Genomic DNA, 110862 nt, shown 5'->3' on the forward strand with positions numbered 1-110862 from the left:
CCGCATCAGCGTCCTGTTCGCCATGCTCCGCGACGGCACCTTCTACGAACCCAAAACCCCACGCCTCGCTTGACGAAAGACATAGAGGCACCCCCAGGCGGACCGGGCAGGCGGTCACCCGGGCCGGCTCGGCCCGCGGTCTCACCGGTGCCTCACGGACGGCGCCAGTCGTCGCCGGTCAGATGGGAACCGGCCTGGGGTCCCATGCGCAGCATGCCGCCGTCGACGCTCCAGGAGGCGCCGGTGACGTAGGAGGCCTCGGGGCTCGCCAGGAAGGCGATCACCGCGGCCACCTCGCGGGCGTCCCCCGGCCTGCCCAGCGGTACGCCCGGCCGGCGCTCGGTGCGCACGTCGGTGTCCTCCTGGCCGGTCATCGGAGTGGCGATCTCGCCCGGCGCGACCGCGTTCACGGTGATGCCGTACTCGGCCAGCTCCAGGGCCATCACCTGGGTGAGCAGGCCGAGGCCGCCCTTCGCCGCGCAGTACGGGGCCGCGCCGACCCGGGGCTGGTGCTCGTGCACCGAGGTGACGTTGACGATCCGGCCGCCGTCGCCCTGCCGGATCATCCGCCGCGCGGCATGCTGCCCGCACAGGAACGGGCCGACGAGGTCGACGTCCAGGACCCGGCGCACGTCCGCCAGGGTGAGGTCGAGGTACGGGGTCATGGTCCCGGTGCCGGCGTTGTTCACCAGGACGTCGATACGGCCCAGCTCGTCGCACAGCTCGTCCACGGTGTCCGCGGCCTCGGGCAGCCGGGTGAGGTCGAGCCGCGCGACGGCGGCCCTCCGGCCGTGGGCGCGGACCTCGGCCGCCGTCTCCTCGGCACCCTTCTCGTCCGTGTGCCAGGTGATGCCGATGTCCAGGCCCGCTTCGGCCAGGCGTACGGCGGTGGCGCGGCCGATGCCGGAGTCGGCGCCCGTGATCAACGCCGTTCGCTGCGCCGCTGGAGCAACCATGGCCCGCCTCCTCACGGACGGTGTGATCGAGTCATCGCAGTACCCGGGGGTGAGGTGTGCAAACGGGTCCCGCCACGGGGAGCGGGGCGCGCCGCGGGCTGCGGGTGGTGTGTGGCTCGCCGCGCGGTTCCCCGCGCCCCTTCAGGGCGCTTGGTGTGAACCTTGGTTTCATGGAGCCCGTCGTTGCCCTGGAGCGGATCGCCTTCCTGCTGGAGCGCGCGCTCGCGCCCACGTACCGGGTGAAGGCGTTCCGGACCGCCGCCCGGGTGCTCGCGGCACTGCCCGGGGACGAGGTCGCCGAGCGGGCGGCGGCGGGGACGCTGGAGGCGCTGAAAGGGGTCGGGCCGAAGACCGCGCAGGTGGTGCGGGAGGCGCTGGCCGGGGAGGAGCCCGGTTATCTGCGCAAGCTGGAGGAGGAGGCCGGGACGGCAGCTTCCTCCGGGCCCGGTTCCGCCTTGCGCGCGCTGATCCGCGGGGACTGCCACACGCACTCGGACTGGTCCGACGGGGGCAGTCCGATCGAGGAGATGGGGCGGGCGGCGGCCGAGCTGGGGCACGAGTGGACGGTGCTCACCGATCACTCGCCGCGGCTCACCGTGGCCCGGGGACTGTCACCCGCGCGGCTGCGCGAGCAGCTGGAGACGGTGGCGGAGCTGAACGCGCGGTGGGCGCCGTTCCGGCTGCTCACCGGCATCGAGTGCGACATCCTGGAGGACGGCTCGCTGGACCAGGAGCCCGAGCTGCTGGACCGGCTGGACGTGGTCGTCGTCTCGGTGCACTCCAAGCTGCGGATGGACGCCCGGTCGATGACCCGCCGGATGGTGGCCGCCGTCCGTGATCCGCACGCCGACGTCCTCGGGCACTGCACCGGCCGCCTGGTGACGGGCCGGGGGCGGCCCGAGTCGCAGTTCGACGCGGACGAGGTGTTCGCCGCGTGCGCCGAGTCCGGGACGGCCGTGGAGATCAACAGCCGTCCGGAACGGCTGGACCCGCCCCGGCGGCTGCTGCGCAGAGCGGTCGAGGCGGGGGTGCTGTTCTCCGTCGACACCGACGCGCATGCGCCCGGGCAGCTGGACTGGCAGATCCTCGGCTGTGCGCGGGCCGAGGAGTGCGGGGTGCCGCCCGAGCGGGTGGTGACGACCTGGTCGGCCGGGGAACTGCTGGACTGGACCCGTGAGGGCCGGCTGCCGGCACGCGTGGCGGGGCCCGGGCGTGGTACCCGGTCCGGCAGCTGAGAGACCGGGCTGAGAGAAGGGAGCGCCGGGATGGACCGTGCCGCCGTGTTCGACGTCGACGGGACGCTGGTCGACACCAATCACCTGCACGTCGTGACCTGGTGGGAGGCGTTCCGGCAGGCGGGCCACGAGGTGCCCATGCACGCCGTGCACCGGGCCGTCGGGCTGGGCTCCACGGACCTCGTCGCCCATCTGCTGGGCGACGACCGGGACCGGGACCGGGACGCCGGACTGAGCGCGGCGCACAAGGCGCTGTACGGCCAGTACTTCGACCGGCTGCCCGCCCTGCCGGGGGCGGCGGAGCTGCTGCGGCGGCTGCACCGGGACGGCTGGACGGTCGTCCTCGCCACCTCGGCGAGCGGTGCCGAGCTGGGCGCGCTGCGCCGGGCGATCGACGCGGACGACGCCATCACGGGCACGGCGAGCGCCGAGGACGTACGGGAGGGCAAACCGGCTCCGGAGCCCGTGGAGCACGCGCTGGAGCTGGCCGGGGTGCCTGCCTCACGGGCGGTGTTCGTCGGGGACACCGTGTGGGACATGCGAGCGGGCAGCAAGGCGGGGGTCCGCTGTGTGGGGGTGCTGTGCGGCGGCATCCCGCGGGCCGACCTGGAGGAGGCGGGGGCGGAGGCGGTGTACGCCGATCCCGCCGACCTGCTGGACCGGCTGGCCGGGAGCCCGCTGGGCTGAGGTCCGATGAGGGTGGCGCAGGTCACGTGGCGGGCCGGAACACCCCAGAGTGGTTGTCCGTTGAACCAATCGTGGGAGCGGACGGGACAGTGTCCCCGGGCCTCACCTTTTGCCCACAGGGACGATCGTTCGGCTGAAGCCCTGTGGAGCCCTTCGCCGAGAGGCGACCGCCGTCCGCGCCCACCACCTGACCGCCCCGGTCGTGAATCCCCCGTCACGGCCGGGGCTTTCCCCTGTGCGCGCCGGCACGGCCGGAGTCCTCGCTGACGGCCGCCCCCCGCCGGGTCCCGGGCCGACTCCGTGCCGGGTGTGCGCGCTCGGCGCCCGGGTACCCGGCCGCACGTCGCAGCCTCCGCCCCGCCGACGAGAGGAGCCGAAGGTGAGCAGCTCAGCGGGCACCAGGGTGGTCGTCACCGGCGCCACCGGCAATGTCGGAACGAGCGTGGTGCGTCTGCTCTCGGAGGACTCCTCCGTCAAGTCGATACGGGGGCTGGCGCGGCGGACGCCCGCGTGGTCACCGGCGAAGACCGAGTGGTCCGCCGTCGACCTGTCCGCCGACCGGGCGAAGCTCGCGGAGCGGTTCGAGGGCGCCGACGCCGTGATCCATCTGGCCTGGGCGTTCCAGCCGACCCACGACCCGGCCGACACGTGGCGGACCAACGTCCTCGGCAGCATACGGGTGTTCGAGGCGGTTGCGGCGGCCCGGGTGCCGGTGCTGGTGCACGCCTCCTCCGTCGGGGCGTACTCGCCCGGCCCCAAGGTCCACCCGGTGGACGAGTCCTGGCCGACGCACGGCTGGCCGGACGCCGCGTACTGCCGCGAGAAGGCCTATCTGGAGCGCACGCTGGACGTGTTCGAGCGCGACCACCCCGAGGTACGGGTGGTCCGGATGCGTCCGGCGTTCCTGTTCAAATGGCAGTCGGCGAGCGAGCAGCGGCGGATCTTCGGCGGACGGTTCCTGCCCGGCCCGCTGGCCCGGCCGGAGCTGCTGCCGTTCCTGCCGGACATCCCCGGCCTGCGGGTGCAGGCGCTGCACACGGACGACGCCGCCGAGGCCTACCGGCGTGCGCTGCACACGGACACCGCCCGGGGCCCCTTCAACCTGGCCGCCGATCCCCCGCTCGACGCCGGGGTGGTGGGCGAGTTGCTCGGCTCCCGGCCGGTGCGGCTGCCGCGCGCGGCGGCCCGGTCGGCGATCGCCGCCGCGTGGGGGCTGCATCTGCTGCCCGCCTCCCCGCACCTCTTCGACGCCGTGCTGCGGCTGCCGCTGATGGACTGCACACGGGCGCACACCGAGCTGGACTGGCAGCCCCGGCACACCGCCACCGAGGTGCTGCAGGAGTTCCTGGACGGCCTGCAGAAGGGCGGCGGGATGGAGACCGAGCCGTTGCGGGGACGGAAGGTCGGCTGAGCGACCCGAGCCGACCCGAGCCGACCCGAGCCGACGAGGAACGGAGAACGCCATGGCCGCGCAGCGCCAGCCGGAACCCGGTTCCGGATCCGCCCCCGAGGGGCGGCCGGTGCCCAGGGACCTGCCCGATCAGCAGGCCCGTCCGAAAGAGGATCCGTGGGACGTCGCCCCTGGACAAGCACTCGACGACGAGGCCGACGAGGAGTCCGTGCCGGACACCGACGAAGCCGGCAGCGGCCCCCAGGGGGCTCCCCGGTCGGGCACGGTGCACCCGGAGCATCCGACACCGGACGAACCGTCGGCCTGAGCCCCCGCTCGCGCGGCCTCGACCGCCGCCGGTCTCACGAGCCCTGAGGCCCGTCCAGCACCGGTGCCGCAAGCCCTCAGGCCCCGCCCGGCGCCGGCGCCGCAAGCCCCGAGCCCCACCCAGCACCGGGTCGCAAGCCCCGGTCGGCACGGGAGCCACGGTCCTGGTCGGCGCGGAACCACGAGCCCTGGTCGGCACGGGAGCCACGGTCCTGGTCGGCACGGGAACCACGAGCCCTGGTCGGCACGGGAACCACGAGCCCTGGTCGGCACGGGAGCCACGGTCCCGGTCGGCACGGAACCACGAGCCCCGGCCGGCACGGAACCACGAGCCCTGGCTGGCGGGGCCCTGAGGGCCGGCTCGGCGTGGGAATCCGGCGTCCCCGGCCGGCAGTCGGACGCGGCGCCCATGGCCGGCTCGGCGGCCGCACGACCGGGTCAGCGGGGTGCCCGCTCCTGGAGCGCGGTCCGCCAGGCCGGCAGGCGGTCCTCGCCTGCCGGTTCGGGGCGCCGCCCGCCGCCCGCGAAGAACTCGGCCAGCGGCAGGATCGCGGCGCCGACGGTGACCGCGTCCGGGCCGAGCCGCCCGAGGTCGATGGAGACCCGGTCGGCGGGGTGGCGCAGTGCGTACGTCGCCGCGTGCCGGCGTACGGCGGGCAGGAAGCGGGTGCCGAGCTGGAGGCCGGCCCAGCCACCGATCAGGATCCGCTCGGGCTGGAAGAGGTTGACCAGATCGGACAGGCCGGCGCCCAGGTACTCCGCGGTCTCCTCCAGGACCGCCAGCGCGACCGGGTCGGCGGTGCCGCCCTGAGGCGGGTAGGCGGCGGCGAGCATCGCGGTGAGCGCGGTCTCCTCGTCGGCGCCCTCGGGCGGCCGGCCGCCCTCCTCGCGCCAGCGGGCGAGCAGCGACTCGGCGCCCGCGTACGCCTCCAGGCAGCCGGGCGCACCGCAGCGGCAGCGCCGCCCGCGCACCCGAACCGTCAGATGGCCCCACTCCACGGCCCGCCCGTGCTCCACCTCGGGGGTGACCAGGCAGGCCCCGACTCCGGAGCCGAACAGCACGACCACGGCGTTCCGGGCGCCCCGCCCGGCGCCGAACCACATCTCCGCCTGGCCGAGGGTCTTGGCGCCGTTGTCGATGAAGTACGGCACGTCGTCGGGGAGGGGCGAGGCCGAGCGGAGCAGCTGCTCCAGCGGGACCGCCTCCCAGCCGATGGTCTGCCCGTGGACGACGGCACCCCGGTCCGGTGTGTGCTCGATGATGCCGGGGACGCCGACGCCGACGCCGAGCAGCCGCTCGGGGACGGCCTGTTCGGCGGTAAGGACCTCGGCGACGCCGTCCCGGATGTGGCCGGTGATCACGTCGACGTCGTAGCCCTGCGGGGCCAGCGTCCGTTCCGTGCGGGCGAGTTCGGTGAGGGCCAGGTCGAACAGCTCCACCCGCACCCGGGTCTCGCCGACGTCGACGCCGATCATCTGGCCGCTGTGCGGGGAGACGCGCAGCAGGGTGCGCGGCCTGCCGCCGTCCGAGTCGACGCTGCCGGCCTCCTCGACCAGGCCGTCGGCGATCAGGTCCGCGACCACGTTGCTGACCGAACCGGAACTCAGTCCGGTGGCCGGCCCCAGCTCGAAACGGCTCAGCGGCCCGTCGAAGTAGAGCCGCTGGAGCACCGCCGTACGGTTGCCGCGCCTGAGGTCGCGCACTGTGCGTCCGTTCCGCCCCGCCATGCCGCTCCCTTCACGAACCCTGCCCGACCTGCAACATACCCCTTCGGGCAGTTGGGGCGCGACATTCTCACAACCCTTAGTTCACGCTATGAGCTAAGACGGGGGTGCTGGATGCCCTCCAGTACGCCGGTACCCTCCGTCGCAACGGTGTTGCGGGCCCGGCGGTGCCGGCCCGCGCCGACCGGCCGCGGCACCGTCTCGACCGGCGCGATCGGACGGGGAGCGGCCCGGTGAGAGCGCCGGCCGGTGCCGCTGCGAGCGGCCGGCGGCGGCCCGGTCCCGCCCCGCGCCGCCGTCCCGGTCGGGAGGCGCACCGCGGCCGGCCGGGCGGCCGGTGGGCCCGCCGCGGCCAGGACCCGTCGCACCCGCTCCTCCGAGTCCCCACCGCTCCCCCTCCCCCGGCGGCTCAGCCTGCCGCGTACACGTCCTCGACATAACGCCCGTCCGCCACCAGCGTGTCGAGCCACCGCCGGGCCGCCGCCTCGTCGGCGCCGGGGGTGCGCTCCCGGTACAGGGTACGGAACGCCTCGTGGACGCCGGGTGCCATACGGGCGCCGTCGCCGCAGACGTACACCCGCGCCCCGGCCGTGAGCAACTGCCAGACCTCCTCGGCCTCGGCGGCGATGCGGTGCTGCACGAGCTCACCCCGCCCTCCGGCGCGGCGCTGAAGGCCGGGCGCAGGGAGACGGCGCCGGCCTGCTCGGCGGCCCGCAGTTCGGTGGCGTGCAGGTAGTCGGCGTCGGGGGCGTCGCAGCCGAAGTAGAGGAGTGCCGACGGGAGTTCGGAGCCGGCGCGGAGGGCCGCCGACCGGTCGGCGACGACGCCCCGGAACGGTGCCAGTCCGGTGCCGGCGGCGACCATCACGACCGGTGCCGAGCCGTCGATCCGGAACGCCTCGCGGCAGGGCTGGACGCGGGCGTACACGGTGTCGCCGGGCCGCAGGGTGGCGAGTTTGGCCGGAGCCGGCGCCCCGGCAGCGGCCCCTGCCGGAGCGTGCGGGGGCGTCGAGCACGGACACCATGAGGTCCGCGTGGCGGGCGTCGGCCGCCGGGGAGGAGGAGATCCAGTAGTGGCGCGGGCGCAACGGGGTCAGCAGGTCGAGCAGGAGCGGCCAGTCGAGGGCGCCGCGCAGGGCAGGGTGGTCCTCGGCCAGCTCGACCAGGGTGCACGGGTCGTCGCCGGCCCGGGCGGCAAGGGCGGCGCCCCGGGCGGGCAGGGGTTGGCCCCGGCGAGCAGGGTCAACTGCCGGGCCGTCGGCCGCTCCTGCAACTCGGCGTGGTGTGTAAAGAGTTGACATACCGTCAGTGGCCGGTCAACGGCTAGGTCTCCCCTGCCTCCGCTCCCGCTCGCCCGGAGGGAGGCGCCTGCGGCCCCGCTCCCCGGGAGAGACCCCACGCCTCCAGCCCCGCTCGCCGGGAGGGACCCCACGCCTGCAGCCCCGCTCCCCGGGAGAGACCCCACGCCTCCAGCCCCGCTCGCCGGGAGGGACCCCACGCCTGCGGCCCCGCTCCCCGGGAGAGACCCCACGCCTGCGGCCGCGATCGCCCGGAGGGATACCCCCTCGGCGCGGGCGGGTGGAACGGATGTCCAGGACGGCGTCGGCGTCGAGACCGAAGGCGGCGACGGTAGTGCGGTGGGGGGCATGACGCGACAACTGCCTTTCACGGAAGCGGACGTACCGCTTCCAGGGTGGTCGACCCGGGGGGCGCGCCGGTGTCACGGCACTACACGATCGTGTAGCGGAAAGCGGGCGCCGGGCTTTGCGTACCGGCGCCGCGGCCCGTTCCGCCGAGTTGCCGCTGACCTGCCTTTTCCTCTTTGGTGGCGGGACGGCCGGCGGACCGGAGGTGCGTTGGAGGCGGGGCGGGCCGACGCGGTGGTGTGGCGCAACCGTGCGCTGACCCTGTTCGACCGGGTGTCGGTACCGGTGGCGGTGTGCGATGTGTACGGCCAGGTGGTGCTGGCGAATCCGGCGATGGCCGCGGAGTGCGGCACGGCCCCGGGCCGGCTGCACGGCCGGCAGGTGCTGGAGCTGTTCCGGCCGCAGGAGGCCGGTCAGGTGGAACGCGTCGCGGAGGCCCTACGGCTGCGGCACCGCTCCCGCTACCAGGTGTCGGTGTGCTGGCAGGGACCCGGCGGGGCCGAGCGGTTCGGGGAGCTGACGGCCGATCCGGTCAGCGACGCCGTGGAGGAGACACCGGCGCTGCTGGTGATGCTGCGGGTGGGGGGCGAGTGCCCCGCACCGGAGCCGGAGCAGGCGCGGGTCAGCGCGGCGGAGCGGCAGGTACCGGCCCTGCTGGCCGCGCGCGCCACCACCGCCCGAGCCGCCCGCGAGCTGGGTCTCAGCAGGGACGGGGTCACCTGTCACCTGCGTCGCCTGTCGGCTCGCTGGGGCGCGGCCAACCGCACCGAACTCGTCGCACGTGCCTACGCGTCGGGGGTACTGGCCGTGGGGGTGTGGCCGCCGGAGGCGAGTACGGCCGAGGTGTAGCAGCCGGTGGACGCACGACTCGGCCGGGAAAATCCATTCGCCCGGCTTCGCTCTGCCTGCATAGAGTTGGCAAGAACCTAGACCCCCTAGGTTCATGGCAGACGTATCCGAAGGGACTTCCCCGATGAGGGCGCTCACCGAGCAGGACATCCGCAACTCCTTCGTCAACTGTTCCAAGGGCGAGGCCAGGCGGCTGGCGGTCCCGCGGGATCTCGGCGAACGTTCGTGGGACGATCTGGACTTCCTCGGGTGGCGCGATCCAGGGGCCCCCGACCGCAGCTACCTGGTCACGGAGCGGGACGGCCGGCTCGTCGGGGTCACCCTGCGTTTCCCGGCCTCGCAGCGCGGTTTCCTGCACCGCAGCATGTGCTCGCTGTGCCTGACCACGCATCCTGGCGGCGGGGTGTCGCTGATGACCGCGCGGAAGGCGGGAGCCGCGGGCCGCGAGGGCAATTCGGTCGGCCTGTACATGTGCACCGACCTGGCGTGTCCGCTGTACGTGCGCGGGAAGAAGGTGCCCGAGTCCGGCGGCCGGTTCGAGGAGAGCCTGACCCTGCAGGAGCAGATCACCCGGACGACGGACAATCTGCACGCCTTCCTCGACAAGCTGTACGCATAGCAGCCCCGCGAGGGTGGCCGGATATCGCTGACGCGGCCGGGCCATCCCACCCCGCCGAGATCCCGATCCTGCGGGGTGGAGACCGGCCACCTGCCCGTACGCGAACCCTTGTGGACAGAAACAGTCTGCTGACGATCACGTTCGAGTTCCCCGAGGAATGGGAACAGGCCAAGGGATGCTCGACGTACGAAAGTGGGCCACGGGGCTGGGGCGGCTGGTGAAGCGCCGCCGGGAGCCGGTGGTCGTCCAGACACTGCGGTCGGCCGCGGCCGCGACGGTCGCCTACGTCATCGCGCTCCGGCTCAGCCCCGAACCGGCCCCCCTCACGGCGCCGCTGACCGCCCTGCTGGTCGTCCAGGTGACCTTCTACGCCACGCTCACCAACGGCATCCGCCGGGTGAACTCGGTGGTCGCCGGGGTGCTGGTCGCCGTCGCCTTCAGCAGCTTGGTCGGTCTGACCTGGTGGAGCCTCGCACTGCTGATCGTCGCCTCGCTGGCCGTGGGACACCTGGTCCGCGTCGACGAGTACGTCGCCGAAGTGGCGATCAGCGCCATGCTGGTGCTCGGGGTCACCACCGTCGGCTTCACCGCCTGGGCACGGATCGTGGAGACGCTCATCGGCGCGGTCGTCGGGACCGCCTGCAACCTGCTGCTCCCGCCGCCGGTCTGGGTGGACGCGGCCGGCCGGTCGATCGAGGACCTGGCTCGGCGGGTACGGCAGTTGATGCTGCGCATGGGCGAGGAGGCCGCGGGCCGGATCCCCTGGCAGCAGGCGGCCGCGCGGCTGCACGAGGCACGCCGGCTGGATCACGACATCGTCCAGGTGGACGCGGCGCTGCGGCAGGCCGAGGACAGCCTGCGGCTCAATCCGCGGGTGAAGGAGGGGCTGCTGCACCGGGTGGTGCTGCGCACCGGCCTGGACACGCTGGAGATCTGCACGGTGGTGCTGCGGGTGCTGGCCCGCTCGTTCACGGATCTGGCGAAGGCGCGCGGGCCCGAGGAGCTGTTCCCGCCCCGGGTGGGGGCCACCGTCGAGCAGTTGCTCTCGGAGATCGCCGACGCGATCGTCAGCTTCGCCGTGCTGGTGACCACCCATCTGAGCGAGAACGCCGAGTCCGCGGAGGCCCGGCTCACCGCCGAGCTGCACACCGCGGCGGGCACCCGGGACCGGCTGGCCGAGCTGCTCCGGGAGGAGATCGCCGAGGACTGGGCGAACTGGCAGCTGCTGGGTGCCGTCCTGACCGAGACGACCAGGATCATCGACGAGCTGAACACCGAGCACCGCACCCGCCGTCTGCTGGAGGAGCTGGACCGGGTGTCCCAGGAGACGCGGACCAAGCTGCCCCGGCTGGCCTGGCTGCGCGAGCGCCTCGGCGTCCAGGAGGAGCTGTGGCGGAACCGCACGGGGTTCGGTGAGCGTTCTCGGTGAGTGAGGTGCCGGGGCAGGCCGGCGCGGTGAGCGAGGGGGTGGGCGGATGAGCGGTCCTGGGGTCCGGATCGACGGGAACACGGTGCGACTGCCGGGCGGTGTGGCGGTGCGGTTCGTGCGCACGCTGCGGCTGCCGGAGTCGGGCACGCATCCGCTGCCGCCGGGGCTCGGCGAGTTCCCGGTCCGGCGGGTTGCCGACTACGCCGACACGGTGCCGGAGCAGTGGCGGGCGCGCGGCGGCGTGATGCTGCCGGTGTACCTGCGCGAGGCGATGTGGCTGAGCTTCGCCGGTACGACGGAGCCGGCCGCGCTCCAGGTCGGCGTGGGCAAGGTGTGCGCGGTGTCAGGCAAGCGGTGGAGCAACCGGCTGAGCCGGCGTCCGCAGAACTATGTGGTTCTGCCCCGCCAGCCCTGGCTGGACGGCATCAACTCCGGCAAGGGCACGGTCCGCCAGTTCGTGGCCGTGCCGCTGGGGCTGGGGGCGACGGTCGAGGGCCAGGTCACCGGCGAGGAGGTGTGGGGCGGCGTGCAGCTCCAGTCGTACCCGCTGCGGGAGGACGTCCTCGCGCAGTGGCGGCGCCGGGAGCGGGAGCGCCTGGAGCGGGAGCGGCAGCAGGCGGGCCCGGCCGGCCCGTTCGCCGTCTACGGAGCGCCCCCGCCCATGGCCGCGCCGGCCCCCGGCGGACCCCCGCCGCCCCCGGCCGCCGCGGCCTTCGGCGGGCCCCCGCCACCGGCTGCCGCGGCCCCGCGCGCCACGGCGATGGGGCTCGGCGTCGGCGGCTCGATGCGGCAGGAGGTCTACCGGGACGACCGGTCGCTCAAGGACTGGGCCGAGGAGCCGGCCGGGCGGGTGTTCGTGCACCTGGTCACGCCCCCGGAGTGGCGCCGGATCACCGGCGAGGCGCCCCCGCCGTCGCCGGTGGACCGTGCGGCGTACACCCGGGCGGGCCTGCCCTGGTACGACTACTACGACGCGGACGCCGAGGACCTCTCCCCGACGGACACCCTGGAGGGGGTCGAACCGGTCGGTGACTGGCTCGGGGACGACCTGGACCCGTGGCAGCCACCGTCGGCCGGCCAGGTGACACCGCTGAAGGACGCACCCGGCAAACCGATCGAGGACGGGGACTGGTGATCGCCCCGTAGACGGTGGTCGCCGCTTCCCGGGCGGCGCGTGGTGACCGCCTCCCCGCCTGCGCTCCCTGGCCTCGGTTGCACCCTGCGCAACACCCGTTGCCCGGCTTGCCCTTGGCGGTGTGCGCAGGCCAAGGTGGCTGTCACGACCGGGGCAACCGACGACCTGAGGTGCGGCATGGACACGGAGGCACGGACGGCGCGGCGGGGATTCCCGTGGCTCCGGCGCGGCCGGGAGCACGGTGGCGGCTGGACGAGGCGCCGGTTCGTCGGAGCCGTGGCCGGCACGGCGGCCGTGGCGGCGGTGCCGGCCACGGCCGCCCGGCAGACGGACGGCGAGCCGGCGCCGCGGGCGCGGGCGGCCGCCCCACCGCCCCGCAAGCCGTCCGGTCCGCGCCCGCTGTACCTGGGCACGTACACCTCGGCCGAGGGCGGCGGCACCGGCATCGCGCTGGCCTCGTACGACCCGGGGACCGGCCTGATCACCGGGCAGGGCACGCTCACCCGGGTCCCCGACCCGTCGTACCTCGCCGTACACCCGGACGGCTCCACGCTGTACGCGGTGGACGAGCGGCAGGACGGCGGGGTGACGGCCGTACGGCTCGGTGACCGGCGCGTGCTCGGCATCCGGAGTACCGGCGGGGCGGCCCCCTGCCATCTGTCGGTGCATCCTTCGGGGCGCTGGCTGCTCAGCGCGAACTACGGATCGGGCAGTGTCGCCGTGCACCCGATCGACGCCTCGGGCGCCCTCGGCGAGCGGACCGACCTGGTGACGCACACCTCCCCGCAGCCCGGGCCCGGTCAGCAGGGCCCGCACGCGCACCAGTTCCTCACCAGCCCCGACGGCGGGCATGTCCTCGCCGTCGACCTCGGCACCGACACCGTCCACACGTACCGCCTGGACCCGGCGAAGGGCACGCTCACCGAGGTGGCGCAGGCGCACACGCGCCCCGGCGCGGGACCGCGCCATCTGACGTTCCATCCGGGCGGCCGGTACGCGTACCTGGCCAACGAGGTGGACGACACCGTCGCCGTCTGCGGCTACGACCCGGAGTCCGGCCGGCTGGACATCGGCGCACCGCAGCCGACGGGGTCGAGCGGCGGCACCAACTACCCGGCGCAGATCCTGGTGACGGCGAACGGCCGGTACGCCTTCCTCGCCAACCGGGGCCACAACAGCCTCGCCCGGTACGCGGTCGAAGCCGGCGGAGCGCGGCTGCGGCTGCTCGGGACGGTGCCGGCCGGCGGCGACTTCCCTCGGCAGATCGCCTTCTCGCCGGACGGCCGGCTGCTGTTCGCGGCGAACCAGCGCTCCGGGACGGTCAGCGTCTTCCACGTCGACGCGGACAGCGGCGGACTCCGCCAGGCGGGCCGGCCGTTCGCGTCACCCGTCGCCGTCTGCGCGCTGCCGCTGTAGCGCGCGGGGGCAGGTGGCGGCGCCGGCCTGGGCCAGCAGGACGTGCATGCGCTCCGTGAGCTGGGCGACGTCGTCGGCGGGCGCATGGAAGGGAAGCCGTACGTCGCCGTGGGCGCGGGTGCGTTCGATGCGCAGGGTCAGTCCGTGCCGGTCGACGGCCAGGGGCGCCACCCTGGTCGCGGCGTGCAGGCTCTCGGGCCGCACCAGGCGGGTGAGCCGCTCGACGGCGTCCGGATGGGCGTCGGCGAGATGGGTGAGCAGCCGGGCCTCGGCCTCGGCGAGCGGGTCGGGCCGGGCGCTGCTGTACTCGTCGAGGTCGACGACCACGGGCCCGGAGGACTGCCGCAGCACGACCCGGGTGGGCCGGAAGAGGAGGCTGCCCTCGGTCGGGGCGAACCAGCCGGAGAGCCAGAGCCGGGCGCGGATGCGGTCACGCACCGGTACGGGGGCCACGTCCGCGAACTCCAGCAGGACGGAGGGCTCTTGGCGCGGGGCGCACAGGGCCGCCGCGAACAGGGCGCTGTCCTCGGGCACCGTCAGCCGCACCTGCCCCAGGCCGGTGACGGTGTGCGCGCCGACGTACTCCTCGCGCACGCCGTCCGCGGTCACCGCGCACGACCACGCGGTGGCCGGCACCGAGCGCGCCCGTTCCGCCGCTCCCGGCGCGGCCGTCCAGTCCTGCGTGTCGCCCATCCCGTCACCCATCCCGAGCCTCCTTAGGTAAGCCTTGCCTAACCTATCGAAGATCGGGGCGCACGCCAACCAGGGCCGCACCGGCGAACAGGGTTACGCGAGGACGCCCAGCAGCGCCCGGGCGCACAGATCGCGCACCTGTTCCCGGGTCAACTCCCCCTCGCCGCGCAGCCATTCGAGGCACACGGCGGTGGTGAAGGCGAGCCAGCCACGCACGGCCAGGCGTACGTGCGCGGCGGCCGCGAAGGCGGGCCCGAACTCCGGATCGGCGGCGAGCGCGGCCAGGATCTGCTTCTCCTGGTCGGCCAGAGCCCGCCGATAGACCCGGCGCACGGTCTGGTCGCCGGCCGCGTCGGCCCGATGGAAGGCACGGAAGCCGTGGGCGTGGGCCTGAACGTAACCGAGGTAGGTGTCGAGGCCGGCGCTGAGCTGTTCCCGCACCGGCGTTCCGGGCACGGCCGCCGTCATGCGCAGCATGCGTGCGCTCTCCCGCTCCACGACCGCGGCGAAGAAGTCCCGCTTGGTCGGGAAGTAGTGGTACAGGAGCCCGCGGGAGACCCCGGCGATCTCGGCGACCTGCTCGATCCACACGTCGTCGTAGGGGCTCTCCGAGAACAGATTCGCGCCGACCGACAGCAACTGCTCGCGGCGCTCCTCGGTGCTCAGTCGGCGCCGGGCGCGTTCCCCCTGGTTCGCGGGCATGACGTCACTCTACTTGACGCCGGTTCAACAAGAGGACCACACTGGAACGCGTTATTGAACCGACGTACAACACGCGCGTGGCACAGCTTCACCCCATCCGCTGGATCAAGGGAGATCGCGTCATGGCGGAGACGACGCAGAGCACGCGGACCGGCCTGCCCAAGGGCTTCCGGAGCGCCGAACAAGGCTGGCCCGAGCTGCGCCGGATCCCGCATCCGCCGCACCGGCTGCCGCTGCTCGGCGATGTGCTCGGCGCCGACCGGCGCACCCCGCTCCAGGACTCCGTGCGCTTCGCGCGCGAGCTGGGCCCGATCTTCCGGCGCCGGGGCTTCGGCAAGGAGTTCGTGTTCGTGTGGGGGGCACGGCTCGTCGCCGATCTCGCCGACGAGACCCGGTTCGCCAAGCACGTCGGGCTGGGGGTGGCGAACCTGCGCCCGGTGGCCGGCGACGGCCTGTTCACCGCGTACAGCCACGAGCCCAACTGGCAGCTGGCGCACGATGTCCTCGCGCCCGGTTTCAGCCGGGAGGCCATGGAGGGCTACCACGCGATGATGCTGTCGGTCGCCGGCCGGCTGACCGACCACTGGGACCGCCGGCTGGCGTCCGGGCAGACGGTTGACGTGCCCGGCGACATGACCCGGCTGACGCTGGAGACGATCGCCCGGACCGGCTTCGGGCACGACTTCGGTTCCTTCGAGCGGGACCGGCCGCACCCGTTCGTCACGGCGATGGTCGGCACGCTCACCTACGCACAGCGGCTGAACAGCGTGCCCGGACCGCTGGCCCCGCTGCTGCTGCGCGCCGCAGCCCGGCGTAACGCGGCCGACATGGCCTACCTGAACCGCACGGTCGACGACCTGGTCGCGGACCGGCGCCGGTCGGGTGGCGGCGAGGGCGATCTCCTGGACCGCATGCTGGCCACGGCACACCCGGAGACCGGCGAGAAGCTGTCCGCCGAGAACGTGCGCAAGCAGGTGATCACCTTCCTGGTCGCGGGCCACGAGACCACGTCGGGCGCGCTCTCCTTCGCCCTGTACTACCTCGCCCGGCACCCGGAGGTCGCCGCCCGGGCCCGCGCCGAGGTGGACCGCGTATGGGGCGGCACCGAGCAGCCCGGCTACGACCAGATCGCCAAGCTGCGCTATGTCCGCCGGGTGCTGGACGAGTCGCTGCGGCTGTGGCCGACCGCGCCGGCCTTCGCCCGCGAGGCCCGGCAGGACACGGTCCTCGCCGGGGAGCATCCGATGCGCCGGGGCGCGTGGGCGCTGGTGCTGACGCCGATGCTGCACCGCGAGCCGGAGGTGTGGGGCGAGGACGCCGAGCGCTTCGACCCGGACCGCTTCGACACGTCCGCCGTACGGGCCCGGCCGCCGCACACCTTCAAGCCGTTCGGCACCGGTGCGCGGGCCTGCATCGGCCGCCAGTTCGCGCTGCACGAGGCGACCCTGGTCCTCGGCCTGCTGCTGCGCCGCTACGAGCTGCACGCCGACCCCGGCTACCGGCTGACCGTCGTCGAACGCCTGACGCTGATGCCGGAGGGCCTGCGGCTGCGCCTGGAGCGCAGGACGGCACCGCTGGGCGGGGCCGGCGACGAGCGCGCCGAAGGGGCGCGGGGAACCGCGCGACCGGCCACGACGGACCCGCGGACGGACGACGGCACAGGGCGGCCCGTGCACCCCGCGGCACCGGCCGGACAGGGCTCGGCGTCAGCCGCCCGCTGTCCAGTGCGCCGGACGGCGGACTGACTCCGGCAGGCGGGTGCCGGCGCTGCCGCGGGCCGCGTCCACCTGCGGCTGGGTGAGGAAGAAGGCGCCGGTGAGGTCGGCGTCGGTCAGGTCGGCGTCCCGCAGATCGGCACCGATCATCTCCGCACCGCGCAGATCGGCACCGGTGAGGTCGGCGGCGATGAGACAGGCACCGCGCATGCTGGCCCCGCGCAGGTCGGCGCCCTTCAGCCGGGCGCCGACGAGATCCGCGCCCCGGTGGTCCTTGCCCTTCTTGCCTTTCCCCTTGCCCGGGCCGACGGCGCCGGCCCGGGCCAGCTCGCCGGTGCGCAGCAGGAGCACGTTGACCTCCTGCCGGTGCGCGGCCACGTCCAGCCCGGCCAGCTCCTCGGCGGTCCCCCGGGTGAGCCGCTCGGTCTTCTCCAGCATGTTCCGCAGCTCGGGGTGGACGGGCGCGGCGGCGGGCAGGCCGAGCGCCTCCGTCAGGTACCACAGCAGTTCCTGCAGCTGCCGTACGACCGGGAAGACGTCGAACATCCGGCGCGCGTGCTCCTTGGAGGCGGTCCGCCAGTCCTGCCCGCCGAAGGTGATCTGCGAGACCTTCTGGCCGGCGCCGAAGCAGTCGTAGACCGTGCAGCCGGTGAATCCTTTCTGCCGCAGGTCGGCATGGATGCCGCAGCGGTGGTCGCCGCCGAGGTTCGGGCAGGGCTTGCCCGCCGGCTTGTTCAGCGCGAAGTCGGCGGAGCGGGCGAACGGCAGCGCGACACAGCACAGCCCGAAGCACTGTGCGCAGTCGCCGCGCAGGTCGGAGGGGTCGGTCATCTGGTCCGGCATGACACACAGCCTACTGACCTGCGGAAGCTTCTCCGTCGGTGCCGTTGACCGTACGGCTGTGGACCGGTGCGACGGCACCGGTGGTCGCGTCCGGGCCGTGGATCACCCTCCGCGCTCCCCGCGTCCCGCCCGCGCCAGGCCCCCCGCGGCTACCGGCCGAACACCTCGAAGGTCACCGCCGGCCTGCCGCCGAAGCGCTGTCCGGCGGCGGTGGTCTGCTCGGTCAGGAAGTCCCGGACGTACACCTCCGGGTCCTGGCCGGTCAACGCCTCGATGTAGGTGCGGTGTTCGAGCAGCGAGCGCACCGCCCGCTCCAGACCGGGCGTGGCGTCGACGGCGTGGGTCGGGCTGCTCGAGCCGGCGACGGCCACCCAGCGGACCCCGTTCCAGGGCTCGAGGCCCTGCTCGACGAGTTCGGGGAAGATCCAGCGGTTGCCGGCGTCCGCGGCGGCGTCCAGGGTGGCGCGGCCGACGGCGACATGGTCTGGGGTGTTCCAGGCGGTACCGCCCCAGGTGTCGCGGTGGTTCAGGGTGAGGACCAGTTCGGGCCGGTGGCGGCGGATGGCGGCGGCGATGTCGCGGCGCAGCGCGGGACCGTACTCGATCACACCGTCCCGGTGCTCGAGGAACTCCACCGTGGTGACGCCGACGACGGCAGCACCGGCCCGCTGCTCACGCTCGCGCAGCGGGCCGCACGCCGCGGGATCGAGGGTGTCGATGCCCGCCTCACCCCGGGTGGCCAGCACGTAGGCGACATCGCGGCCGGCGTCGGTCCAGGCGGCGACGGCCGCGGAGCACCCGTACTCCAGGTCGTCGGGGTGGGCCACCACGGCCAGGGCGCGCTGCCAGTCGTCGGGCATCGGCGCGAGCGGGGGGCTGGTGATCTGCGGCTCGGTCATGAGCCGCAGACTAAGCCGCCCCGGCCCACGTGCAACTCCTTTTGCCGCGCGCCTCGTTCCGTCACACCTGTTCACACCTGTTCCGTCACACCTCGTCGCGGGCGAGCGCCAGCAGCCGGTCCAGCACCCGCGGTGCGCCCGCGCGCAGACCGTCGTGCTCGTACTCGTTCGTGACCCAGGTGCGCAGGCCGCGGATCGCACGGGCCGTGTCCAGGGAATGGGCGGTGTCGACGTACATGTCGTCGTGGTAGACGGCCGCGACGACCGGGACCTCGTTGGCGGCGAGGCGGGCCGGGTCGTACAGCGGGCGCCAGTCGGTGCGGTCCGCGAGGAGTCCGGCGGTCTCGCGCAGGGGCCGCAGGGCCGGGTCGGTGTCGAACATCCAGGGGTGGACCGTCTCGCCGGTGAAGAGCACCGGGCCGTCGCCGGCCAGCGCCTTGGCCGCGTCGAACTGCGGGAACTCGGCGCGGACCCGCTCGGCGGCCCAGGCGGTGGGGCGGGCGTCCTGGCCGTAGATCGACTCGTGCACGAGGGCGTAGAGGGGGTGGCCCGCGTACGACAGCAGTGCCTGCGCCTGCTCCTGGAAGGCGTCGGACAGCTCCGGGCCGGCCGGCGTACGGACGAAGGCGTCCGCGAGGAGGTGGTGCAGACGGTGGCTGCCGTCGCCCGTGCCGAGCATCAGGCCGAGGGACTGGAAGGCCTCCACGGTGAAGCGGTAGCCGTTCGGCAGGGCCACGTCACGGGTGAGGAGGTGGTCGGCGATCCTGCGGGCCCGCTCCACGTCCTGCGGATAGCGGGCGTAGTGCGCGGTGACCTTGCGTTCGATGCGGGGGTAGGCGGCCCGGTACACGTCGTCGGCGTGGGCGTCGAGGGAGGGCAGGCCGCCGGTGATGATCGCGGTGTCGATGCCTTCGGGGGCGAGAGAGAGGTACGACACCGTGCAGAAGCCGCCGAAGCTCTGGCCGAGCACGGTCCAGGAGGCTCCTCCGGTGACCTCGGGGCGGATGGCCTCGCAGTCACGGACGATCGCGTCGGCGCGGAAGTGGGCGAGGTAGTCGGCCTGCTCGGCCGGGCCGCCGCGCAGCGGGAGCGTCTGCCGGGTGGCGGGAGTGGAGCTGCCGGTGCCGCGCTGGTCCAGCAGGAGGACGCGGTAGTCCTTCAGGGCCCGGTCGAGCCAGGCCTGACGTCCGACGAAACGGTTCGCTCCGAAGCCGGGTCCGCCCTGGAGGTACAGCAGCCACGGCAGGTCCTGCCCGGCCTTGTCGCTCGCGACAGCCTCGCGGGCGTACAGCTCGATGGTCTCGCCGCCGGGGTCGGCGTGGTCGAGGGGCACGGTGAAGCGGCGGTCGGTGAGGACGACACCGGGCTGGCGGTAGCTGAGGCTCAACGGGTCTCCCGGGACGGATGGGATGGACGCGTCCCAGTTCAGCACACGTCCGGGCGCGGGCCGACCCCTGGGATCATGGTTTGTTACTGAACTTCCGGTCAGCGGGCGGACCGCCTCCGGTCGGCGGGCGGGCAGACTGCCTCCGGCCGGCGGGCGGGCAGACCGCCTCCGGCCGGCGGGCGGGCAGACTGCCTTCGGCCGGCGGGCGGACGGACCGCAGCGGCGCACGACGAGTTCGGGCTGGAGCACCACCCGTCCCGCGGGGCCCGCGGCCGCGGGCCGGAGGCCGAATCGCGGCTCGCCGTCCGGTGAGCCGCGCTCCCCCCTCGGTGGTGTGCGCCGACTACCCTGCACTTGTCCGATGACCGACACCTGGGAGCCGCGATGCGTGTCGCCCTGTTCCTGACCTGTGTCAACGACACGCTGTATCCGGACACCGGTCGTGCCGTGGTGAAGCTGCTGACCAGGCTGGGTGTCGAGGTCGACTTCCCGATGCGTCAGACCTGTTGCGGGCAGGCGCACTACAACACCGGCTACCGGTATGAGACCGAGCCGCTGGCCCGCCGTTTCTCCGATGTCTTCGGGGAGTACGAGGCCATCGTGACCCCGTCCGGGTCCTGCGGGGCGATGGTGCGGGAGCTGTATCCGCGGCTGGGTGAGCGGGCCCGGGCCGAGGGCCGTGGGGACGCGCTCGCCCGGACGCTGGCGCCGGTCGTGCCGAAGACGTACGAGCTGACGGAGTTCCTGGTGGACGTGCTCGGGGTGACGGACGTCGGCGCCTGGTACCCGCACAAGGTCACCTATCACCCGACCTGCCACGGGCTGCGCGGCCTCGGGCTGGGCGACCGGCCCCGGCGGCTGCTGGAGGCGGTGAAGGGGCTGGACCTGGTCGAACTGCCGGGCGCCGAGGAATGCTGCGGGTTCGGCGGCACGTTCGCGGTGAAGAACGCCGACGTGTCGGCGGCGATGGGCGCGGACAAGGTGCGCAACGCGGAGTCGACCGGTGCGGAGGTACTGTGCGCGGCCGACAACTCCTGTCTGATGCACATCGGCGGCACGATGAGCCGCCTGCGGACGGGGATGCGGCCGGTGCACATCGCGGAGATCCTGGCGCACACGGAGGAGGAACCGGCGGTATGAGCGGAACGTTCCTCGGCATGCCTGCATCTCCCCCACCCGCCCACCGGGCATCTCCCCCACCCACCCACGCGGCATCTCCCCCACCCGCCCCCCCCTGCGTTCCCCAAGGCCGCGCACGACGCCCTCAACGACCCCGTCCTGCGCGGCAATCTGCGGCACGCCACGCACACCATCCGGACCAGGCGCGCCAAAGCAGTGGGCGAGTTGCCCGACTGGGCGGCGCTGCGGGAAGCGGGCCGCCGGATCAAGGACCACACCCTGCGCCATCTCGACCGCTATCTTCTGCAGTTGGAGGAGTCGGTCACCGCCGCGGGCGGTACGGTCCACTGGGCCGCCGACGCCGAGGAGGCCAACCGGATCGTGGCCCGGCTGGTCGAGGAGACCGGCGAGTCGGAGGTCGTCAAGGTCAAGTCGATGACCACGCAGGAGACCGGGCTCAACGAAGCCCTGGAAGCCCGGGGCATCCGCGCCTACGAGACCGATCTCGCCGAGCTGATCGTGCAGTTGGGCAAGGACCGCCCCTCGCACATCCTGGTCCCCGCCATCCACCGCAACCGCGGCGAGATCCGGGACATCTTCCGCAGCGAGATGGGCACGTGGGGCCGTCCGGCGCCCGAGGGACTGACGGACGCGCCCGCCGAACTGGCCGAGGCGGCCCGGCTGCACCTGCGGGAGAAGTTCCTGCGGGCCAAGGTCGGTGTCTCCGGCGCCAACTTCATGGTCGCCGAGACCGGCACCCTGGTCGTCGTGGAGTCCGAGGGCAACGGGCGGATGTGTCTGACGCTGCCCGAGACCCTGATCTCGGTCGTCGGCATCGAGAAGGTGGTGCCGACCTGGCGGGACCTGGAGGTCTTCCTGCAGACCCTGCCGCGCTCCTCCACGGCCGAGCGGATGAACCCGTACACGAGCATGTGGACCGGCACGACGGACGGGGACGGCCCCCGCACCTTCCACCTGGTGCTCCTCGACAACGGCCGCACCGACACCCTCGCCGACCGGGTCGGCCGCCAGGCCCTGCGCTGCATCCGCTGCTCGGCCTGCCTGAACGTGTGCCCGGTGTACGAGCGGGCGGGCGGGCACGCCTACGGCTCGGTCTACCCGGGCCCGATCGGCGCCATCCTCAGCCCCCAGCTCCGCGGCACGGCCAGCGAGATCGACGCCTCCCTGCCCTACGCATCGAGTCTGTGCGGTGCCTGCTACGAGGTGTGCCCGGTCGCCATCGACATCCCCGAGGTGCTGGTCCACCTGCGGGAGCGGGTCGTGCAGGGCGGTCCGGCGGTACGGCAGGGCAACAAGGTGGTGCTGAAGCCGGCCAAGGGGCATGCCGCCGAGCGGGCCGCGATGCGGGCGGCCCGCTGGGCGTTCGCACACCCCCGCGCCCTCGGCGCGGGCCAGCGGCTCGCCTCCCGCACCCGCCGGCTGCACCCGCGTACGCTTCCCGGACCGGCCAGGGCCTGGACCGGCACCCGGGACCTGCCGGCCGTACCGGCGGAACCGTTCCGGGACTGGTGGCAGCGCACGCGCGGCGGCAAGGACGGCGCCGAGTGAGCAGCAGGGAGCGGATCCTGGGCCGGGTGCGGCGGGCGCTCGCCGATGTGACGCCGGACGAGAGGCCGTACGCGGAGGCGGTGCCCCGGGAGTATCTGCGCGAGCACGGGGACCGGACGGTCGAGCAGACGGTGGATCTGCTGGCCGAGAACCTGGCGGACTACCGGGCGATCGTGCACCGCTGCACCGCGGAGGAGGTGTCCGACCTCGTCATGCGGCTGCTGGCCCGGCGCGGCTCCCAGGAGGTGCTGGTTCCGCCCGCGCTGCCGCCGGAGTGGCCGGCCGCCGCCGATCCGGTGCGCATCCATGACCGGGCGGCCGACACCGCGGCGCGGCTGGACCGGGTGGACAGCGTGCTGACGGGCTGTGCCGTGGCGATCGCCGAGACCGGCACGATCGTCCTCGACGGCTCACCGGACCAGGGCCGGCGCCGCATCTCGCTGATCCCGGACCACCACATCTGTGTCGTCCGCGTGCCGGACCAGGTCGTCTCCTCCGTGCCGCAGGCCCTCGAACGCCTGGACCCCACCCGCCCCCTGACCTGGATCTCGGGGCCCTCGGCCACCAGCGACATCGAACTGGACCGGGTGGAGGGCGTGCACGGCCCGCGCACGCTGGAGGTGATCCTGCTCGGCTGACCACACGTCACTCCCGGCGCCGCTCCCCCGAGGGCGCGAACGTCCTCGGAGTCCGGCGGTCGTCGAACCGTCCGGCACCGCGGTCGGCGATCACCGGGCGTCACCCGCACCCGGTGCGTCCGCCGGTCGGGGCACGGCGGGATGAGGCGCGCCGCACCCTGTCGTAGCGTGAGGGAATGATCCGGTTCGAGCAGGTCACCAAGCGGTATCCGGATGGCACGACGGCCGTTGACGACCTCTCCTTCGAGGTGACCGAGGGGGAACTGGTCACGCTCGTCGGTCCGTCCGGGTGCGGCAAGACGACGACCATGATGATGGTGAACCGGCTCATCGAGCCGACCTCCGGCCGGATCTCCGTCGGCGGCGAGGACATCGCGACCGTCGACCCGGTGCGACTGCGCCGCCGCATCGGGTACGTCATCCAGCAGGCCGGACTCTTCCCGCACCGCACCGTCCTGGACAACACCGCGACCGTGCCCGCGCTGCTCGGCTGGAAGCGGGCGAAGGCACGGGCCCGCGCGGCCGAGCTGCTCGATCTGGTGGGCCTCGATCCGAAGACGTACGGGCCGCGCTACCCGGAACAGCTGTCCGGCGGGCAGCGGCAGCGGGTCGGCGTGGCGCGGGCCCTCGCGGCGGATCCGCCGGTGCTGCTGATGGACGAGCCGTTCGGCGCGGTCGACCCGGTGGTGCGCGAGCAGTTGCAGGACGAGTTCCTGCGGATGCAGGCCTCGGTGCGCAAGACGGTTCTGCTGGTCACGCACGACATCGAGGAGGCCGTCCGGCTCGGCGACCGCATCGCCGTGTACGGTCAGGGCCGCATCGAGCAGTTCGACACGCCCGGCGCGGTGCTCGGGGCGCCCGCGACGCCGTACGTCGCCTCCTTCGTGGGCGCCGACCGGGGTCTGAAGCGGCTTTCGGTGACCGTGATCGAGCCGGACGATCTGGAACAGCCGCCCGTGGCCCGCCCGGACGAGCCCGCCGAACGGGCCGCCGGCCGGCTGCGGGCCGAGGACGCCCGCTGGGCGGTGGTGCTGGACGCGGGTGGTGACCTGCACGGCTGGGTCGGCATCGACGAACTGGCGGAGGGCGGCACGGTCGGGGACCTGGCGCACCGGATGACCGCCTGGGTGCCGGTGGGCGCGCCGCTGAAGCAGGCGTTCGGGGTGATGCTGCAGTACGACGCCGGGTGGGTGGCCGTGCTGGACGGTGCGCGGTTCCTCGGGGTGCTGACCCCGGCGAAGCTGCACGAGGCGCTGCGCCGCTCGGTGGACGCGGACGCGCGCGGTGTGACGCGGGGGCAGGTGCCGTTCGACTCGGTGTCGGACGCCTGAGGCGAGCTGTCCCAGCAGGCTCTTGTCCTTCAGATAGGCGCGGGCCACGTCGGCGGGCAGCCGGCGCCAGCTGTCGACCTGCTGGTTCAGCCGGGCCAGGTCGCCGGTGGTGAGGACGTCGTTGAGCCTGCCGAGTGTCTTCACCACCCGGGCACTGCCCGCGCGGGAGCGGTTGACGACCGGGACGATGTAGTCGGCGTTCTGCAGGTGCTTGTCGTCGGCGAGCAGGACCAGACCGAACTCGCCGAGCGTGGCGTCGGTGGTGGTGGTCAGCACCATCTGGTCCCGGCCGGCCTGCACCGCCCGCTTGGCCTGGGTGGTGCCGACACCCTTCGGGTCGACTCCGGTGATGTCGATGCCGTAGACCTTCTTCAGCCCCGGCGCGCAGTAGGGCCGTTGTACGCACTCGTCGCCCGCCGCGAGCCGTACCGGCAGTTTCGCGGCGCCGAGGTCGCTGAGGGTCCTGAGGCGGTGCTGCCGGGCGTAGGCCGCGGTCACCGCGAAGGCGTTCTGGTCGACGGCCCTGCCGGGCGGGAGAACGGTCAGGCCGCGGGGCGTGGCGAGGGCGCGCAGGGCCTTCATCGTGGCGCCGAGGCGGGGCGAGCCGACCGGGGTGGCGTCGGCACCGTGGGTCTTGGCGTTGAGCCAGTCGGCGAAGGTGGCCGCGTACTCGGGAACGACGTCGATCCGGCCGGACTCCAGCGCCGGTTCGTACAGCTCCCGGTTGGCGACCGTGAGGATGGACGTCCGGTAGCCGGCCTGGTCCAGCAGCTGGGCGTACATCTGCGCGAGCAGGTCGCTCTCGGTGAAACCGGCCGAGCCGACGGTGAGGTGCCGGCTGTCGCCGGGCGGTGCGGTGACCTGGCCGCGGTTCTCCAGGGCGGGGCCGGTCGAGCAGGCGCTGAGCGCGACGAGCAGGCCCACGGCGAAGGCCGCCCGGCGCCTCATCGGCCGCCCCGGGTCCATGCCGGTGCCAGCCGCTCGGCGATCTCGAAGACGCCCTCGACGAGGAGCGCGAACACCGCGACGAGCACTGCGCCCGCGACCACCTGGGGCGTGCTGGCGAGGTTGAAGCCCGCCGTGATGATCCGGCCGAGGCCGCCTCCGCCCGCGAGCGCGGCGATGGTGGCGGTGGCGACGAGCTGGACGGCGGCGATGCGCACCCCGTTCAGGACCAGGGGGAGCGAAAGGGGCAGTTCCACCTGGAACAGCAGCTGCCGGCCGGTCATGCCCATGCCCCGCGCGGCCTGGACCACGTCCCGGTCGACCTCGCGCACACCGACGTAGGCGTTCGTGAGCAGGGGCGGTACGGCGAACAGGACGAGGGCGACCACCGTAGGGCCCTCGCCCCACCTGCCCACCGGGGTCAGCAGGAGCAGGACCAGCACGGCGAAGGTGGGCACGGCCCGGCCGACGTTGGAGATGTTCACGGCGAGCGCGCCGCCCTTGCCGAGGTGGCCGAGGACGAGCGCGACGGGCAGGGCGATCAGACAGCTGACGAGCAGACAGACGACGGTGAGCACCAGGTGCTGGAGCAGCCGGTGTCCGATGCCGTCGGGGCCCGGCCAGTGCGCGGGGTCGGTGAGCCAGGCCCAGGCCGCGGCGAGGGTGCTCATGCCCGGGCCGCCCTGGTCCATGGGGTGATCAGCCGCTGCACGCCCAGCAGGAGCAGGTCTGCGGCGACGGCGATCAGCACGCAGAGCACGGACGCGGTGAGCACCTGGGCCTTGAAGTAGGTGTTCATGCCCGCGTAGATCAGGTTGCCGAGGCCGCCGAACCCGACGATCGCGCCGACGGTCACCAGGGAGACCGCCGAGACCGTGGCGATGCGCAGGCCGGCCATCGCGGCGGGAAGGGCGAGGGGCAGCTCGACGGTGAGCAGGAGGCGGACCGGTCCGTAGCCGAGGCCGCGTGCGGCCTGCCGGGTCTCCTCCGGGACCGCGCGCAGCCCTGCGAGGATGTTCCGCACGAGCAGGGTCAGCGAGTACAGGACGAGCCCGGCGACGACGAGTGTGGCCGAGAGGCCGTAGAGCGGCAGGAGCAGGGAGAACATCGCCAGCGAGGGGATCGTGTAGAGGATCGTCGTCAGCGCGAGGACGGGGCCGGCCGCCCACGCCCAGCGGCGGGCCAGCACCGCGAGCGGCAGGGCGATGACCAGGCCGATCAGGACCGACAGGACGGTCAGCTGGAGGTGCTGGACGACCGCGTCGAGCAGGATGTGGCGGCGGGTGCTCAGATAGGCGCCGCAGATCCACTCGTTGCGCGCGAGGCAGTCGTCCGGGGGCACGGTCACGGGTCCATTGGACCGGGCGCGCGAGCGGGTCGGCGCGCCGGAGTGACCCGTAGGGGGTGGGTCGCTGGCCCGTACGGGCCAGGTGGCTCGTCGGTGGGGCGGGGCGGGGCGAGGTGGCTCGTCGGTGGGCCCGGGCGGGCCAGGTGGCTCGTCGGCGGGTCGGGGCGGGCGAGGTGGCTCGTCCCGTCACCCCTCGCGCACGCCGGCCGCGTCCAGCAGCGCGGTCGCCGTCACCGTGGCGAGGCCGTCGTCGAGGCGTTCCACGCCGGCGCCGGCCCGTGCGCTGGCGCCGTCGAAGATCAGCAGGAGCTGGCGGGCGAGCAGCTCGGGGTCGCGGGCGCCACCCTGCTCGGCGTCGGCGCGGAAGCGTTCAGCGAGGCTCTCCTTGACCCCGCGGGCGACCCGGCTCGCCGGGTGCTCGGGGTCCTTCAGCTCGACCAGCACGGCCAGGAAGGGGCAGCCGTGGTAGTCGGCGTCCAGGGAGGCCTGCGCCACCCGGTCGAAGACGTACAGGATGCGCTCGCGCGGGGTCGCGTTCTCCGGGTCGGGGTGGGCGAGCCGAGCCTCGTACCACGGCACGCTCCGCTCCAGGCTCGCGGCCAGCATCGCGTCCTTGCTCTCGAACAGCTGGTACATCGACCGCTTGGACACGCCCGCCGCCCGGCACAGGGCCTCGATGCCGACGGACACACCGCTGCGATAGGAGAGCCGCGCGGCGGCGTCGAGCAGCCGGTCGCGGGGGGACGCCTTCTCTGTGGTGGCCATACCGCGAGGTTACCGGTGCCACGAGCGAAAGAAAACCGATCGGTGTATACCGTGGCGCCGGAGGTGAACAAGCGCTTAGATAGGAGACCGGTCCTTGTTCCCGACCCGCACCGGAGGCCCGGTTGTTCACGTCCGTCGACGATGTCTCCGCCCGCCTCGCCGAGACCGGCTACCTCGCCTCGCCCGCCGTCGCCACGACCGTCTTCCTGGCGGACCGGCTCGGCAAGCCCCTGCTGGTGGAAGGGCCCGCCGGCGTGGGCAAGACCGAGCTTGCCAAGGCCGTCGCCCAGGTGGCCGGGGCCCGGCTGGTGCGGCTGCAGTGCTACGAGGGCGTGGACGAGTCCCGCGCCCTGTACGAGTGGAACCACGCCAAGCAGCTGCTGCGGATCAGCGCCGGCCGCGGCGAGAGCTGGGACGACGCTCGCACCGACATCTTCACCGAGGAGTTCCTGCTCCCCCGCCCGCTGCTGACCGCCATCCGCGGCGACGAGCCGACGGTCCTGCTCATCGACGAGACCGACAAGGCCGACGTCGAGATGGAGGGCCTGCTGCTGGAGGTGCTCAGCGACTTCCAGGTGACGGTCCCGGAACTGGGCACCGTCACGGCCACCCGCCGCCCGTTCGTCGTCCTCACCTCCAACGCCGGCCGGGAGCTGTCCGAGGCCCTGCGCCGCCGCTGCCTCTTCCTGCACATCGGTTTCCCGGAGGAGGAGCTGGAGCGGCGGATCGTACGGCTGAAGGTGCCCGGCCTCGGCCAGGCGCTGACCGAGTCGGTGGTCCGGGTGGTCGGGGCGCTGCGCGCGATGGACCTGCGCAAGGTGCCGTCCGTCGCCGAGACCGTCGACTGGGCGCGCACTCTGCTCGCCCTGGGCGCCGGCACGCTGGACGAGACCGTGGTGCGCGACACGCTCGGGGTGATCCTCAAGCACCAGGACGACATCCAGAAGGCGGCGGCCAAGCTCGACCTGGACGCGCTGTGACCACGGTCGCCGACCGGATCACGGGACTGGTCGGCGCGCTGCGCGCGCACGGGGTGCGGATCGGCACCGGGGAGACCGTGGACGCGGCCCGCGCGGTGGAGGCGCTGGGGCTCGCGGACCGGGAGCTGCTGCGTGAGGGGCTGGCCGCGACGCTGCTGCACGGCCCCGCCCAGCGGGCGGTGTTCGACCCCGTCTTCGACCTCTACTTCCCGCGCGGCGTCGGCGGCCCCGACGGTGCCGCCATGGACCGCGAGGCCCTGCGCGACCGGCTCGCCGAGGCACTGGCGGCCGACGACCGGGTGATGCTGGCCCGGTTGGCGTCGGAGGCGGTGGACGCCCTCGGCGGGTACGGGAATTCCCCCGGTTCGGACGGCTTTTCGGCGTACCAGACCCTCGACCGGCTGCGCCCGCAGACCCTGCTGGCCCGGGTCCGGGCCGATGTCCGGGGCCGGGACGGCAGCGGCGCGGGGTTCGCGGACCGGCTGCTGGACGACGAGATCCGGAGCCGTATCGAGGAGTTCCGCCGGATGGTCGGGGCGGAGGCACGACGGCGGGTCGCCGAGCGGCGCGGCCGGGACGAGATCGCGCGGCGCGGAGTCCGGCCGACCGCCGACCGTGTCGACTTCCTGTTCGCGAACCGGGACCAGCTCACCGAGCTGCGCAGGGCCGTCCAGCCGCTCGCGCGCAAGCTCGCCACCCGGCTCGCCGCGCGCCGCCGCCGGGCCGCGCGCGGCACCGTCGACCTGCGCCGCACCCTGCGTTCCTCGCTGTCCACGGGCGGCGTGCCGATGCGGCCGGTGCTGCGCCGGCGCCGCCCGGTCCGCCCCGAACTGGTGCTGCTCTGCGACGTGTCGGGCTCGGTGTCCGGCTTCTCGGACTTCACGATGCTGCTGGTGCAGGCGCTGCACGACCAGTTCAGCAAGATCCGCGTGTTCGCGTTCGTCAACCGGCTCGACGAGGTGACCGGGCTGCTGGACCACGGCCGCGCCGATCCCGACGGACTCAGCGCCCGCATCCGTGCCGAGGCCACCCTCACCGGCTGGCACGGCAGCAGCGACTACGGCGTGGCACTGGGCGAGTTCACGGAACGCTACGGCGGTGCGGTCGGCCCGCGCACCACCGTGTTCGTCCTCGGGGACGCCCGCACGAACATGAGCGACCCCAACCTCAACGCCGTACGCGAGCTGGCCCGGCGGGCCCGGCGGCTCTACTGGCTCAACCCCGAGCCGCGCGGCCAGTGGGGCACCGGCGACTCCGCCGCCCCCGCCTACGCCGAGCTGGCCGAGATGCACGAATGCCGTACGGCCCGGCAGCTCAGCGCGCTGATCACGCGGCTGCTGCCGGTGTGACGCCGGGCGGGCGGCCGTGATCGACTGGTCGCCCGTCGTCCCGTGTACCAGGAGGCCCGCCATGAGCCACCCGCCCGTGCCGCTCGGCACCTTCCCCACCCCCGTCGAACCCGCACCCCGGCTGGCCGCCGCGCTCGGGCTCGGACCGGACGACCTGTGGGTGAAACGGGACGACCTCACCGGCCTGGGCGGCGGCGGGAACAAGATCCGCAAGCTGGAGTGGACCGTCGGCGCGGCGCTCGCCGAGGGCGCGGACACCCTGGTGACCACGGGCGCACCGCAGAGCAACCACGCCCGGCTCACCGCCGCGGCCGCCGCCCGGCTGGGCCTGGACGCCGTGCTCGTGCTGCGCGGTTCACCGGGCGTGTCCCGGTCCGGGAACCTCGCCCTGGACGGCCTGCTGGGAGCCCGGCTGCACTGGGCGGGTGACGTGGACCGGGCGGGCCTGGACGCGGTGGCGGACGAGGTCTGCGCACGGCTGCGGGAGAAGGGCGCCCGGCCGGCCCTGGTGCCGTTCGGCGGGTCCAGCACGCTGGGCGCGCGAGGCTATGTGCGGTGCGGTGAGGAGCTGCGCGCGCAGGTGCCGGAGCTGCGGACCGCGGTGGTCGCGCTCGGTTCGGGCGGCACCATGGCGGGGCTGGTGGCCGCCCTCGACACGGAGTCGGTGCTCGGTGTCGACGTGGGCGCGCTGGCCGACCCGGCCGCGGCGGCGGCGGAGTTCGCGGCGCCGCTCGCCGCGGAGCGGATCACGGCGGACCGGCTGCGGGTGCGCCGGGACCAGGTGGGCGAGGGATACGCGACGCTGACCGGCCCGGCGGCCGATGCGCTCCGGCTGGCCGCCCGCACCGAGGGCATCATCCTAGACCCGGTCTACACGGCACGGGCGCTGGCCGGGCTGGCCGCCGCCGTCCGGGACGGCGAGGTACGGCCGGGCGAGAAGACCGTGTTCGTGCACACCGGCGGGTTGCCCGGTCTGTTCGGCCACGCGGACGCCGTCGCTGCCGCCGAGGAGGCGGCCGGCAGCGACGGACGCTGAGAACCGCGGCCCCTACACGCATCCGCGTTCCTCCTCCCCCGGGATTACGGCACTTCCCCGATGCCTTTCCGGCGCACCCGGCCCTAGCCTGCGAGTACAAGGCCTGGGGGGAGATCGGAACATGAAGGCAGTCGTGCAGGACCGGTACGGCTCACCGGACGTGCTGCAACTGAGGGAGGTGGAGCAGCCGGTGCCGGGCGACGGCGAGGTGCTGGTACGGGTGCGTGCCGCCGGGCTGAACGCGTACGACTGGCACCTCATGCGTGGCGACCCGTACGTGGCCCGGCTGGCGCTGGGACCGCGCGCGCCCCGGGCCCGGATCCGTGGCCGGGACTTCGCGGGCGAGGTGACCGCGGTCGGCCGCGACGTACGGGATCTCCGGCCGGGCGACGAGGTTTTCGGCGAGGTCGACGGCACCTTCGCGGAGTACGTGAGCGTCCCGGACGCCTGGGTGGAGCGCAAGCCCGCCTCCCTCACCTTCGAGCAGGCGGCGGCCCTGCCGCTGGCCGGGAACACCGCCCTGCGCGGCCTGCGGGACGTGGCGGGGCTGCGGCCGGGCCAGCAGGTGCTGATCAACGGCGCCTCCGGCGGGGTCGGCACGTTCGCCGTGCAGATCGCCAAGGCGCTCGGCGCGGAGGTGACCGGCGTGTGCAGCACACGCAACACCGAGTTGATCCGCTCGCTGGGCGCGGACCACGTCGTCGACTACACGCGCGAGGACTTCACGCGGGCCGGGCGGCGCTACGACGTCGTCCTCGACCTGGCGGCCGGCCACGGGATCTCCGGCCTCCGTCGCGCGCTCACGCCCACCGGGACGCTCGTCCTCGGCAGCGGGGGCAGATCAGGGCAGTTCTTCGGGGCTCCCGTCCTCATCCTCGCAGGGGTCGCGCTCTCGCCGTTCGTCCGCCAGCGGCTGCGCCCGCTCATCGGCCCGGCGCCCGGCAAGGCCGTGCTCGCGGACCTGCGGGAGCTGGCCGACTCCGGGAAGCTCGCCCCGGTGATCGACCGGACGTACCCGCTGGACAGAGCGCCGGAGGCCATCCGGTACCTGGAGGAGGAACACGCGCGCGGGAAGGTGGTCGTCACGGTATGACGGCGGCCTACCAGCTGCGTGCCGCCCGCAGCAGGAAGGCGCGGACCCGCGCCACGTCGGGGTTGTCGGGGGCGCCGGGACGCTGGACGAGGAACCCGGTGTTGATCGGCGGGTCCTCCGGCTCCAGCAGGGCCACGAGCGCGCCGGACTCCAGCAGCTCCCGGCACAGGTAGCGGGGCAGCACACTGAACCCGGCGCCCGCGGCCACGGCCGCGAGGACCCCGCGCAGGTCGGGCACGGTCACGGCGGCGGTACGGGACAGACGCCGGCCGAAGACGTGCCGCCAGTAGCGACGGGCGATCGGCAGGTCCTCGGCGTAGGTGACGAGCGGGATGCCCTGCAGGACGGCGGGGTCGAAGAGGCCGGCCCCGGCGCCACCGCCGGCCCCCGGCCCCGGCCCCGGCCCCCCGGCGTCCGGCTGCCGCTCGGAGAGTCTCACCCCCGTGGCGCCCGGCCCCCGCTCGGCGGAGTCGAAGGCCCCCGGCGCAGCGCCACCCACGGTCTGCGGCCCACGGCCGGCCGGCTTCTCGTCCTCGGTGTCCGGCGCCGGCTCGGCGGACCTCCCGCCTTCCGGCGCCCGCTCGACGGACCTCCCGCCTTCGGACTCCAGCCCTCGCACGGCGGGCTTCCCGCCCTCGGTGTCCTCGTCGTGCCGTCGTCCTGCCAGCCGCTCGGCCCAGACCGGCGCGGCGACGAGCACGAACTCCTCGTCGCTGAGGGGCACGGCGTGCAGCGTACGGCCGCGCGGGCGGGTGGTGGCGATCACCAGGTCGTGACGGCCGGCGCGCAGTTCGTCCAGCAGCGGATCGGTCAGCCCGGTCGACACACGCAGCCGTACGCCCTCGGCGACCAGCGGCGCGAGGGCCGGCAGGACGATGGTGCACAGGAATTCCGCCGGGCCGGCCAGATGGACGGGCTCGGCGCGGGTGCCGGCCGGCGGGGTGGGTCCTGCGACGGCGGCCAGCTCGTCCAGAGGCGCGGCGATCCGGGCCGCCAGTTCGTCGGCCACCGGGGTCGGCGTCACCCCGCGCGGCAGCCGTTCGAACAGCTCACGGCCCGTCTGCCGCTCCAGCGCACGCATCTGCGTCGTCACCGTCGGCTGCGACAGTCCGAGCAGCCGGGCGGCACCGGTGAAGGAACCCGAGCGGTACACCGCGAGGAAGGTGCGCAGCTGGTTCAGGTCGAGGTGAGCGAGAGAAGCGGTCTCCACGGGTCCGAGTATCGCCGCCGGCATCCCCCGGCACCCATAGAAGAATCAATGTCCGCCATTCGTTACTTCATTGGATGCCTATGGGTGGTCTCGCCTAGGTTCGGTCCCGCAGACCCCTGCCGTTCCCGAAGACCCCAGCTTTCTGGGATCCCGGCTTTCTGGAGAGAACCCATGTCGAAGATCCTTTTCGTGATGACCGGCGCCGACCGGTGGACGCTCGCCGACGGCACCACGCACCCGACCGGCTTCTGGGCCGAGGAGGCCGTGGTTCCCTACCGTGCCGCCAAGGCCGCCGGCCACGAGGTCGTCGTGGCCACGCCCGGCGGTGTGGTACCGCCGGTGGACCGGGCGAGCCTGGGCGCCGAGGTCAACGGCGGCCAGGAGCGGGCCGACGAGATCGCCCTCGCCCTGGAGGAGATGACCGAGCTGCGCACGCCCGTGAAGCTCGCCGAGGTGGACCTCGGCGACTTCGCCGCCGTGTTCTACCCGGGCGGTCACGGCCCCATGGAAGACCTGGCCGTGGACGCCGAGTCGGGCCGGCTGCTGGTGACGGCCCTGGACTCGGGCAAGCCGCTGGCCGTGGTCTGCCACGGTCCGGCCGCCCTGCTCGCCGCGGTCCGGGCCGACGGCACCAACGCCTTCGCGGGCTACCGCGCGGCGGCCTTCACCAACGAGGAGGAGATCCAGGGCGGCCTCGCCGGCCAGGCCAAGTGGCTCCTCCAGGACCGGCTGACCGAGGCGGGCGTCGAGGTGCAGGCGGCCGAGCCGTGGGCGCCGCACGTGGTGATCGACCGCAACCTGGTCACCGGCCAGAACCCGGCGTCCTCGGCTCCGGTCGCCGAGGAACTGCTCAAGCGGTTGGGCTGACGACGGTCGGGCCGACCGCAGCCGGGGTGACGGCCGTAGGGCCGGGACGTACCGGGCCGGGACGGCCGCCCGCGGTCGATGGACGAGCGGGCGGAAAATTCGCCGGCCGTCACCTGCAACCTCGGCCGGGGTCGGACGTCTGTCGGGGTGGAGCCCTCCACTTCGACCAGACGTCCGACCCCGAGCACCGAAGGAACCCATGTCCGCACACCGTGTCCCGCGCCCGAACCGCACGCACAGGCTGCGCGCCGTCCTGGGGGCCTCCGCCGTAGGCGCGGCCCTGGCCGTCGTCGGCACCATGACCGCCCAGGCGGACCAGGACGACAGCGACACCACCGCCGGCTCGCCCTGGTGCGCCTGGCCGTGCTGCTGGTGGACGACCTGCCCACGGCCGAGGACGTCGTACAGGACGCGTTCACCGCGCTGTTCCGGCGGCACGGCCACCGGCTCGCGGCGCTGGACGACCCGGAGGCGTACCTGCGGACCAGTGTCGTCAACACCGCCCGCTCGGTGCTGCGCCGGCGCAGGACCGTACGCGCGCACACCCCCGCCGCCGAGGGACACGCGCCCGCACCCGACGAATACGTGCTGCTCCACGAGGACCACCGGGAGGTGCTGGCCGCGCTGCGCACGCTGACCCGTCGGCAGCGGGAGGTGCTGGTGCTGCGCTACTGGTCGCATCTGACCGAGGGAGAGATCGCGGCGACACTCCGCCTGTCACGGGGTGCCGTCAAGTCCACGGCCAGCAGGGCCCTGGACGCCCTCGGCCGGCGTCTGGAGGGGCTGCGATGAACGAGTCCGGTACGGGGGCCGCGGCGACGCCGGTCGAGGAGCGGCTGCGGGCCGCACTGGCCGCGCGTGCGCAGTCCGTCGGCCCGGCCGACCTGCGGCCCCTGCGCCCGCCGGACGGAGCGGTGCGGTACCGGCGGGTGCTGGTGCGCCGGATGGTGGTGGGCGTACTCGCTCTGGCCGCGGTGGCGGCGCTGGTGTTCCTCACCCTGCGCGGCGCGGAGACACGCCCGGCCGAGCCGGCCCGCACGCCTCCCCCGTCGACCGGCTCTCCGACCCCGGTCCCGAGCCCGGCGAGCCCGTCAGCGGCGACGCCGTCCCCGAACGCACGGCAGCCGTGAGCCGGGCAGGCCGGCCGCGGCCCCCGGAAGGAGAACACCGTCGGCCGCGCAGGGTCCGGGACGAGAACACCGTCCAGGCGAGCCGCCCCCGGCGAGGCGACCCCCAACCAGGCGAGCCGGCCCCCGAGGAGGCGACCCCCACTCAGGGGCCAACCCCCGGAGAAGCGACCACCACCCACGCGCGCCGAGCCCCGGGAGGCGACCTCCGACCAGGCGACCTCCGACCAGGCGAGCCGGCCCCAGGACGAAGCCACCACACGACCGCACCGGGTCCCGGGACGGGACCGCCACCCGGCCGTGCCGGGGCGTCGGCCATCGTCGGTGGTGAACCGGGCGAAAATCCGCAATCGTGCACCCCGGTCCGGCTGCCGCACCGTTAGGTTGGCGGCATGAGCAACCTTGACCGCGCACCCGTGCCCAGCGCCTGCGGTGGCCGTGGATTCGTCGTCGCCGAGCCCGTGCGCGAGCTGCTGAGCCCCCGGCACGTCAGGCTGGGCGAATCGACCGAGGTCCGCCGGCTGCTGCCGAACCTCGGCCGGCGCATGATCGGCGCGTGGGCCTTCGTCGACCACTACGGTCCGGACGACATCGCCGACGAGCCGGGCATGCAGGTTCCGCCCCACCCGCACATCGGGTTGCAGACGGTCAGCTGGCTGCACGAGGGCGAGGTGCTGCACCGGGACTCGACGGGCAGCCTGCAGACGATCGGACCCCGGCAACTGGGCCTGATGACCTCGGGCCGGGCCATCAGCCACTCCGAGGAGAGCCCCCGGCCGCACGCCCGCTTCCTGCACGGCGCCCAGCTGTGGGTCGCCCTGCCCGACGCCCACCGGCACACCGACCCGAAGTTCGAGTACCACCCCGAGCTGCCCATGGTGACCGCGCCCGGTCTGACCGCCACGGTGATCCTGGGCGCCCTGGACGGCTCGGTCTCACCCGGTACGACGTACACCCCGATCGTCGGTGCCGATCTCGCCCTGCACCAGGGCGCCGAGGTCCGTCTCCCGCTGGAACCCGACTTCGAGTACGGGGTGCTGGCCATGTCCGGCGAGGTGCACGTGGACGGGGTGCCGGTGCTGCCCGGCTCGATGCTCTACCTCGGCTGCGGGCGGTCCGAACTCCCGCTGCGGGCCGCGTCGGACGCCAAGGCCATGCTCCTGGGCGGTGAGCCGTTCGCCGAGGAGCTGATCATGTGGTGGAACTTCGTGGCCCGCTCCCAGGAGGAGATCGTCCAGGCTCGTGAGGACTGGACGAAGGGGACGGTTTTCGGCGAGGTGAAGGGCTACGACGGGGTCCCGCTGCCCGCACCAGAACTGCCGGGAGTACCGCTGAAACCACGCGGAAGGCTGCGCTGACCTGGGAGTGTCAGGCGCTTCCGTTCATGGAGTTAGAGGTGGTCTCTCCGCCGACCCTGCAAAGAGGGTGTCTGACGGCGAGGCCCCTGGATGCTGCCGCACGGACATCTTCAAAGCTGTCCGCGTTTCCAAGGTGTGGGCATCTGAGGTCAGCCTTGGCCGGACGAATGCCGACTCAAATGCCGACTTCACTGACGAGCAGTCAGAACATGGTGCAAGCGGTGCGGTCGTCTCTTGAAGTCCAGGAAGTCCAGCGAGACGGACGGATCGACTGCAAGCCGCTGTCAGCTGATGCCGCCTCGGGAGTCGATGGACTTCGGGGCCCGTCATCGCATGCCGAACACCCCGGGTGGTTGTGGGTACCCAACAAGTTCAGGCGGGGCGGGAGGAACGTCAAGGTCTTCCTCCACGTCGGAGTCGCGATGACGGGCTCCGAGATGACTCGCCACACCTGACCGTCGTAGGTGAGTCTTCCGTCGCCCGCGCCGACGTGGACGCCGCACATGGTTGTCTGCGCGAACGACGCTCCGTATCCTGGAAGAGCGTCAGTCCCCTTAGGGGCAACGACCGAAGTCGTTGCCCATTATGGGGATTGACGACTAGCGACCCCCGCTCAATGTGAGGCGGAGGTCGCCGGCCCGCTCAGCACACCCACCCGTGTGTATCGAAGATCTCGACGAAGCACCCCGCCCGGGGAGCGCAGTCGGCGGGCGCTGCGCTTATGTCAGGCTCCGCCTGCCTTCGTTGAGGTCTTCGCTCCTCAGCGAAGTCTCTCGGAAGCGGCGGCCAACACCGTCCGGGAGGCGGCACTCATGTGGGCTGTACTGGAGCAAGTGGCGGTGACTGCTCCGCAGGTCTTCCTTTACGTCATCGGGCTCTTCGGGTTGATGATCGTGCTATCCCTCGTCATCGCACTCCGCAAGGCGGAAGCCTCGGAGCGTCCGGAGATCATCAGGGCTCTTGCTGATCTGATGGCGTGCTGGAAGAAGCGCTGACCGTCGTGGCCCACACGAGCCCCGGGGCCTGTTGCGAAAGTTCCGTACGGATGTGTACCTGTCCGCAGTGGTCGATCTCGACGACACACGGCGCTCGGGTGCCGGAGGGAGTCCTGGCAGCGCCGGGCGTTGCCGAAACGCTCCCGCCGGCGTGTTGCCCGCGGGAGCCCTTCGCTGTGCGCCTGCCGGTGAGGGGTGAGAAGACGATCACGAGCAGGACATCGGGATGACTGCGTCGTCAGGGGCGCAGGAGGAGGCTGTCGCCGCGCTCCTTGGCGGCGGCGTAGCGCTTGGCCACGTCCTGCCAGTTGACGACCTGCCACATCGCCTCGATGAAGTCCACCTTCTGGTTCTTGTACTGCAGGTAGAAGGCGTGCTCCCAGGCGTCGAAGACGAGGACGGGGGTGGAGCCCTGGCCGACGTTTCCCTGGTGGTCGTAGACCTGCTCCACGATCAGGCGCCCGCTGAGCGGCTCGTACGCCAGCACGCCCCAGCCCGAGCCCTGGGTGGTCGCCGCGGCCTTGGACAGCTGCGCCTTGAATCCGGCGAAGGAGCCGAAGGACTCGGTGATCGCGTCGGCCAGGTCACCGACACCGTCCTGGGCGAGGGGCTCGCCGCCGCCGTCCTTCGGACCGGTCATGTTCTGCCAGTAGATGCTGTGCAGGATGTGCCCGGAGAGGTGGAAGGCCAGGTTCTTCTCCAGGCCGTTGACCGAACCCCACGACTCCTTGTCCCGCGCCTCGGCGAGTTGCTCGATCGTGTCGTTCGCCCCCTTCACGTAGGCGGCGTGGTGCTTGTCGTGGTGCAGCTCGATGATCTCGGGGCTGATCACGGGCGCGAGCGCCGAGTAGTCGTACGGAAGCTCCGGGAGCGTGTAAAGCGCCATGTCCAACGTCCTCCGACGTTATTGCCAATAATATGCAACTGCACATTAACAGCAAGAAGCGCGCCCTGTGATCAGGCTTCGGACCTAGGACCCCGTGTCGCACGGGACGGACCGATGGCCACCCCTCGGACCAACTCGCCGCCGTCACCGCGGCGTACGATTCGGAAGCCGTAAGTCGACCGAGAGCAGCGAGAAGAGCACTGTGACCACCCACGTCTACGAGAAGGACGGCGCGGCGATCTACCGCCAGTCCTTCGCCACCATCCGCGCGGAAGCGGACCTCGCGGGACTGCCCGCCGACGTCAGCCAGGTCGCGGTTCGCATGATCCACGCCTGCGGGATGGTCGACCTCGTCCAGGACCTGTCCTACACGCCCGCGGTGGTGGCCCGGGCCCGTGCAGCCCTGCGCGCAGGCGCCCCGATCTTCTGTGACGTGCAGATGGTGGCCAGCGGCGTGACCCGCAAGCGGCTTCCCGCCGACAACGAAGTGCTCTGCACCCTGTCCGATCCGGCCGTTCCGGAGCTGGCCGCCGAGCTGGGCACCACGCGCAGTGCCGCCGCGCTGGAGCTGTGGCGGGACCGGCTGGAAGGCGCGGTCGTCGCCGTCGGCAACGCCCCCACCGCTCTCTTCCGCCTGCTGGAGATGATCGAGGAGGGCGCGCCCCGGCCGGCTGCCGTCATCGGTGTCCCGGTCGGCTTCGTCGGCGCGGCCGAGTCCAAGGACGCCCTGGCCGCGCACCCGTCCGGCCTGGAGCACCTGGTGGTACGCGGCCGCCGCGGGGGCAGCGCCATCGCCGCCGCCGCGCTGAACGCGATCGCGAGCGAGGAGGAGTGAACGGCACGCCGTTCAGGGTGGGCTCGGCCCCGGCGGTGCGTCCCTGATGACCGTACGAGCGGTCGAGGCGATCGCCGAGGCCGACGTGGTCGCGTAGCGCAGCGCTCGGCACGGCCGGTCGGTCACGCGGTCCATCGGGGTCAGGTCTCGGTCAACGCAACGGAGACGGGCCCTGGTCGAAACTCTCGCGGACCCACCGCGCCGCGCTCTCGGGGTCCGGTACGACGGGCACGCCTTCGGGAACCGGTGGCCTGCGGACCACGACGACGGGCAGCCCGGCCTCTCGCGCAGCGGTCAGTTTCGGGGCGGTCGCCGCGCCACCGCTGTCCTTCGTGACGACGACGTCGATACGGTGGCGCAGCAGCAGCTCGCGCTCCCCGTCGAGAGTGAAGGGGCCGCGGTCGAGCAGCACCTCCATCCGGGCCGGGTGCGGCGGCCGGGGTGCGTCCACGGACCGGACGAGGAACCACAGATCGTCCAGGCCGGCGAAGGCGTCCAGGCCCATGCGCCCGGTGGTGAGGAAGACCCGTCGGCCAAGTGCCGGCAGTGACCGGGCGGCCTCCTCCAGCGACCCCACCTCGTGCCACCGGTCGCCCGCTACCGGGACCCAGCCGGGCCGGCGCAGGGTGAGCAGGGGAACATGGCTGGTGGCAGCGGCCTGTGCCGCGTTGAAGCTGATCGTCCCGGCGAAGGGGTGCGTGGCGTCGACGACCGCGTCGACCGCGTGTTCACGCAGCCACGCCGCCAGTCCTGCCGCTCCTCCGAAGCCGCCGACGCGCGTCTCGCCCGGAGGGAGCCGGGGACCGGCGACCCGTCCGGCGAGGGAGCTGGTCAGCTTCAGACCGGGGGTGCCGTGGAGCAGTTCGGCGAGACGGCGGGCCTCTGCGGTGCCGCCGAGGATCAGTACGTGCATGGGGTCCGGGTCCGTTCATGAGGAGTAGTGAGGGTAGAGGCGTGGGTGAGAACGGTGGGGGCGGGCCGCGGGGTTCCGGTCAGGTGAAGGGCGGTCGCCGTGCCCAGCTGGAGTACACCGGCCTGCGGCACGGCTGGACCACCGGCGCGTGCGCGACGGCGGCCACGACGGCCGCGTACACCGCCCTGCTGACCGACGAGTTTCCCGACCCGGTGACGATCACGCTGCCCAAGGGGCAGACGCCGTCGTTCGCGCTGGCCGCCGAGGATCTGGCCGGGGACTCCGCGATGGCGGGGATCGTGAAGGACGCGGGCGACGACCCCGACGTCACGCATGGCGCACTGGTCCGCGCCACGGTCCGGCTGCTGCCCGCGGGCAGCGGTGTCGTCTTCAGGGCGGGCCCAGGCGTGGGCACCATCACCCGGCCCGGTCTTCCGCTGCCCGTCGGGGAGGCGGCCGTCAATCCCGTCCCCCGGCGGATGATGCGGGAGCACGTCGCCGAGGTCGCCGCCCGCCACGGCGGCACCGGCGACGTGGAGATCACCCTCTCCGTCGACCACGGTGAGGAGATCGCCCGCTCGACCTGGAATCCGCGCCTCGGCATCCTCGGCGGCCTGTCCGTGCTCGGCACCACGGGCATCGTCGTGCCGTACTCGTGCTCGGCCTGGATCGACTCCATCCGGCGCGGTGTGGACGTCGCCCGGGCGGCCGGACGGACCCATGTGGCCGGGTGCACCGGCTCGACCTCCGAGAAGACGGTCGTCGCCGAGTACGGCCTGCCCGAGGACGCCCTCCTCGACATGGGCGACTTCGCGGGCGCGGTGTTGAAGTACATCCGCCGCCACCCGGTGGACCGCCTCACGATCTGCGGAGGCTTCGCCAAACTCTCCAAGCTCGCCGCGGGCCACCTCGATCTGCACTCCGGCCGCTCCCAGGTCGACAAGGGATTCCTCGCCGGACTGGCCCGGCACGGCGGCGCCGATGAGACACTCGCCGCCGAAGTGGCCGGCGCCGACACCGGGCTCGCCGCACTCCGGCTGTGCCAGGCGGCCGGGGTGCCGCTCGGGGACGTGGTGGCGCGGGCGGCCCGCGACGAGGCACTGGCCGTCCTGCGGGGAGCGCCGGTCGCCGTGGACGTCCTCTGCATCGACCGGGCCGGCACGGTGGTGGGACGCAGTACGGTCCGGTAGCCCGCCGGGTCGCCGATCACCCGGTACGGTCCGCGGGCAGGCGACGAGCGGGGCGATCGCCGACGGGCTGCGGGGGCTCTCGACAAGATCGGCATGGCCGGGAACGAAGATACGCCGGGGCACTGCCTCGCCGGGGAAACAGCAAAGGGGTCCGGCCATGGCCGGACCCCTTGCTTTGGTAGCGGGGACAGGATTTGAACCTGCGACCTCTGGGTTATGAGCCCAGCGAGCTACCGAGCTGCTCCACCCCGCGTCGGTTCCTCCACTCTACACAACAAATCCGACGCGGCGTCCGCGGCGCATGCGCCGACCGGCGCAGTTCGCGAGCAGGCGGCCGATGAGGCGTCCGCGGCGCATGCGTCGGCCGGCGCAGTTCGCGAGCAGGCGAGAACGCCGGCAGCCGGTCGGGCCAGAACCTTGATCCACCGCGGACCGCCGAACTGTGCTACGGTCTTGGTGTTGCAGTTGTGGTACCCATGAACCTATGTGCGCCTGACGGGAATGTTTCTCCTTCAGGCGCATTGTTTGTTTTTCCGGCATCTCCGGATGGGGCCTCTGCCTAACAGAAGGAGAATGTCATGGCACAGGGAACCGTCAAGTGGTTCAACTCTGAAAAGGGTTTCGGCTTCATCGAGCAGGACGGCGGCGGCCCCGACGTCTTCGCCCACTACTCGAACATCGCGACCCAGGGCTTCCGTGAGCTCCAGGAGGGCCAGCGGGTCTCCTTCGACGTCACGCAGGGCCAGAAGGGCCCGCAGGCGGAGAACATCGTCCCCGCCTGATCGCCGGACGCGATTTACGTACCGGGGTCCGCACCGTCATGGTGCGGACCCCGGTTTGTGCTGTTTCCAGGAAGGCAGACCACCGCATGTCCCGCAGGCCCCAAAAGCCGAACCGGCGTACCTCCTCGTCCAGGCCGTCCGCGGCGCCGCCCAAGGAATTCCGGCTGCCGGAAAGCACCACGCCCGCGCTTCCCGCCGTCGAGGACTTCGCCGGACTGGAGATGCCCGCGGAGCTGCTCAAGACCCTCACCGCGCAGGGCGTGAAAGCTCCCTTCCCCATCCAGGCCGCCACGCTGCCCAACTCCCTGGCCGGCCGGGACCTGCTGGGACGGGGCCGCACCGGCTCCGGCAAGACCCTCGCGTTCGGGCTCGCGCTCCTGGCCCGAACGGCCGGACTGCGTGCGGAGCCCAAGTCGCCCCTCGCCCTGGTGCTGGTGCCCACCCGTGAACTCGCCCAGCAGGTGACGGACGCACTGACCCCCTACGCGACTGCGGTCGGCCTCCGGCTGGCCAGCGTGGTCGGCGGCCTGTCCATCACCAAGCAGGCCGGTGCGCTCCGGCGCGGCGCGGAGGTGGTCGTGGCCACCCCCGGCAGGCTCAACGACCTCGTGGAACGCGGTGACTGCACGCTTCACGACGTACGCATCACGGTGCTCGACGAAGCCGACCAGATGACCGACATGGGCTTCCTGCCGCAGATCACCAAGCTGATCGAGCAGGTACGGCCCGACGGACAGCGCATGCTCTTCTCGGCCACCCTGGACCGCAACATCGACCGCTTGGTGCAGCGGTATCTGACCGACCCCGTGGTGCACTCCGTGGACCCGTCCGCGGGAGCGGTGACGACCATGGAGCACCACGTGCTCCACGTGCAGGACGAGACCGACAAGAAGGCCGTCACCACGCGCATCGCCGCCCGTGACGGCCGGGTCATCCTCTTCCTCGACACCAAGAGGTCCGCCGACCGGCTCGCCAAGCGGCTCCTCGCCGTCGGTGTCCGCGCGGCGGCACTGCACGGAGGCCGCTCCCAGCCGCAGCGCACCCGCACCCTGGAACAGTTCAAGAACGGCCAGGTCACCGCCCTGGTGGCGACGAATGTCGCGGCGCGGGGCATACACATCGACGACCTCGACCTCGTCGTGAACGTCGACCCGCCCACCGACCACAAGGACTACCTCCACCGGGGCGGTCGCACGGCCCGCGCCGGCGGCTCCGGCAGCGTGGTCACGCTGGTTCTGCCCACCGAGAAGCGGGACGTCACCCGGCTCATGTCGGACGCGGGCATCCGCCCCCGGACGTCCCGGGTCACGTCGGGCGACGCGGAACTGGCCGCCATCACCGGCGCCCGCGAGCCCTCCGGTGTGGCCGTCACCATCGAACTCCCCCGGCCTGCGACACCGACGGGGTCCCGCCCCGACCGCAAGACCGGTGCTGCGCCCGGCAGACGGTCCGGACGCCGACGCCGCAACGACGGCGGGGACAAAGCGGCGACCGACGCTGTCACCAGGACGGGCGGCCGGGGCTCCGGCCGCACGACGGGGACCGGCAGGTCCACGAACGGTGACGCCGGAACGGCCGGACGCAGCTCCAACCGCACGACGGGAACCAGCAGGTCCACGAACGGTGACACCGGAACGGCCGGACGCAGCTCCGGCCGCACGACGGGAACCAGCAGGTCCACGAACGGTGACACCGGAACGGGCGGACGCAGCTCCGGCCGCCAGTCCGCCTCACGCGGACGCCGGCTCCACACCCGGTGAGTAAGGCGGCGGCCCGGTGACGGGCCGACGCGGCGACCGTGCGACGAGACCGCACACCACCGCGGCAGAGGGCTCGGCGGCGGAGCACTGCGTCACCGGCCTTGCGGACGCGATGCGTCACCGGACTGCGGATGCCATTCGAAGAGCAGGATGGTCGCGTCGTCCCGGAGCTGGTTGCGCTGGTGGTCGAGGATCGCGTGCATGAGCAGCCGCAGCACCTCGGCCGGGCGCTGGCCGGCGGCGGAGGAACGGATGATGAAGTCGGTGAACCGGTCGAGCCCGAACTCCGCACCGTCCGCGTCCCTCGCCTCGACGACGCCGTCGGTGTAGAGCAGCACGCAGTCACCCGGTTGCAGTGTCGTCTCGTGGACCTGCCGCACCGCCGGGACGAGCGGGCCGGCCAGACCGATCGGCGGCTGCGGGGGGCTGTCCAGCACTCCGCCGAGCACCCGCTCGGCACGGATCAGCAGCGGTGCCGGGTGACCGCAGTTGACCCAGCGCAGGACCCCGGTGTCGGCGTCGAGGCGGCACAGCACGCCGGTGCAGAACTGGTCGGGCAGCCACCGGGCGAGCGCCGTGTCGACGGAGGCGACGGCGTCGGCCAGGTCACCACCGCTGCGGCGGGTGTTGCGCGCCGCGGCCATGGCGACCGACGTGGTCAGGCCGGCGGTCAGATCGTGCCCCATGGAGTCGAGGATCATGGTGTGCAACACGTTCTTGACCACCGAGTGGTCGAAGGCGTCTCCGGCGATCTCGTACGCCGGTTCCAGGACCGCGGTCGACACGCACCTCCTGCTGCCGACGGTGCGGGGTGGCAGGAAGGCCCGCAGCATCTCGGCAGGCAGCCGCATGTGCCCGGTGCGGGTGCGGGCGGCGAGCCAGTCACTGTAGGCGCGCTTGGAGGTGATCAGCATCGCGAGCATATGGGCCAGCATCCGGCTCCGTCGCATCCGCACCTCATCGAGCGAGACGGCCCGCACCGCCAGCACGCCCAGCCGCTCGGCACCGTCGACTAGAGGCATCCAGGCGATCGCGCCGCCGTCGGCGCCGGACACCCGCGGGGAGACGGTGCGGTAGGCCCAGCCGGCCGGCGAGTCGGCCACCGGCAGCGGCTGCAAGGTCTCGTCGAGAGGGATGAGCAGCCGTTGTTGCAGGTCGGCGAGGTAGATCAGTGCGGTGTCCATGCCGAGCGCCGACGCGCACCGGTTCGCCAGGGCGGGCAGTTCGACCGGCAAGGCCGTCTGCGCCTCGATGATCAGCTCTTCCAGCCGGCTCTCGTCGACGGCGGCCTCGGGACCGTCGGACGCATTCGGTGAGTCCGACACGGAGATCACCCCTTCCGCGCCCAGTTTCACACCGACCCCGGCCTCTCTCATGTCGGAGATAATTCTTCCGCAAAACAGCTGTTTGCGGTGAATAGGGCGAATAGGGACGGTTACTTCGACAGGCGACCCCCGCGGAACGGAGACCGCCCCATGGCCCTTCAGGAACGCGCTCTCCCCCTGCGAACAGCGGGAAGGCACCCTCGGCGGCGCCCCGAATCCCGTACGGGACGGTGGCCGGCCGAGCCGGGCGCGACGGGCCCGCCACCGCACCACGGCAGGCGCCTCGCTGCTCCACAGCGCCGACGGCACTTGACCGGACACCTCCGGCGGGCTCTCGGAAGCTGCCTGTCACCTCGGATGGGAACGTGATCCCGTGAGCAAAGATGCGCTGATCGTCATCGACATGATCAATACGTACGACCACGAGGACGCCGAACTGCTGCTCCCCTCGGCCGGTTCGGTCGTTCCGGTGATCGCCGACCTCGCGGGGCGCGCACGACGCTGCTCGGTACCGGTCATCTACGTCAACGACAATTTCGGGGAGTGGCGCTCCCATCACGGTGAGCTGCTCAACCACGCCCTCTCAGGGCCCCACGCCCATCTCGTGGAACCGTTGAAGCCCGATGCCGACTCCCTCTTCGTCCTCAAAGCGCGTCACTCGATCTTCTTCGAGACCCCGCTGCAGTACCTGCTGCAGCAGCAGGGCATCGAGCGGCTGGTCCTCTGCGGACAGGTCACCGAACAGTGCGTGCTCTATTCCGCGCTCGATGCTCACATCCGTCATTTCCAGGTGATCATCCCCAGGGACGCCGTCGCGCGCATCCACGAGGACCTCGCCGAGGCGGCACTGCAGATGATGGAGCGGAACATGGGCGCACGCGTGTGCACGAGCCGGGACCTCTGGACCTGACAGGCACCCGGGCCATGAGCGGCGGCGACACCGCCGTCGCGCGGGAACGTCGTCGTACGGAGAACGCCCCGGGGTGGTCAAGGTCACGGTGGCCTCCGACCGGGAGAATACGGGGGCCGTGGCGCTTCGCGGCTGCCGTGGAAGGCTCCGCGTGACGTGGGACATATACGACGTACGCCCGTTTCTGGATAGTTTGATGTGCCTGTCTTGTATCGATCGTCCAGGAGACCCATGCGTTCTCGCATACCGTCCATCCCGCGCGTAGCGTTCGCTCCCCCCACCGCCCTGGCCGGCGGCACCCTGGCCGTCGGCCTGGGCGGCCTGTATCTCACCGGGCTGTTGCTCACGGGCGGGGACATCGAGGCGGGTACGACCGTGCGCGGTGTGGACATCGGGGGGCTGAGCCGCGCGGAAGCCACCCAGAAGCTGGAGGAGCAGCTGGCGGCAGCCGGCTCGGAGGAACTGTCCGTGAAGGTCGGCGACCGCAGGGGGGCGGTCGACCCGCGCCAAGCCGGACTCAGCTTCGACGTCGAGGAGACCGTCGACCGGGCGGCGCGCACCGGCTCGGATCCGCTCGGCGCCATCGGCGGGCTCTTCCGCTCCGACGGCGGTGACATCGAGCCCGTCGTACATGTCGACGAGGACAAGGCCCGCGCCGCCCTGATGAAGCTGGGCACCACGCTCAACCAGAAGGTCCGTGACGGGGCGGTCACCTTCACGGACGGCCGGGTCGGGCAGGTAGCCCCGCGCCGCGGTTACGCGCTCGACGTGGACGCTGCCGTCGGCACCCTGCGCGATTCCTTCCAGCACGGCAGCACCGGCGCCGTCACGGCGCTGCCGGCCTGGGAGACGAAGCCCGGGGTCACGGCGGAGGAGGTGCAGCGGGCGGTGCGCGAGTTCGCGCGGCCGGCCGTGTCGGCACCCGTCACACTCACTGTGGGTGACAGGCGGTTCACGATCAGCCAGGACGTCCTGAGCCGCTACCTCACGATGCGACCGGACGACACCGGCAGGCTGAAACCGAGGCTCGACGGCAAGGCCCTGCGCTCCGCACCCGAACTGGCCGGCCCCCTGGCCGGCATCACCAACAAGCCCGAGAATGCCAGGCTGCGGCTCGACGGTGACAAGGTCGTGGTGGCCGGGGACGACAGGCCCGGCCACGAGGTCACCGACGAGGCCGTGCGCAAGGCCGTACTGCCGCTGCTCACCGGGCAGGGCCCCGGCGCGCGCACCGGCGAGCTGGCCACGCGCACGATCCAGCCGGAGGTGACCAGCGAGAACGCCGCGCAGCTGGGGCTGAAGGAGAAGGTGTCCTCCTTCACCGTCAACTTCGAAAAGGCTCCCTACCGCACCAAGAACATCGGCCGCGCCGCGGAGCTCATCAACGGCTCCGTCGTCATGCCGAACGAGACCTGGAGCCTCAACCGGACCGTGGGCGAGCGCACCGAGGCCAACGGCTTCGTCGAGGGCGTCATCATCTTCGACAACGAGTTCACGAAGGCGTCCGGCGGCGGGGTCTCCACCGTGGCCACCACCGTCTACAACGCGGCGTTCTTCGCCGGGGTGCAGTTGGTGGAGCACGGCGCCCACTCCTTCTACATCGAGCGTTATCCCGAGGGACGTGAGGCGACGGTCGCCTGGGGCAGCCTGGACCTGAGGTTCAAGAACGACTCCGGCAACGCCCTCTACGTCCAGGCCGAGTCCACCGACACCTCCGTGACCGTCACCTTCCTCGGCACCAAGAAGTACGACCGGATCGACTCGGTCAAGGGCCCCCGCACCGAGGTGGTGCAGCCGGCGGAGAAGGTGAACACGGACAAGCAGTGCGTTCCGCAGACGCCGCTGGAGGGCTTCGACGTCACCGTGGAGCGGGTCTTCTCCGACGACGGCCGGGAAGTGAAGCGGGAGCCGTACCGCACGCACTACGCCCCCCGCGACGAGATCACCTGCCGGCCGCCTGAGGAGACCGCCTAGACATCGGCGTGGCGCTCAAGGGCTTCCGGGCGGTGGCCACCAGGTACGGGAAGCAGGCGTACGTTGTTCGACGGGACGCTCACCGTCGCCTTTCAACGGGACGCTCACCGTCGCCGCGATCCGGCTCCGGCTTCGTCCGTGACCGCCAGGCCACTGGGCGACGAGTTCCCGCCGAGGGTGGCTCATCTACCGGCGTCTTCGGCGAGGGTGTGGGCGACGAGAGCGTTGGCGTGGCCGTGCCCCAGGCCGTGTTCGGTCTTCAGCCAGGTGACGAGTTCCATGTGCTTGGTCAGGGGTGAAGAGCGGATGAGATCCTTCCATTCCATGATCGGGCGGCCGTACTTTTTCTCGATCGAGGGGAAGTAGCTGGCAGGGCCTTTGGGTGTAGCGGTCATGTCGGGTTCTTTCCTTCTGTCGGTGTGCGTGCTCGGGGTGCGGGAGGTGTCAGCGGACGACGTCGGAGAGGGGCTCCACGACACCGTCGAGGGACACGGAAGCAGTGCTGGTCAGGGGACGCATCTGTCACGTTCCTCGGTATCTCGTGTCTGGGTACGGAAGGTTCAGCCGGTGCACGCTTCGAGCACACGCGCCGCCGCGGCGCACCCGCCGTGATCTCTGACTGCTGACCGCGGCGAAACTCATCGGTCGCCCCCGCCCCGCCCGTCGGGGCGGCTCCGGCGAGCGGTCCGGCCGGCCCGATCGTGACGGAGGAGGACCACCTGGGAGTCGAAGGTCCTGGTTCCGGTCAGGGTGAGGAACCGGGAACGGCAAGCCGAAGCGGGACACCTACCGCCACGGCGACCTCCGCAACGCACCACTCGCCGTCATCCTCATCGACGGCCCCCTGCGCGGCCTCCGCCCCACCCAGGCCCACGACGCCGGCCGACACGTCATCGACATCATCGAACGCGGCACTGACCAACCACCAAGCCCGGCAGGACTCTCTCAACACCCTCGCCCCCCGAGGTCGCTCAGGGCCGGGCTCGGGCGATGAGCAGAGCGACGTCGTCCTCGCCACCGGGCGGCCGCAGCACCTCGAGTATGTGATCGCAGGTGTCTTCGAGGCTCTGACCGCGGGTCTCGGTGAGGACGTCGAGGAGCGTGTTCAGCCGGGCGTCGATGGACTCGCTGCGGGTCTCGACCAAGCCATCGGTGTAGAGGACGAGTTGGTCACCGGGGCGGAAGGCGATGGTGCCGACCTCGAAGGGGACCCCGCCCACGCCGAGCGGTGCGCCGGTGGGCAGGTCGAGCAGTTGCGCTGCCCGGCCGGCACGCATGAGGGCTGGTGGCAGGTGACCGGCGAGGCAGATCTGGCACCGGCCGCGGTGAGGGTCGTGGACGCAGTAGATGCAGGTGGTGATGGTCTGCTCGATGCCCTCGGTCAGGTGATCGAGATGGCGCAGGGCCTCGGCGGGTTCCAGGTCGAGTTCGGCGAATGCGCGGGTGGCGGTGCGGAGTTGGCCCATGGTGGCGGCGGCGTTGATGCCGTTGCCCATGACGTCCCCGACGACCAGGGCGGTCTTGTCCCCCTGGAGGGGTATGGCGTCGTACCAGTCGCCGCCGATCTCGCTCGTGGCGCCCGCGGGCTGGTAACGGCAGGCGATCTCCAGGCCCGGGACGCGTGTCGGGGGGTCGGGAAGCAGGCTGCGCTGGAGGGTGAGGGCCGCGTGGCGCTGGATCCGGTATCCGCGCGCGTTGTCGATGCAGACCGCGGCACGGGCGGCCAGCTCGCACGCGAGCAACGCGTCGTCGTCGTCGAAGGGCGCCGGATTGCGGGTGCGCTTGAGGTCCAGGACACCGAGCACCTCGCCTCTCGCCACGAGCGGTACGGCCAGGTAGGAGTGCACGCCGGCCGCAGCCAGGAGGGTGGCGGCGTCACCATGGCGGGCGATGCGCCGCAGATCTCGGGGGGTGGCACGGGCCACCAGAACCGGTTCGCAGGTACGCATGCACCGGGAGATCAGGCGGTCGTCGTCGTAGGCGGCGAGTTCCCCGAGGGGATCGGCCGCGCACACCGCCTCCGAGGCATGGGCCGCGCGCACGGCGAGCGCACGGAACCGGGCGGGCCCCGTGTGGGACGCGGTCCGGCCCTCCAGTGCGCTGTCGAGCACGTCCACGGCAGCGACGTCGGCGAGCAGCGGTACGACGATGTCGGCCAGCTCGCGTGCTGTCGTGTCCAGGTCGAGGGTGGTACCCACGGAGGCGGTGGCGCCGGCGATCAGCGCCAGCCGCTGCCGGGCCTGCGTCGCCTCCGCAGCGGCTCGATGGCGCTCGGTGACATCGATGACGGAATAGGCCAGGCCGAGTACCCGCCCACCGGAATCCTCCAGCCGGTAGTACGAGACGGACCAGGCGTGGTCGTGGTCGGGGTCACCGGGGGGACGGCAGACGATCTGCCTGTCCACGACCGACTCGCCCGTCTCCAGGACATGGCGCAGGCGTGCCTCGGGGTCCGTGTCCAGGAAGGTCAGCACCTCGCCGGCCGACCGGCCGAGACGCTCGGCGGCGGACTGGCCCGTGAGGCGTTCGAGAGCGGGATTCACGGCCAGGTACCTCAGGTCCGGGTCCAGGATGGCCAGGCCGACCGGGGACTGGGACACCAGCCGCATGGCGAGGGCCGCATCTCGCTCGACCCGCTCGACGGTGGCCTGGTCCGCGGCGAGGCCGAGGGCGTAGGTGTCACCGAGGTCGTCCAGCAGCCGCATGTTGCGGAACTCCACCAGGCGGGTGCTGCCGTCCTTGTGCCGGATCGGGAAGACTCCGGCCCAGTCGGTGCCGGACTCCATGACGTCGGCGAACAGCTTGATCACTTCGTCCCGGTGTTCCTCGTGGATCGTGAGCTGGGCCGCGAACTGGCCCAGCGCCTCCGATGCGGTGTAGCCGAACAGGTCATCGGCCCGGGAACTCCAGAAGACCACCTGGCCCTCCGCGTTGAGCACCACCGCGGCGACACTCAGCAGATCGAGCAGGCCGCTGGGCGGCGCGGCCGGACCCGCCACCGACCGGCCGTCCCCTGCTCGGGAGGAGCCCGTCTTGCCCATGCCTCATTGTCCTTCCCGCCCGGCGCCTCGGCGCGTGCTCCGTCGGCGGGCGTCTGTCTCCATCCATGGTCGTCCAAGACCGAGGGAGCCCACACCTGGACGCGGTCCGGCACGGTCCGAACCGTGCGTGAGCGAGTGGACGCGAAGAGTCCGGTGGGCCGGCAGAACAGACCGGCGACGGGTAGGGGAAGCCTCGATGCCCCTCCGCTCCCCCGACGGCCCCGGACGCCCCAACACCCCCGAGACCCCCGAGACCCCGACACGATGCAGCGGGCGGGGCGCGTCGTGTGCGGTCGGCCGGTGTCTTCACCGCTCGGCACCGAGGCGCCGTAGAGTCCCCGCATGCGACGGCGGACGGCACTGGCGGCAGCGGGGGCAGCGGCAGCACTGGTTTGGGGTGAGTGGTTGAACCGGCGCTGGTCCCGGACTCTCGTGGGCCACCAGGGGGGCACTACCGAAGCCGTGGTCGTGCTGGGCTACCGCAACCCGCAGGCGACGGCGAACCTCGTCAACCGCTGGCGGGTCCGTGCAGGCATTCGCTCCATCGCCGGTGACAGGGCGCGTGACACCCGCGTCGTCCTCAGCGGCGGTGCGGCCGGCGGAGGCGATGCGGAGGCCCGGTTGATGGCCGACTACGCGAAGTCGGTGCTCGCGTTCGACGGCACACTGCTCGTGGAAGACCGAAGCGGGACGACATGGGAGAACATCACGAACGTGATCCCGCTGCTCGAGGACGTCGACCGCATCAAGATCGCCTCCCAGCCGGCACACGCGCTCAAGGCCCGCGCGTACCTGCGGCGTCAACGCCCGGATCTGGCCGACAAGCTGGTACGCGCGGAGGACTACCGCCCCGGCGAGTGGCTGATCGCCAAACCGCTGCTGGCGCTGTACGGGCTCTGGTCACTGCGCGGGCTCACGGCCGACGAACGAAGGCCCCGGCCCGGAACGGGCACCAGGTTCTACGGCCGGTGAGTTCGCGGCGCTGACCGTCCCACGGCGTTTCGAGTCGCCCCACGCCGGGCCGAGGTACTGACGCGACGGCCGGCATCGCCGGTCGCGGGGCAAGCCCACGGTCGCGGGGCAAGCGAACGGTCGCGGGGCAAGCGAACGGCCGCCGGACAAACGCACGGCCGCCGGACAAGCACACGGCCGCCGGGCAAACGCACGGCCGCCGGACAAGCGCACGGCCGCCGGGCGGGGCAAGGTCACTGCGCCGGTGCCGGGCCTCGGTCGGTGAGGAACGCCAGGGCCACGGCGGCCTCGCAGGCGATGCCGGTGGTGATCACGTCCTCGTCGATGCGCATGCGGGACGAGTGCAGTGACGGGGCCTCGTCCGGAGCCGGTCCCGGCGGGCACGCGCCGAGGAAGGCCAGGGCGCCGGGGACCTCCTGGAGGACGTAGGAGAAGTCCTCCGCCGTCATCTGCGCGTTCGGCAGGACGTCCACCGCGTCGGCGCCGAGGGCTTCGGTGACGGTACGCCGGACGAAGTCCGTGAACTCGGTGTCGTTGACGGTGACCGGATAGCCGGTTTCGATCGCCGGCTCCGCCGTCGCTCCGTGCGCGGCGGCCACGCCGTGGGCGACCCGGGCGATCGCCTCGTGCAGCCGCTGCCGGGTCGGCTGGGACAGGGTGCGCAGGGTGCCGCCCAGTTCGGCGGTGTCCGGGATGATGCCGGGGGCGGTGCCCGCCTCCAGCCGGGTCACGCTGAGGACGGCACTGTCGTCGGTGGCCAGGCTGCGGGTGACCATCGTCTGCAGGGCGAGGACGATCTCGCAGGCCACGGGCACCGGGTCGCAGGTGGTGTGCGGCGCCGAGGCATGGCCGCCGCGCCCGCGCACGAGCACCCGGAACCGGTCGGAGGCCGCCATCTGCGGCCCGGGGCGCAACCGCAGCACACCGGCGGGCATGTTGGGGTGCACGTGGAGAGCGAAGGCGGCGTCGGCCCGGCTGCCGGACGCCTCCAGCACCCCCTCCTCGATCATGTGCCGGGCTCCGTGATGGCTCTCCTCGCCCGGCTGGAACATGAACACCACGCGTCCGGGCAGCGCTGCGCGCCGCCCGGCGAGCAGCCGTGCCGCGCCCACCAGCATCGCCATGTGGGCGTCGTGCCCGCAGGCGTGCATCAGCCCGGGGTTCCCGGAGGCGAACGGCAGCCCGGTGTCCTCGGTGACCGGCAGCGCGTCCATGTCGGCGCGCAGCAGGATCGTCGGACCGTCGGCGGCTCCGGTGAGGACCGCAGTGACGGAGGACAGGGTGCGGCCGGTGCGGATCTCCAGGCCGAGGCCGTCGAGCGCGTCGAGGATCAGGCGCTGGGTGGCCGGCAGGTCGAGGCCCCGCTCCGGGCCGCGGTGCAGGGCGCGGCGCAGCGCGACCGCTTCGGGGGCCAGCCGGCGCGCCTCGTCGAGCAGCGCCGGACCGGCGGTGGCGACGGGCGCCGACGGGGAGGGGGCGGCGCCCGGCGTATCGTGCGCGTTCCGAGGCGGCGGGGTCATGCAGCCGTTCTCCTTCCCTGGCCCGGGCCCTGTCCGGTGCGGCCCGCGGCGGCATCACACGAGGAGGCGGTACGCCCCTCACGGTAGGGAGGGGACGTCCGCACCGGCCAGTCCCCGACGGCCCCGGCGAATGGGATTCGGACAGGGCCGGGTGCCGACAGGATGACGGATCCCGGCCGCCGGCCGGCTTCCGACGCGCGGACATGCGGTCGGCCGCACGCTCGGCGGTCCGGCCGGCACCTCTCCGGCTGCACGTGAGCCGGCTCCTCGACCTGGACCCGACCGCCCGCGCAGCCGGCCGTGCCCCCGCCGCGCGCCCCGTGGGCGAACCGGCTGCCGTCCCGGCGCGACGGGATTCAGCCGGTGCCGTGCACCACAGCGGTGTTCCGCACGATCGTCGTCTTGTGGGGAACCGGTCTTCGCGACGGAAACCCGGATGCGGGTGCCGCGCGGCCGCCCTAGGCTGCGCTCGCGAAGGGGCGAGCCGCCCTATCGGCCGTCAGTGGATCGGAGATGCACGGGCTATGACGAGTCAACTGTTCGCGATCTGCTTCAACGCGACCCGGCCCGCGGGCCTGGCACGGTTCTGGTCCGCACTCCTGGGCTGGGAGTTGGCGGACGGTCCGGACGACGACGTCGCGATCCTGCCCCCTGACAGGGCCGGGTTCCGGATTCGTTTCGTGCCGAGCCAGGTGCCGAAGACCGGCCAGAACCGGGCGCACTTCGACCTGACGAGCACCTCCCCGAAGGATCAGCGGCAGACGGTGGCCAGGGCGCTGGAGTTCGGCGGCAGACACATCGACGTGGGCCAACTCCCTGAAGAGGGGCATGTGGTGCTCGCCGATCCGGAGGGCAACGAGTTCTGCGTCATCGAGGCGGGCAACGAGTTCCTCGCCGGCACCGGCTTCATCGGAGCGCTGGCCTGCGACGGTACGCAGGAGGTCGGCTACTTCTGGAGCGAGGCGCTGCGGTGGCCGCTGGTCTGGGACCAGGACCAGGAGACCGCGATCCAATCGCCGGACGGCGGTACGAAGATCACGTGGGGTGGTCCTCCGGTGGCGCCGAAGACGGGCACGAACCGGCTGTACTTCGAGCTGGCGCTCCCCGCCGACGCCGACGGGGAGGCGGAGGTGGACCGCCTGATCTGGCTCGGCGCACGGCGCATCGACACCGGCGAGGGCGACGGCGGCCGGGCGCTGCTGCTCGACCCCGACGGCAACGAGTTCTCCGTAGGCCGGAGGCCGCGTTAGCGGGGCTGTTGCCGGTGGAACTGTGTCTCACAGGTGTTCGCCTGTGCGACGCCGTTCACGCACACGAACGCCTTGAGGCCGCGAACGGCGGCACGCGCAAGGTGAACCCCTGGCGGGGAACGGCGGCGCGCGGGAGGTGCGGTGCGTCTTACGGAGTCGTGACGTACCGGGCGCGGTCGCGTGGTGCGGGGCCGGGGCGGGCCTAGCGTGGGTGCATGCGTGTACTGGTCACCGGCGGTGCCGGGTTCATCGGCTCCCATGTCGTCGAGGCGCTGACGGCGCGCGGGCACGAGGCGGTCGTGCTCGACGTACGGACGGATCCGGCCGCCGACGTGCGCGACCCGGCCGCGGTGGCGCGGGCGGTGGCCGGCGTGGACGCCGTCTGCCACCAGGCCGCGATGGTCGGGCTGGGGGTGGGGTTCGGGGACGCGGCGGAGTACGTCTCCCGCAACGACCTGGGAACCGCCGTACTGCTCGCGGGCATGGCCGAGGCAGGCGTACGGCGTCTCGTGCTGGCCGGGTCGATGGTCGTGTACGGGGAGGGGCGGTACGAGTGCCCTCGCGACGGAGTCGTACGGCCGGGCCCGCGGGCCGTCGCGGATCTGGATGCGGGGCGGTTCGAGCCGCTCTGCCCGGTGTGCCGGGCCGGCCTCGCCCCCGGGCTGGTCGGAGAGGACGCGCCCGTCGATCCGCGCAATGTGTACGCCACGACCAAGCTGGCCCAGGAGCATCTGGCCGCCGCCTGGGCCCGCTCGACCGGCGGTTGCGCGGTCTCGCTGCGCTACCACAACGTGTACGGCCCCCGGATGCCCCGCGACACCCCCTACGCCGGCGTCGCCTCCTTCTTCCGGTCCGCGCTCGCCCGCGGCGAGGCGCCCCGGGTGTTCGAGGACGGGCGGCAGCGGCGGGACTTCGTGCACGTGCGGGACGTGGCCGCGGCCAATGTCGTGGCGCTGGAGGCCGGGGCGGCCCCCGGCGCGTTCACCGCGTACAACACCGGCAGCGGCGAGCCGCACACCGTCGGCGAGATGGCCCGCGCGCTGGCCGACGCCCACGGCGGGCCGGAGCCCGTCGTCACCGGCGAGTACCGGCTGGGGGACGTACGGCACATCACGGCCGACTCCGCGCGGCTGCGGACCGAGCTGGGCTGGAAGCCGGAGGTCGGGTTCAGCGAGGGCATGCGCGAGTTCGCGGCCGCCGGGTGACCGCGCCCGCGGCCCCGTGGGAACCGGCGTGACCGGCGTCTACGGGGCCGCAGGCAGCGTCACCTCGAAGCGGCAGCCGCCCGGGATGTTGCGTACCGAGGCCCGGCCCTGGTGGGCCTCGACGATGCCGCGCACGATGGCGAGGCCCAGGCCCGCGCCGGCCGGAGGGGTGCGGGCGTGGCTGCCGCGCCAGCCGGTGTCGAAGACGCGAGCCAGGTCCTCCTCGGGGATGCCGCCGCAGCCGTCCGTCACGGAGAGGACGACCCCGTGGGGCGAGCGCTCGGCGGCGACGGCGACCGTACCGTCGGCGGGCGTCCGGCGGATGGCGTTGACCAGCAGGTTGCCCAGGACGCGGCTCATCTCCTTGGCGTCGACCTCGACCGGGACCGGTGCCACCCGGTCGCCGACCAGGCGTACGCCGTGGGCGCGGGCGAGCGGGCCGGCTCCGGCGAGGGCGTCGCCGACGAGGTCGTACAGCGAGATCCGGGACGGGGTCAGCGGGAGCGTGCCGGCGTGGATGCGGGAGAGTTCGAAGAGGTCGCCGACCATGCCGTTGAGGCGTTCCACCTCGGTGCGGATCTGCTTCAGATAGCGGTCGGGGTCGTCGGCGACACCGTCCTCCAGGGCCTCCGACATGGCGCGCAGGCCGGCGAGCGGGGTGCGCAGGTCGTGGGAGATCCAGGCGACGAGTTCCCGGCGGGAGGTCTCCAGCATGCGTTCCCGCTCCCGTGATTCGGTGAGTCTCGCGCTGGTGGCCGCCAGCTCCCGGCTGACCTCGGCCAGTTCGGCGGTGGCCGGGGCCGCGGGGACGGCGAAGTCGCCGCCGTCGCCGAAGGAGCGTGCGGCCATGGCGAGTTCACGGCTGCGGGCGACGACCCAGCGGCCCAGTACCAGGGCGGTCGCCAGGGAGACCACGGCCGCCATCGCGACGACCGTCGTCACCACCGTCAGGTCGTGCGGGGAGAGGAACATCGCCCATGCGACGGCGAGGGTGCCGGCGAGGACGCCGCCCACGCCGACCGCCGCGACCACGGCGAGGGACACGGTGAGCGAGCGGCGGCGCAGCAGCCGGAGCGCGGCAGCCCCGGCCAGGCCCGTGGCGGCGGCGCCGGCGAAGGCGTACAGGGCGATGAGGAGGGTGTCGCGCACGTCAGTCCGCCTCCTGCCGTCCGCTCGGGTCGAAGCGGTAGCCGACGCCCCACACCGTCTGGATCAGGTGCGGCCGGGCCGGGTCGTCCTCGACCTTGCCGCGCAGCCGGCGGACGTGGACGGTCACGGTGGAGAGGTCGCCGAATTCCCAGTCCCACACCTCGCGCATCAGGTCCTCCCGGCTGTACGCCCGTCCGGGGTGCCGCAGAAAGAACGCGAGGAGGTCGAACTCGCGCAGGGTGAGAGCGAGTTCGGTGCCGTTCCTGGTGGCGCGGCGGGCCGTCGGGTCGACGGTGAGACCGGCCGCGGCCAGCGGGCGGGTGCCGGCGTCGGGGCGGGCGCGCCGGAGCACCGACTGCACCCGCAGCACCAGTTCGCGGGGGCTGAACGGCTTGGTCACGTAGTCGTCGGCGCCGACCTCGAGACCCAGGATGCGGTCGTCCTCGTCGCCGCGGGCGGTGAGCATGACGACGGGCACGGGGGCCCGCTCGCGCAGCCGCCGGCAGACCTCGAGGCCGTCCATGCCGGGCAGCATGAGGTCGAGCACCACCAGGTCCGGCCAGTGGGCGGCGGCACGGGTGAGGGCGGTGGGGCCGTCGTCGGCCCGGTCGACGACGTACCCGGCGCGGCCGAGGTATCCGGCGACGACCTCGGCGACGGTCGCATCGTCGTCGACGACCAGGACGCGGGCGGCGCCGGGGGTGGACGGGGGGCGGGGTGGGGCGGTGTCGGGTGCGGTCCCGTCCATGGCCCTGCCCCTCGTGGGCACGTGCGGCTGCTGCATGCCCCCAGCCTCGCACCGGGTCGTCGCGGGTGTCGCACCCCGGGCCCGGCTCCGCCCCCGGCGTCCGCGTTTCGTAAGGAGCGGCTGTCCGTTATGCCCGGTTCTCATTCGTAGGGTGAACGTCGTGAATCCCTCGACACCTTCAGCTCCGGGGAGTGTGGACGTGGTGCTGCCCTGCCTCGACGAGGCCGAGGCCCTGCCCTGGGTGCTCGCCCGGATTCCGGCGGGCTGGCGTGCCCTCGTGGTCGACAACGGCTCCTCCGACGGCTCGGCGGACATCGCCCGTCGCCTCGGGGCGACCGTCGTGCACGAGCCGCTGCGCGGTTTCGGTGCCGCCTGCCACGCCGGGCTGACCGCCGCCACCGCCGACGTCGTCTGCTTCTGCGACTGCGACGCCTCCCTCGACCCCGGGCTCCTCGTGCCCTTCGTGCGTGAAGTCCTCGACGACGAGGCCGATCTGGTGCTCGGGCGCCGGCGGGCGCGGGGTCCGGGCGCCTGGCCCGCGCACGCCCGGGCCGGCAACTTCGCGCTCGCGCGGATGCTGCGCCGCCGTACCGGAGTGCGCCTGCACGACCTCGGGCCGCTGCGCGCCGCACGCCGGGAGCCGTTGCTCGCGCTCGGTCTCAGTGACCGGCGCAGCGGCTATCCGCTCCAGATGGTGGTGCGCGCGGCCGACGCGGGCTGGCGGATCGCCGAGCACGACGTGCCCTATCTGCCGCGCACCGGCGTCTCCAAGGTGACCGGCACCTGGCGCGGCACCTGGCAGGCGGTGCGGGACATGAGCCGCGTCCTGGCCGAGCCGCCGGCGGGCGGGAGGGCCGTACGGTGACCACCCTGCTCGTCATCGCCAAGGAACCGGTGCCCGGGCGGGTCAAGACGCGGCTCACGCCGCCGTTCACCCCCGTCGATGCGGCGGCGCTCGCCGAGGCGGCGCTCGCCGACACCCTGCACACCGTGGCGGCCGCTCCCGCGACCCGGCGCGTGCTGGTGCTCGACGGCGCCCCCGGTCCGTGGCTGCCGCCCGGCTTCGACGTCGTGCCGCAGTGCGCGGGCGGCCTGGACGCCCGGCTGGCCGACGCGTTCGCCCGCTGTGCCGGTCCCGCCCTGCTCATCGGCATGGACACCCCCCAGGTGACCCCGGAGCTGCTCACCGTGGACTTCGCGGGGTACGACGCCTGCTTCGGGCCGGCGGAGGACGGCGGCTTCTGGGCGCTCGGGCTGGCCGAGCCCGATCCGGCGCTGCTGCGGGGCGTGCCCATGTCCACGCCGGAGACGGGCGCCGTCCAGCGGCGGCGGCTGGAGGCGGCGGGGCTGCGGGTGCGCGACCTGCCCCGGCTGCGGGACGTGGACACCGCCGCCGACGCGGCGGCGGTGGCCGTGCTGGCGCCGCACGGCCGGTTCGCCGCCCGGCTGGCCCGGTGCACGGCACACGCCGGACCCGGGACCGGGCGATGAGCGCCCCGCCCGCCGTCGCCTGGGCCGGGGCCGACCCGTACGCCGCCGCCCTGCGCGCCGGGCACGGCCCGCTGTTCCTGCGCCGTGCCGACGGCTGGCTGCTGCCGCTGGAGGTCGAGCGGTGGTGCGCTCGGGCGGACGCGGTGGACCGGGCGGTGCTGGACCGGTGCGAGGGCGCGGTGCTCGACGTCGGCTGCGGACCGGGACGGCTGGTGGTGGAACTGGCCGCCCGGGGCCGTACCGTCCTCGGTATCGACGTCAGTGAGACCGCCGTCGACCACACCGTGCGGCGACTGGGGTCTCAGCCGCTCGGGCGGAGCCGAGCGCTCGGGGCAGAACGGGCCCTGCGCCGCTCGGTCTTCGAGCCGCTGCCCGGCGAGGGACGCTGGGGCACCGTCCTGCTCATGGACGGCAACATCGGGATCGGCGGCGACCCGCGCGCCCTGCTGGACCGGGCCGCCCGGCTCCTCTCCCCCGGCGGTCTGCTGATCGCCGAGACGGCCGCGGTGGACGTCGACGAGCTGGCCGAGGTGCAGGTCGTCGACGTCACCGTCGCAGGTAGCGGCGGCGGAGGAGTGTTCCCGTGGGCGCGGGTGGGCACCCCCGCCCTGCTGCGGTACGCCCGGGGCTGGGTCCGGGCCGGTCAGTGGACGGCCGGCGGGCGCCGTTTCGTGGCCCTGCGCAGCCGCAGCCCCAGGAGCAGCGCCGAGCCGCCGAAGAGCACCGCGGTGATCAGCAGCCAGCGGGCCGGGTAGCCGTCCGCGGACAGGCCGGTGGCGGTCCGGTAACGCCGGTCCACCGTCCCGCTGATCAGCGGGAACCACACGAGCAGCAGCAGTCCGGACAGCGCGGCCGGGACACGTACGTACAGGCTCCACTCCCGGCGCCGGGCGGCGCCGAGTCCGTGTACGAGCGCCCGGTCCACGAGCGAGTACAGCGGCAGCAGCACGAGGTCGTGCAGCAGGGCCGCCCCCACCAGCCACAGGGCCACGGCCGTCCAGTCGTCGGCGAACAGCCGCACCCCGGCATAGCCGGCCAGCGCGAACGAGCAGGCCAGCAGCAGGATCTGGAGGGGGTTGCCGAGGGGCGGGCGCGGGCGCATCACAGGTCTCCGAAGGTCAGCCGGGCCACCCACTTGGTGTTGAGCACACCGGGTGCGGCGGGCACGATGATCCGTGCCGGGTGGCCGTGGTCGGGGGACAGTTCCTCGCCGTTGACGTACAGGGCGAGCAGGGAGCGCGGGTCGGCGACCTGATTGGCGCGCAGGGCCGCGTGACGGAAGGCGCCGTGCCGCTGGAGGGATTCCACGAACACGTCCGGCGGGTCGCCGTCGTGGCCGACGAGCGCGGCGAGATCGCGTAGTCGCACCCCCCGCCACCACTGGTCCGCCGTCGACCAGCCCTCGACGCAGGCGATGGGCAGCGCCGAGCTGTGCAGCGGCATGCGGAGCAGGTCGGCGCGGCTGAGGCGGACCGTCCCGGTGCGTCCCGTGACGAGGAGCCGCCATGCCTCCTCGCCGGTCTCCGCCGCGTCGATCCCGGCGTACGCGGCGGTCTTGTTGATCTGGAAGCCGTTCGGCCCGCTGCCGGGTTCGGCCCCGCCGTGCGGCGCGAGGAGGGCGGTCCGGCGCAGCGTGCCTCCGATGCTCTGTCCCACGGTCGTGGCGAACAGCAGCAGCGAGGCACCCCCGACGAACCACAGGGCGCCGCGCCGGGACACGGTCGGCGGGTCCGGCCGGGGTGACACCAGGTCCCCTTCCGCCGGCCGGGGCGACGCCAAGTCCCCCTCTTGCGGCCGGGGCGACACCAGGTCCCCTTCCTCCGGCGGGACAGACGCCGGCAGTTTTCCGCCGCGAGGCCCGGCGGACACGGCCTCCCCCTGCCCTCTGCGCCGGCGGCGGACATTCCGTACGGCCGTCGGCACTTTCAGCACCGCATGCGCGACGAACGCGGCGAAGAACACCCACGCGCCGTAGAAGTGCAACGGGTAGAAGGAGCCCGGGAAGACGTAGTCGAGCTGGATGTTGAGGACGCCGGTCGTGAACTCGAACAGGCCGCCGCCGACCAGGAGCAACAGGGAGACCCGCTCCAGGGCGTGCGCGAGCGAGCGGGCCGGGGGCAGGGCGAACAGCCTCGGCACCACCGACCACAGCTTGGCCAGCAGGACCGGGATCAGGGTGATGCCGAGGGTGACGTGCAGTCCCTGGGTGGCCCGGTACAGCCAGTGCGGGTTCGTCGGCCAGGCGAAGAGATAGAAGCCGAGGATCCCCTTGCCCGGGGTCTGGTCGTTCACCGGGTCCAGGTTCGGGTTGTAGGCGGCGTACGACACCAGGCCCGTCACGAACAGCACCGTGATGCCCACGAGCAGCACGAGGCCGAGCACCGAGGTGAACCAGGTGCCGCGCAGCGGGCTGCGCCAGAAGCCGGGGGACGAGGGAAGGTGTGGCCGGTCGTCTCGCATGATCCGACGGTAGGCCGGGAGGCGCCGGTGGAGCGGTGCGCGACCCATGACGAAACGCTGACGTCGGGCCGCCGGTCCGTTCCTTCCCCCGGACGCCGACCTAGCGTTCCGGTGTGACCCAGCCTTCCCTCCGTGACCGGTGTCCCGGCCCGCGCCTCCGTGACCGGTGTGCCGTCCCGTGCGCCGACCTCTGTGCCGCTGCTGCCGCCGCCCTGCTCGTCCTCGTCGCCGTGCTCGTGGGCCGGCACATCCAGGACGCCCACCGCACGCTGTTCGTCCACTGGCCGCCCCTGTTCGCCGAGTGGGACCCGCACGTGGGTCCGGGCACGGCGGCCGCGGTGCTGGTGGCGGCCGGCGTGGTGGCGTACGGGCCGGCCCTCGCCGCGCGGCTGCCGTGGCGGGGGCTGCTGCTCGCGGCCTGGGGCACGGCCCTGGCCTGGACATGGTCACTGGCGCTGGCCGACGGCTGGCAGCGGGGCGTGGCCGGCCGGCTCACCAGCCGCAACGAGTACCTCACGGTCGTCGGCCGCTTCTCCGACATTCCGGCCGCCCTGCGCGACTTCACCCACCACATCGTGAGCGGCTCCCCCGATCCCTGGCCCGCGCACATCGCCGGACATCCCCCGGCGGCCACCCTCACCTTCGTCCTCCTGGACCGGGCCGGCCTGGGCGGCGGCGGCTGGGCCGGCGCGTGGTGCATCACCGTCGGGGCGACCGCCTGTGCGGCGGTGCTGGTGACGGTGCGGGCCGTGGCCGACGAGACCCTGGCCCGGCGGGCGGCGCCCTTCCTGGCGATGGCGCCGGCCGCCGTGTGGGTGGGCGCATCGGCCGACGGGTACTTCGCGGCGGTCGCCGCCTGGTCCGTGGCGTTGCTGGCCCTCGCGGTGACCGGACGGTCCGTGGCCTGGGCGGCGGGCAGCGGCCTCCTGTTCGGCCTGACCTGCTCTCTCTCGTACGGCCTCACGCTCTTCGCGCTGATCGGCGCGGCGGTGCTGTGGGCGGGCAGGCGCCGGGTCCGCGAGCGACCGGTGCTGCTGCTCCTGTTCCTGGCCGGGGCGGCGGTCGTGCCGGTGGCGTTCGCGTGCGCCGGGTTCGACTGGTGGGAGGGGTACCGGCTGCTGGTCACGCGCTACTACCAGGGAGTCGGCGGCACCCGCCCGTACGGCTACTGGGTGTGGGCCAACCTGGCCTGCACGGTGCTGATCACCGGCCTGGCCACGGCGGCGGGGCTGCGGCGGGCCGCAGTGGTGCTCGCCCGCCGCCGCACGGTTCCCGCGGCCGAGGCCCGGTGCGTGCTGCTGGTGACGGCGGCCCTGCTCGCCCTGCTGATCGCGGATCTGTCCGGGATGAGCAAGGCGGAGACGGAGCGCATCTGGCTGCCGTTCGCGATGTGGCTGCTCCCGGTCTGCGCGCTCCTGCCCCGGCCGCGGGTCTGGCTCACGGCGCAGGCGGTGCTCGCGCTCCTGCTCAACCACCTGCTGTTCACCGGGTGGTGAAACCGTCGGCTGTCAGAGTGGTCGCTCCGGTCCCGTCATGCGGCGCGTCCGCGAGGACGGGGGCCGCCGCAGCCGTCCGCGGACGGGCTGGGCGGTTGTGCTGCGACGCCCGCGCCGGCCGGACCACGGTCAGCGCCTGCCGCGCCCGCCGCGAGACCACGGGCTGACACGGTCCGCCGCGGCCACGGCCCGTGGCGCAGCGGGCCGTGGCCGGTCCGGTACGTCGGCGCACGGCCGCCCCGCGACTGCCGGCGGGGCGGCCGGGATCAGCCTTCCCGGCCGGTCGCGCCCGAGCGGAAGCGCCGGTACAGCATGATGCCGCTCGCCAGCGACGCCAGGCTCGCACCGGCAGCCACCCAGGTGCCGTCCGCTCCGGTGTGCGCGAGCGTGCCGGGCATCTGCGTCCGCACCATGGGAGAAGTCGGCTCCGGAGCCGGCCGGCTCACCTGCGGCTCGGGCTTGACGGGAGGCTTGGAGCGGGTCGGCGGCGTGGGCGGCTTCGGGGACGGCGTGGCACGGACGGGTTCGTCGGGCCGGTCCGACGTGTTGACGGACGTGTTGCCGACCACGGGATTGCCGATGCCCACCACGTTCACACTGTTGCCGCTGACGTTCACGGGCACGTCGACCGGAAGCTGGATCCCGTTGCCGGAGATGACGCCCGGCGAGCCCTGCTCCGTGCTGGTGGCGGTGGCCCCGGCCGACGCCTTGGTCGGCTGCTCCTTCCCGGCGTGGCCGCCCTGGTTGGCGCAGCGGTTGGCCACGGCGGGGTTGAGCAGCCCCACGACGTTCACGGTGTTCCCGCACACACTCACCGGGACGTGCACCGGCAACTGGATGCCATTGCCGGAGATCAGCCCGGGCGAGCCGCCCGCGGCACCGTCCGCGGTGGAATCGGCGTGCACCGGCCCCGCCACTGCCATCGCCCCCGAGGCGGCGGCAACGGCGATCAAACTGTTTCGGGTAGCCCGCTTCATCGGTTCCCTGCCTTCCAGATACGGTCGCGGGTACTCACCCGCAGCCGGTGAAACGCAGAACAAACCGTTCAAGTTATGGCTTTTCAGCCTTTCGCCTGATACCAGGGACGAACCTGGCGCGCCGAGCAGGGCCTTGGCGTCCGGCACGGTACGGCACGGATGCGCATCGTACGGCGCCGCCGGAGTGCCGGCGGACCGGGCGGGCGTCCGGCGCCGGGGCCGATGACGGTCGTCGCGCGCTCGGCCATCCGCTGCGCCCGGGGCGCCGGAGTGCGGCCCGGGGGCAGGCGTGGACGGCCTGCAGGAATCCGGCGATCCCGAAGTCGACGACTTTCACGTGGTCGTCGGGGGTGAGCATCACGTTGTGCGGCTTGATGTCGTAGTGGACGACCCGCGCCCGGTGCGCGGCGATGAGCGCGGCGCATACCCCTTCCGCGATCGCCAGTGCGTCGCCGGGCTCCATGGGCGCCTCGGCCCGGATCCGCTCGCCGGGAGGGGTGCCGCCGGCTTTCTCCTTCCTCCGGCCGTGTAACCACGTGTGACCAGGGCGGCACCCGGAGTCGGACAGGTTCACCCGTTCCCCGCCACTCACACATGGCCGGGCGTGCCGCAGCGGTGGAGCCGGTGAGCTGATAGGTCTCGGTAGTCAGCCTGATCGACCAGGGAACCGACCGCGCGATCGACCGAGACGAGGAGCGATGGCAACCACCGTGCGCGACACCCGTGCCATGACGGCACCCGCCAGTCTCCAACTGCCCGGGATACTGCTGGGGGTGGGGCTCGGCGGATTCCTCGACGGCATCCTGCTCCACCAGCTCCTGCGGTGGCATCACATGCTCACCAGCACCGATCACGACCGCATCGGTGTGAAGTACTACGACCCGCACACCGTTTCCGGGCTGCAGATGAACACCCTGTGGGACGGCGTCTTCCACACCGTGTGCTGGCTCGCCGTCCTCGGTGGACTCGCCGTCCTGTACGCCCGGGTGACCACCGGCCGGCGCCAGGTGTGGGCGTCCCGGGTGCTGTGGGGCTGGATCCTGGCGGGGTGGGGTCTGTTCAACCTCGTCGAGGGCGTGCTGGACCATCACGTCCTCGGGATCCACCACGTGCACGGCGGGCGGTACCAACTCTGGTGGGACATCGGCTTCCTCGTCCTCGGTGCGCTGCTGCTGGCCGGCGGCGGGCTCCTGCGGCGCAGTGGACGGTCCTTCGATCCGGCGGCTCGCGCCGGACGGACGGGACACGCCCGCTGATGGGCCACGGCACGATGCCCATGCATCACCACGAGAGCGGCGGCGCGCCGGAGATCCTGCTGCCGCTGCTGCCCCTGCTGCTGTGCGCCGGCGGCTATCTGCTGCTGGCGCACCGGGCGAACCGCAGGAATCCGGCACGGGCCTGGAACCCCTGGCGTACCGTCAGTTTCACCGCGGGCCTGGCCCTTCTCGCGGCGGCGCTGCTGCCGCCCCTCGCGCCCTTCGCGCACCACGACTTCCGCGGTCACATGACCCAGCACCTGCTCATCGGCATGTACGCCCCGCCGGCACTGGTGCTCGGCGCCCCGGTCACCCTGCTCCTGCGGACGCTTCCCGCGTCTCGTGCCCGCCGCGTCACCGCCGTCCTGCACAGCGGCCCGGCCCACCTGCTCACCCGTCCGGCCGTCGCCCTGCTGCTGTCCACGGGCAGCCTCCCGGTCCTGTACTTCACCCCGCTCCACGACTCCGTCATGGCCCACCCTGCCGGATACTGGCTGCTGCACGCGCACTTCCTGCTGTCGGGGTGCCTGTTCGCGCACTCCGTCGCCGGCCCGGACCCGGCCCCGGCCCGCCCCGGGGTGCGGGTCCGGCTGGTCTGTCTGGGGTGCGCCATCGCGGTGCACGCGGTGGTCGCACAGCTGATGTACGGCGGATTCTGGGTGCATGTCCACGCTCCGGTGCCCGAGGTCCAGGGCGGCGCCGAGATCATGTACTACGGCGGTGACATCGCCGAGCTGCTGCTCGCGGCGGCCCTCGTCACCACCTGGCGTCCGGAGCGCCGCGCGATCGCGAAACCCGCGCCCGCTCCTTCGTAGCCGTGCACGCAGCCGGCCGCCCAAAGGTGGTGGAATATTGAACAATCGCGTCCCGTTGTGGCCGTCGAAGGAGGTCACGAGTGGAGACGCAGGTGGAGAGCACGTACTACGGCCACGGCACCGCCGCCGAGCGCTGGGAGCGCGCGCAGTCGTTCTTCGGCGCGAAGGACTACGCGGGTGCGGCGCGGGTGCTGGCCGGGCTGGTCGAGGAGGTGCCCGAGCAGACCGGGCCCCGGCTGCTGCTGGCCCGCGCCTACTACCACTCGGCCCAGCTGAGCCGCGCCGAGGCCGAGCTGCGGGTCATCGTGGAGCGGGATCCGGTGGAGCACTACGCCCGGCTGATGCTGGGCCGTACGCTCCAGCGGCAGGCCCGGCACGAGGAGGCGGAGCCGCACCTGCGGATCGCCTCGGCACTCGCGGGCGACTTCCCCGAGGAATGAGCCCGCGGGGACGAGCCGCCGGTTCCGCCCGGGTGAGGCCGCCGGAGTCAGCCGTCGCGGCGTGGGGCCCGGTCCCTGGCGGGGACCGGGCCCCCTCGGTCTTCTCGACCGCCGGTGTCCGTGCCCGTGATGTCGGGCAGGACTCGCAGCACCCGTCGGTCCTCGGTCACTTCACACCGGTGGCACTCCCGGGGCCGCGACGCCCGCGCCGGTACGCGATCTCGCCGAGGACGATGTCGACGGCGAGGAATCCGGCCAGCGGGATGCCGAGCAGCGGCACGAACCAGCCGAGCACCGCGACGGCCGCAAGGGCCGGTACGAGGACGTGGGGCGGCACCTCGGCCCAGGCCCCGCGCGGGATCGGGCGCCCGAAGGCGGAACCCCGGCCGCGCTGCCACCACATGCGGTAGCCCCAGAGGATGAGCAGGACGAGGGCCAGCGCCAGCAGGGCGAGGGCGATCTGGTTGCCGAGGCCGAACAGGACACCGGTGTGCAGGTCGATGCCCCAGCGGGTGAGCTTGGCGAGCACCGGGTGGTCGGCGAACCGCAGCTCGTCGGTGACCTGGCCGGTGGCCGGGTCGACGGCGACGGAGTCGGCCTTCGTGGGCCAGCTGCGCTGGACCTGCTTGACGACGTAGGCGCTGTTCGCGTCCGCGGGCGGCACGATCTCCACGGGGTCGCCGAGGCCCTTGGCCCGGGCCGCCGCGAGAACCTTGTCCAGGCCCACGCCGTGCTCGGCCGTGCCGCCGCTGCCCGCGGCCGTGCCGTGACCCGCGTGCTCGCCGCCGGCCACGGCCGCCGATATGGACGGGGTGGCCTGGCCGAGCGAGGTGCGCAGCTCGTCGATGTTGGCGCCCGCGTATGCCGACCAGGTCAGTCCGGTCGCGGACAGGAACAGGAACCCGGCGGCGGTCCAGACGCCGACCGTGCCGTGCAGGCCGAGGGTGCGGCGCCGGCCGCTGGTGCCGCGGACCCTGCGCAGGGCGCGGCGCCGGGAGTACCACAGCACCAGGCCGCCGCCCGCGATGACCCACAGCCAGCTCGCGGCCAGCTCGCTGTAGAGCCGGCCGGTCTCGCCGAGGTGCAGATCGCGGTGCAGCTCGTCGATCCAGGTGCGCAGCGGCAGCGCACCGGTGGAGCCGTACTGTTCGAGCGCCCCGCGGACCTTGCCGGTGTACGGGTCGACGAACACGGCGAGGGTGTGCTCGGGGTCGACGCCCTCGACGCCGGAGAGCAGCACCCTGGTGGTGGCACCGGCCTCGGGGGACGGGCGTACGGCCGCGACGGTCCCCTCGGGGTGGGCCTTGCGGGCGGCGGCCACCTGGGCGGAGACGGGCAGTTCGCGCGTCCCGACGGGAACGGTCAGCTCATGGTCGTACACGAGCTTCTCGGCCTGGAAGGAGCCCGCGTACAGCAGGCCGGTGACGGCGGCGATCAGCAGGAAGGGTGCGATCAGCACGCCGGCGTAGAAGTGCAGGCGCAGCACGAGGGGGCGCAGGGTGGCCCAGCGGCTGCGAGCGGCGGGGCGGGACGCCTCGGCCGGGGTGGCCGGGGGAGCGGTCGTCATCGGGGGGTGTCTCCGGGGACTCGGTGTGGTGAGCGGACCATCGGCGCGGAGGCGATGGCGGTCCAGTAGTCGGACCGCGAAGGGGCTGAGTTCCCCGGGGTGTTGGTGACGTGTGCCACAGGTAGGGGCGGGGGCGCGTGGCATGCTGACGCGATGGCACCTCCCCGTGATGACACTCCGCTCGCCGAGCGGGTCGAGGAACTCCTCGCCACCGGCGGCCCCTTGCCCATCGTCGCGGCCGGCCGGCCGGTGCTGCGGCGCGGCACCGAGCCGTACGACGGTCAGCTGGGACCTGCGCTGCTGGCCCGGTTCGTCGAGGCCCTGCGCGTCACCATGCACGCGGCACCCGGCGTGGGTCTCGCCGCTCCACAGGTCGGCGTGGAGCTGCGGATCGCGGTCATCGAGGACCCGGCGCCGGTGCCGGAGGAGGTCGCCCGGGCGCGCGGCCGGGTCCCGCAGCCGTTCCGGGTGCTGGTCAACCCGGTGTACGAGCCGGTCGGCCGGGCCCGGGCCGCGTTCTTCGAGGGGTGTCTGAGCGTGCCGGGCTGGCAGGCGGTGGTGGCCCGGCACGCCGAGGTGCGGCTGCAGGGCACGGACGAGCACGGCCGCGCGCTGGACGAGGTGTTCACCGGGTGGCCGGCCCGGATCGTCCAGCACGAGACGGACCACCTCGACGGCACGCTGTACCTGGACCGCGCGGAACTGCGCTCCCTGTCGACCAACGAGGCGGTGGCGGCCCTGTGGGCCCAGCCGGCGCCGGAGGCGGCGGCCGAGGCCCTGGGCTTCGATCTGCCCTGATCCGTGGCTCAGTTGTCCCGGTACGCCTCCAGGAGCCGCAGCCACACCTCGCTGAGCGTCGGGTACGACGGGACCGCGTGCCAGAGCCGGCCGACCGGGACGCGTCCCGCGACCGCGATGGTGGCCGAGTGGATGAGTTCGCCGACGCCGGGGCCGACGAAGGTGACCCCGCGCAGGATCTCGTCCTCCAGGTCCACGACCATGCGGGCCCGGCCCTTGTAGCCGTCGCCGTACAGGCCCGCGCCCGCGACGGAGGCGAACTCGACGTCGACGGCGCGGACGCGGTGGCCGGCCTGTTCCGCCTCGGCGAGGGAGAGACCCACGGCGGCGGCCTCGGGGTCGGTGAAGACGACCTGCGGTACGGCGTGGTGGTCGGCAGTGGCCACGTGGGCTCCCCACGGCTCGTCCAGCTGGGGGGTGCCGGCGGCGCGGGCGGCGATCGCGGCGCCGGCGATCCGCGCCTGGTACTTGCCCTGGTGGGTGAGGAGGGCCCGGTGGTTGACGTCGCCGACCGCGTACAGCCAGTCGGTGCCGGTGACGAGGAGGCTGTCGTCCACATCGAGCCAGGAGCCGGGCTCCAGGCCGACGGTGTCCAGGCCGATGTCGTCGGTGTGCGGGACACGCCCCGTGGCGAAGAGGATCTCGTCGGCCTCGATACGGTCGCCGGTGCCGGTGACGGCCACGACCGTGCCGTTCTCGCGGGTGACGGACTCGACCGTGGTGCCGGTGCGGACGTCGACGCCCGCCTCGCCGAGGGCCTCGGCGACCAGTTCCCCGGCGAACGGCTCCATGCGATTCAGCAGGCCCTTGCCGCGGACCAGCAGGGTGACCCGCGAGCCCAGCGCCTGCCAGGCGGTGGCCATCTCGGTGGCGACGACGCCGCCGCCGACGACGACCAGCCGGCCGGGGGCCGCCTGGGCGCTGGTCGCCTCGCGGCTCGTCCAGGGTTTCACCTCGGCGAGTCCGGGCAGGTCGGGCAGCTGGGCGCGGGTGCCGGTGGAGACGGCGACGGCGTGCCGGGCGGTGAGCGTGGTGACCGTGCCGTCGGGGCCGGTGACGGTCACGGTGCGGGGTCCGGCCAGCCGGCCCTGACCGCGGTACAGGTCGGCGCCCGTCCCCTCCAGCCAGGCGACCTGGCCGGCGTCCTTCCAGTGGGAGGTGTACTCGTCCCGCCGGGCCAGCACGGCCGGTGTATCCAGCGGGCCCTGCACGGCCTGCGCGAGACCGGGCAGGCGGCGGGCGTCGGCCTGGGTGATCACCGGCCTGAGGAGGGCCTTGCTGGGCATGCAGGCCCAGTAGGAGCACTCGCCGCCGAGCAGTTCGCTCTCCACGACCGCGGTGGTGAGACCGGCCGCGCGGGTGCGGTCCGCGACGTTCTCCCCCACCGGACCGCCACCGAGCACCACGACGTCGTACACGTTGGATTCCGTTTCCGTCATGGGGCCAGTCTGGTGGGTGGTGTGCGCACCGGCCACAGGGGTACGCGCGCGGAACGCCGGCGGACGCAGGTGGAATAGGTGCCCCGGCGGCCGTGTTTCCGCCGTCGGCACACTCCCTACACCAGGAAGCGGGAATCACGCCATGAGCAGCACCGTGGAGCTGACCAAGGAGAACTTCGACCAGATGGTCTCCGAGAACGAGTTCGTTCTCATCGACTTCTGGGCGACCTGGTGCGGGCCGTGCCGGCAGTTCGCGCCCGTGTACGAGAAGGCGGCCCAGGACAACCCCGACCTGGTGTTCGGCAAGGTGGACACCGAGGCACAGCCGGAGCTGGCCGCGGCCTTCGGGATCCAGTCGATCCCGACGCTGATGATCGTCCGTGACCAGGTGGCGGTCTTCGCCCAGCCGGGCGCCCTGCCCGCGCCGGTCCTGGAGGACCTCATCGGGCAGGCCCGCAACCTCGACATGGACGAGGTCCGCAAGAGCATCGCCGACCAGCAGGGGCAGGAGCAGCAGGGGCAGCACGGGCAGGAGCAGCAGGAGCAGGAACAGCGGTAGGAGCAGGAGCGCGTGCGGGCGCGGGGCCGGTTCAGGTGGACTCGCGCCGGACCACCGAGGCGCCCAGCACGGCGTGCACCTCGGGCTCCGCTCCGGGGTCGCGCACGGCACGGTCGACCAGTTCGGCGAGGTCGCGGCCCGAGGGCAGCGCGATGTGGACGGTGCTGAGCCGGGGCCGCAGCAGCCGGCCGAGCATCAGGTCGTCGGCGCCGATCAGGGCCACGTCCTCAGGGATGCGCACCCCCTCGTCCTGAAGGGCGCGCATCAGCAGCATGGCGTATTCGTCGTTGTAGGCGAACACCGCGTCCAGGCCCGTCCCGGGCCACCGGGCGGCCAGTTCGGCGGCGGCCTCCTCGGTGTAGGCGAGCGGCAGCTCCGTCACGGTCGCGTCCGTACCGTGCAGGGCCTGGCGGACCCCGGCGAGCCGGGGCCGCGAGTAGAGCTCCAGACCCGGTTCCCCGGGTACGACGACACCGATACGGCGCCGGCCCCGGGCGAGGAGGTGGGCGCCCGCGCAGTGGCCGACGGCGTCGTGGTCCATCAGCAGGGCGTGCGCTCCGTCGACACGTTCCGGGCCGACGGTCACCACGGCCCGGGCGCCGGACCGCTTGAGGACCGCGACACCCTCCGGGCCGACGCCGGCTCCGGGCACCAGGACGGCGACCGGCCGCAACTCCGCCCAGGCGCGGGCGGCTTCGTCGCCCTGCAGGCCGACGCTGCCGTACTGGACGACGGTGTAGTCGAGACGGCCGAGCGCCCACTGGAGTTCGTTGAGGAACCTGCCGTAGAGGGGCCCGACCGGGACGGCCGGGGCGGGCATGAGGACGATGCGGCTGTGTCCGGCACGCAGGCTGCGGGCGGCGGCGTGCGGCACATAGCCCAGTTCCCGGGCAGCCTCGCGGACCCGCCGGCGCGTCGGTTCGCTGATCCGTACGGCACTGGTGTTGTTCAGGACGTAGGAGACGGTCGCGCGCGAGACGCCTGCCAGGCGGGCCACATCGGCACTCGTGGGCGTGTTCGGTATCTGCACCATGACAGACCGCATCTTGGCAGAGCCGCGGGGGCCGGGAACGGGCGGGGCGACCGGTGCACAGTGCACAGTGCTCAGCGGGGCGGCCGGGCGACGGACCCTGCCTCAGCGGGGTGGCCGGGCCCAGGACCTGATTCAGCGGGTGGCCGGGCCCAGGACCTGCCTCAGCGGGTGGCCGGGCCCAGGCCCCTGCCTCAGCGGGGCGGCCGGGCGCCGGTCACCCGGTCGACCAGGTCGATCCAGCCGGCCGCCAGCCGTTCCATCGGCATCCCGCGCTGCCGGGTGTGGTAGTGGATCAGCGCGGGGTCGAGCGAGGCCAGCAGCGTCTGGGCGAGCAGTTCGCAGTCGGCGTCCGGCACGATCTGCCGCAACAGCATGACGAGGTGGATGCGCAGGGCCTGGACCGCCGGATGGGAGAAGCGGCGGGTGGGCTCCGGCTGTGCGGCGAGCTGCAGGTCCAGCCGCTCGGCCGAGCGGTACAGCACCGCCGGGCCGAATGCCCGCAGCCGCTCCAGCGGCGGGGCGCCGGGTCCCAGTGGCGGGGGCCCGCCCAGGAAGTCGGCCTGAAGCTGCCGGTCGGAGTGGTCGAGCAAGGCCATCAGCAGCCCGGTGCGGTCACCGAACCGCCGGAACACCGTGCCCTTGCCCACCTTGGCCGCCGCGGCGACCGCCTCCATGGTGACCCCGGCCACCCCGTGCTCCGCGATCAGCCGGGCGGCGGCGTCCAGCAGCCGGGCCCGGTTGCGCGCCGCGTCGGCACGCAGACACGGCTCCTCGGGCGCCGTGCCGACCTCCAGCAACGGGGACACGTCAAGGGGTTTTTGAGGCGGAAAGGGCGGCAGGGCGCTGGACATGAAGACAGCGTAAAGCATCGGGAACAAAACTGGACCGCGGTCCGTTTACAGTGATACACATCTAACCGGACCCCGGTCCGGATCGTCACAGCGATGTTTCAGCCTCTTGGAGTTCCCATGTCTGTTCGCATCCTCGCGCTCGTCGGCAGCCTCCGCGCCGGTTCGCACAACCGTCAGCTCGCGGAGGCCGCCGTGAAGCTCGCGCCGGAGGGCGCGGAGGTCGAGCTCTTCGAGGGCCTGGCCGACGTGCCGTTCTACAACGAGGACATCGACGTCGAGGGCGACGTCCCGGCCGCCGCCGCGAAGCTGCGCGAGGCCGCCCAGGGCGCCGACGCCTTCCTGCTCTTCTCGCCCGAGTACAACGGCACCATCCCGGCCGTGCTGAAGAACGCCATCGACTGGCTGTCCCGCCCGTACGGCGCCGGCGCCTTCGGCGGCAAGCCCGTCGCCGTCGTCGGCACCGCCTTCGGCCAGTACGGCGGTGTGTGGGCCCAGGACGACACCCGCAAGGCCGTGGGCATCGCCGGCGGCAAGGTGATCGAGGACATCAAGCTGTCCATCCCCGGCTCCGTGACCCGCTTCGCCGAGACCCACCCGGTCGACGACGCCGAGGTCGCCGCCCAGCTGACCGAGGTCGTGGCCCGTCTGCACGGCAACGTGGGCGAGGCCGCCGCGGCCTGACCCCCACGGTCCCGCTCAGGGCCGGAGCCCGCTCGGGCTCCGGCCCTTTGCCGTGCCGCCGGCCGTGCGCGGACCGGCCCCGTGCCGGCCGGACGCCCGGAGCACTGCGCCGGTACACGCCCTCCGCCCTGGCGCCGGTCAGCCGGCGCCGGTAAGTCGCACTTCGTCCGCGACGGGGTAGGGGGGTCATGACCGCACACGGCGGTCCGTCGCCGGCGCGTGGCGCGGCACCGGACCGCCGGCCGGCACGGCAGCGTACGACCGTGGCCCCGCCACGGCCGTACGACGATCGCACCGCCACGGTGCCCGGCCGAGCCCTGCCACCGTGCCCGGCCGGGGCACCGGCCCGGCGCACGGCCGTCCGCCGGACGACGACTCACGGGAGGAGAAGCCATGCCCTTGGTCCCGCCACCGTTCGATCCGGAGCTCGCCACCGCACTGGAGCGGTTCCGGGGCGTGATCGAGCCCGGCTTCACCCTGGACGACCTCGATGCCGCCCGGGAGAGCACGGCCGTCGAGCTGTTCGACCTCACCCTGGACGGCGCGTTCGAGACGGAGGACCGTACGGTCCCCGGACCCGAGGGCGCCCCCGACGTGTCCCTTCTCCTGTGCCGTCCCGCCTCCGCCCCGGCCGCGGCCGCCCTGCCGGTGATCTACCACGTGCACGGCGGCGGCCTGGTGGCCGGCACCAACCGGGCCGGCGTGACCGAGCCCCTGGCCTGGGCGCGCGAACTGGGAGCGGTCGTCGTGTCGGTGGATTACCGGCTCGCGCCCGAACACCCGCACCCGGCCCCGGTCGAGGACGCGTACGCCGGACTGCTGTGGACCGCGGAGCACGCGAAAGAACTGGGCGCCGACCCGGACCGGATCGTGGTCGCGGGGGCCAGCGCGGGCGGCGGCCTCTGCGCGGCTCTCGCCCTGCTCGCCCGGGACCGGGAGGGCCCGCGTCTCAGCGGCCAGGTGCTCATGTCACCGATGCTGGACGACCGCAACGACACCGTCTCCAGCACCCAGATGGCCGGCCGGGGCGTCTGGGACCGGACCGCCAACGAGACCGCGTGGACCGCTCTGCTCGGTGACCGCCGCGGGGGCCCCGGCGTCTCCCCGTACGCGGCGCCCGCCCGCGCCGCCGACCTGCGCGGCCTGCCCCCGGCCTTCCTCGACGTCGGCTCGGCGGAGACCTTCCGGGACGAGGTGGTCGGCTACGCGTCACGCATCTGGCAGGCCGGCGGCGTGGCCGAGCTGCACGTCTGGCCGGGCGGCTGTCACGGCTTCGACACCCTCGTCCCCGAGGCGGCCCTGTCCCGCACGGCCCGGGCGGCACGCGCGGGATGGCTGCGGCGGCTGCTCGCGCAGTGAGGTCCGCCATGGTGCCGACTTCTTCGAGACACCTGTGCGAAAACCGTACGCCGACCCCGATCTGACGTTACCGTTCGGTAGACATCGTGCCCGGAGCCTCCCGGAGGTGCTCCCCCATGACGCCCGACCGTGCCGCAGGTCTCGCGGACACCCGACGTTCCCTCGCCGACGGGGAGGTGACCGCGGTTGCGCTGGTGGAGCAGGCGCTGACCCGGATCGAGGCCACACAGCCCTCGCTGAACGCCTTCCGGATCGTGCGCGCCGAAGCCGCGCTCGCCGAAGCGGAGGCCGCCGACCGCGAGTTGGCGGCCGGTGTGCGGCGTCCGCTGCTCGGGGTGCCGGTGGCGGTGAAGGACGACATGGACGTGGCGGGCGAGCCGACCGCGTTCGGCTGCGCGGGTGAATTTCCGCCGGTGGCCGCGGACGGGGAGGCGGTACGCCGGCTCCGTGCGGCCGGTGCCGTGATCATCGGCAAGACCAACACCTGTGAGCTGGGGCAGTGGCCGTTCACCGAGGGCCCGGCGTTCGGGGAGACCCGCAACCCCTGGCACACCGGGCACACGCCCGGCGGGTCCTCCGGCGGTTCGGCGGCCGCCGTCGCCGCGGGTCTCGTGCCGGCCGCACTCGGCTCGGACGGCGCCGGCTCGGTGCGCATCCCGGCCTCCTGGACCCATCTGATCGGCATCAAGCCGCAGCGCGGGCGGATCTCGACCTGGCCCTGGGGCGAGTCCTTCCAGGGCATCACGGTCAACGGCACCCTGGCCCGTACGGTCGCCGACGCGGCCCTGCTGCTGGACGCGGCGAGCGGCAACCACGACCGGGACCCGCACCGGCCGCCCGCGCTGACCGTCGCGGACGCGGTCGGCCGCGACCCGGGCCGGCTGCGCATCGCCCTGTCCCTGAAGCCGCCGTTCACCGCCGTACCGGCCCGGCTGCATCCGGAGATCCGGGCCCGGATCCTCGAACTGGCCGAGAAACTCGCGGGTCTGGGGCATGACGTCGAGGAGGCCGATCCGCCGTACGGCCAGATCGGGCTCACCTTCGTGCCGCGGGCCACCGCCGGGATCGCCGAGCGGGTCAGCGAGGCCCCCGACCCCGCCCTGCTCGACCCGCGCACCCGGGGCGCTGCCCGGCTCGGCCGGCTGCTCGCCGGGGCCCCGCTGCGGATCGCCCGGCGCGCCGAGGCCGTGCTGCACCGGCGGATCGGCGCGTTCTTCCGGTCGTACGACGTGATCCTCGCGCCGACGACGGCCGCTCCCCCGCCCCGGATCGGCGCCCTGTCCAAGCTGGGCGGGTTGGCCACGGACCGCGCGATGATCGCCGCATGCCCATACGCCTGGCCGTGGAACGTGCTGGGCTGGCCGGGCGTCAACGTGCCCGCCGGGTTCGCCGGTCCTGGTCTTCCGGTGGGTGCGCAGCTGCTTGGGCCGGCCAACAGCGAGCCCCTGCTGGTGTCGCTTGCCGCCCAGCTGGAGGCGGACCTGCGCTGGCACGAACGGTGGCCGCCGCAGCGGGCGGACGCGGACCGGCCGGCCGCGTGACGGTGTTCCGCCCGTAGTCTGTGGCCATGGGCGACGCGTCGATGGTCGGGCTGATGGGGCGGGTGACGGGGACGGTGGGGCCCGGTCTGGTGGGCGAGGTGATCGTGCGGGTGCGCGGGGGCGCGGAGCACTTCCTCGCCCACCCGGCCGACGGCACGTCCCGGATCACTGCGGGCACGGTGGTGATGGTGGTGGAGCACCTGCCGCCGCGGACCGTCTACGTCACGGCGGCGTACGACAGTTGAGCACGTGTACCCGCAGGTGGGCGGCGTGCGTCAAGATTGCAACAAGGTTTCGTCAGCGTCTTCACCCGGCGCCGGGGCAGGCGCACACTCCCTTCGTTCGGTGCCGAGAGGGCACCAATGCAAAGGGGGCGTATGCCGATGATGGTCGGCGTCGTTGCGGGGGCGGTCGTCGTTGCCGTCCTCGTGCTGATCGGTCTGTTCAAGATGATGTGGCGGGTCGCCGAGCCGAACGAGGCGCTCATCATCTCCGGGTCCAAGCACCGCACCGAGGGCATCGAGGAAGGTATGGGCTTCCGCATCGTCACCGGGCGGGGCACGCTCGTACTGCCCGGCGTGCAGGCGGTGCGCAAGCTGTCGCTGGACCTGAACGAGACCGAGCTGCAAGTGGACTGCGTGACGCACCAGGGCATTCCGCTGAAGGTGCGGGGCGTGGTCATCTTCAAGGTGGGCGACGACTTCGTGTCGATCGCTAACGCCGCCCGCCGTTTCCTGGACCAGCAGCGGCTGATGTCGGAGCGGGTGCACAACGTCTTCGCCGGTCATCTGCGGTCCATCGTGGGCGGGCTGACGGTCGAGGACATGATCCGCGACCGGGACAAGCTGACCGGTCAGACCCGGGCGGCCTGCGGCACGGAGATGGAGAAGCTGGGCCTGATCGTGGACTCGTTGCAGATCCACGAGATCGAGGACCCGACCGGCTACATCCAGAACCTGGCTATGCCGCACGCCGCGGCCGTCCAGCGGGACGCCCGCATCGCACAGGCGGAGGCGAACCGGCTGGCCACCGAGGCCGAACAGCAGTCGATGGCGCGGATGGCCGAGGCCACCCGGGACAGCGAGATCCTGCAGGCCGGCTACCAGGCCGAGCGGGACAAGGCCGCGGCGAAGGCCCAGCAGGCCGGCCCGCTGGCCGCGGCCGGTGCCCGGCAGGAGGTCGTCGTCCAGGAGACGCGGGTCGCCGAGCTGGAGGCGCACCGGCGTGAGCAGCAGCTCCAGGCGGACGTCCGCAAGCCGGCCGACGCCAGGGCCTACGAGACGCGGACGCTGGCCGAGGCCGAGCGCGATGCGCGGATCTCGGCGGCCGAGGCCCGGGCCAAGGAGACCGAGCTGGCGGCCGCGGCCGAGGCGACCCGGGTGAAGACCGCCGCGGGGGCCGAGGCCGAGGCGACGAAGACCCGGGGTACGGCGACCGCCGCCGCCACCCGGGCCACCGGTGAGGCCGAGGCCGCCGCTGCGCAGGCCAAGGGTCTGGCGGAGGCCGAGGCGACCCGGGCCCAGGGTCTGGCCGAGGCGGAGGCCATCAAGGCCCGGGCCGCGGCACTCGCCGAGAACCAGGAGGCGGTCGTCGCCCAGCAACTCGCCGAGAAGTGGCCGGAGATCGTCCAGGCGGGCGCGTCCGCGTTCGGCAACGTGGACAACATGGTGCTGCTCAACGGCGCCGACGGCATGGGCGAGTTGTTCGCGAAGGCTCTCACCATGGGCGGCACGGGTCTGGGTCTGGCCCGCAAGCTGCTCGCCACGATGGGCGAGAACGGACAGCCTGTGGACGGCACTTCGCCGTCCCTCAACGGGGTGGCCGCTCCCCCGCCGCAGAAGGTACGGGTGGATCAGGAGGGCTGACGGCGAGCGGTGCCGCAGGGCCGGGGTCCCTCACCAGGGGCCCCGGCCCTGCGTGCCGACGAGCCGCCCCCCTGTACCTGTACGTGACCGGCCTCGCGGCCCCCGGCGGCCGACCCCGCGGCACCCTGGCCGTCCCCGTGCAACCTATCTGCGGCAGCCGCCCGTTGCGCCCGGGGCTCGGCGCACTAGGGTGCCCCCGTGAGCACGTTCACCGCAGACAACGCCCCGGGCCGCAACGGTCCGCACGCCACCACCGAGGCCGACCCGCGCGAGGTCGGCCGGGTGCGCACCGAGTACTCCCCTGCCCACGACGGCGACCCGGACCCCGGCGAGATCGTGTGGACCTGGGTGCCGTTCGAGGAGAACGACGGCAGGGGCAAGGACCGCCCGGTCCTGGTCGTCGCCCGGGAGGCGGCGGGCACCTTCCTCGCCGTGCAGTTGTCCAGCAAGCGGCACGACGCCGGGCCCGCGGGCGGGGGAAGAGGCGCCCGGGCGTGGGTGGCGATCGGCAGCGGACCGTGGGACCGGTCGGGCCGGGACTCCTGGGTGGACGTGGACCGGGTACTCCGGCTGCACGAGGAGGGCATGCGCCGGGAGGCCTGCGCGCTGGACCGCATGCGGTTCGACCTGGTCCGCCGACGACTGCACGAGCGCTACGGCTGGACCTGACCGGCCCGCTGAAGCGATACGCCGACCGGACCGCACACCGAACCCGACCCGGCCGGACCCGCACCCCAAACCCGATCCGGCCGGCCCGCACGCCGGTGCAGGGCCGGGCCGCCGAGGTGCTACGCGCGGTCCGGGGAGGCGGCGCTCCGGGACTGGGAAAACGCCCGGGGTTGGGCGGCGGCAGCGCTCCGGGACTCGGGAAACGCCCGCACGAAGGCTTCCCGGACCGTGGCTCCCGGTGTCCGGTCCAGTACCCCGAACACCACGTGCTCGAAGGCGCCGGTGAACCTGCCGCCGGGTCCCAGCGCCGCCCGGAAGGCGCCCGCGACCTGCGCCGGGTCGTTCTGGAAGACGCCGCAACCCCAGGCGCCCAGGACCAGCCGGCGGTAGCCGTGGGCCGCGGCGGTCTCCAGGACGCGTTCGGCCCGTACCGCCAGGGCGCCGGGCAGCTCCGCGACCCGCTCCGGTGCCGTGCGCCGGATGACGCCCGCGTTGGGGGCGGCGGCCGTCAGGAAACCCGCCTGGAACGGCTCGGTCAGCAGCCGGCCCCGGTCGTCGCGGAAGACGGGGACGCCCGGGGAGTGGATCACCCGGTCCGTGTAGAACGCGTCGCGGTGGGCGCGGTGGTGGTCGTAGAAGGCGCGGGCCTCCAGCAGGCAGGTGTGCAGCGCGGAGGCGCGGCACAGGGCCTCCTCCTGGGCCTGGGCGCCGTTGAGATAGCCGCCGCCCGGGTTCCGGGCGGAGGCGAAGTTGAGGACGGCGACCGGGGCGTCGGCGAGCCGGCGGGCCGCCTCCAGGCTGCTCTCACCGGTGACCTCGATGACGGTGTCGCGCCCGGCTGCCGGCTCCACCGGCACCGGCGCGGGGCCGAACATCGCGGTGCCCGCCCGTGCGGCCTCGATCGCCTCCGCGACCGGCATCTCCCGGCCGTCCGGCGCCCGGTAGCGGCCCGCCGTCACGATCCGTTCCGTCTCGGCGGCGATCCCGCGCAGGCGCGCGCTCACGGCGCCACCCCCGTGGGCGCCGCGACCACGGCCCGAGCGGTCTCGTCCGTTCTCGTCGTGCTCACGCACGCATCCTGGGCGATGCTGGTGAGGCGGTGCAACGGAGTTTCCCGCCCCCGGAACGGTCCGGAAACACAGAGGGAAACGGATGTGACCGATCCGGAACGTCCGGGTGCGCACCCTTGTGCGAATCGACTCGAGGGTTTTGGGTGGGACGAGTGCCGGTCCGGATCACCGATCCCGGGCCGGTGGCACGGTGGACTCTCAGGAGGATCACGAAACATGTCCGAATCACAGAACGGCGGTGACTGTACGGACCACCGCACCGCCGTCACCGAGGCCGAGGTGGAGGCCCTGGTCCGGGGCATCTGCTTCAAGACCGGACCACCCCGCGCCCTCGGTGTGGAGCTGGAGTGGCTGGTCCAGCCGCTGGAGCTGCCGCAGCTCCCCGTCCCACCCGAACGGCTCGAAGCGGTCTACGCCACCTTGCGGACCGTACCCCTGGGGTCGGCGCTCACCGTCGAACCCGGCGGCCAGCTGGAACTGAGCTCGCCGCCCGTCGGCTCCCTGACGGAGTGCATCGACACCGTCTCCGCCGACCTGGACACCGTCCGGGCCGTGCTCGCCGAGGACGGCCTCGGCCTCGCCGGCATCGGCCACGATCCCTGGCACGCGCCCCGCAGATTCCTGCACGAGCCGCGCTACGACGCCATGGAGACCTGCCTGGACCGCACGGGTCCGGCCGGCCGTCGCATGATGTGCGCCTCGGCCTCCGTCCAGGTCTGCGTGGACGCCGGCCACGAGGAGCCGGGCCCGCTGGGGCACGCCCGGCGCTGGTGGCTCGCGCACCAGCTGGGCCCGGTGCTGGTGGCCGCGTTCGCCAACTCCCCGCTGAGCGGCGGCCGGCCCACGGGCTGGCAGTCCACCCGGCAACTGCTGTGGACGGAGATCGGCGCCGGCCGGGCCGGTGCTCCCCCGCTGAACGGCGAGCCACGGGCCGCCTGGGCCCGGCATGTGCTGGACGCACCGGTGATGTGCGTCCGCCGGGACGACGGCGGGCCGTGGCACGTGCCCGAAGGCCTCACCTTCCGGGAGTGGACCCGCTCCCGGTCGCCCCGGCCGCCCACCCGGGCGGACCTCGACTACCACCTGACCACCCTGTTCCCGCCGGTCCGGCCGCGCGGCCACCTGGAGCTGCGCATGATCGACGCGCAGTCCGGTGCGGACGGCTGGATCGTGCCGCTCGCGGTGACGGCGGCGCTGTTCGACGATCCGCACGCCGCCGAGACCGCGTACCGGACCGTGAAACCGCTCGCCGAACGGGCCGTGAACCTGCCCGCTCCGCACAACCCGCTGTGGGTCGACGCGGCCCGGCTCGGCCTCGCCGATCCGGAGCTGTGCGAGGCCGCCGGCATCTGCTTCGAGGCGGCCCTGGAGGCGCTGCCCCGGCTCGGTGCCGCTGCCCGGGTCGTCGAGGCCGTGGCGGCCTACCGGGACCGCTACGTGGCCCGGGGCCGCTGCCCGGCCGACGACCTGCTGGACCGGCTGCCCGCCCTGGATCCGCCCCGGCGCCGGCCGGGCCCGGCCGGGGGCACCCCCATCGCCCACGGGAGGAAGGACATCCGCACATGACCGCCCCCGAGACCGAGACCGCCGAGACGGACACCGAGGCGCTGCGGAAGCGCGCGCTGTCCTCCCTGACCACCGCCCGTGACCGCACCACGCTGCTGACCACCTGCGTCGACGAGCCGGACCTCACCGCGCAGCACTCCCCGCTGATGTCGCCCTTGGTGTGGGACCTCGCGCACATCGGCAACCAGGAGGAGCTGTGGCTGCTGCGGGCGGTCGGCGGCCGGGAGGCGATGCGGCCCGAGATCGACAGGCTGTACGACGCGTTCGAGCATCCGCGCGCGGAGCGCCCCTCGCTGCCGCTGCTGCCGCCCGCCGAGGCCCGCCGGTACGCGGCCGAGGTGCGCGGCCGGGCGCTTGACCTGCTGGAGACGGCGGACTTCCGTGGCACCCGGCTGACCGAGGCCGGCTTCGCCTTCGGGATGATCGCCCAGCACGAACAGCAGCACGACGAGACCATGCTGATCACCCATCAGCTCCGCAGGGGTCCGCAGGTCCTGACCGCCCCGGACCCGGAACCGGCTCAGCCGTTCACCGGCCCCGCCGAAGTCCTGGTCCCCGGCGGACCGTTCACCATGGGCACCTCCGGCGAGCCGTGGGCCCTGGACAACGAACGCCCCGCGCATCCGCGGGAGGTGGCGCCGTTCTGGATCGACACCACCCCGGTCACCAACGCCGCGTACCAGGCGTTCATCGAGGACGCCGGCTACGACAGCGAGCGCTGGTGGTCGCCGGAGGGCTGGGCGCACATCCGGCAGCACGGCATCACCGCCCCCCTGTTCTGGCGCCGGGAAGGCGGCCAGTGGCTGCGGCGCCGGTTCGGGATCACGGAGCCGGTGCCGCCGGACGAGCCGGTGCTGCACGTGTGCTGGTACGAGGCGGACGCCTACGCCCGCTGGGCCGGCCGGCGGCTGCCCACCGAGACGGAGTGGGAGAAGGCGGCCCGCTTCGACCCGGCCACGGGCCGCTCGATGCGCTATCCGTGGGGTGACGCCGACCCGGCGCCCGAACACGCCAACCTGGGCCAGCGGCACCTCGGTCCCGCCCCCGCGGGCAGCTACCCGGCCGGTGAATCACCGCTCGGCGTCCGGCAGTTGATCGGCGACGTGTGGGAGTGGACGGCGAGCGACTTCCTGCCGTACCCGGGATTCCGGGCGTTCCCGTACAAGGAGTACTCCGAGGTGTTCTTCGGCTCCGACCACAAGGTGCTGCGCGGCGGTTCCTTCGCCGTGGACCCGGTGGCCTGCCGCGGCACGTTCCGCAACTGGGACTACCCGGTCCGGCGGCAGATCTTCTCCGGGTTCCGCACCGCCCGCTCGGAGACCGCCTGATGTGCCGTCATCTCGCCTACCTGGGGCCGGAAGAGCCGCTGGGCCGGCTCCTCGTGGAGCCTGCGTACAGCCTGTTCCGCCAGTCGTGGGCACCACGGCGGCAGCGGTACGGGACGGTCAACGCCGACGGTTTCGGAGTGGGCTGGTACGCCCCGGACGATCCGGTGCCGGCCCGCTACCGGCGGGCCGGGCCGATCTGGGCCGACCTGTCCTTCGCCGACCTGGCCCGGGTGGTGCGCTCCGGTGCGGTGCTCGCCGCCGTACGGGACGCGACCCTCGCGGGGGCGGACGCGGAGGCCGCGGCGGCGCCGTTCGCGGCGGGGCGGTGGCTGTTCAGCCACAACGGCGCGATCGCGGGCTGGCCGGACGCGGCGGCACCCCTGGTGTCCGCGCTGCCCCCGGTCGAGCTGCTGTCGCTGCAGGCCCGCACCGACTCGGCGTTCGTGTGGGCACTGGTCCTGCACCGGCTGCGCTCCGGGGACGAACCGGAACAAGCCCTCGGTGAGACGGTTCGCCGGTTCGCGCAGGCCGCCCCCGCTTCCCGGCTGAACCTCCTGCTCACCGACGGCACCACCATCGCCGCCACCGCCTGGGGCGACACCCTCTGGTACCGCACGGAGCCCGGCCGGGGCACGGTCGTCGCCTCCGAACCGTACGACGACGACCCGCTCTGGCAGGAGGTTCCCGACCGCACCGTGCTCACCGCGAGCCGCGCCGGCGTGCTGCTCGCCCCGCTGGAGGATCCGGCGGCCTCCCCCACTCTCGGCTCCGCTCGAGCGGAAGCACCCCCATCACCGAAGGAGCCCTGTCGTTGAGCCCCCTGCACGTCACCCGTACCCTCCCCGAGGACACGACGGACGCCGCGCTGCGCGCCGACGTCCTGCACGGCCTCACCGTCACCCCCAAGTGGCTGCCGCCCAAGTGGTTCTACGACGCCCGCGGCAGCGAGCTGTTCGAGCAGATCACCGAACTGCCCGAGTACTACCCCACGCGTGCCGAGCGGGAGATCCTCGTCGCCCGGTCCGGGGAGATCGCCGCCGCGAGCGGTGCCCGCACGCTGATCGAGCTGGGCTCGGGCTCGTCGGAGAAGACCCGCTATCTGATCGACGCGCTCCCGCTCGCGGCCTACGTCCCGGTCGACGTCAGCGAGAGCGCCCTCACCCAGGCCGGCCGGGCTCTCGTCGAGGAACGCCCGGACCTCGAAGTACACGCGCTGATCGCCGACTTCACCGCCCCGCTGACCCTGCCGGCCACTCCCGGGCCCCGGCTGCTGGCCTTCCTCGGCGGCACGATCGGCAACCTGCTGCCCGCCGAACGCGCCGCGTTCCTGGCCTCCGCGCGAGCCCTGCTCGCCCCGGGCGACGGGCTGCTGCTCGGCACCGACCTGGTCAAGGACGAACAGGTGCTGGTCCGGGCGTACGACGACGCGGCCGGGGTGACGGCCGCGTTCAACAAGAACGTGCTGGCCGTGGTCGACCGGGAGCTGGGCGCCGACTTCGACCCGGACGCCTTCGACCATGTCGCCCTGTGGGACGCCGAGCGGGAGTGGATCGAGATGCGGCTGCGCTCCCGTACCGCGCAGACCGTGAAGGTGCCCGCGCTCAACCTCGCCGTGGACTTCGCGGCGGGCGAGGAGCTGCGCACCGAGGTCTCGGCCAAGTTCCGGAAGGAGGGTGTGACCGCCGAACTGGCCGCCGTCGGCCTGGATCTGACGCACTGGTGGACGGATGCGGAGGGCCGCTTCGCGCTGTCGCTCAGCGTGGCCCGGTGAACCATTGTCAACCCCGCCCGGTGAATCCTGCCCCGTGAACCCCGCCCGGTGAACCCGGTCCCGTGAACCCGGCCCGGTGAACCCGGTCCCGTGGACCCGGCCCGGCGGGCGGGGTCCGCCGGGTCAGTTCACCTCCGGGGCGAGCGCCTCGGTGATCTTGCGTGAGGCGCGGCGGGCCTCGGTCACCGGATCCGCTCCCTCGAGCACCTGGGTCATGTACTCCTTGATCGGGTTGTCGGCCTCGACGTCGGCCCACTGAGGGGTGTGGGGGGTCGCCCGGCCGTGCGCCGCGCCCGCGGCCATGGCGGCGACCCCCTCCTTTCCCGCGACCGCACCGGCCAACGTGGTCTTGTTGGGCACGTAGTTCATGGTGCGGGCGAGTTCGGTGTCCCACTTGGCACCCGTGAGCGCTCCTACGACGGTGGTCGCGGCGAACTGGTCGTCGGTGTTCTGGGGCACGACCAGGTCGGAACCGCCGGTGAAGACGGTGCCCGGCCGGCCGGCGGTCGTGCCGGGCACGGGGAAGAAGCCGAGCTTGTCCTCCAGTTCCGGGTTCTGCCGCACGATCGCCTGGGCGAGCCCGGGTACGGCGATGATCTGCGCGACCTTGCCGCCGGCGAACACCCCGGCCTGGGGCGGGTGTTCCTCGTCGGCGTCCACGGGCCCCTCGCCCAGCGCCTGGAGCCGCCGGTAGAAGTCCATGCCGCGCAGCGCCTCCGGCGTGTCCAGGGTGCCCTGCCACGCGTAGTCCTTCTCGCGGGCGAGGTCGCCGCCCTCGTCCCAGATGAATCCGGAGAGCGTGTACCAGTCCTGTCCGGCGAGGTAGATGCCCTGGTTGCCCCCGCTGTCGAGCTTCTCAGTGCCCGCGAGCCACGCCTCGCGGGTCCTGGGCGGGGTGACGCCGGCACGCTCGAACAGGTCCTTGCGGTAGATGACGACGCGGTTGGCCGCGTACCAGGGGATGCCGTACTGCTTGTTGCCGTCCTTGCCGGGCTGGGCGAGACCGGGCAGCCACTTGTCCTTGCCCCAGTCGCGCATCGACTCCAGCGTGAGGTCCACGAGCCGGCCGCCGTCGGCGTACAGCGGCACCTGGGTGTTGCCGACCTCGATGACGTCCGGGCCGTCCGCGGACTTCCCCTCGATCGCGCCGCGGACCTTGTCCACGATGCCGGTCCATTCCTGGATGCGGATGTCCAACCGCAGATCCTCGTGGGTGCGTTCGAAGTCCTCGGTGAACCGCCGCAGGAACTCCGTCGACGCGCTGTCCTTCATCAGCCAGACGGTGACGGTCTTCCGCTCGTGTCCGCCGGGCAGCATCCCGCAGCCGCTGACGAGGGAACCGGTGACGCAGATGAGGGCGAGCAGACGACGTCTCACGAGGGGTCCTGTTCTGTCTGGCATGGGCGGTGCGGACAGGGGTGGGGGCCCGGCGTGGGGGGACGAGCACGGGTGCTCGTGCGGGTGTGCCTGGATTTTGGTATGGACCAATGCGGAGGGTCAAGGGGCAGCGGCGCCGCGTAGCCGACGCCGTGCGCGCGGAGCGCGGATACGGCACGGTGGAGTACGGCGTGACACGAGAGGAGCACCCGCATGTCGAACCACACCTACCGGGTCACCGAGATCGTCGGGACCTCGCACGAGGGCGTCGACCAGGCCATCCGCAACGGCATCGCCCGAGCCGACCAGACCCTGCGCAATCTGGACTGGTTCGAGGTGACCCAGGTCCGCGGCCAGATCGAGAACGGCCGGATCGAGCACTACCAGGTGGGCCTGAAGGTCGGCTTCCGCATCGAGGACGGCGACTGACCCGGCCCGGCGGCGGCATCCGCCGCATCCGCCGCTTCCGCCTCAGGTCCGGCCCTCGCGCTCCTGCGCGTCCTCCAGCGCGGCCGACTTGGCGGCCCAGCGGGCCCGCACGACGGTGAACCCGGCGCGCTCGGCGTCGTCGCACACCAGCTCGTCGTCGTCCACCAGGACCCGGACCTCCCGGTCCCGGGCGAGCCGGCGCAGGGTCTCCAGCTTGGTGAACCGGGCGGGCCTGCGGTCGGCGTTGCGGCGCATGTACACGCGTCCCTCGGGCAGCCCGTGGCCGGCCAGCCACGTCAGCGTGTCCTGACGGCACCGCTCGGGACGGCCCGTGAGGTAGACGACCTCGCACTCATGGGCCCGCTCGACGGCCAGCGCCACGCCCTCGGCGAGCGGCGGGTCCTGGGGCGCGGCGGCGAAGAACGCGTCCCACTCACGCGGCCGGCTCTCCAGGAAGTGCTGCCGGTGAGCGGTGTCGGCCAGGGTGTTGTCCAGGTCGAACACGGCGAGCGGGCGAGGGGTGGCGTCTTTCACACCGCCACCCTAGTGCCGGGTCGCACTCCGGGAATCTCCGGCCGGTCAGCACGTTGAACCCTGTGTGAGCAGTTCAGTCATCGCCCGGACCCGGTTCTCCGTCCTCGACCGTTCCCGTACCCGGGAGGGCCGGCCGCCCGCCGAGGCGCTGCGGGACACCGTCGCGCTGGCGCGGGAGGCGGAGGCGCTCGGTTTCCACCGGTTCTGGGTGTCGGAGCACCACGGTGTGCCCGGGGTCGCCGGTTCCGCGCCGACCGTGCTGGCCGCCGCGGTCGCCGCCGCCACCGGGACGATCCGCGTCGGCACCGGCGGGGTCATGCTTCCCAACCACCAACCGCTGGTCGTCGCCGAGCAGTTCGGGGTACTCGAGGCGCTGTTCCCCGGACGGATCGACATGGGACTCGGCCGTTCCGTGGGGTTCACGGACGGGGTGAGGAAGGCCCTGGGGCGGGACAAGGGCGACGCCGAGGACTTCGCGGCGCAGCTCGGCGAGCTGCTGGACTGGTTCACGGGCAGCTCGCCGACCGGGGTGCACGCCCGCCCGGCGGAGGGGCTGACGGTGCCGCCGTTCGTGCTGGCCATGGGAGAGGGCGTGCGGATCGCGGCCCGCGCCGGTCTGCCCATGGTCATCGGTGATCTGCGCAACCGGGAGAAGATGCTCCTCGGCATCGACCGGTACCGCTCCCTGTTCCGGCCCTCCCCCTGGGCGTCCGAGCCGTACGTCGTGATCTCCGGCACCGTCGCGGTCGCCGGCACCGAGGCGGAGGCCCGGCGGCTGCTGGTGCCCGAGGCCTGGTCGATGGCGTACTCACGCACCCACGGCACGTTCCCCTCGCTGGCCCCCGCCGAGTCGGTCGAGGCGCACGCGATGACCGCGAGGGAGCGGGAGTTCTACGAGTCCGGGCTCGCCGGGCACATCGCCGGAACCGAGGAGCAGGTCGCCCACGAGCTGGAGACGGTGCTGAAGGAGACCGGCGCCGAGGAGGTCCTGGTCACCACCAGCACCTACGACCGTGCGGCCCTGCTGGACTCCCACCGGCGGCTCGCCGGGCTCTTCGCGCCGGGCCACTGAACCGATGAGCCGCTGACCCGATGACCCGCTGACCCTACGAACTGCCGAGCCGCCGAGCCGCCCGAGATGCGTTCCCGGGCACGGGCGGTGAACCTGGTAGGGCAAGCCTCAACCGAAGAGGAGGGCTGCCATGTCCTTCATGGACAGGATCAAGGGCATGCTCAAGGGCCACGAAGACATGGCCGACAAGGGCATCGACAGGGGTGGCGACGCCATCGACCAGCGCACCGGGAACAAGTACCGTTCCCAGGTCGACACCGGGCAGGACAAGCTGAGGGACGAGTTCGGCACCCGGCCGCAGGACCGGGGCAACCCTCCGCAGTAGTGGCTCAGGGGGCGGATAGAGTTCCCCGATGCACAGCCCCCACGATCCGTACATCCGCGTCCGCGGTGCCCGTGAGCACAACCTCAAGGGCGTCGACGTGGACGTCCCCCGGGACGTACTGGCCGTGTTCACCGGCGTCTCCGGCTCCGGCAAGTCCTCCCTGGCGTTCGGCACGATCTACGCCGAGGCCCAGCGGCGGTACTTCGAGTCGGTCGCGCCCTACGCGCGCAGGCTCATCCACCAGGTCGGGGCGCCCAAGGTGGGCGAGATCACCGGGCTGCCGCCCGCCGTCTCACTGCAGCAGCGCCGCTCGGCGCCCACGTCGCGCTCCTCGGTGGGCACGGTCACCAACCTCTCCAACTCCCTGCGCATGCTGTACTCGCGCGCCGGGGAGTATCCGCCCGGCGCCGGGCGGCTCGACTCGGACGCGTTCTCGCCGAACACCGCGGCCGGCGCGTGTCCCGAGTGCCACGGCCTCGGGCAGGTGCACGACACCAGCGAGGAACTGCTGGTCCCCGACGCCTCGCTGTCGGTCCGTGCGGGCGCCGTAGCGGCCTGGCCGGGCGCCTGGCAGGGCAAGAACCTGCGGGACATCCTCGACACCCTCGGGTACGACGTCGACCGGCCCTGGCGCGAACTTCCCGCCGAGCAGCGCGAGTGGATCCTGTTCACGGACGAGCAGCCGGTCGTCACCGTGCACCCGGTCCGGGACGCGGACCGCATCCAACGGCCGTACCAGGGCACGTACATGAGCGCCCGCCGGTACGTGCTGAAGACGTTCTCCGACACCAGGTCGGCCACCCTGCGGGCGAAGGCGGAGCGGTTCCTGACCAGTGCGCCCTGCCCGGCCTGCCGCGGCAGCCGGCTGCGTCCGGAGGCGCTCGCGGTGACCTTCGGCGGCCGGACCATCGCCGAACTGGCCGCGCTGCCCCTGACCGACCTCGCCGGGCTGCTCGACGGCGGCACGGAGACCGCCAGGGTGCTCACCGAGGATCTGAAGTCCCGCATCGCACCGGTGGTCGAGCTGGGCCTCGGCTATCTCAGCCTGGACCGGGCCACCCCCACCCTCTCGGCGGGCGAGCTGCAACGGCTGCGGCTCGCCACGCAGTTGCGCTCCGGACTGTTCGGTGTGGTCTACGTGCTGGACGAGCCGTCCGCCGGGCTGCACCCGGCGGACACCGAGGCGCTGCTGACGGTACTGGACCGGCTGAAGACGGCCGGGAACTCGGTGTTCGTGGTGGAGCACCACCTGGAGGTGGTGCGCGGCGCCGACTGGCTGGTGGACGTGGGCCCCGGCGCGGGCGAACACGGAGGGCAGGTGCTGTACAGCGGGCCGGTGGCCGAGCTGGCCTCGGTCGAGGAGTCGGCGACGGCCGCGTTCCTCTTCGACGAGGCGCCCGGGCCCGCACGTGAGGTCCGGCAGCCGCGCGGCTGGCTGAAGGTGGGTCCGGTGAGCCGCCACAACCTGCGTGCGGTGACGGCCGAGTTCCCGCTCGGCGCCTTCAGCGCGGTCACGGGGGTCTCCGGATCCGGGAAGTCCACGCTCATCGGCGAGCTGACGCAGGAGCTCGAAGGGGTCGGGCGGCTGGTCCGGGTCGACCAGAAGCCCATCGGCCGCACCCCGCGGTCCAACCTGGCCACCTACACCGGCCTGTTCGACGTCGTGCGCAAGGTGTTCGCCGGCACCGGGGAGGCGCGGGCGCGCGGCTACGGGGTGGGGCGGTTCTCCTTCAATGTGCCCGGCGGGCGCTGTGAGACCTGCCAGGGCGAGGGGTTCGTCAGCGTGGAGCTGCTGTTCCTGCCGAGCACGTACGCACCCTGTCCGGACTGCGGCGGCGCCCGCTACAACCCCGGGACGCTCGAGGTGACGTACCGGGGACGGTCCATCGCCGAGGTGCTCGACCTGACCGTGGAGGCCGCGGCGGAGTTCTTCGCGGACACCCCGGCCGCCGCCCGCAGTCTGGGCACCCTGCTCGACGTGGGCCTCGGCTATCTGCGGCTCGGCCAGCCCGCCACCGAGCTGTCCGGCGGGGAGGCACAGCGGATCAAGCTGGCGAGCGAGCTGCAGCGCGGGCGCCGGGGCCACACGCTGTACCTGCTGGACGAGCCGACGACCGGACTGCACCCGGCCGACGTGGAGGTGCTGATGGACCGGCTGCACGGGCTGGTCGACGGCGGGCACACGGTCGTGGTGGTCGAGCACGACATGACGGTGGTCGCCGGCGCCGACTGGGTGATCGACCTGGGCCCGGGGGGCGGCGACCGGGGCGGCCGGATCGTGGCGGCCGGCCCGCCGGAGCGCGTGGCCCGGACGGCGGGCAGCGCGACGGCGCCCTATCTGGCACGGGTCATGCCGTGAGCGTCGAGCGCCCCCACCGGTGCGCAAGGCACCGGTGCGGCAACCGAGTCGGGCAAGAACGGCAGCCCGAAGGGGTCCGGCGCCCGGGGCGTTTCCGGCCCCCCCGGAGCCTGGGCCTCCGGGCCGACCACGTGGTGGAGGTGCCGTTCGACGCCGCGCCGCAGTCAGCGCGCCGGCAGCTGAAGGGGTCGCGCCCCGCCGCCGTGGGCGCCTGCCTGCGGTTGGCGGAGCTGGTCGTGGGACCCCACCGGCGTGCCCGCGACGAGGGCGGCATGGGTCCAGGCGGGCTCGGGTGAGTCGGGCTGGGCCGCGTGAGCGAGGGCCCGGCGGTCGGCGTGGGCGCCCGGTGGGATCACCGGGCGTACGTCCACCTCGGCGACCAGGCCCCGGGTGCGGGCCACCCGCCACAGGGAGGCGAGCAGGGTGTCCTCGCCGACGAAGGCCGCCGCCGTGCCGGTTCCGCCGTCCTGCTGGCGGTAGCGCAGCCTGACCGGCTGGACGGGCACGCCCGCGTCGAGCGCGGCCTGGAAGACGGCACGGTGGAAGCGGCCGTGGGCCCGGCCGCACCAGGTGCTGCCCTCGGGGAAGGCGGACACGGCCGCGCCCTCGCGCAGGGCGCCCGCGATCCGCGAGACGGTCTGCGGCAGGGCGCGCAGCCGGTCCCGCTCGATGAAGAGAACCCCGCCGCGGGCGGCGAGCGGGCCCGCCACCGGCCACTGCCGGATCTCGGTCTTGGCGAGCATCCGGGCGGGACGTACGGCGGCGAGCAGCGGGATGTCGAGCCACGAGACGTGGTTGGCGACCAGCAGCAGCCCGCCGGCCGGCGGGGCCGAGCCGGTGATCCGGACCCGGACGCCCATGGCTCGCACGATCGTCCGGCACCATCGCCTGACCCACTCGGCGGGTATCCTCCCCCGCAGGCGGGGGCACCCCCAGCCGAGCGCGGACAGCGCGATTCCGGCCAGCAGCAGGATCACGACCGTGGCGATCCGCAGGACGGCACGCGGGACGGCCACGGCGGTCCTGGCCGGCTCCACACAGACGCCCGGGCTGCAGGGCGCGCTGGGCAGCCAGACGCTCATCAGGCCGGCACGAGGGAGAGGAAGTGCCGCAGATAGCGCTGGTTGACGCGGCGCATCGACAGCAGCACGTACAGGTCGGCGACCCCGAAGTCCGGGTCGTGGGCGGGCTCGCCGCACACCCAGGCGCCCAGGCGGAGGTAGCCGCGCAGCAGGGCGGGCAGCTCGGTGCGGTCGGCCGGGGCCTGGGCGTTCGGGACCCACGGCAGCAGCGGCCGGACCCGGAACTCCTCGGGCGCCAGGTGCTTGGCGCGGACCCGCTCCCAGGTACCGGTGGCGAGGACGCCGCCGTCGGCGAGCGGCACCGAACAGCAGCCCGCCAGCCACTCGTGGCCCCGGTCGGTCATGTACCGGGCTATGCCGGCCCAGATCAGGCCGATCACGGCGCCGTCGCGGTGGTCGGGGTGGACGCAGGAGCGGCCGACCTCGACCAGTCCGGGCCGGATCGCGTCGAGCGCGCCCAGGTCGAACTCGCCCTCGGAGTAGAGCCGGCCGGCGACCGCGGCGCGCTCGGGTGGCAGCAGCCGGTAGGTGCCGACGACCTGCCCGGTCTCCGTGTCGTGCACGAGCAGGTGGTCGCAGTAGGCGTCGAAGGCGTCGACGTCGTGTCCCGGCTCCGTGGTGGCCAGCAGGGCACCCATCTCGCCGGCGAAGACGTCGTGCCGCAGCCGCTGGGCGGCACGCACGTCGCCCTCGTCACGGGCGAGGGTGACGCGGTAGCGGGTGGGTGCCGCGGGCTGCGGGGGACGGTCGAGGGTGGAAACGCCGGTCATGGCTCTCTCCTGGTCACGGGCCGGTTCGGCGACAGCGGCGGGCCAGGTGCGTACGACCCGCCGCTCCAGTTCTTCCGACGCCGGTTGGCGTGCGCGTGACCTCTGCCAGGAGAGCGGATGTGGGGATGTTGAACGGCGGGGTCAGCCGTCCTCGGTCGCGCAGCCGGCGAGCAGCCGCGTGGCCTCCTCGGGAGCGAGTACGCGCTCCAGGACGAGGTCGCCGGTCATGTGCGCGGGAAGAACCGGCCCGCGGCGACGGCGTCGAGGAGGCACTGCGTCCCGTGGCTCCCGAAGATCATGGGCGGAGACTACAGGGGCCCCGGAAACCAGACGGGGCCGGGTGAGCACCGCTCCCGGCCCCGCCCGCCCGCCACTCGGCGAACGCTCGGTGGCGCCCCGTGAGGGGCGCGGGGAACTGCGCGAGCAGCCGCAACGCTCCCGCAGCCCCGAGGCGATCAGCGCTTCCCCGCCTTCCGGGTGGCCCTGAGCCACTCCTTGTTCATGCTCGTGATCGACATCAGCGGAATCCCCTTGGGACAGGCGGTGGCGCACTCGCCGGTGAGAGTGCACCCGCCGAACCCTTCCGCATCCATCTGCGCGACCATGTCCAGCACCCGCGTCTCCCGCTCGGGCGCGCCCTGGGGCAGCACGTTCAGATGGTTGACCTTGGCGGAGGTGAACAGCATCGCCGCCCCGTTGGGACACGCGGCCACACATGCCCCGCAGCCGATGCACTCCGCGTGCTCGAACGCGAAGTCGGCGTCGGCCTTGGGCACCGCCGTGGCGTGCGCCTCGGGCGCGGACCCGGTCGGCGCGGTGATGTAGCCGCCGGCCTGGATGATCCTGTCGAACGCCGACCGGTCCACGACCAGGTCCTTGATCACCGGGAAGGCGGACGCCCGCCACGGCTCGATGTCGATCGTGTCGCCGTCCTGGAAGGACCGCATGTGCAGCTGGCAGGTGGTGGTGCGCTCCGGCCCGTGCGCGTCGCCGTTGATGACCAGCGAGCAGGCGCCGCAGATGCCCTCACGGCAGTCGTGGTCGAAGGCGACCGGCTCCTCGCCGGAGAGGATGAGCTGTTCGTTGAGGACGTCCAGCATCTCCAGGAAGGACATGTCGGGCGAGATGTCGTCCACCTCGTAGGTGGACATCGCTCCTTCGGCGCCGGCGTTCTTCTGCCGCCAGACGCGCAGGGTGAGCTTCATGCGTAGCTCCGCTGGGTGGGGTGGACGTACTCGAAGACCAGGTCTTCCTTGTGCAGGACGGGAGGCTCGCCGGTGCCGGTGAACTCCCAGGCCGCCGCGTAGGCGAACTCGTCGTCCCTGCGGGCCGCTTCGCCGTCCGGGGTCTGGGACTCCTCGCGGAAGTGGCCGCCGCAGGACTCGGCGCGGTGCAGTGCGTCGAGGCACATCAGTTCGGCGAGTTCCAGGTAGTCGACGACGCGGTTGGCCTTCTCCAGCGACTGGTTGAACTCCTCGCCGGTGCCGGGCACCTTGATCCGGCGCCAGAACTCCTCGCGGATCTGCGGGATGCGTTCCAGGGCCTTGCGCAGACCGCCGTCGGTGCGGGCCATGCCGCAGAACTCCCACATGAGTTCGCCGAGTTCGCGGTGGAAGGAGTCGGGGGTGCGGTCTCCGTCCACAGCCAGCAGCAGGTTGATCCGGTCCTCTGTCTCGGCCAGGGTCTCCTGGACCACCGGGTGTCCGGCGGTGACCGGCTCCTGGTGCGGGTTGCGGGCCAGGTAGTCGTTGATGGTGGCCGGCAGCACGAAGTAGCCGTCGGCGAGGCCCTGCATCAGCGCGGAGGCGCCGAGCCGGTTGGCGCCGTGGTCGGAGAAGTTGGCCTCTCCGACGGCGAACAGGCCGGGGATGGTGGTCTGCAGGTCGTAGTCGACCCACAGGCCGCCCATCGTGTAGTGCACGGCCGGGTAGATCCGCATCGGCACCTCGTACGGATCCTCGTCGGTGATCCGCTGGTACATGTCGAAGAGGTTGCCGTACCGGGCCTCGACCGCCTTGCGGCCCATGCGCTCGATGGCGTCGGCGAAGTCGAGGTAGACACCCTGTCCGCCGGGGCCCACTCCCCTGCCCTCGTCGCAGACGTTCTTCGCGGCGCGGGAGGCGATGTCACGCGGGACCAGGTTGCCGAAGGACGGGTAGATGCGCTCCAGGTAGTAGTCGCGCTCGTCCTCGGGGATCCGGTTCGGCGGCCGGTCGTCGCCCTTGGCCTTCGGCACCCAGATACGGCCGTCGTTGCGCAGCGACTCGCTCATCAGCGTCAGCTTGGACTGGTGGTCGCCGGTGCGCGGGATGCAGGTCGGGTGGATCTGGGTGAAGCAGGGGTTGGCGAAGTGGGCGCCGCGCCGGTGCGCCCGCCAGACGGCGGTCGCGTTGGAGTTCATGGCGTTGGTCGACAGGTAGAAGACGTTGCCGTAGCCGCCGCTGGCGAGGACGACGGCGTCGGCGAAGTACGTGTCGATCTTGCCGGTGATCAGGTCCCTCGCCACGATCCCGCGGGCCCGCCCGTCGACGACGATCAGGTCCAGCATCTCGGTGCGCGGGTGCATCTCCACGTTGCCCGCGGCGATCTGCCTGCTGAGGGCCTGGTACGCGCCGAGCAGCAGCTGCTGGCCTGTCTGGCCGCGGGCGTAGAAGGTGCGGGAGACCTGGACGCCGCCGAACGAGCGGGTGTCGAGCAGGCCGCCGTACTCGCGGGCGAACGGCACGCCCTGGGCCACGCACTGGTCGATGATCTCGACGGAGATCTGTGCGAGGCGGTGCACGTTGGACTCGCGGGCCCGGAAATCACCGCCCTTGACGGTGTCGTAGAAGAGGCGGTGGATGGAGTCGCCGTCGTTGCGGTAGTTCTTCGCCGCGTTGATACCGCCCTGCGCGGCGATGGAGTGGGCACGGCGCGGGGAGTCCTGGTAGCAGAACTGGACGACGTGGTAGCCCTGTTCGGCGAGGGTGGCGCCCGCCGAGCCGCCGGCGAGGCCGGTGCCGACGACGATGACGGTGTGCTTGCGCCGGTTGGCGGGGTTGACCAGCTTGGCCTCGAAGCGGCGCTTGTCCCAGCGCTCGTGGACCGGGCCGGCGGGAGCCTTGCCGTCGACGGCGGGTTCGCCGGTCGTGTAGTTCACGTAGTCGGTCATGTCAGCTCACCACTCCGGTCATGACGCCCACGGGTACGGCGACGAAACCGGCCGTGAGCAGCAGCGCGAGGACGTCGGCGGCGGTCTTCAGGGCGCGGTCGCGGGCGCGGCTGCCGACGCCGAGGGTCTGGGCCGCGCTCCAGAAGCCGTGCCGGATGTGCAGGCCGAGCGCGAGCATCGCGACGATGTAGACGACGTTGCCGTACCAGGTGGAGAAGGTGTCCACGACGTTCTGGTACGGGTGGCCCTCCTGGAAGCCCCCGGAGTGCACGGTGCCGGTGGTCAGGTCGAGGACGTGCCACACGATGAACAGGCCGAGGATGACGCCGCCCCAGCGCATGGTGCGGGTGGCGTAGCTCGCCCTCGGCTTCTTGTGCACGTACTTGCTCGGCCGTGCCCTGATGTCGCGGCGGCTGAGCTGGTACGCGGACGTGGCGTGGGCGACCACGGCGAGGACGAGGACGATGCGGACGAGCCAGAGGGTCCACTCGTAGTGCATGAAGGGTTCGCCGACCGTGCGCAGCCAGTGCCCGTAGTGGTTGAACTCCCCGGCACCGAAGAAGATCTTCAGGTTGCCGATCACATGGGCGACCAGGTACAGCAGCATGATCACGCCACTGACGGCCATGACCGACTTCTTGCCGACGGAGCTGTCCCACACGGTGCGTGCCATGGACGGCCGTCGGTCCGTCCGCGTTGCCAGTGCCATGACCAGCACGCTAGGGCCCGGGGTGCCGATCGGTCCAAGACATGGTCCGGCTTGATTCCATAGGCTGGGCCTATTCTGGTGGCATGCAGTTCCAGCAGCTCCAGTACTTCGTGGCCGTCGCCGAGACCCGGCACTTCACCCGGGCCGCCGAGCTGGTCCACGTCGCCCAGCCGTCGCTGTCCCAGCAGATCAAGGCGCTGGAGCGGGAGCTGGGCGCGGATCTCTTCCTGCGCGCCCGGGGCAACATCACACTGACCGACGCCGGTGAGGCGCTGCTGCCGCTGGCCCGGCGCATCCTGGCGGACGCGGACACCGCCCGGTACGAGGTGCAGGAGCTGGTGCAGCTGCGGCGGGGGCGGGTGCGGCTGGGGGCCACACCGAGCCTGTGCACGGGCTTGCTGCCGGATGTGCTGCGGGCCTTCCACGACCGGTATCCGGGGATCCGCCTGATGATCGAGGAGGGCGGCTCGCACGACCTGGTGCGGGAGCTGGCCCGCGGCGCGCTGGACCTGGCGCTGGTCGTGCTGCCGCTGCCGACGCCGGCGCCCGCGCTGACGACCGTGGAGCTGCTGCGCGAGGACCTGGTGGTGGTGTCCTCGCCGGAGGCACCGGTACCGGGCACCTCCTGGGCGGGCGACCGGGTCGTGCGCATCGCGGACCTGGAGAGCGAGCGCCTGGTGATGTTCCGGCACGGCTACGACCTCAGAGAGCTGACCGTCGCGGCGTGCCGCTCCGCCGGGTTCGAGCCCGAGTTCGCCGTCGAGGGGGGCGAGATGGACGCGGTACTGGGATTCGTCCGGGCGGGGCTGGGGGTGGCCGTGGTGCCGCGGATGGTGGCTGCTCGGGCGGGGCAGGGGCTGAGGGTCACTCCGTTGGCCCGGCCGGGGTTGCAACGGACCATTGCGCTGGCTCACCGCAGTGACGTCGCTCCGCCCCGGGCCGCGCGGGAGCTTCAGCGGATGCTGCTCGAGCGGTGAGAGGCGGTCCGTTCGGACGCGTCGGCCGGGTACGGACCGTTCCGGGGTACGGACCGTTCCGGGGCGCGGGCCGTCCGTGGTCGCTCGGGCCCACGCGGCACAGCCGCATGTGCAGCACAGCCGCGCATGTGCAGCACAGCCGCGCATGTGCAGCACAGCCGCATGTGCAGCGCAGCCCCGCGCCCCTTCGGGACGCTTCAGCCTGTGGCGTCCACCAAGGCCAGCTCGTGGAGCCGCTCCGGCGGGCCCGGCCTGGCGTAGTACCAGCCCTGGGCCGTGTCGCAGCCCAGTATCCGCAGCTGTTCGGCCTGGGCGCCGGTCTCCACGCCCTCGACCGTGACCGCCAGGTCGAGGCTGTGGGCGAGGGAGACGATGCCCTCCACGATCTTCAGGTCGACGGGGTCGGCGGGGAACTGCTGCATGCCCTGGGTGAAGGAGCGGTCGAGTTTGAGGATGCTGACCGGCAGACGGCGCAGGTTGGCGAGGTTGGAGTATCCGGTGCCGAAGTCGTCCAGGGCGATGTCGACGCCCATCTCGGCCAGCCGGCGCAGCGGTTTGAGCAGGTCGTCGTCGGCGCCGATGAGCGCGGACTCGGTGACTTCCAGGCACAGGGCGTCCGGGGCGACGCCCGCGCGTTCGAGGATCTCGACGGTGTCCTGGACCAGGCCGGGGTGGCTGAGCTGGCAGGGCGAGAGGTTCACGTTGATGCGCAGGGGCCCGGCGGCCGTCTCCTCACCGTGGCGTTCGCGCCAGGCGCGGGCCTGGCGGATCGACTCCTGCAGGACCCAGCGGCCCAGCGGGACGATCAGGCCGGTGTGCTCGGCGAGCGGGATGAACCGGTCGGGGCCGAGGACTCCGTGCTGCGGGTGCAGCCAGCGCACCAGGGCCTCGGCGCCACGCACGCTGCCGTCGCCGAGGTGGACCAGGGGCTGGTACTCGATGAAGAACTCGCCGCGTTCCAGGGCGGTCGGCAGGGCCGTGGTGAGGCCGTGGCGGGTGATGGCGCGGGCGTCGGCCTCGGGATCGGCCAGCTCGGAGCGGTTGCCGCCCGCGGACTTGGCCCGGTACATCGTGATGTCCGCGCTGCGCAGCACCTCGGCGGCCGTGCGTTCACCCGCCGGGCCCTCGACGATGCCGAGGCTGCCGCGGACCAGGAGGTCGCGGCCGTCGATGCTGATGGGGGTCACGAGCGCGCTCATGATGCGCTCGGCGAGTTCGTCGACCTCGCGCGCGGTGCCGGGGCCGGTGGTCAGGGCCACGAACTCGTCGCCGCCGAGCCGGGCGACCATCTCGCCGGGGGCGGTCGCGCAGGACTGAAGCCGGTCGGCGACCTCCACCAGCAGCCGGTCGCCGGCCGCGTGGCCGAGGCTGTCGTTGATGGTCTTGAAGCCGTCCAGGTCGAGGTAGCACAGTCCGAAACGCTGGCCCTCGCCCGCGCCCAGGGCCTTCTCCAGCCGCTCGAAGAACAGTGTCCGGTTGGGCAGTCCGGTGAGGGCGTCGTGCGTGGCCTCGTAGCGCAGCCGGAGGTTGAGCAGCCGGCGCTCGGTGGTGTCCTCCATGAGGGCGAGCTGGTACTGCGGGGTGCCGTCGGCGTCGCGCAGCAGGGAGACCGTGAGGTTGGTCCACAGGACCGTGCCGTCGGGGCGGTTGAACGCCTTCTCCACGTGGTAGTGCTCGCGGTCGCCGCGCACGAGTTCGTCGTAGAGCCGCCAGGTCTGCGGGGCGTCCTCGGGATGGACCCAGTCCTGGACCCGGCGGCCGCGCAGGGCGTTCTCGGAGAGCCCGAACATGCGCGACAGCGCCTGGTTGACCTGGAGGACGTTGCCGTCGAGGTCGGCGATGCCGATCCCTATGGCCGCGCCCTCGAACACCGCGCGGAAGCGGGCCTCGCTGGCGTGCAGCGCCTGCGCGACCACTCCCTGGGCCTGCAACGCGGCCTGCGCGATGGCCTCCTGCTCGGCGAGGGTGCGCTCGCGCAGCGCCTGGGCGTAGCCGGCGGCCATCGCGTGCTGCAACCGCGAGGAACGCATGCGCAGTTCGTCCTGCGGGCCGTCCGCACCGCAGTACAGGACGAGGTACGCGTCGATGCAGTCCAGGGTGCGGGTGAGCGTCTCCGGGTCGGTGCAGTGCGCCCCGACCAGGGCGGCACCGACCGCCTTCGCGGCCTCCGCGTCGAAGCTGCGCGCCCGCAGCAGCTCACTCAACCGGCGTGCGAACGGCAGGAGTTGATTTTCGAACTCGGCGCGGGTCAGTGACGTCGAGGTCACCGGGAAGACGGCCCGGCTCCAGATCGTCGTCAACCGGCGCAGTCTGTCCTCCGGCCCGTCCGGTTCCGCGCTCACGCCGTACGCCCCACGCCGGCGAATCCGGAGAACGCATAGGGATCCTCGTCCGCCGGCGCCGAGTCCGGGCGCCAGTGCGGCATCGGCACCAGTCCGGGTTCCACCATGTCGTACCCCTCGAAGAACCGCGCGATCTCCTCGCGCGAGCGCATGATCAGCGGGTTCCGAATGTCCTTGTACACGTCCACCGCGCCCTCGGCCCGCTCGGCGGGCACCGGGATTCCCTCGTGCGAGGCATGGGTGAGGATCAGCATGCTGCCGGGTGCGAGCGCCTTGCTCAGCTCGGCCACCGCTCCGTAAGGGTCGTCCGCGTCTTCCACGAAGTGCAGTATGGCAACGAGAAGGAGGGCCACTGGCCGATTCAGGTCGATCAGCCGCTCCAGTCGGGGGCTTTCGAGGATCTCCTGGGGCCCGCGCAGGTCGGCGGCGATCACGTCGGCGTCCTCGTTCCCCGCCAGCACCGCCTGGCTGTGGGCGACGGCCACCGGGTCGTGGTCGACGTAGACGACCCGTGCGCCCGGTACGGCCGCCCGGGCCGCCTCGTGGACGTTGCCGAACGTCGGGATGCCGGAACCGATGTCGAGGAACTGGGTGATGCCCTCACCGGCCGCGAACCGCACGGCCCTGCGCATGAACGCCCGGTTGGCCTGCATGATCTTGGGCAGACCCGGCATGAACTCCATGGCCCTGCGGGCCGCTTCCCGGTCGACCTCGAAGTTGTGCGAACCGCCCAGGTAGTAGTCGTAGATCCGCGAGATGCTCGGCACCGAGATGTCGATGCTCCGTGGGGCCCAGGCGGGACGCTCCATGTATCTCTCCAAGGCGTGGACAAGTGTAGGCGATCCGATGTTCGAGCTGAGGCTACTGATCGCCTGCCAAAGGAGCGACCCGAACCGGAAATTGACCGTCCGTTCCCGGTCACTGCCTGCGGCAAGTGCCCGTATGACCCCGCCGTGCGACGAGTGCACGACATCCCGTGCTTGTGCGCACACACAGCGATCCGCCCCCTCCGTGCGGTGCGGAGGGGGCGGATCTGCGGTCGCGCGCTGGACTGGGGCGGGGCGATCGACCCTGGGGAGGTGATCTAGTTGCCCGGCGCGCCGACCGGCTTGCCGTCGGGCGAGACGGCGTACCACGTGCCGCCCACGCCCTGACCGTTGGTGTCGCCGGGGGCCTTGTCCCCGGCGAACGTGTAGATCGGCCAGCAGTTGACCGTCATCTGCTTGACACCGTCGGGACGGGAGAAGGACATCAGGCCCTTCTTCTTCAAGCCCTCGGTGTCGTCGGCGTTGACCGGGCCCACGGCCGGCCACTTCTCGAGGCAGGCACCGGTGCAGTTCGAGACGGGCTTCGGCCAGGCCTCGTCCTTGAGGAAGCGGTAGACCGTCATGCCGTTGCGGTCCACGACGACCTCGCCGAGCTTGGGGTCCTTACGGACCGACAGGCCGGGCAGATCGGACAGCTTGGCCTTCTTGCCGCTGGGAGCGAGCGCGAACCACTTGCCGCCCACGCCCTGTCCGTTGACGTCACCGGCGTTGACGTCCTTGGCGTAACGGTAGGCGGGCCAGCCGCCGACGGTGAGCTGCTTGGAGCCGTCGGCGCGGGTGACCTCGCCCAGCAGGGCCTTGTCGATACCGGCGCCGGCGGTGGCGTCGTCGGCGGGTACCGGCGGCCAGGTGGTGGCGCAGTCTCCGTCGCAGTTCGACTTGGGGGGGTTGGCGGTGTCCTTGTCGAACCGGTACAGGGTGAGGCCCGAGCCGTCGGTCAGCACATTGCCCAGGTCGGGGTTGGCTGCCACGGTCAGCTTGCCGGCGGGGGCGGCTGGGGTCGGGGAGCTGGAGGTCTTGCTGCCGTCGGCGCCGTAGCCGTTGCCCGCACCGGTCGTGGCTCCGGCACCCGGGTTGCCGTAGTCGCCGGCCGCGGCCGTGGCGCCCACGTTCTGGGCCGCCGACGCGGGAGTGGTGGCGTTGTCCTGACCGCACGCCGTCGTCAGCACCAGCACCGAAGCGGCTGAAGCCACCAGTGAGGCGGTCCGCCAGGAGGTATTCATCGTCAACTCCCCATTATCGCCTGGATATTGCAGCGCCTTGCTGCGCACGCCGCACGGCCATGGGTACGCACCGCGGGGGGCGCAGCGTTCAACGGCGCCGGGAATTTCTTTCGGGAACCTGTGAGACGCCCCTCCCCGGCCCTGCCCCGCGCCCCCTCACGGACCCTGCGCCGCGGCCCCGCTCGGCTTCTGCGCCGCGCCCCGTCCGGATCCCGGACCAGGGCAGGAAAATGGCGCACGCATGGGCGTACTGCACTGATTCCGGCACTTCCGGTCGTCAAACAACTGATCACCCGAACTCCCCCTTTCGGAGCAATCTCGGCGCACTCCGGCGTGCGGCGGCGTTCCGCGCCTCATGATCTTCGTCGTGCATGGACCCGAAGTGACCCGATGCGCGCCCGCCGCAAGGGTGTTGGCCCTGCTGGCGCTGACCTGGACCCTGGTGGGCTGTCCGGCCGGGAGTGCGTCGGCCGACGCCTGTGCGTACGCCTCGACGGGCCCGGACGGCGCGGTGGCGGTGGCTTACGCCGGCGGCCACCACTGGCCCGATCCCCCGTCCCCCTGCCCGAAGCCGACACCGCCGCCGTGTCCGCCCACACCGCCGCCCTCCCCCACCCCCACTCCGCCGCCGAAGCCGCCGCCACCGCCCAAGCCGACGCCCCCACCGCACCCGACACCGAAGCCGAAACCCACGCCCACCCCCACTCCCCCGCCCACACCCACGCCGAAGCCGCCCACCCGGCCCGTTCCGGCACCCCCGCCGCCCCGGCCGGCGCCCCCGCCCACCCCGCCCCCGGCGCCCAGGCCGAAACCCGCGCCCAAGCCGGCGCCCCAGTGGACCCCGCGGCCCTCGGCGACACCCGTGAGCTACCCGGCGTACCACCCCCACGCCGTCAGCCACACCCCGCGCGGCCACACCTCGCCCGTCACCTACGTCCTGCTCATCACCGTCCCCGCGATCGTCGCCGTCGCGGCGCTGCGCCCGCGCTGACGCGCCGGCACCGCTCATTTTCTGGAGGCACCACTTGTCGGATTGGCTTGTTCTCGTCCTCGCGATGCTGGGGGCCTGTGCCGTGGTGGTCGTCATCACGCTCGTGCGGCACCGGACGGCCGCCGAGGACGAGGATCCCAGCGAGACCCCGGATGTCATCGAGTACATGACGATGTGGATCGGCGTCATCTACGCCATCGTCCTGGGCCTGGCCATCGCGGGCGTGTGGGAGGCCCGCAACTCCGCCGAGGACCACGTGCAGGCGGAGGCCCAGGCGCTGCACGAGATCGACGAGCGGGTCCGGGTCTACCCGCCGGACATCCGTGACCGCATCCGCGGTGACGTCGACGCCTACGTGAGCTACGTCGTGCACACCGAGTGGAAGAGGATGGCGCACGACGAGCAGGTCACGGATCGTGGCACCGAACTGCTGCGGACCGTCCGGGAGGACGTCACCGACTACCAGCCCAAGAACGACTTCGAGGCCCAGGCCTACCAGCCGCTGCTGGACCAGTTCGCCGCCGCCGACCAGGCCCGCAACGCGCGTGCCGACTCGACCGGGGCCACCATGCCGCCGGTCGTCTGGTGGGGGCTGATCAGCGGCGGGCTGATCACCATCGCCATGGTGTTCGCCCTGCAGATCCGGCGCACCCGGCGCGAACTGATCCTGGCCGGGCTGTTCTCCGCGACCATCGCCTTCATGCTGTTCCTCATCTGGGACTTCGACGCCCCGTACGGCCGTGGCATCGCGGTGACGGCGGAGCCGTTCTTGAACCTCTTCCCGAACGTCGGCGGATAGTCCCCGGGCAGCACGGCCCGGGCGCCGTCGCGGTCCCGAACGGCACGGCACGACACCAGCCCATCGCCCGGAGGGCACGGCACGACACCACGCCAGGCCTGCGCCCCCGCTCCCGCCAGGGATCGGGGCGAAGGCCTGGCGTGCGCCGTGCTCGGTCGCGGGAGCCGGGTCCGGTGACCTCGGTGCGCCGGGGGCTCAGATGCGCTTCTCGTGCCGACGACGCAACCAGAAGACACCACCGCCGATCACGGCCGCACCCACCAGTCCACCGCCGATGGCCATGTCGGTGGGCGTCGCACCGCTCGTCCTGCTGCCGCCGAGGCCGCCGGCGACACCGCCGAGCACGGTGAAGGCGTTACGGCGGGTCAGGGTGCGGCCGTCGCAGCGGACGGTGACGTCGTAGCGGCCGCGGCGCGCGTCGCGGTCGACCGTGGCGACGCCGCGCGCGGTGTCGTCGCGGAACGGCTCCAGCCGGACGGTGCCGAAGGCGTCGGAACCCGCCGTGCCGCTCCGGCAGCCGTTCACGATGATCGTGAGGCGGCCCCCGGCAGGCAGGACGTCCGGCGTGACGAAGATGTCGTTCCCGTTGAAGTCGTCACCACGGCCCCCGAAACCGTTGCCTCCCTCCCCGCGGCCGAAGTCGTCCCCTCGGTTGCCGTCACCTCCGCGGCCGTTCCCGAAGCCGTCACCTCCTCGCCCGTTCCCGAAGCCGTCACCCCCTCGGCCGTTCCCGAAGCCGTTGCCGCCACGGCCGTTTCCGAAGCCGTCGCCCCCACGGCCGTTGCCATTGAAGTTCCCGTTCCCGTTCCCGTTCCCGTTGAAGTTGCCGTTCCCGTTGAAGTTGCCGTTGCCGTTGAAGTTGCCGTTGCCGTTGAAGCGCCCGTTCCCGGGGAGAACGCCGGTGCCGGGAAGGACGCCGGTGCCGTTGAAGGTGCCGATGTTGCCGGTACCGGGGACGATGACTGTGGTGTCGGTGCTGCTCGGCCCGCCCCCGTTGCCCATGCCGTCCGCGACGGCCACGGGGGCGGCGAGCCCGAGCACGGCGAGCGCGGTGCACGCCGCCGCCAGGGCATGTTGATTGCGCATGTGATCCTCCGCGGGAGGCACCCCGGGTCCCGTCCCCGGGTGGATCGGCGAGAAAACACCTCCCGGGTAGACCCTCGGGCGCGCGGAACACGCCCGCATGTCGAGAATGGTCCGTCCTGGTGATCCGACACGCCGACGGAAAAGCACACAATCGGATATTGGCGCAGGTCACGGGCCGTCAGAAAATATCTGGGAACGGCAACTCGGATGGCGCACCGGGTGCCCGGCGGGCCACCCGTTCGCCATTCCCCTCGTCGCCCCTCGCGCGCGCGGGATTTAGCGTTTTCCCATGCGCGACGGACGTGGTGACGGCTGCGTCGAGAGGGGATGGCTCATGTCTGCGTCCAAGCTGTCCGGGCTTGCCGAGGAGGAGGAGCGGCGGAAGAAGCGCGCCCCGTGGGGCGTGATAGCGCTTGTTCTGCTGACCGGCCTGGCGCTCATCCGGAACGGTTCGGGAGAGTTCGACGTCGGCCCGCCGCAGCCCGCTTCGGCGGCGGCGCCGGACGTCCGTGCCACCCTGGGCACCTTCGCGCCCCCGCCCGTCGCTCTGCCGTTCTCCCCCGTGAGCCGGGTCCGGATCCCGGCGATCCGGGTGGACGCGCCCGTCGTGCAGGTCGGGCTGGACGCGGACGGCTGGGTCGCCGCACCGCCGCCGGAGACCCCCGGTGTGGCCGGCTGGTTCACCGGCGCGGTGTCCCCGGGGGAGAAGGGCACCGCGGTCATCGTCGGCCATGTCGACAACAAGCAGGGACCCGCCGTGTTCTACGGCCTCGGGGCGCTGACGAAGGGAAACCAGATCGAAGTCCTGCGCCAGGACGGAAAAACCGCGGTGTTCGACATCTACGGAGTCGAGGTCTTCGAGAAGAACAATTTCCCGGGCGACCGCGTGTACGGCTCGAAGGGTACGGCGGAACTCCGGGTCATCACCTGCGGGGGCGGTTTCTCGAAGCGGAACGGCTACGACGGGAACGTCGTCGTCTTCGCCCGCCTGGCCGCGGTCACCTGAACCACCGCAGCCCGGCGGGCAGAAGAACGGCTGCCCCGGCCGGGGAAGCCGTCACACGCGCCGGCGCGGCACGCTGAGGTGGTATCCGGAGTCGATCAGATAGGGCAGCCATTCACGAATGGCGCGCACGGTCTGCGAACGGTCGCCCCCGGCGTCGTGGGAGAGCACCACGACCCCGGGGGCGGCGCCGCTCTCCACCCGGTCCACGATGGTGCTCGTACCGGGCTCCTCCCAGTCGGTGGTGTCGACGGTCCAGGCCAGCGGCTCCATGCCCATGTCGGCGCCCAGTTGGAAGGCGGCGCGGTTCCAGGCGCCGTAGGGGGCTCGGAACCACTGCGGGCGCTCGCCGTAGGCGTCCTCGATGGCGTCGCTGGTGCTCTCCATCTCGGCGCGGATCTCGCTGCGGCTCAGGCTGGTCAGCAGCGGGTGCGTCCAGGTGTGGTTGCCGACGACGTGGCCCGCGTCGGCCATTCGGGCCAGCAGCTCCTTGTTCTCGACGACGCACTCGCCGCACACGAAGAACATCGCCCGGACGTCGTACTTGGCGAGGGTGTCCAGGATGTGCGGAGTGTAGTCCGGGTGGGGGCCGTCGTCGAAGGTCAGTACCATGCGCCGGCCGCGTCCGGAGATCTGCAGGATGGGTTCCTCGCGCACCTCGAGTTTGCGGGGCGCGGCGCGCGGCGGGCCGTATCCGGTGAGCGGCTGGAGCCGGAAGGCGGAGGGGCCCAGTGCCGGCCGGGCCTGGGGCCCCGCGACGGGTGCCGCGGTGGTGCGGACGGCGTCCTCGGCGCTGCTCGCCAGGACGGCTCCGGCGGTGGCAGCGGCTCCCAGGGCGGCGCCGCCGGCGAGGAGCATCCGGCGGCGGGTGAAGAACTGATCCTTCTGCATGACCCATCAGTCGCCCCGCCGGGCTCCGGCGCACCCCAACGGCACCGGTGTCGCGGGGGGAATGCACCCGTACGGCCGAATCGGCGGCGGGCGTCAGCGGCGGCGCACCAGCGGGAAGGGCAGCGTCTCCCGGATCGTCAGACCGGTGAGGAACATGACGAGCCGGTCGACGCCGATGCCGAGTCCGCCGGTCGGGGGCATCGCGTACTCGAGGGCCTGGAGGAAGTCCTCGTCCAGCTCCATGGCCTCCGGGTCGCCGCCGGCGGCCAGCAGCGACTGTTCGGTGAGCCGGCGGCGCTGTTCGACGGGATCGGTCAGTTCCGAGTAGGCGGTGCCGAGTTCGGTGCCGAAGGCGACGAGGTCCCAGCGTTCGGCGAGCCGCGGGTCGGTGCGGTGCTGCCGGGTCAGCGGAGAGACGTCGGTCGGGAAGTCCTTGTAGAAGGTGGGCCGTTCGGTCCGGTGCTCGACCAGCCGCTCGTACATCTCCAGGACGACGTCACCGGGCCCGTCGTCGGCCGTGTACGGCACCCCGGTGCGGTCGCACAGCCGGTGCAGCCGCAGCAGTTCGGTGCCGGGGCCGATCTCCTCGCCGAGCGCCTCGGAGAGCGCCCCGTACACGGTCTTGACCGGCCAGGTCCCGGAGATGTCGTACTCCGCGCCGTCCTTGCGGGCCACCGGTGAGCCGAAGGCGGCGGTCGCGGCGCCCTGGATCAGCTCGCGGGTGAGGTCGAGCATGACGTCGTAGTCGGCGTGGGCCTGGTAGGCCTCCAGCATCGTGAACTCGGGGTTGTGCTTGTAGGAGACGCCCTCGTTGCGAAAGGTGCGGCCCAGTTCGAAGACCTTCTCCAGGCCGCCGACGCACAGCCGTTTCAGGTACAGCTCGGGGGCGATGCGCAGGTACAGGTCGAGGTCGTAGGCGTTGATGTGGGTGGTGAAGGGGCGGGCATGGGCGCCGCCGTGGATCTGCTGGAGCATCGGGGTCTCGACCTCCAGGTAGCCGCGGTCCAGCAGGCCCTGGCGCAGTGCCTGTACGGCGGCGGAGCGGGCGCGCAGGACGGCCCGGGCGTCGGGGCTGGTGATGAGGTCCAGGTGGCGGCGGCGGACCTTGGCCTCGGGGTCGGTGAGGCCGCGGCGCTTGTCGGGCAGCGGGTGCAGGCATTTGCCGGTGAGCTGCCAGGAGGTGACGAAGACGGTGGGTTCGCCCCGGTCGCTCAGGCGGGCACGGCCGGTGGCGGTGATGTGGTCGCCGATGTCGGTGTCGGCGGTGAAGCGGTCGAGTCCGGGGCCGGAGCCGCCGCGGGTGAGGGCGATCTGGTGGTCGCCGGACCAGTCGCGCAGCACGGCGAAGACGATGCCGCCGAAGTCGCGGACCAGCATCAGCCGTCCGGCCACGGTGACGTCCTCGCCGGGGGGTACGTCGGCCAGGGCGTGGGTGGGTGCGCCGGTGCCGACCGGATAGGGATCGGTGCCGGTGGCGCGCAGCCGGTCGAGCTTGCGGTGCCGGACGCGGACCTGGTCGGGCAGGCCCGCGTCCGGGGCTGCGGGCCCGGCCTGGTCCCCTCCGTCGAGGCCGAGCGCCGTCAGGGACGGCAGGCCCTCCGTGCCGGCGGGCCGCGGTCCGCTCTTCGGGTGCCCCTTTCCCCAGAGTTTGCGCAACGAAGGTACGGAGACGAAGCCTTCGGCGATGCCGGAGGCGAGGCCGATGCGGGCGAGGGAGCCGGTGTCGCCGTAGCAGATGAAGCGCGGGTACCACTCGGGGTGGTACTTGGCGTTGGACCGGTACAGGGCCTCCAGCTGCCACCAGCGGGAGAGGAACAGCAGCAGGCGGCGCCAGAGCCGCAGGACCGGTCCGGCGCCGATGCGGGCGCCCTCCTCGAAGACGGAGCGGAAGACCGCGAAATTGAGGGAGATGCGGCGGATGCCGAGCTTGGGTGCGGCGGCGCACAGTTCGGCCACCATGAACTCCGTCACCCCGTTGGGGGCGGCCCGGTCACGGCGCATCAGGTCCAGCGAGACGCCGTCGCGGCCCCAGGGCACGAAGGAGAGCAGCGCGAGGAGCCGGGCGTCGTCGCCGAGGGCCTCCACGAGCAGGCAGTCGCCGTCGGCGGGGTCGCCGAGCCGGTCCAGGGCCATGGAGAAACCGCGTTCGGTCTCGGTGTCGCGCCAGGTGCCGGCCTTGACGACGACCTCCTCCATCTCCCGTTCGGTGAGGGTGGCGTGGCGGCGGATGCGGCAGACGGCTCCGGTGCGGCGGACCCGTTGCACGGCCTGCCGGGTGACGCGCATCTCCCGGCCGCCGAGGTCGAAGGAGGCGACGTGCACGATCGCCTCGTCGCCGAGCTGGAGGGCTCCGAGTCCGGCGCGGGCGTAGGCGCGGGCGCCGTCCTCGGAGGCGCCCATCACGGCGGGTGCCCAGGCGTGGCGGCGGGCCGTGCGGAGCCAGGAGTCGATGGCGTGCGGCCAGGCCTCGGGGTCGCCGACCGGGTCACCGCTGGCGAGGCAGACGCCGGCCTCCACGCGGTAGGTGACGGCGGCCTTGCCGCTGGGTGAGAAGACGACGGCCTTGTCGCGGCGGGTGGCGAAGTAGCCGAGGGAGTCCCGTTCGCCGTAGGCCGCGAGCAGGGCGCGGATGCGGGCCTCCTCGTCGCCGTGCAGGGCGGCTTCCAGGCGCTGGGAACGGAACAGCGCGGCAGCCGCGTTGAGCAGGGCGAGCGCGCCGAGCAGGCCGAGCACGAAGGTGACCCGGCGCGGCGGGCGGCCGTCGAAGGAGCTGTCGGAGACGAGCCCGCCGCACACCCGGTCGGCGGCCCAGGCCAGGTGCTGGCCGGCCGGCAGGGTGCCAGGGAAGAGCAGCACCAGGCCCCAGCCGAGCAGGATGGCCGCGATCAGCCCGGCCAGCAGCACGGCGAGCGCCCGCCACACGGCGCCGCGGCGGGAGGCGGCGTAGAACTCCCGGCGGGCGACCACCAGCAGGAGCAGCAGCAGGGCGCACAGCACCAGGGACGGCAGCGACTCGGTGTACAGGCCGAGGGCCACGCCGAACGCATCGGTGAGGACGAGCAGGCCCAGATAGACGACGACCAGCCACCAGGCGATCTTCTTGCGGGCGGCGGTGGCGCCGGCCAGCAGGAACAGGAAGACGGCGTAGGCGAGGTTGGCGCTGACGGGGACGAGGAGCAGGTCGAGGGTGCGGGCGACCGGGCGGAGCGGGCTGCGCAGCGGGGGGACGAACGCGAGCAGGGCGCACAGCAGGCCGAGCGCCGCGAAGAGGGTGGCAAAGGCCTCCGGGATCCGGCCGAGGCGCCCGGCGCCGGGCGGGCGTACCGGCGCCGGGGCGTGCCTCCGAGAGGCGGGCCCCGCGGTGGCGGTCATGGTTCCGACTGTAGGAAGGCGCGGCCGGGCTCGCCCGTCGAGCGGCCCCTGGGGCGCTGCGGGAACCGCTCGTTCCGATAGCCTCGCGAGTGTGACGGAACAGCACGAGCAGCATGCGCACTCGCACCGGTTCGAACGGGGCACGGACGGGCCGAAGGTCATTCTGGTCGGTGTGGACGGCTCCGACTCCTCGCTGCGTGCCGCCGCGTACGCGGGCGGTCTGGCCCGGCGCCAGCACGCGCTGCTGGCCGTGGTGTACGTCCAGCCGGTGCTCGCGGCCGGGGCTGCGTTCGGGGCGCCGGTGGCGGAGACGACCGAGGAGATCGCCGAGGATCTGATCGTGCAGATCCGGGAGGCCGCGGAGCGGGTCAAGGGGATATTCGAGGTGCGCTGGGAGTTCCACACCTTCCGCGGCGACCCCTACAACGGGCTGGTGAAGGCGGCGGACGAGCTGAAGGCGGACGCGGTGGTGGTGGGTGCCTCGGAGCAGGCCGGGCACCGGATCATCGGCTCGGTGGCGGTCCGGCTGGTGAAGGCGGGACGCTGGCCGGTGACGGTCGTACCGTAGGGCGGCGCAGGAGCGGCAGCGGTGTCGCGAGGAGCAGGATGCCGGCCGCGGCGATGGCGGTGCGCGGTCCGGTGAGGCTGCCCAACAGGCCCCACAGTGCG

General features: G+C 73.0%; 103 protein-coding genes, 1 tRNA gene and 3 pseudogenes (1 of these 107 only partly in view). 61 read left to right on the forward strand and 46 right to left on the reverse strand.

Annotated elements, in window-relative coordinates:
- Positions 1-152 precede the first annotated feature (152 nt).
- On the reverse strand, positions 153-956 hold the full coding sequence (locus ACZ4SF_RS09350; RefSeq protein ID WP_468380494.1) for an SDR family oxidoreductase: 804 nt from the start codon (positions 954-956) through the stop codon (positions 153-155).
- 170 nt (positions 957-1126) lie between these two features.
- Here ACZ4SF_RS09350 and ACZ4SF_RS09355 point away from each other — a divergent pair, with 170 nt between their 5' ends.
- The 4 genes from ACZ4SF_RS09355 to ACZ4SF_RS09370 all read left to right on the forward strand — a co-directional run bounded on the left by ACZ4SF_RS09355 (position 1127) and on the right by ACZ4SF_RS09370 (position 4596).
- Positions 1127-2191: a PHP domain-containing protein gene (locus ACZ4SF_RS09355; RefSeq protein ID WP_468380497.1), complete on the forward strand. Its 1065-nt coding sequence runs from the start codon at positions 1127-1129 to the stop codon at positions 2189-2191.
- A gap of 30 nt (positions 2192-2221) precedes the next feature.
- A complete protein-coding gene (locus ACZ4SF_RS09360; protein WP_468380499.1) occupies positions 2222-2878 on the forward strand; it encodes an HAD family hydrolase in 657 nt (218 codons plus the stop codon).
- 379 nt (positions 2879-3257) lie between these two features.
- Positions 3258-4289: an SDR family oxidoreductase gene (locus tag ACZ4SF_RS09365; RefSeq protein ID WP_468380502.1), complete on the forward strand. Its 1032-nt coding sequence runs from the start codon at positions 3258-3260 to the stop codon at positions 4287-4289.
- Between the two features lie 52 nt (positions 4290-4341).
- A complete protein-coding gene (locus ACZ4SF_RS09370) occupies positions 4342-4596 on the forward strand; it encodes a hypothetical protein (RefSeq protein ID WP_468380505.1) in 255 nt (84 codons plus the stop codon).
- A 437-nt stretch (positions 4597-5033) separates the two neighbouring features.
- On the opposite strand, the gene ACZ4SF_RS09375 is transcribed toward ACZ4SF_RS09370, so the two are convergent.
- Both ACZ4SF_RS09375 and ACZ4SF_RS09380 read right to left on the reverse strand, forming a co-directional pair.
- Positions 5034-6323 (reverse strand): ROK family transcriptional regulator, encoded by a 1290-nt coding sequence (locus tag ACZ4SF_RS09375; protein WP_468380508.1) that lies wholly within the window; start codon positions 6321-6323, stop codon positions 5034-5036.
- A 406-nt stretch (positions 6324-6729) separates the two neighbouring features.
- Positions 6730-7655 (reverse strand): annotated as a pseudogene (locus ACZ4SF_RS09380) (ferredoxin reductase domain-containing protein); the annotation flags it as partial.
- A gap of 520 nt (positions 7656-8175) precedes the next feature.
- Here ACZ4SF_RS09380 and ACZ4SF_RS09385 point away from each other — a divergent pair.
- The 5 genes from ACZ4SF_RS09385 to ACZ4SF_RS09405 all read left to right on the forward strand — a co-directional run bounded on the left by ACZ4SF_RS09385 (position 8176) and on the right by ACZ4SF_RS09405 (position 13413).
- Positions 8176-8814: a PAS domain-containing protein gene (locus tag ACZ4SF_RS09385; RefSeq protein ID WP_468380510.1), complete on the forward strand. Its 639-nt coding sequence runs from the start codon at positions 8176-8178 to the stop codon at positions 8812-8814.
- Positions 8815-8938: 124 nt separating this feature from the next.
- Positions 8939-9433: an FBP domain-containing protein gene (locus ACZ4SF_RS09390; RefSeq protein WP_468380513.1), complete on the forward strand. Its 495-nt coding sequence runs from the start codon at positions 8939-8941 to the stop codon at positions 9431-9433.
- A gap of 175 nt (positions 9434-9608) precedes the next feature.
- The gene (locus ACZ4SF_RS09395) at positions 9609-10862 is read left to right on the forward strand and encodes an FUSC family protein (protein ID WP_468380515.1); all 1254 of its coding nucleotides are present in this window, start codon (positions 9609-9611) and stop codon (positions 10860-10862) included.
- A gap of 46 nt (positions 10863-10908) precedes the next feature.
- On the forward strand, positions 10909-11997 hold the full coding sequence (locus tag ACZ4SF_RS09400; RefSeq protein WP_468380517.1) for a hypothetical protein: 1089 nt from the start codon (positions 10909-10911) through the stop codon (positions 11995-11997).
- A gap of 276 nt (positions 11998-12273) precedes the next feature.
- Positions 12274-13413 carry a lactonase family protein gene (locus tag ACZ4SF_RS09405; protein WP_468382423.1) on the forward strand — a complete coding sequence of 380 codons (1140 nt, stop codon included), beginning with the start codon at positions 12274-12276 and terminating at the stop codon, positions 13411-13413.
- Here the strand turns inward: ACZ4SF_RS09405 and ACZ4SF_RS09410 are convergent.
- Together ACZ4SF_RS09410 and ACZ4SF_RS09415 are read right to left on the reverse strand one after the other, a co-directional pair.
- On the reverse strand, positions 13381-14106 hold the full coding sequence (locus ACZ4SF_RS09410) for a DUF2470 domain-containing protein (protein WP_468382426.1): 726 nt from the start codon (positions 14104-14106) through the stop codon (positions 13381-13383). The two genes, ACZ4SF_RS09405 and ACZ4SF_RS09410, sit on opposite strands and share 33 nt — an antisense overlap.
- Positions 14107-14199: 93 nt before the next feature.
- A complete protein-coding gene (locus ACZ4SF_RS09415; RefSeq protein ID WP_468380520.1) occupies positions 14200-14808 on the reverse strand; it encodes a TetR/AcrR family transcriptional regulator in 609 nt (202 codons plus the stop codon).
- A 122-nt stretch (positions 14809-14930) separates the two neighbouring features.
- Between ACZ4SF_RS09415 and ACZ4SF_RS09420 the strand changes: the two genes are divergently transcribed.
- Positions 14931-16553: a cytochrome P450 gene (locus ACZ4SF_RS09420; RefSeq protein WP_468382429.1), complete on the forward strand. Its 1623-nt coding sequence runs from the start codon at positions 14931-14933 to the stop codon at positions 16551-16553.
- Here ACZ4SF_RS09420 and ACZ4SF_RS09425 read toward each other — a convergent pair.
- The 3 genes from ACZ4SF_RS09425 to ACZ4SF_RS09435 all read right to left on the reverse strand — a co-directional run bounded on the left by ACZ4SF_RS09425 (position 16515) and on the right by ACZ4SF_RS09435 (position 19652).
- Positions 16515-17366: a pentapeptide repeat-containing protein gene (locus ACZ4SF_RS09425; protein ID WP_468380523.1), complete on the reverse strand. Its 852-nt coding sequence runs from the start codon at positions 17364-17366 to the stop codon at positions 16515-16517. The genes ACZ4SF_RS09420 and ACZ4SF_RS09425 overlap by 39 nt on opposite strands.
- 149 nt (positions 17367-17515) lie before the next feature.
- Positions 17516-18265 carry a PIG-L deacetylase family protein gene (locus tag ACZ4SF_RS09430; RefSeq protein ID WP_468380525.1) on the reverse strand — a complete coding sequence of 250 codons (750 nt, stop codon included), beginning with the start codon at positions 18263-18265 and terminating at the stop codon, positions 17516-17518.
- An 85-nt stretch (positions 18266-18350) separates the two neighbouring features.
- Positions 18351-19652, reverse strand: coding sequence for an alpha/beta fold hydrolase (locus ACZ4SF_RS09435; protein ID WP_468380528.1), 1302 nt, complete (start codon positions 19650-19652; stop codon positions 18351-18353).
- Between the two features lie 384 nt (positions 19653-20036).
- Here ACZ4SF_RS09435 and ACZ4SF_RS09440 point away from each other — a divergent pair, with 384 nt between their 5' ends.
- The 4 genes from ACZ4SF_RS09440 (at position 20037) to ACZ4SF_RS09455 (ending at position 24309) form a co-directional block, all read left to right on the forward strand.
- On the forward strand, positions 20037-20792 hold the full coding sequence (locus ACZ4SF_RS09440; RefSeq protein WP_468380531.1) for a (Fe-S)-binding protein: 756 nt from the start codon (positions 20037-20039) through the stop codon (positions 20790-20792).
- 138 nt (positions 20793-20930) lie between these two features.
- Positions 20931-22340, forward strand: a complete 1410-nt coding sequence (locus ACZ4SF_RS09445; RefSeq protein WP_468382432.1) for a lactate utilization protein B — start codon at positions 20931-20933, stop codon at positions 22338-22340.
- On the forward strand, positions 22337-22978 hold the full coding sequence (locus ACZ4SF_RS09450; protein WP_468380534.1) for a LutC/YkgG family protein: 642 nt from the start codon (positions 22337-22339) through the stop codon (positions 22976-22978). The genes ACZ4SF_RS09445 and ACZ4SF_RS09450 overlap by 4 nt, the downstream gene beginning before the upstream one ends.
- A 176-nt stretch (positions 22979-23154) precedes the next feature.
- The gene (locus ACZ4SF_RS09455; protein WP_468380537.1) at positions 23155-24309 is read left to right on the forward strand and encodes an ABC transporter ATP-binding protein; all 1155 of its coding nucleotides are present in this window, start codon (positions 23155-23157) and stop codon (positions 24307-24309) included.
- A 12-nt stretch (positions 24310-24321) separates the two neighbouring features.
- Here the strand turns inward: ACZ4SF_RS09455 and ACZ4SF_RS09460 are convergent.
- The 4 genes and pseudogenes from ACZ4SF_RS09460 to ACZ4SF_RS09475 all read right to left on the reverse strand — a co-directional run.
- Positions 24322-25257 (reverse strand): annotated as a pseudogene (locus ACZ4SF_RS09460) (ABC transporter substrate-binding protein); the annotation flags it as partial.
- The gene (locus tag ACZ4SF_RS09465) at positions 25254-25925 is read right to left on the reverse strand and encodes an ABC transporter permease (protein WP_468380540.1); all 672 of its coding nucleotides are present in this window, start codon (positions 25923-25925) and stop codon (positions 25254-25256) included. The pseudogene ACZ4SF_RS09460 and the gene ACZ4SF_RS09465, both read right to left, overlap by 4 nt.
- Entirely contained in the window at positions 25922-26602 is a 681-nt protein-coding gene (locus ACZ4SF_RS09470) for an ABC transporter permease (RefSeq protein WP_468380543.1), read from the reverse strand. The genes ACZ4SF_RS09465 and ACZ4SF_RS09470 overlap by 4 nt, the downstream gene beginning before the upstream one ends.
- A gap of 186 nt (positions 26603-26788) precedes the next feature.
- Positions 26789-27367 (reverse strand): TetR/AcrR family transcriptional regulator, encoded by a 579-nt coding sequence (locus tag ACZ4SF_RS09475; protein WP_468380546.1) that lies wholly within the window; start codon positions 27365-27367, stop codon positions 26789-26791.
- A gap of 122 nt (positions 27368-27489) precedes the next feature.
- On the opposite strand from ACZ4SF_RS09475, the gene ACZ4SF_RS09480 reads away from it, so the two are divergent.
- The 4 genes from ACZ4SF_RS09480 (at position 27490) to ACZ4SF_RS09495 (ending at position 31825) form a co-directional block, all read left to right on the forward strand.
- Positions 27490-28347 carry an AAA family ATPase gene (locus ACZ4SF_RS09480; RefSeq protein ID WP_468380548.1) on the forward strand — a complete coding sequence of 286 codons (858 nt, stop codon included), beginning with the start codon at positions 27490-27492 and terminating at the stop codon, positions 28345-28347.
- A complete protein-coding gene (locus ACZ4SF_RS09485) occupies positions 28344-29696 on the forward strand; it encodes a VWA domain-containing protein (RefSeq protein WP_468380551.1) in 1353 nt (450 codons plus the stop codon). Before ACZ4SF_RS09480 ends, ACZ4SF_RS09485 begins: the two co-directional genes overlap by 4 nt.
- 61 nt (positions 29697-29757) lie before the next feature.
- The gene (locus ACZ4SF_RS09490; RefSeq protein ID WP_468380554.1) at positions 29758-30732 is read left to right on the forward strand and encodes a pyridoxal-phosphate dependent enzyme; all 975 of its coding nucleotides are present in this window, start codon (positions 29758-29760) and stop codon (positions 30730-30732) included.
- 121 nt (positions 30733-30853) lie between these two features.
- On the forward strand, positions 30854-31825 hold the full coding sequence (locus tag ACZ4SF_RS09495) for an NAD(P)-dependent alcohol dehydrogenase (RefSeq protein ID WP_468380557.1): 972 nt from the start codon (positions 30854-30856) through the stop codon (positions 31823-31825).
- Positions 31826-31832: 7 nt separating this feature from the next.
- Here the strand turns inward: ACZ4SF_RS09495 and ACZ4SF_RS09500 are convergent, their stop codons facing one another.
- The gene (locus ACZ4SF_RS09500; RefSeq protein WP_468380560.1) at positions 31833-33035 is read right to left on the reverse strand and encodes a LysR family transcriptional regulator; all 1203 of its coding nucleotides are present in this window, start codon (positions 33033-33035) and stop codon (positions 31833-31835) included.
- A gap of 171 nt (positions 33036-33206) precedes the next feature.
- Between ACZ4SF_RS09500 and ACZ4SF_RS09505 the strand changes: the two genes are divergently transcribed.
- From ACZ4SF_RS09505 to ACZ4SF_RS09525, 5 genes are all read left to right on the forward strand, one after another.
- Positions 33207-33902: a type 1 glutamine amidotransferase domain-containing protein gene (locus tag ACZ4SF_RS09505; protein ID WP_468380563.1), complete on the forward strand. Its 696-nt coding sequence runs from the start codon at positions 33207-33209 to the stop codon at positions 33900-33902.
- A gap of 147 nt (positions 33903-34049) precedes the next feature.
- On the forward strand, positions 34050-34694 hold the full coding sequence (locus ACZ4SF_RS09510; RefSeq protein ID WP_468380566.1) for an RNA polymerase sigma factor: 645 nt from the start codon (positions 34050-34052) through the stop codon (positions 34692-34694).
- Positions 34691-35032, forward strand: coding sequence for a hypothetical protein (locus ACZ4SF_RS09515; RefSeq protein WP_468380569.1), 342 nt, complete (start codon positions 34691-34693; stop codon positions 35030-35032). The genes ACZ4SF_RS09510 and ACZ4SF_RS09515 overlap by 4 nt, the downstream gene beginning before the upstream one ends.
- A gap of 389 nt (positions 35033-35421) precedes the next feature.
- A complete protein-coding gene (locus tag ACZ4SF_RS09520) occupies positions 35422-36387 on the forward strand; it encodes a pirin family protein (RefSeq protein ID WP_468380572.1) in 966 nt (321 codons plus the stop codon).
- Between the two features lie 812 nt (positions 36388-37199).
- Complete coding sequence (locus tag ACZ4SF_RS09525; RefSeq protein ID WP_468380575.1) at positions 37200-37382, forward strand: hypothetical protein; 183 nt, start codon at positions 37200-37202, stop codon at positions 37380-37382.
- 238 nt (positions 37383-37620) lie between these two features.
- On the opposite strand, the gene ACZ4SF_RS09530 is transcribed toward ACZ4SF_RS09525, so the two are convergent.
- Complete coding sequence (locus tag ACZ4SF_RS09530; protein ID WP_468380577.1) at positions 37621-38268, reverse strand: superoxide dismutase; 648 nt, start codon at positions 38266-38268, stop codon at positions 37621-37623.
- Positions 38269-38470: 202 nt separating this feature from the next.
- Here ACZ4SF_RS09530 and ACZ4SF_RS09535 point away from each other — a divergent pair, with 202 nt between their 5' ends.
- Both ACZ4SF_RS09535 and ACZ4SF_RS09540 read left to right on the forward strand, forming a co-directional pair.
- Positions 38471-39103 carry a precorrin-8X methylmutase gene (locus ACZ4SF_RS09535; protein WP_468380580.1) on the forward strand — a complete coding sequence of 211 codons (633 nt, stop codon included), beginning with the start codon at positions 38471-38473 and terminating at the stop codon, positions 39101-39103.
- 19 nt (positions 39104-39122) lie between these two features.
- A pseudogene (locus tag ACZ4SF_RS09540) lies at positions 39123-39197 on the forward strand (SAM-dependent methyltransferase); the annotation flags it as partial.
- Positions 39198-39254: 57 nt separating this feature from the next.
- Here ACZ4SF_RS09540 and ACZ4SF_RS09545 read toward each other — a convergent pair.
- Positions 39255-40016 (reverse strand): cobalt-precorrin-6A reductase, encoded by a 762-nt coding sequence (locus ACZ4SF_RS09545; RefSeq protein ID WP_468380583.1) that lies wholly within the window; start codon positions 40014-40016, stop codon positions 39255-39257.
- A gap of 17 nt (positions 40017-40033) precedes the next feature.
- Here ACZ4SF_RS09545 and ACZ4SF_RS09550 point away from each other — a divergent pair, with 17 nt between their 5' ends.
- Positions 40034-41206: a cobalt-precorrin-5B (C(1))-methyltransferase gene (locus tag ACZ4SF_RS09550; protein ID WP_468380586.1), complete on the forward strand. Its 1173-nt coding sequence runs from the start codon at positions 40034-40036 to the stop codon at positions 41204-41206.
- A gap of 176 nt (positions 41207-41382) precedes the next feature.
- Here ACZ4SF_RS09550 and ACZ4SF_RS09555 read toward each other — a convergent pair.
- Positions 41383-41459 (reverse strand) — tRNA-Met (locus tag ACZ4SF_RS09555).
- Positions 41460-41784: 325 nt separating this feature from the next.
- On the opposite strand from ACZ4SF_RS09555, the gene ACZ4SF_RS09560 reads away from it, so the two are divergent.
- Positions 41785-41988: a cold-shock protein gene (locus ACZ4SF_RS09560; RefSeq protein WP_007502648.1), complete on the forward strand. Its 204-nt coding sequence runs from the start codon at positions 41785-41787 to the stop codon at positions 41986-41988.
- 86 nt (positions 41989-42074) lie between these two features.
- The gene (locus ACZ4SF_RS09565) at positions 42075-43748 is read left to right on the forward strand and encodes a DEAD/DEAH box helicase (protein ID WP_468380589.1); all 1674 of its coding nucleotides are present in this window, start codon (positions 42075-42077) and stop codon (positions 43746-43748) included.
- A 92-nt stretch (positions 43749-43840) separates the two neighbouring features.
- On the opposite strand, the gene ACZ4SF_RS09570 is transcribed toward ACZ4SF_RS09565, so the two are convergent.
- Positions 43841-45124: a PP2C family protein-serine/threonine phosphatase gene (locus ACZ4SF_RS09570; RefSeq protein ID WP_468380592.1), complete on the reverse strand. Its 1284-nt coding sequence runs from the start codon at positions 45122-45124 to the stop codon at positions 43841-43843.
- A 322-nt stretch (positions 45125-45446) separates the two neighbouring features.
- On the opposite strand from ACZ4SF_RS09570, the gene ACZ4SF_RS09575 reads away from it, so the two are divergent.
- On the forward strand, positions 45447-45983 hold the full coding sequence (locus ACZ4SF_RS09575) for a cysteine hydrolase family protein (protein ID WP_468380595.1): 537 nt from the start codon (positions 45447-45449) through the stop codon (positions 45981-45983).
- Positions 45984-46214: 231 nt separating this feature from the next.
- Positions 46215-47957: a VanW family protein gene (locus ACZ4SF_RS09580; RefSeq protein WP_468380597.1), complete on the forward strand. Its 1743-nt coding sequence runs from the start codon at positions 46215-46217 to the stop codon at positions 47955-47957.
- A 182-nt stretch (positions 47958-48139) separates the two neighbouring features.
- On the opposite strand, the gene ACZ4SF_RS09585 is transcribed toward ACZ4SF_RS09580, so the two are convergent.
- Together ACZ4SF_RS09585 and ACZ4SF_RS09590 are read right to left on the reverse strand one after the other, a co-directional pair.
- Complete coding sequence (locus ACZ4SF_RS09585; protein WP_468380600.1) at positions 48140-48352, reverse strand: DUF4287 domain-containing protein; 213 nt, start codon at positions 48350-48352, stop codon at positions 48140-48142.
- Between the two features lie 576 nt (positions 48353-48928).
- Positions 48929-50998 (reverse strand): SpoIIE family protein phosphatase, encoded by a 2070-nt coding sequence (locus ACZ4SF_RS09590; RefSeq protein WP_468380603.1) that lies wholly within the window; start codon positions 50996-50998, stop codon positions 48929-48931.
- Between the two features lie 342 nt (positions 50999-51340).
- Here ACZ4SF_RS09590 and ACZ4SF_RS09595 point away from each other — a divergent pair, with 342 nt between their 5' ends.
- Positions 51341-51970, forward strand: coding sequence for an ElyC/SanA/YdcF family protein (locus ACZ4SF_RS09595; protein ID WP_468380606.1), 630 nt, complete (start codon positions 51341-51343; stop codon positions 51968-51970).
- Positions 51971-52203: 233 nt separating this feature from the next.
- On the opposite strand, the gene ACZ4SF_RS09600 is transcribed toward ACZ4SF_RS09595, so the two are convergent.
- Positions 52204-53490, reverse strand: a complete 1287-nt coding sequence (locus ACZ4SF_RS09600; RefSeq protein ID WP_468380609.1) for a M20 metallopeptidase family protein — start codon at positions 53488-53490, stop codon at positions 52204-52206.
- Positions 53491-54014: 524 nt separating this feature from the next.
- Here ACZ4SF_RS09600 and ACZ4SF_RS09605 point away from each other — a divergent pair.
- Positions 54015-54740, forward strand: a complete 726-nt coding sequence (locus ACZ4SF_RS09605; protein ID WP_468380612.1) for a VOC family protein — start codon at positions 54015-54017, stop codon at positions 54738-54740.
- A gap of 215 nt (positions 54741-54955) precedes the next feature.
- Positions 54956-55945, forward strand: a complete 990-nt coding sequence (locus ACZ4SF_RS09610; protein ID WP_468380613.1) for an NAD-dependent epimerase/dehydratase family protein — start codon at positions 54956-54958, stop codon at positions 55943-55945.
- 39 nt (positions 55946-55984) lie between these two features.
- Here ACZ4SF_RS09610 and ACZ4SF_RS09615 read toward each other — a convergent pair whose 3' ends face one another.
- Together ACZ4SF_RS09615 and ACZ4SF_RS09620 are read right to left on the reverse strand one after the other, a co-directional pair.
- The gene (locus ACZ4SF_RS09615) at positions 55985-57094 is read right to left on the reverse strand and encodes a sensor histidine kinase (RefSeq protein WP_468380616.1); all 1110 of its coding nucleotides are present in this window, start codon (positions 57092-57094) and stop codon (positions 55985-55987) included.
- 1 nt (position 57095) lies between these two features.
- Positions 57096-57842 carry a response regulator transcription factor gene (locus tag ACZ4SF_RS09620; RefSeq protein WP_468380619.1) on the reverse strand — a complete coding sequence of 249 codons (747 nt, stop codon included), beginning with the start codon at positions 57840-57842 and terminating at the stop codon, positions 57096-57098.
- Between the two features lie 160 nt (positions 57843-58002).
- Here ACZ4SF_RS09620 and ACZ4SF_RS09625 point away from each other — a divergent pair, with 160 nt between their 5' ends.
- From ACZ4SF_RS09625 to ACZ4SF_RS09635, 3 genes are read left to right on the forward strand one after another with little or no spacing between them, the layout of a single operon-like run.
- On the forward strand, positions 58003-58707 hold the full coding sequence (locus ACZ4SF_RS09625) for a glycosyltransferase family 2 protein (protein WP_468380622.1): 705 nt from the start codon (positions 58003-58005) through the stop codon (positions 58705-58707).
- The gene (locus ACZ4SF_RS09630) at positions 58704-59333 is read left to right on the forward strand and encodes a TIGR04282 family arsenosugar biosynthesis glycosyltransferase (RefSeq protein ID WP_468380625.1); all 630 of its coding nucleotides are present in this window, start codon (positions 58704-58706) and stop codon (positions 59331-59333) included. The genes ACZ4SF_RS09625 and ACZ4SF_RS09630 overlap by 4 nt, the downstream gene beginning before the upstream one ends.
- Positions 59330-60088: a class I SAM-dependent methyltransferase gene (locus tag ACZ4SF_RS09635; RefSeq protein ID WP_468380628.1), complete on the forward strand. Its 759-nt coding sequence runs from the start codon at positions 59330-59332 to the stop codon at positions 60086-60088. Before ACZ4SF_RS09630 ends, ACZ4SF_RS09635 begins: the two co-directional genes overlap by 4 nt.
- Here the strand turns inward: ACZ4SF_RS09635 and ACZ4SF_RS09640 are convergent.
- Positions 59977-60435, reverse strand: a complete 459-nt coding sequence (locus ACZ4SF_RS09640) for a hypothetical protein (RefSeq protein WP_468380631.1) — start codon at positions 60433-60435, stop codon at positions 59977-59979. The genes ACZ4SF_RS09635 and ACZ4SF_RS09640 overlap by 112 nt on opposite strands.
- On the reverse strand, positions 60435-61793 hold the full coding sequence (locus tag ACZ4SF_RS09645) for a molybdopterin-dependent oxidoreductase (protein ID WP_468380634.1): 1359 nt from the start codon (positions 61791-61793) through the stop codon (positions 60435-60437). The genes ACZ4SF_RS09640 and ACZ4SF_RS09645 overlap by 1 nt, the downstream gene beginning before the upstream one ends.
- A gap of 113 nt (positions 61794-61906) precedes the next feature.
- Between ACZ4SF_RS09645 and ACZ4SF_RS09650 the strand changes: the two genes are divergently transcribed.
- A complete protein-coding gene (locus ACZ4SF_RS09650) occupies positions 61907-63289 on the forward strand; it encodes a hypothetical protein (RefSeq protein WP_468380637.1) in 1383 nt (460 codons plus the stop codon).
- A gap of 266 nt (positions 63290-63555) precedes the next feature.
- Here the strand turns inward: ACZ4SF_RS09650 and ACZ4SF_RS09655 are convergent, their stop codons facing one another.
- Both ACZ4SF_RS09655 and ACZ4SF_RS09660 read right to left on the reverse strand, forming a co-directional pair.
- Complete coding sequence (locus ACZ4SF_RS09655; protein WP_468380640.1) at positions 63556-64413, reverse strand: chaplin; 858 nt, start codon at positions 64411-64413, stop codon at positions 63556-63558.
- Entirely contained in the window at positions 64340-64729 is a 390-nt protein-coding gene (locus ACZ4SF_RS09660) for a protein kinase domain-containing protein (protein WP_468380643.1), read from the reverse strand. Before ACZ4SF_RS09660 ends, ACZ4SF_RS09655 begins: the two co-directional genes overlap by 74 nt.
- Positions 64730-64964: 235 nt before the next feature.
- On the opposite strand from ACZ4SF_RS09660, the gene ACZ4SF_RS09665 reads away from it, so the two are divergent.
- From ACZ4SF_RS09665 to ACZ4SF_RS09675, 3 genes are all read left to right on the forward strand, one after another.
- Positions 64965-65522, forward strand: coding sequence for a DUF2243 domain-containing protein (locus tag ACZ4SF_RS09665; RefSeq protein ID WP_468380646.1), 558 nt, complete (start codon positions 64965-64967; stop codon positions 65520-65522).
- A complete protein-coding gene (locus tag ACZ4SF_RS09670) occupies positions 65522-66337 on the forward strand; it encodes a cytochrome c oxidase assembly protein (RefSeq protein ID WP_468380649.1) in 816 nt (271 codons plus the stop codon). The genes ACZ4SF_RS09665 and ACZ4SF_RS09670 overlap by 1 nt, the downstream gene beginning before the upstream one ends.
- A 92-nt stretch (positions 66338-66429) precedes the next feature.
- Positions 66430-66777 (forward strand): tetratricopeptide repeat protein, encoded by a 348-nt coding sequence (locus tag ACZ4SF_RS09675; RefSeq protein ID WP_468382435.1) that lies wholly within the window; start codon positions 66430-66432, stop codon positions 66775-66777.
- Positions 66778-66943: 166 nt separating this feature from the next.
- Here the strand turns inward: ACZ4SF_RS09675 and ACZ4SF_RS09680 are convergent, their stop codons facing one another.
- Positions 66944-68344: a PepSY-associated TM helix domain-containing protein gene (locus ACZ4SF_RS09680; RefSeq protein WP_468380652.1), complete on the reverse strand. Its 1401-nt coding sequence runs from the start codon at positions 68342-68344 to the stop codon at positions 66944-66946.
- A 153-nt stretch (positions 68345-68497) separates the two neighbouring features.
- Between ACZ4SF_RS09680 and ACZ4SF_RS09685 the strand changes: the two genes are divergently transcribed.
- Positions 68498-69142 carry a peptide deformylase gene (locus ACZ4SF_RS09685; protein WP_468380654.1) on the forward strand — a complete coding sequence of 215 codons (645 nt, stop codon included), beginning with the start codon at positions 68498-68500 and terminating at the stop codon, positions 69140-69142.
- An 8-nt stretch (positions 69143-69150) separates the two neighbouring features.
- On the opposite strand, the gene ACZ4SF_RS09690 is transcribed toward ACZ4SF_RS09685, so the two are convergent.
- Positions 69151-70581, reverse strand: coding sequence for a dihydrolipoyl dehydrogenase family protein (locus ACZ4SF_RS09690; protein WP_468380657.1), 1431 nt, complete (start codon positions 70579-70581; stop codon positions 69151-69153).
- 142 nt (positions 70582-70723) lie between these two features.
- Here ACZ4SF_RS09690 and trxA point away from each other — a divergent pair, with 142 nt between their 5' ends.
- Entirely contained in the window at positions 70724-71140 is a 417-nt protein-coding gene (trxA, locus tag ACZ4SF_RS09695) for a thioredoxin (protein ID WP_468380659.1), read from the forward strand.
- Positions 71141-71171: 31 nt separating this feature from the next.
- On the opposite strand, the gene ACZ4SF_RS09700 is transcribed toward trxA, so the two are convergent.
- Both ACZ4SF_RS09700 and ACZ4SF_RS09705 read right to left on the reverse strand, forming a co-directional pair.
- Entirely contained in the window at positions 71172-72185 is a 1014-nt protein-coding gene (locus ACZ4SF_RS09700; protein ID WP_468380662.1) for a LacI family DNA-binding transcriptional regulator, read from the reverse strand.
- Between the two features lie 179 nt (positions 72186-72364).
- Positions 72365-73042: a TetR/AcrR family transcriptional regulator gene (locus ACZ4SF_RS09705; RefSeq protein ID WP_468380665.1), complete on the reverse strand. Its 678-nt coding sequence runs from the start codon at positions 73040-73042 to the stop codon at positions 72365-72367.
- A 99-nt stretch (positions 73043-73141) separates the two neighbouring features.
- On the opposite strand from ACZ4SF_RS09705, the gene ACZ4SF_RS09710 reads away from it, so the two are divergent.
- From ACZ4SF_RS09710 to ACZ4SF_RS09735, 6 genes are all read left to right on the forward strand, one after another.
- On the forward strand, positions 73142-73705 hold the full coding sequence (locus tag ACZ4SF_RS09710; protein ID WP_468380667.1) for an NAD(P)H-dependent oxidoreductase: 564 nt from the start codon (positions 73142-73144) through the stop codon (positions 73703-73705).
- A 393-nt stretch (positions 73706-74098) separates the two neighbouring features.
- The gene (locus ACZ4SF_RS09715) at positions 74099-75064 is read left to right on the forward strand and encodes an alpha/beta hydrolase (RefSeq protein WP_468380670.1); all 966 of its coding nucleotides are present in this window, start codon (positions 74099-74101) and stop codon (positions 75062-75064) included.
- Positions 75065-75180: 116 nt separating this feature from the next.
- Complete coding sequence (locus ACZ4SF_RS09720; RefSeq protein ID WP_468380673.1) at positions 75181-76605, forward strand: amidase; 1425 nt, start codon at positions 75181-75183, stop codon at positions 76603-76605.
- A gap of 26 nt (positions 76606-76631) precedes the next feature.
- Positions 76632-76850, forward strand: coding sequence for a hypothetical protein (locus ACZ4SF_RS09725; protein WP_468380675.1), 219 nt, complete (start codon positions 76632-76634; stop codon positions 76848-76850).
- A gap of 132 nt (positions 76851-76982) precedes the next feature.
- A complete protein-coding gene (locus ACZ4SF_RS09730) occupies positions 76983-78470 on the forward strand; it encodes an SPFH domain-containing protein (protein WP_468380678.1) in 1488 nt (495 codons plus the stop codon).
- Positions 78471-78668: 198 nt separating this feature from the next.
- Positions 78669-79139, forward strand: a complete 471-nt coding sequence (locus ACZ4SF_RS09735; RefSeq protein WP_468380681.1) for a type II toxin-antitoxin system PemK/MazF family toxin — start codon at positions 78669-78671, stop codon at positions 79137-79139.
- Between the two features lie 119 nt (positions 79140-79258).
- On the opposite strand, the gene ACZ4SF_RS09740 is transcribed toward ACZ4SF_RS09735, so the two are convergent.
- Complete coding sequence (locus ACZ4SF_RS09740) at positions 79259-80143, reverse strand: TIGR02452 family protein (RefSeq protein WP_468380684.1); 885 nt, start codon at positions 80141-80143, stop codon at positions 79259-79261.
- A 282-nt stretch (positions 80144-80425) separates the two neighbouring features.
- On the opposite strand from ACZ4SF_RS09740, the gene egtA reads away from it, so the two are divergent.
- Genes egtA through egtD form a run of 4 tightly spaced genes read left to right on the forward strand, consistent with a single transcriptional unit; the run spans position 80426 to position 84874 of the window.
- Positions 80426-81775, forward strand: coding sequence for an ergothioneine biosynthesis glutamate--cysteine ligase EgtA (gene egtA, locus ACZ4SF_RS09745; RefSeq protein ID WP_468380687.1), 1350 nt, complete (start codon positions 80426-80428; stop codon positions 81773-81775).
- Entirely contained in the window at positions 81772-83103 is a 1332-nt protein-coding gene (gene egtB, locus ACZ4SF_RS09750) for an ergothioneine biosynthesis protein EgtB (RefSeq protein ID WP_468380690.1), read from the forward strand. Before egtA ends, egtB begins: the two co-directional genes overlap by 4 nt.
- A complete protein-coding gene (egtC, locus tag ACZ4SF_RS09755) occupies positions 83103-83918 on the forward strand; it encodes an ergothioneine biosynthesis protein EgtC (RefSeq protein WP_468380693.1) in 816 nt (271 codons plus the stop codon). The genes egtB and egtC overlap by 1 nt, the downstream gene beginning before the upstream one ends.
- Positions 83915-84874, forward strand: coding sequence for an L-histidine N(alpha)-methyltransferase (egtD, locus tag ACZ4SF_RS09760; protein WP_468380695.1), 960 nt, complete (start codon positions 83915-83917; stop codon positions 84872-84874). Before egtC ends, egtD begins: the two co-directional genes overlap by 4 nt.
- A 123-nt stretch (positions 84875-84997) precedes the next feature.
- Here the strand turns inward: egtD and ACZ4SF_RS09765 are convergent, their stop codons facing one another.
- On the reverse strand, positions 84998-86251 hold the full coding sequence (locus ACZ4SF_RS09765; protein WP_468380698.1) for an extracellular solute-binding protein: 1254 nt from the start codon (positions 86249-86251) through the stop codon (positions 84998-85000).
- A gap of 213 nt (positions 86252-86464) precedes the next feature.
- Between ACZ4SF_RS09765 and ACZ4SF_RS09770 the strand changes: the two genes are divergently transcribed.
- Positions 86465-86680, forward strand: coding sequence for a dodecin (locus ACZ4SF_RS09770; RefSeq protein ID WP_067043298.1), 216 nt, complete (start codon positions 86465-86467; stop codon positions 86678-86680).
- Positions 86681-86722: 42 nt separating this feature from the next.
- Here ACZ4SF_RS09770 and ACZ4SF_RS09775 read toward each other — a convergent pair whose 3' ends face one another.
- Positions 86723-87214 (reverse strand): phosphatase domain-containing protein, encoded by a 492-nt coding sequence (locus ACZ4SF_RS09775; RefSeq protein WP_468380701.1) that lies wholly within the window; start codon positions 87212-87214, stop codon positions 86723-86725.
- A 64-nt stretch (positions 87215-87278) separates the two neighbouring features.
- Between ACZ4SF_RS09775 and ACZ4SF_RS09780 the strand changes: the two genes are divergently transcribed.
- The 3 genes from ACZ4SF_RS09780 (at position 87279) to ACZ4SF_RS09790 (ending at position 90970) form a co-directional block, all read left to right on the forward strand.
- Positions 87279-88286 (forward strand): LLM class flavin-dependent oxidoreductase, encoded by a 1008-nt coding sequence (locus tag ACZ4SF_RS09780; RefSeq protein ID WP_468380704.1) that lies wholly within the window; start codon positions 87279-87281, stop codon positions 88284-88286.
- Between the two features lie 130 nt (positions 88287-88416).
- The gene (locus tag ACZ4SF_RS09785; RefSeq protein ID WP_468380706.1) at positions 88417-88611 is read left to right on the forward strand and encodes an antitoxin; all 195 of its coding nucleotides are present in this window, start codon (positions 88417-88419) and stop codon (positions 88609-88611) included.
- 28 nt (positions 88612-88639) lie between these two features.
- Positions 88640-90970: an ATP-binding cassette domain-containing protein gene (locus ACZ4SF_RS09790; RefSeq protein WP_468380709.1), complete on the forward strand. Its 2331-nt coding sequence runs from the start codon at positions 88640-88642 to the stop codon at positions 90968-90970.
- A 164-nt stretch (positions 90971-91134) separates the two neighbouring features.
- On the opposite strand, the gene ACZ4SF_RS09795 is transcribed toward ACZ4SF_RS09790, so the two are convergent.
- The 6 genes from ACZ4SF_RS09795 to ACZ4SF_RS09820 all read right to left on the reverse strand — a co-directional run bounded on the left by ACZ4SF_RS09795 (position 91135) and on the right by ACZ4SF_RS09820 (position 96646).
- A complete protein-coding gene (locus tag ACZ4SF_RS09795) occupies positions 91135-92052 on the reverse strand; it encodes a lysophospholipid acyltransferase family protein (RefSeq protein WP_468380712.1) in 918 nt (305 codons plus the stop codon).
- Positions 92052-92822: a GNAT family N-acetyltransferase gene (locus ACZ4SF_RS09800; RefSeq protein WP_468380715.1), complete on the reverse strand. Its 771-nt coding sequence runs from the start codon at positions 92820-92822 to the stop codon at positions 92052-92054. The genes ACZ4SF_RS09795 and ACZ4SF_RS09800 overlap by 1 nt, the downstream gene beginning before the upstream one ends.
- A 141-nt stretch (positions 92823-92963) precedes the next feature.
- Positions 92964-93095 carry a hypothetical protein gene (locus tag ACZ4SF_RS09805; RefSeq protein WP_468380718.1) on the reverse strand — a complete coding sequence of 44 codons (132 nt, stop codon included), beginning with the start codon at positions 93093-93095 and terminating at the stop codon, positions 92964-92966.
- A gap of 182 nt (positions 93096-93277) precedes the next feature.
- The gene (locus ACZ4SF_RS09810) at positions 93278-94027 is read right to left on the reverse strand and encodes a succinate dehydrogenase/fumarate reductase iron-sulfur subunit (RefSeq protein WP_468380721.1); all 750 of its coding nucleotides are present in this window, start codon (positions 94025-94027) and stop codon (positions 93278-93280) included.
- A complete protein-coding gene (locus ACZ4SF_RS09815) occupies positions 94024-95973 on the reverse strand; it encodes a fumarate reductase/succinate dehydrogenase flavoprotein subunit (RefSeq protein ID WP_468380724.1) in 1950 nt (649 codons plus the stop codon). The genes ACZ4SF_RS09810 and ACZ4SF_RS09815 overlap by 4 nt, the downstream gene beginning before the upstream one ends.
- Position 95974: 1 nt before the next feature.
- Complete coding sequence (locus tag ACZ4SF_RS09820) at positions 95975-96646, reverse strand: succinate dehydrogenase (protein ID WP_468382438.1); 672 nt, start codon at positions 96644-96646, stop codon at positions 95975-95977.
- Between the two features lie 119 nt (positions 96647-96765).
- On the opposite strand from ACZ4SF_RS09820, the gene ACZ4SF_RS09825 reads away from it, so the two are divergent.
- Positions 96766-97659, forward strand: coding sequence for a LysR family transcriptional regulator (locus ACZ4SF_RS09825; protein WP_468380727.1), 894 nt, complete (start codon positions 96766-96768; stop codon positions 97657-97659).
- A 197-nt stretch (positions 97660-97856) separates the two neighbouring features.
- Here ACZ4SF_RS09825 and ACZ4SF_RS09830 read toward each other — a convergent pair whose 3' ends face one another.
- The 3 genes from ACZ4SF_RS09830 to ACZ4SF_RS09840 form a co-directional block, all read right to left on the reverse strand.
- On the reverse strand, positions 97857-100001 hold the full coding sequence (locus ACZ4SF_RS09830; protein WP_468380729.1) for a putative bifunctional diguanylate cyclase/phosphodiesterase: 2145 nt from the start codon (positions 99999-100001) through the stop codon (positions 97857-97859).
- Positions 99998-100810 (reverse strand): SAM-dependent methyltransferase, encoded by an 813-nt coding sequence (locus ACZ4SF_RS09835; RefSeq protein ID WP_468380732.1) that lies wholly within the window; start codon positions 100808-100810, stop codon positions 99998-100000. The genes ACZ4SF_RS09830 and ACZ4SF_RS09835 overlap by 4 nt, the downstream gene beginning before the upstream one ends.
- A 275-nt stretch (positions 100811-101085) precedes the next feature.
- Complete coding sequence (locus ACZ4SF_RS09840) at positions 101086-102051, reverse strand: SCO0930 family lipoprotein (RefSeq protein WP_468380735.1); 966 nt, start codon at positions 102049-102051, stop codon at positions 101086-101088.
- 862 nt (positions 102052-102913) lie between these two features.
- On the opposite strand from ACZ4SF_RS09840, the gene ACZ4SF_RS09845 reads away from it, so the two are divergent.
- Positions 102914-103042: a hypothetical protein gene (locus ACZ4SF_RS09845; RefSeq protein WP_468380738.1), complete on the forward strand. Its 129-nt coding sequence runs from the start codon at positions 102914-102916 to the stop codon at positions 103040-103042.
- Positions 103043-103076: 34 nt separating this feature from the next.
- Positions 103077-103841, forward strand: coding sequence for a bestrophin-like domain (locus ACZ4SF_RS09850; RefSeq protein WP_468380741.1), 765 nt, complete (start codon positions 103077-103079; stop codon positions 103839-103841).
- A gap of 195 nt (positions 103842-104036) precedes the next feature.
- On the opposite strand, the gene ACZ4SF_RS09855 is transcribed toward ACZ4SF_RS09850, so the two are convergent.
- Entirely contained in the window at positions 104037-104927 is an 891-nt protein-coding gene (locus ACZ4SF_RS09855) for a hypothetical protein (RefSeq protein ID WP_468380744.1), read from the reverse strand.
- Between the two features lie 334 nt (positions 104928-105261).
- On the opposite strand from ACZ4SF_RS09855, the gene ACZ4SF_RS09860 reads away from it, so the two are divergent.
- On the forward strand, positions 105262-105933 hold the full coding sequence (locus tag ACZ4SF_RS09860; RefSeq protein ID WP_468380746.1) for a class F sortase: 672 nt from the start codon (positions 105262-105264) through the stop codon (positions 105931-105933).
- A 51-nt stretch (positions 105934-105984) separates the two neighbouring features.
- Here ACZ4SF_RS09860 and ACZ4SF_RS09865 read toward each other — a convergent pair whose 3' ends face one another.
- Together ACZ4SF_RS09865 and lysX are read right to left on the reverse strand one after the other, a co-directional pair.
- On the reverse strand, positions 105985-106821 hold the full coding sequence (locus ACZ4SF_RS09865) for a polysaccharide deacetylase family protein (protein ID WP_468380749.1): 837 nt from the start codon (positions 106819-106821) through the stop codon (positions 105985-105987).
- A gap of 93 nt (positions 106822-106914) precedes the next feature.
- Positions 106915-110193 (reverse strand): bifunctional lysylphosphatidylglycerol synthetase/lysine--tRNA ligase LysX, encoded by a 3279-nt coding sequence (lysX, locus tag ACZ4SF_RS09870; protein WP_468380752.1) that lies wholly within the window; start codon positions 110191-110193, stop codon positions 106915-106917.
- A 91-nt stretch (positions 110194-110284) separates the two neighbouring features.
- On the opposite strand from lysX, the gene ACZ4SF_RS09875 reads away from it, so the two are divergent.
- On the forward strand, positions 110285-110761 hold the full coding sequence (locus ACZ4SF_RS09875) for a universal stress protein (RefSeq protein ID WP_468380754.1): 477 nt from the start codon (positions 110285-110287) through the stop codon (positions 110759-110761).
- Here the strand turns inward: ACZ4SF_RS09875 and ACZ4SF_RS09880 are convergent.
- Positions 110697-110862, reverse strand: partial view of an MFS transporter gene (locus ACZ4SF_RS09880; RefSeq protein ID WP_468380757.1) — the 3' end only. It continues 1079 nt past the right edge of the window; 166 of the gene's 1245 nt are visible here — the last part of the coding sequence; its start codon lies off the right edge, out of view — the gene reads right to left on this strand; it ends in the stop codon at positions 110697-110699. The genes ACZ4SF_RS09875 and ACZ4SF_RS09880 overlap by 65 nt on opposite strands.

It is taken from the genome of Streptomyces sp. NPDC027663, assembly GCF_055566415.1.

What these genes read in the sequence shown, in the direction of transcription:
- ACZ4SF_RS09350 (WP_468380494.1), bottom strand. Translation starts at nt 956, where the DNA reads ATGGTTGCTCCAGCGGCGCAGCGAACGGCGTTGATCACGGGCGCCGAC.
- ACZ4SF_RS09355 (WP_468380497.1), top strand. Translation starts at nt 1,127, where the DNA reads ATGGAGCCCGTCGTTGCCCTGGAGCGGATCGCCTTCCTGCTGGAGCGC.
- ACZ4SF_RS09360 (WP_468380499.1), top strand. Translation starts at nt 2,222, where the DNA reads ATGGACCGTGCCGCCGTGTTCGACGTCGACGGGACGCTGGTCGACACC.
- ACZ4SF_RS09370 (WP_468380505.1), top strand. Translation starts at nt 4,342, where the DNA reads ATGGCCGCGCAGCGCCAGCCGGAACCCGGTTCCGGATCCGCCCCCGAG.
- ACZ4SF_RS09375 (WP_468380508.1), bottom strand. Translation starts at nt 6,323, where the DNA reads ATGGCGGGGCGGAACGGACGCACAGTGCGCGACCTCAGGCGCGGCAAC.
- ACZ4SF_RS09390 (WP_468380513.1), top strand. Translation starts at nt 8,939, where the DNA reads ATGAGGGCGCTCACCGAGCAGGACATCCGCAACTCCTTCGTCAACTGT.
- ACZ4SF_RS09395 (WP_468380515.1), top strand. Translation starts at nt 9,609, where the DNA reads ATGCTCGACGTACGAAAGTGGGCCACGGGGCTGGGGCGGCTGGTGAAG.
- ACZ4SF_RS09400 (WP_468380517.1), top strand. Translation starts at nt 10,909, where the DNA reads ATGAGCGGTCCTGGGGTCCGGATCGACGGGAACACGGTGCGACTGCCG.
- ACZ4SF_RS09410 (WP_468382426.1), bottom strand. Translation starts at nt 14,106, where the DNA reads ATGGGCGACACGCAGGACTGGACGGCCGCGCCGGGAGCGGCGGAACGG.
- ACZ4SF_RS09415 (WP_468380520.1), bottom strand. Translation starts at nt 14,808, where the DNA reads ATGCCCGCGAACCAGGGGGAACGCGCCCGGCGCCGACTGAGCACCGAG.
- ACZ4SF_RS09420 (WP_468382429.1), top strand. Translation starts at nt 14,931, where the DNA reads ATGGCGGAGACGACGCAGAGCACGCGGACCGGCCTGCCCAAGGGCTTC.
- ACZ4SF_RS09425 (WP_468380523.1), bottom strand. Translation starts at nt 17,366, where the DNA reads ATGCCGGACCAGATGACCGACCCCTCCGACCTGCGCGGCGACTGCGCA.
- ACZ4SF_RS09430 (WP_468380525.1), bottom strand. Translation starts at nt 18,265, where the DNA reads ATGACCGAGCCGCAGATCACCAGCCCCCCGCTCGCGCCGATGCCCGAC.
- ACZ4SF_RS09440 (WP_468380531.1), top strand. Translation starts at nt 20,037, where the DNA reads ATGCGTGTCGCCCTGTTCCTGACCTGTGTCAACGACACGCTGTATCCG.
- ACZ4SF_RS09455 (WP_468380537.1), top strand. Translation starts at nt 23,155, where the DNA reads ATGATCCGGTTCGAGCAGGTCACCAAGCGGTATCCGGATGGCACGACG.
- ACZ4SF_RS09465 (WP_468380540.1), bottom strand. Translation starts at nt 25,925, where the DNA reads ATGAGCACCCTCGCCGCGGCCTGGGCCTGGCTCACCGACCCCGCGCAC.
- ACZ4SF_RS09475 (WP_468380546.1), bottom strand. Translation starts at nt 27,367, where the DNA reads ATGGCCACCACAGAGAAGGCGTCCCCCCGCGACCGGCTGCTCGACGCC.
- ACZ4SF_RS09490 (WP_468380554.1), top strand. Translation starts at nt 29,758, where the DNA reads ATGAGCCACCCGCCCGTGCCGCTCGGCACCTTCCCCACCCCCGTCGAA.
- ACZ4SF_RS09495 (WP_468380557.1), top strand. Translation starts at nt 30,854, where the DNA reads ATGAAGGCAGTCGTGCAGGACCGGTACGGCTCACCGGACGTGCTGCAA.
- ACZ4SF_RS09505 (WP_468380563.1), top strand. Translation starts at nt 33,207, where the DNA reads ATGTCGAAGATCCTTTTCGTGATGACCGGCGCCGACCGGTGGACGCTC.
- ACZ4SF_RS09515 (WP_468380569.1), top strand. Translation starts at nt 34,691, where the DNA reads ATGAACGAGTCCGGTACGGGGGCCGCGGCGACGCCGGTCGAGGAGCGG.
- ACZ4SF_RS09520 (WP_468380572.1), top strand. Translation starts at nt 35,422, where the DNA reads ATGAGCAACCTTGACCGCGCACCCGTGCCCAGCGCCTGCGGTGGCCGT.
- ACZ4SF_RS09525 (WP_468380575.1), top strand. Translation starts at nt 37,200, where the DNA reads ATGTGGGCTGTACTGGAGCAAGTGGCGGTGACTGCTCCGCAGGTCTTC.
- ACZ4SF_RS09530 (WP_468380577.1), bottom strand. Translation starts at nt 38,268, where the DNA reads ATGGCGCTTTACACGCTCCCGGAGCTTCCGTACGACTACTCGGCGCTC.
- ACZ4SF_RS09545 (WP_468380583.1), bottom strand. Translation starts at nt 40,016, where the DNA reads ATGCACGTACTGATCCTCGGCGGCACCGCAGAGGCCCGCCGTCTCGCC.
- ACZ4SF_RS09550 (WP_468380586.1), top strand. Translation starts at nt 40,034, where the DNA reads ATGAGGAGTAGTGAGGGTAGAGGCGTGGGTGAGAACGGTGGGGGCGGG.
- ACZ4SF_RS09560 (WP_007502648.1), top strand. Translation starts at nt 41,785, where the DNA reads ATGGCACAGGGAACCGTCAAGTGGTTCAACTCTGAAAAGGGTTTCGGC.
- ACZ4SF_RS09565 (WP_468380589.1), top strand. Translation starts at nt 42,075, where the DNA reads ATGTCCCGCAGGCCCCAAAAGCCGAACCGGCGTACCTCCTCGTCCAGG.
- ACZ4SF_RS09570 (WP_468380592.1), bottom strand. Translation starts at nt 45,124, where the DNA reads ATGAGAGAGGCCGGGGTCGGTGTGAAACTGGGCGCGGAAGGGGTGATC.
- ACZ4SF_RS09580 (WP_468380597.1), top strand. Translation starts at nt 46,215, where the DNA reads ATGCGTTCTCGCATACCGTCCATCCCGCGCGTAGCGTTCGCTCCCCCC.
- ACZ4SF_RS09585 (WP_468380600.1), bottom strand. Translation starts at nt 48,352, where the DNA reads ATGACCGCTACACCCAAAGGCCCTGCCAGCTACTTCCCCTCGATCGAG.
- ACZ4SF_RS09590 (WP_468380603.1), bottom strand. Translation starts at nt 50,998, where the DNA reads ATGGGCAAGACGGGCTCCTCCCGAGCAGGGGACGGCCGGTCGGTGGCG.
- ACZ4SF_RS09595 (WP_468380606.1), top strand. Translation starts at nt 51,341, where the DNA reads ATGCGACGGCGGACGGCACTGGCGGCAGCGGGGGCAGCGGCAGCACTG.
- ACZ4SF_RS09600 (WP_468380609.1), bottom strand. Translation starts at nt 53,490, where the DNA reads ATGACCCCGCCGCCTCGGAACGCGCACGATACGCCGGGCGCCGCCCCC.
- ACZ4SF_RS09605 (WP_468380612.1), top strand. Translation starts at nt 54,015, where the DNA reads ATGACGAGTCAACTGTTCGCGATCTGCTTCAACGCGACCCGGCCCGCG.
- ACZ4SF_RS09610 (WP_468380613.1), top strand. Translation starts at nt 54,956, where the DNA reads ATGCGTGTACTGGTCACCGGCGGTGCCGGGTTCATCGGCTCCCATGTC.
- ACZ4SF_RS09620 (WP_468380619.1), bottom strand. Translation starts at nt 57,842, where the DNA reads ATGGACGGGACCGCACCCGACACCGCCCCACCCCGCCCCCCGTCCACC.
- ACZ4SF_RS09635 (WP_468380628.1), top strand. Translation starts at nt 59,330, where the DNA reads ATGAGCGCCCCGCCCGCCGTCGCCTGGGCCGGGGCCGACCCGTACGCC.
- ACZ4SF_RS09640 (WP_468380631.1), bottom strand. Translation starts at nt 60,435, where the DNA reads ATGCGCCCGCGCCCGCCCCTCGGCAACCCCCTCCAGATCCTGCTGCTG.
- ACZ4SF_RS09645 (WP_468380634.1), bottom strand. Translation starts at nt 61,793, where the DNA reads ATGCGAGACGACCGGCCACACCTTCCCTCGTCCCCCGGCTTCTGGCGC.
- ACZ4SF_RS09660 (WP_468380643.1), bottom strand. Translation starts at nt 64,729, where the DNA reads ATGGAGCCCGGCGACGCACTGGCGATCGCGGAAGGGGTATGCGCCGCG.
- ACZ4SF_RS09665 (WP_468380646.1), top strand. Translation starts at nt 64,965, where the DNA reads ATGGCAACCACCGTGCGCGACACCCGTGCCATGACGGCACCCGCCAGT.
- ACZ4SF_RS09670 (WP_468380649.1), top strand. Translation starts at nt 65,522, where the DNA reads ATGGGCCACGGCACGATGCCCATGCATCACCACGAGAGCGGCGGCGCG.
- ACZ4SF_RS09680 (WP_468380652.1), bottom strand. Translation starts at nt 68,344, where the DNA reads ATGACGACCGCTCCCCCGGCCACCCCGGCCGAGGCGTCCCGCCCCGCC.
- ACZ4SF_RS09685 (WP_468380654.1), top strand. Translation starts at nt 68,498, where the DNA reads ATGGCACCTCCCCGTGATGACACTCCGCTCGCCGAGCGGGTCGAGGAA.
- ACZ4SF_RS09690 (WP_468380657.1), bottom strand. Translation starts at nt 70,581, where the DNA reads ATGACGGAAACGGAATCCAACGTGTACGACGTCGTGGTGCTCGGTGGC.
- trxA (WP_468380659.1), top strand. Translation starts at nt 70,724, where the DNA reads ATGAGCAGCACCGTGGAGCTGACCAAGGAGAACTTCGACCAGATGGTC.
- ACZ4SF_RS09700 (WP_468380662.1), bottom strand. Translation starts at nt 72,185, where the DNA reads ATGCGGTCTGTCATGGTGCAGATACCGAACACGCCCACGAGTGCCGAT.
- ACZ4SF_RS09705 (WP_468380665.1), bottom strand. Translation starts at nt 73,042, where the DNA reads ATGCTTTACGCTGTCTTCATGTCCAGCGCCCTGCCGCCCTTTCCGCCT.
- ACZ4SF_RS09710 (WP_468380667.1), top strand. Translation starts at nt 73,142, where the DNA reads ATGTCTGTTCGCATCCTCGCGCTCGTCGGCAGCCTCCGCGCCGGTTCG.
- ACZ4SF_RS09715 (WP_468380670.1), top strand. Translation starts at nt 74,099, where the DNA reads ATGCCCTTGGTCCCGCCACCGTTCGATCCGGAGCTCGCCACCGCACTG.
- ACZ4SF_RS09720 (WP_468380673.1), top strand. Translation starts at nt 75,181, where the DNA reads ATGACGCCCGACCGTGCCGCAGGTCTCGCGGACACCCGACGTTCCCTC.
- ACZ4SF_RS09725 (WP_468380675.1), top strand. Translation starts at nt 76,632, where the DNA reads ATGGGCGACGCGTCGATGGTCGGGCTGATGGGGCGGGTGACGGGGACG.
- ACZ4SF_RS09730 (WP_468380678.1), top strand. Translation starts at nt 76,983, where the DNA reads ATGCCGATGATGGTCGGCGTCGTTGCGGGGGCGGTCGTCGTTGCCGTC.
- egtA (WP_468380687.1), top strand. Translation starts at nt 80,426, where the DNA reads ATGTCCGAATCACAGAACGGCGGTGACTGTACGGACCACCGCACCGCC.
- egtB (WP_468380690.1), top strand. Translation starts at nt 81,772, where the DNA reads ATGACCGCCCCCGAGACCGAGACCGCCGAGACGGACACCGAGGCGCTG.
- egtC (WP_468380693.1), top strand. Translation starts at nt 83,103, where the DNA reads ATGTGCCGTCATCTCGCCTACCTGGGGCCGGAAGAGCCGCTGGGCCGG.
- ACZ4SF_RS09770 (WP_067043298.1), top strand. Translation starts at nt 86,465, where the DNA reads ATGTCGAACCACACCTACCGGGTCACCGAGATCGTCGGGACCTCGCAC.
- ACZ4SF_RS09785 (WP_468380706.1), top strand. Translation starts at nt 88,417, where the DNA reads ATGTCCTTCATGGACAGGATCAAGGGCATGCTCAAGGGCCACGAAGAC.
- ACZ4SF_RS09790 (WP_468380709.1), top strand. Translation starts at nt 88,640, where the DNA reads ATGCACAGCCCCCACGATCCGTACATCCGCGTCCGCGGTGCCCGTGAG.
- ACZ4SF_RS09795 (WP_468380712.1), bottom strand. Translation starts at nt 92,052, where the DNA reads ATGAGCGTCTGGCTGCCCAGCGCGCCCTGCAGCCCGGGCGTCTGTGTG.
- ACZ4SF_RS09800 (WP_468380715.1), bottom strand. Translation starts at nt 92,822, where the DNA reads ATGACCGGCGTTTCCACCCTCGACCGTCCCCCGCAGCCCGCGGCACCC.
- ACZ4SF_RS09810 (WP_468380721.1), bottom strand. Translation starts at nt 94,027, where the DNA reads ATGAAGCTCACCCTGCGCGTCTGGCGGCAGAAGAACGCCGGCGCCGAA.
- ACZ4SF_RS09815 (WP_468380724.1), bottom strand. Translation starts at nt 95,973, where the DNA reads ATGACCGACTACGTGAACTACACGACCGGCGAACCCGCCGTCGACGGC.
- ACZ4SF_RS09820 (WP_468382438.1), bottom strand. Translation starts at nt 96,646, where the DNA reads ATGGCACGCACCGTGTGGGACAGCTCCGTCGGCAAGAAGTCGGTCATG.
- ACZ4SF_RS09825 (WP_468380727.1), top strand. Translation starts at nt 96,766, where the DNA reads ATGCAGTTCCAGCAGCTCCAGTACTTCGTGGCCGTCGCCGAGACCCGG.
- ACZ4SF_RS09835 (WP_468380732.1), bottom strand. Translation starts at nt 100,810, where the DNA reads ATGGAGCGTCCCGCCTGGGCCCCACGGAGCATCGACATCTCGGTGCCG.
- ACZ4SF_RS09840 (WP_468380735.1), bottom strand. Translation starts at nt 102,051, where the DNA reads ATGAATACCTCCTGGCGGACCGCCTCACTGGTGGCTTCAGCCGCTTCG.
- ACZ4SF_RS09855 (WP_468380744.1), bottom strand. Translation starts at nt 104,927, where the DNA reads ATGCGCAATCAACATGCCCTGGCGGCGGCGTGCACCGCGCTCGCCGTG.
- ACZ4SF_RS09860 (WP_468380746.1), top strand. Translation starts at nt 105,262, where the DNA reads ATGTCTGCGTCCAAGCTGTCCGGGCTTGCCGAGGAGGAGGAGCGGCGG.
- ACZ4SF_RS09865 (WP_468380749.1), bottom strand. Translation starts at nt 106,821, where the DNA reads ATGCAGAAGGATCAGTTCTTCACCCGCCGCCGGATGCTCCTCGCCGGC.
- lysX (WP_468380752.1), bottom strand. Translation starts at nt 110,193, where the DNA reads ATGACCGCCACCGCGGGGCCCGCCTCTCGGAGGCACGCCCCGGCGCCG.